At 52.3% G+C, this 115343-nt stretch carries 94 protein-coding genes and 1 tRNA gene (1 of these 95 running past the window's edge); 34 read left to right on the top strand and 61 right to left on the bottom strand.

The window, feature by feature from the left end; translation table 11 throughout:
• From OGV94_RS13785 to sitD, 6 genes are all read left to right on the top strand, one after another.
• On the top strand, positions 1-931 hold the 3' portion of the coding sequence (locus OGV94_RS13785) for a porin (RefSeq protein WP_047409196.1). 110 nt of this gene lie to the left of the window's left edge; only the last 931 of its 1041 coding nucleotides appear in the window; its start codon lies beyond the left edge, outside the window; its stop codon occupies positions 929-931.
• 10 nt (positions 932-941) lie between these two features.
• Positions 942-1715, top strand: coding sequence for an SGNH/GDSL hydrolase family protein (locus OGV94_RS13780; protein ID WP_286518631.1), 774 nt, complete (start codon positions 942-944; stop codon positions 1713-1715).
• Positions 1716-1897: 182 nt separating this feature from the next.
• The gene (locus OGV94_RS13775) at positions 1898-2815 is read left to right on the top strand and encodes a metal ABC transporter substrate-binding protein (RefSeq protein WP_047409189.1); all 918 of its coding nucleotides are present in this window, start codon (positions 1898-1900) and stop codon (positions 2813-2815) included.
• Positions 2812-3627, top strand: a complete 816-nt coding sequence (gene sitB, locus OGV94_RS13770) for an iron/manganese ABC transporter ATP-binding protein SitB (protein WP_075145720.1) — start codon at positions 2812-2814, stop codon at positions 3625-3627. The genes OGV94_RS13775 and sitB overlap by 4 nt, the downstream gene beginning before the upstream one ends.
• A gap of 2 nt (positions 3628-3629) precedes the next feature.
• Entirely contained in the window at positions 3630-4487 is an 858-nt protein-coding gene (gene sitC / locus OGV94_RS13765) for an iron/manganese ABC transporter permease subunit SitC (RefSeq protein WP_047409186.1), read from the top strand.
• Positions 4484-5335: an iron/manganese ABC transporter permease subunit SitD gene (gene sitD / locus OGV94_RS13760; protein ID WP_047409183.1), complete on the top strand. Its 852-nt coding sequence runs from the start codon at positions 4484-4486 to the stop codon at positions 5333-5335. The genes sitC and sitD overlap by 4 nt, the downstream gene beginning before the upstream one ends.
• Positions 5336-5341: 6 nt before the next feature.
• Here the strand turns inward: sitD and OGV94_RS13755 are convergent, their stop codons facing one another.
• The 9 genes from OGV94_RS13755 to OGV94_RS13715 form a co-directional block, all read right to left on the bottom strand.
• Complete coding sequence (locus OGV94_RS13755; RefSeq protein WP_286523585.1) at positions 5342-5701, bottom strand: hypothetical protein; 360 nt, start codon at positions 5699-5701, stop codon at positions 5342-5344.
• Positions 5685-6209, bottom strand: coding sequence for a chemotaxis protein CheW (locus OGV94_RS13750; protein WP_043017358.1), 525 nt, complete (start codon positions 6207-6209; stop codon positions 5685-5687). Before OGV94_RS13750 ends, OGV94_RS13755 begins: the two co-directional genes overlap by 17 nt.
• Positions 6210-6220: 11 nt before the next feature.
• Positions 6221-7897 (bottom strand): diguanylate cyclase, encoded by a 1677-nt coding sequence (locus tag OGV94_RS13745; protein ID WP_043017359.1) that lies wholly within the window; start codon positions 7895-7897, stop codon positions 6221-6223.
• 13 nt (positions 7898-7910) lie between these two features.
• On the bottom strand, positions 7911-8273 hold the full coding sequence (locus OGV94_RS13740; RefSeq protein ID WP_043017360.1) for a response regulator: 363 nt from the start codon (positions 8271-8273) through the stop codon (positions 7911-7913).
• A gap of 22 nt (positions 8274-8295) precedes the next feature.
• Complete coding sequence (locus tag OGV94_RS13735; RefSeq protein ID WP_286518632.1) at positions 8296-10428, bottom strand: hybrid sensor histidine kinase/response regulator; 2133 nt, start codon at positions 10426-10428, stop codon at positions 8296-8298.
• 11 nt (positions 10429-10439) lie between these two features.
• A complete protein-coding gene (locus OGV94_RS13730; protein WP_047409173.1) occupies positions 10440-11852 on the bottom strand; it encodes a CheR family methyltransferase in 1413 nt (470 codons plus the stop codon).
• Positions 11849-12916 (bottom strand): chemotaxis protein CheB, encoded by a 1068-nt coding sequence (locus OGV94_RS13725; RefSeq protein ID WP_075145716.1) that lies wholly within the window; start codon positions 12914-12916, stop codon positions 11849-11851. Before OGV94_RS13725 ends, OGV94_RS13730 begins: the two co-directional genes overlap by 4 nt.
• Positions 12913-15003, bottom strand: a complete 2091-nt coding sequence (locus tag OGV94_RS13720) for a methyl-accepting chemotaxis protein (protein ID WP_286523582.1) — start codon at positions 15001-15003, stop codon at positions 12913-12915. The genes OGV94_RS13725 and OGV94_RS13720 overlap by 4 nt, the downstream gene beginning before the upstream one ends.
• Before the next feature lie 62 nt (positions 15004-15065).
• Positions 15066-17174 carry a sensor domain-containing phosphodiesterase gene (locus OGV94_RS13715; protein ID WP_286523581.1) on the bottom strand — a complete coding sequence of 703 codons (2109 nt, stop codon included), beginning with the start codon at positions 17172-17174 and terminating at the stop codon, positions 15066-15068.
• Between the two features lie 696 nt (positions 17175-17870).
• On the opposite strand from OGV94_RS13715, the gene OGV94_RS13710 reads away from it, so the two are divergent.
• Genes OGV94_RS13710 through OGV94_RS13690 form a run of 5 tightly spaced genes read left to right on the top strand, consistent with a single transcriptional unit; the run spans position 17871 to position 24504 of the window.
• On the top strand, positions 17871-20063 hold the full coding sequence (locus OGV94_RS13710) for a putative bifunctional diguanylate cyclase/phosphodiesterase (RefSeq protein ID WP_075145713.1): 2193 nt from the start codon (positions 17871-17873) through the stop codon (positions 20061-20063).
• Positions 20056-20988, top strand: coding sequence for a transporter substrate-binding domain-containing protein (locus OGV94_RS13705; protein ID WP_286523579.1), 933 nt, complete (start codon positions 20056-20058; stop codon positions 20986-20988). The genes OGV94_RS13710 and OGV94_RS13705 overlap by 8 nt, the downstream gene beginning before the upstream one ends.
• Before the next feature lie 16 nt (positions 20989-21004).
• Positions 21005-21865, top strand: coding sequence for a transporter substrate-binding domain-containing protein (locus OGV94_RS13700; RefSeq protein ID WP_223306688.1), 861 nt, complete (start codon positions 21005-21007; stop codon positions 21863-21865).
• A gap of 56 nt (positions 21866-21921) precedes the next feature.
• On the top strand, positions 21922-22560 hold the full coding sequence (gene lapG / locus OGV94_RS13695) for a cysteine protease LapG (protein ID WP_286523623.1): 639 nt from the start codon (positions 21922-21924) through the stop codon (positions 22558-22560).
• A 9-nt stretch (positions 22561-22569) separates the two neighbouring features.
• Complete coding sequence (locus tag OGV94_RS13690; protein WP_286523575.1) at positions 22570-24504, top strand: bifunctional diguanylate cyclase/phosphodiesterase; 1935 nt, start codon at positions 22570-22572, stop codon at positions 24502-24504.
• 83 nt (positions 24505-24587) lie between these two features.
• Here OGV94_RS13690 and OGV94_RS13685 read toward each other — a convergent pair whose 3' ends face one another.
• Positions 24588-24863, bottom strand: coding sequence for a hypothetical protein (locus tag OGV94_RS13685; RefSeq protein ID WP_075145710.1), 276 nt, complete (start codon positions 24861-24863; stop codon positions 24588-24590).
• Between the two features lie 62 nt (positions 24864-24925).
• Positions 24926-34018 carry a retention module-containing protein gene (locus OGV94_RS13680; RefSeq protein WP_286523573.1) on the bottom strand — a complete coding sequence of 3031 codons (9093 nt, stop codon included), beginning with the start codon at positions 34016-34018 and terminating at the stop codon, positions 24926-24928.
• Between the two features lie 332 nt (positions 34019-34350).
• On the opposite strand from OGV94_RS13680, the gene OGV94_RS13675 reads away from it, so the two are divergent.
• From OGV94_RS13675 to OGV94_RS13665, 3 genes are all read left to right on the top strand, one after another.
• On the top strand, positions 34351-35694 hold the full coding sequence (locus tag OGV94_RS13675; protein ID WP_286523569.1) for a TolC family outer membrane protein: 1344 nt from the start codon (positions 34351-34353) through the stop codon (positions 35692-35694).
• Positions 35695-35783: 89 nt separating this feature from the next.
• Positions 35784-37976 (top strand): type I secretion system permease/ATPase, encoded by a 2193-nt coding sequence (locus OGV94_RS13670; RefSeq protein WP_286523567.1) that lies wholly within the window; start codon positions 35784-35786, stop codon positions 37974-37976.
• A complete protein-coding gene (locus tag OGV94_RS13665) occupies positions 37963-39336 on the top strand; it encodes an HlyD family type I secretion periplasmic adaptor subunit (protein ID WP_075145706.1) in 1374 nt (457 codons plus the stop codon). The genes OGV94_RS13670 and OGV94_RS13665 overlap by 14 nt, the downstream gene beginning before the upstream one ends.
• Positions 39337-39377: 41 nt before the next feature.
• On the opposite strand, the gene OGV94_RS13660 is transcribed toward OGV94_RS13665, so the two are convergent.
• Complete coding sequence (locus OGV94_RS13660) at positions 39378-39983, bottom strand: helix-turn-helix domain-containing protein (protein WP_043017374.1); 606 nt, start codon at positions 39981-39983, stop codon at positions 39378-39380.
• A 339-nt stretch (positions 39984-40322) separates the two neighbouring features.
• On the opposite strand from OGV94_RS13660, the gene OGV94_RS13655 reads away from it, so the two are divergent.
• The 3 genes from OGV94_RS13655 to mutS all read left to right on the top strand — a co-directional run bounded on the left by OGV94_RS13655 (position 40323) and on the right by mutS (position 44508).
• Positions 40323-41222 (top strand): winged helix-turn-helix domain-containing protein, encoded by a 900-nt coding sequence (locus tag OGV94_RS13655; protein ID WP_286523565.1) that lies wholly within the window; start codon positions 40323-40325, stop codon positions 41220-41222.
• Entirely contained in the window at positions 41222-41734 is a 513-nt protein-coding gene (locus OGV94_RS13650; RefSeq protein WP_075145704.1) for a YqeJ family protein, read from the top strand. Before OGV94_RS13655 ends, OGV94_RS13650 begins: the two co-directional genes overlap by 1 nt.
• A gap of 206 nt (positions 41735-41940) precedes the next feature.
• Entirely contained in the window at positions 41941-44508 is a 2568-nt protein-coding gene (gene mutS / locus OGV94_RS13645; protein WP_286523563.1) for a DNA mismatch repair protein MutS, read from the top strand.
• A 120-nt stretch (positions 44509-44628) separates the two neighbouring features.
• On the opposite strand, the gene OGV94_RS13640 is transcribed toward mutS, so the two are convergent.
• The 5 genes from OGV94_RS13640 to OGV94_RS13620 form a co-directional block, all read right to left on the bottom strand.
• Positions 44629-44781 carry a Hok/Gef family protein gene (locus OGV94_RS13640; protein WP_043017378.1) on the bottom strand — a complete coding sequence of 51 codons (153 nt, stop codon included), beginning with the start codon at positions 44779-44781 and terminating at the stop codon, positions 44629-44631.
• Between the two features lie 302 nt (positions 44782-45083).
• Complete coding sequence (locus OGV94_RS13635) at positions 45084-45626, bottom strand: hypothetical protein (RefSeq protein ID WP_047409081.1); 543 nt, start codon at positions 45624-45626, stop codon at positions 45084-45086.
• A gap of 90 nt (positions 45627-45716) precedes the next feature.
• Complete coding sequence (locus OGV94_RS13630; RefSeq protein ID WP_038633131.1) at positions 45717-45953, bottom strand: non-oxidative hydroxyarylic acid decarboxylases subunit D; 237 nt, start codon at positions 45951-45953, stop codon at positions 45717-45719.
• A 10-nt stretch (positions 45954-45963) separates the two neighbouring features.
• Positions 45964-47391: a non-oxidative hydroxyarylic acid decarboxylases subunit C gene (locus tag OGV94_RS13625; protein WP_286523560.1), complete on the bottom strand. Its 1428-nt coding sequence runs from the start codon at positions 47389-47391 to the stop codon at positions 45964-45966.
• On the bottom strand, positions 47391-47984 hold the full coding sequence (locus OGV94_RS13620; protein WP_213733570.1) for a non-oxidative hydroxyarylic acid decarboxylases subunit B: 594 nt from the start codon (positions 47982-47984) through the stop codon (positions 47391-47393). Before OGV94_RS13620 ends, OGV94_RS13625 begins: the two co-directional genes overlap by 1 nt.
• A 157-nt stretch (positions 47985-48141) precedes the next feature.
• Between OGV94_RS13620 and OGV94_RS13615 the strand changes: the two genes are divergently transcribed.
• Complete coding sequence (locus OGV94_RS13615) at positions 48142-48546, top strand: MarR family winged helix-turn-helix transcriptional regulator (protein WP_043017382.1); 405 nt, start codon at positions 48142-48144, stop codon at positions 48544-48546.
• Between the two features lie 142 nt (positions 48547-48688).
• Here OGV94_RS13615 and rpoS read toward each other — a convergent pair whose 3' ends face one another.
• The 12 genes from rpoS to cysD all read right to left on the bottom strand — a co-directional run bounded on the left by rpoS (position 48689) and on the right by cysD (position 58506).
• A complete protein-coding gene (gene rpoS / locus OGV94_RS13610; protein ID WP_000081498.1) occupies positions 48689-49681 on the bottom strand; it encodes an RNA polymerase sigma factor RpoS in 993 nt (330 codons plus the stop codon).
• Positions 49682-49743: 62 nt separating this feature from the next.
• A complete protein-coding gene (gene nlpD / locus OGV94_RS13605) occupies positions 49744-50826 on the bottom strand; it encodes a murein hydrolase activator NlpD (protein ID WP_231125729.1) in 1083 nt (360 codons plus the stop codon).
• 163 nt (positions 50827-50989) lie between these two features.
• Positions 50990-51616 (bottom strand): protein-L-isoaspartate(D-aspartate) O-methyltransferase, encoded by a 627-nt coding sequence (locus tag OGV94_RS13600; RefSeq protein ID WP_003034172.1) that lies wholly within the window; start codon positions 51614-51616, stop codon positions 50990-50992.
• Positions 51610-52371 carry a 5'/3'-nucleotidase SurE gene (surE, locus tag OGV94_RS13595; protein ID WP_003825728.1) on the bottom strand — a complete coding sequence of 254 codons (762 nt, stop codon included), beginning with the start codon at positions 52369-52371 and terminating at the stop codon, positions 51610-51612. The genes OGV94_RS13600 and surE overlap by 7 nt, the downstream gene beginning before the upstream one ends.
• On the bottom strand, positions 52352-53401 hold the full coding sequence (truD, locus tag OGV94_RS13590; protein ID WP_043017385.1) for a tRNA pseudouridine(13) synthase TruD: 1050 nt from the start codon (positions 53399-53401) through the stop codon (positions 52352-52354). The genes surE and truD overlap by 20 nt, the downstream gene beginning before the upstream one ends.
• A complete protein-coding gene (gene ispF / locus OGV94_RS13585) occupies positions 53398-53877 on the bottom strand; it encodes a 2-C-methyl-D-erythritol 2,4-cyclodiphosphate synthase (RefSeq protein WP_003034167.1) in 480 nt (159 codons plus the stop codon). Before ispF ends, truD begins: the two co-directional genes overlap by 4 nt.
• Before the next feature lie 66 nt (positions 53878-53943).
• Positions 53944-54639, bottom strand: a complete 696-nt coding sequence (gene ispD / locus OGV94_RS13580) for a 2-C-methyl-D-erythritol 4-phosphate cytidylyltransferase (protein ID WP_043017386.1) — start codon at positions 54637-54639, stop codon at positions 53944-53946.
• Positions 54640-54657: 18 nt separating this feature from the next.
• Positions 54658-54969 carry a cell division protein FtsB gene (gene ftsB, locus OGV94_RS13575; protein ID WP_003034163.1) on the bottom strand — a complete coding sequence of 104 codons (312 nt, stop codon included), beginning with the start codon at positions 54967-54969 and terminating at the stop codon, positions 54658-54660.
• 215 nt (positions 54970-55184) lie between these two features.
• On the bottom strand, positions 55185-55508 hold the full coding sequence (locus OGV94_RS13570) for a DUF3561 family protein (protein WP_043017387.1): 324 nt from the start codon (positions 55506-55508) through the stop codon (positions 55185-55187).
• A 47-nt stretch (positions 55509-55555) separates the two neighbouring features.
• The gene (cysC, locus tag OGV94_RS13565; RefSeq protein ID WP_043017388.1) at positions 55556-56161 is read right to left on the bottom strand and encodes an adenylyl-sulfate kinase; all 606 of its coding nucleotides are present in this window, start codon (positions 56159-56161) and stop codon (positions 55556-55558) included.
• Entirely contained in the window at positions 56161-57588 is a 1428-nt protein-coding gene (cysN, locus tag OGV94_RS13560) for a sulfate adenylyltransferase subunit CysN (RefSeq protein WP_075145698.1), read from the bottom strand. The genes cysC and cysN overlap by 1 nt, the downstream gene beginning before the upstream one ends.
• 9 nt (positions 57589-57597) lie before the next feature.
• The gene (cysD, locus tag OGV94_RS13555) at positions 57598-58506 is read right to left on the bottom strand and encodes a sulfate adenylyltransferase subunit CysD (RefSeq protein ID WP_003034152.1); all 909 of its coding nucleotides are present in this window, start codon (positions 58504-58506) and stop codon (positions 57598-57600) included.
• A 254-nt stretch (positions 58507-58760) separates the two neighbouring features.
• Between cysD and OGV94_RS13550 the strand changes: the two genes are divergently transcribed.
• The gene (locus OGV94_RS13550; protein WP_043017390.1) at positions 58761-59804 is read left to right on the top strand and encodes an aminopeptidase; all 1044 of its coding nucleotides are present in this window, start codon (positions 58761-58763) and stop codon (positions 59802-59804) included.
• A gap of 45 nt (positions 59805-59849) precedes the next feature.
• Here OGV94_RS13550 and cysH read toward each other — a convergent pair whose 3' ends face one another.
• The 3 genes from cysH to cysJ all read right to left on the bottom strand — a co-directional run bounded on the left by cysH (position 59850) and on the right by cysJ (position 64179).
• Positions 59850-60584: a phosphoadenosine phosphosulfate reductase gene (gene cysH / locus OGV94_RS13545; protein ID WP_075145697.1), complete on the bottom strand. Its 735-nt coding sequence runs from the start codon at positions 60582-60584 to the stop codon at positions 59850-59852.
• An 83-nt stretch (positions 60585-60667) separates the two neighbouring features.
• The gene (gene cysI / locus OGV94_RS13540) at positions 60668-62380 is read right to left on the bottom strand and encodes an assimilatory sulfite reductase (NADPH) hemoprotein subunit (RefSeq protein ID WP_047409056.1); all 1713 of its coding nucleotides are present in this window, start codon (positions 62378-62380) and stop codon (positions 60668-60670) included.
• Positions 62380-64179, bottom strand: a complete 1800-nt coding sequence (cysJ, locus tag OGV94_RS13535) for an NADPH-dependent assimilatory sulfite reductase flavoprotein subunit (protein ID WP_286523556.1) — start codon at positions 64177-64179, stop codon at positions 62380-62382. Before cysJ ends, cysI begins: the two co-directional genes overlap by 1 nt.
• Positions 64180-64484: 305 nt before the next feature.
• On the opposite strand from cysJ, the gene queD reads away from it, so the two are divergent.
• Entirely contained in the window at positions 64485-64847 is a 363-nt protein-coding gene (queD, locus tag OGV94_RS13530) for a 6-carboxytetrahydropterin synthase QueD (protein WP_043017394.1), read from the top strand.
• Positions 64848-64938: 91 nt separating this feature from the next.
• Here the strand turns inward: queD and queE are convergent, their stop codons facing one another.
• The 3 genes from queE to OGV94_RS13515 form a co-directional block, all read right to left on the bottom strand.
• Positions 64939-65610, bottom strand: a complete 672-nt coding sequence (queE, locus tag OGV94_RS13525; protein ID WP_043017395.1) for a 7-carboxy-7-deazaguanine synthase QueE — start codon at positions 65608-65610, stop codon at positions 64939-64941.
• Between the two features lie 71 nt (positions 65611-65681).
• Positions 65682-66371, bottom strand: coding sequence for an N-acetylmannosamine-6-phosphate 2-epimerase (locus tag OGV94_RS13520; protein WP_047409050.1), 690 nt, complete (start codon positions 66369-66371; stop codon positions 65682-65684).
• A complete protein-coding gene (locus OGV94_RS13515) occupies positions 66371-67927 on the bottom strand; it encodes a maltose/glucose-specific PTS transporter subunit IIC (RefSeq protein ID WP_075146365.1) in 1557 nt (518 codons plus the stop codon). The genes OGV94_RS13520 and OGV94_RS13515 overlap by 1 nt, the downstream gene beginning before the upstream one ends.
• A 165-nt stretch (positions 67928-68092) precedes the next feature.
• Between OGV94_RS13515 and OGV94_RS13510 the strand changes: the two genes are divergently transcribed.
• The gene (locus OGV94_RS13510; RefSeq protein ID WP_043017397.1) at positions 68093-68917 is read left to right on the top strand and encodes a MurR/RpiR family transcriptional regulator; all 825 of its coding nucleotides are present in this window, start codon (positions 68093-68095) and stop codon (positions 68915-68917) included.
• Between the two features lie 55 nt (positions 68918-68972).
• On the opposite strand, the gene eno is transcribed toward OGV94_RS13510, so the two are convergent.
• The 5 genes from eno to rlmD all read right to left on the bottom strand — a co-directional run bounded on the left by eno (position 68973) and on the right by rlmD (position 76902).
• Entirely contained in the window at positions 68973-70271 is a 1299-nt protein-coding gene (gene eno / locus OGV94_RS13505; RefSeq protein WP_003034129.1) for a phosphopyruvate hydratase, read from the bottom strand.
• 87 nt (positions 70272-70358) lie between these two features.
• Positions 70359-71996, bottom strand: a complete 1638-nt coding sequence (pyrG, locus tag OGV94_RS13500) for a glutamine hydrolyzing CTP synthase (RefSeq protein WP_043017398.1) — start codon at positions 71994-71996, stop codon at positions 70359-70361.
• Between the two features lie 350 nt (positions 71997-72346).
• Positions 72347-73138, bottom strand: coding sequence for a nucleoside triphosphate pyrophosphohydrolase (mazG, locus tag OGV94_RS13495; RefSeq protein ID WP_043017399.1), 792 nt, complete (start codon positions 73136-73138; stop codon positions 72347-72349).
• A gap of 130 nt (positions 73139-73268) precedes the next feature.
• Complete coding sequence (gene relA / locus OGV94_RS13490; RefSeq protein WP_043017400.1) at positions 73269-75503, bottom strand: GTP diphosphokinase; 2235 nt, start codon at positions 75501-75503, stop codon at positions 73269-73271.
• 100 nt (positions 75504-75603) lie between these two features.
• On the bottom strand, positions 75604-76902 hold the full coding sequence (gene rlmD, locus OGV94_RS13485; RefSeq protein WP_100194789.1) for a 23S rRNA (uracil(1939)-C(5))-methyltransferase RlmD: 1299 nt from the start codon (positions 76900-76902) through the stop codon (positions 75604-75606).
• A 57-nt stretch (positions 76903-76959) separates the two neighbouring features.
• Here rlmD and barA point away from each other — a divergent pair, with 57 nt between their 5' ends.
• A complete protein-coding gene (gene barA / locus OGV94_RS13480; RefSeq protein ID WP_047409044.1) occupies positions 76960-79716 on the top strand; it encodes a two-component sensor histidine kinase BarA in 2757 nt (918 codons plus the stop codon).
• A gap of 109 nt (positions 79717-79825) precedes the next feature.
• On the opposite strand, the gene OGV94_RS13475 is transcribed toward barA, so the two are convergent.
• From OGV94_RS13475 to syd, 8 genes are all read right to left on the bottom strand, one after another.
• Complete coding sequence (locus tag OGV94_RS13475) at positions 79826-80968, bottom strand: glycerate kinase (protein ID WP_047409042.1); 1143 nt, start codon at positions 80966-80968, stop codon at positions 79826-79828.
• Between the two features lie 81 nt (positions 80969-81049).
• On the bottom strand, positions 81050-82390 hold the full coding sequence (gene gudD, locus OGV94_RS13470) for a glucarate dehydratase (RefSeq protein WP_043017404.1): 1341 nt from the start codon (positions 82388-82390) through the stop codon (positions 81050-81052).
• A 20-nt stretch (positions 82391-82410) separates the two neighbouring features.
• On the bottom strand, positions 82411-83751 hold the full coding sequence (locus OGV94_RS13465) for an enolase C-terminal domain-like protein (protein WP_075145693.1): 1341 nt from the start codon (positions 83749-83751) through the stop codon (positions 82411-82413).
• A gap of 2 nt (positions 83752-83753) precedes the next feature.
• Positions 83754-85106: a galactarate/glucarate/glycerate transporter GudP gene (gene gudP, locus OGV94_RS13460; protein ID WP_003034105.1), complete on the bottom strand. Its 1353-nt coding sequence runs from the start codon at positions 85104-85106 to the stop codon at positions 83754-83756.
• Between the two features lie 342 nt (positions 85107-85448).
• Positions 85449-85898 carry a flavodoxin gene (locus tag OGV94_RS13455; RefSeq protein WP_003034096.1) on the bottom strand — a complete coding sequence of 150 codons (450 nt, stop codon included), beginning with the start codon at positions 85896-85898 and terminating at the stop codon, positions 85449-85451.
• A gap of 18 nt (positions 85899-85916) precedes the next feature.
• A complete protein-coding gene (truC, locus tag OGV94_RS13450; RefSeq protein WP_043017406.1) occupies positions 85917-86699 on the bottom strand; it encodes a tRNA pseudouridine(65) synthase TruC in 783 nt (260 codons plus the stop codon).
• Complete coding sequence (locus OGV94_RS13445; RefSeq protein ID WP_047413389.1) at positions 86699-87028, bottom strand: YqcC family protein; 330 nt, start codon at positions 87026-87028, stop codon at positions 86699-86701. The genes truC and OGV94_RS13445 overlap by 1 nt, the downstream gene beginning before the upstream one ends.
• Positions 87029-87659: 631 nt before the next feature.
• Positions 87660-88205: a SecY-interacting protein gene (syd, locus tag OGV94_RS13440; RefSeq protein WP_286523552.1), complete on the bottom strand. Its 546-nt coding sequence runs from the start codon at positions 88203-88205 to the stop codon at positions 87660-87662.
• Between the two features lie 68 nt (positions 88206-88273).
• Here syd and queF point away from each other — a divergent pair, with 68 nt between their 5' ends.
• The 5 genes from queF to xni all read left to right on the top strand — a co-directional run bounded on the left by queF (position 88274) and on the right by xni (position 94739).
• Positions 88274-89122, top strand: a complete 849-nt coding sequence (gene queF, locus OGV94_RS13435) for an NADPH-dependent 7-cyano-7-deazaguanine reductase QueF (RefSeq protein ID WP_043017408.1) — start codon at positions 88274-88276, stop codon at positions 89120-89122.
• Positions 89123-89235: 113 nt separating this feature from the next.
• Positions 89236-90600 (top strand): nucleotide 5'-monophosphate nucleosidase PpnN, encoded by a 1365-nt coding sequence (ppnN, locus tag OGV94_RS13430; protein WP_003840366.1) that lies wholly within the window; start codon positions 89236-89238, stop codon positions 90598-90600.
• A 562-nt stretch (positions 90601-91162) separates the two neighbouring features.
• Positions 91163-92452 carry an HAAAP family serine/threonine permease gene (locus OGV94_RS13425; RefSeq protein WP_043017409.1) on the top strand — a complete coding sequence of 430 codons (1290 nt, stop codon included), beginning with the start codon at positions 91163-91165 and terminating at the stop codon, positions 92450-92452.
• 53 nt (positions 92453-92505) lie between these two features.
• Positions 92506-93873 (top strand): L-serine ammonia-lyase, encoded by a 1368-nt coding sequence (locus OGV94_RS13420; protein ID WP_043017410.1) that lies wholly within the window; start codon positions 92506-92508, stop codon positions 93871-93873.
• A 110-nt stretch (positions 93874-93983) separates the two neighbouring features.
• Positions 93984-94739 (top strand): flap endonuclease Xni, encoded by a 756-nt coding sequence (gene xni, locus OGV94_RS13415; RefSeq protein WP_100194792.1) that lies wholly within the window; start codon positions 93984-93986, stop codon positions 94737-94739.
• Between the two features lie 80 nt (positions 94740-94819).
• Here xni and fucO read toward each other — a convergent pair whose 3' ends face one another.
• The 7 genes from fucO to OGV94_RS13380 all read right to left on the bottom strand — a co-directional run bounded on the left by fucO (position 94820) and on the right by OGV94_RS13380 (position 102994).
• Positions 94820-95968, bottom strand: a complete 1149-nt coding sequence (gene fucO / locus OGV94_RS13410) for a lactaldehyde reductase (protein ID WP_100194793.1) — start codon at positions 95966-95968, stop codon at positions 94820-94822.
• 27 nt (positions 95969-95995) lie between these two features.
• On the bottom strand, positions 95996-96643 hold the full coding sequence (gene fucA / locus OGV94_RS13405) for an L-fuculose-phosphate aldolase (RefSeq protein ID WP_003034062.1): 648 nt from the start codon (positions 96641-96643) through the stop codon (positions 95996-95998).
• A gap of 141 nt (positions 96644-96784) precedes the next feature.
• Positions 96785-97783, bottom strand: a complete 999-nt coding sequence (locus OGV94_RS13400) for a LacI family DNA-binding transcriptional regulator (protein ID WP_043017413.1) — start codon at positions 97781-97783, stop codon at positions 96785-96787.
• Positions 97784-97849: 66 nt separating this feature from the next.
• Positions 97850-99430 (bottom strand): FGGY-family carbohydrate kinase, encoded by a 1581-nt coding sequence (locus OGV94_RS13395; protein WP_286523549.1) that lies wholly within the window; start codon positions 99428-99430, stop codon positions 97850-97852.
• Between the two features lie 53 nt (positions 99431-99483).
• The gene (locus tag OGV94_RS13390) at positions 99484-100434 is read right to left on the bottom strand and encodes an ABC transporter substrate-binding protein (RefSeq protein ID WP_286523547.1); all 951 of its coding nucleotides are present in this window, start codon (positions 100432-100434) and stop codon (positions 99484-99486) included.
• Between the two features lie 73 nt (positions 100435-100507).
• Positions 100508-101491 (bottom strand): ABC transporter permease, encoded by a 984-nt coding sequence (locus OGV94_RS13385; protein WP_087856949.1) that lies wholly within the window; start codon positions 101489-101491, stop codon positions 100508-100510.
• Positions 101492-101494: 3 nt separating this feature from the next.
• The gene (locus OGV94_RS13380) at positions 101495-102994 is read right to left on the bottom strand and encodes a sugar ABC transporter ATP-binding protein (RefSeq protein ID WP_043017415.1); all 1500 of its coding nucleotides are present in this window, start codon (positions 102992-102994) and stop codon (positions 101495-101497) included.
• 464 nt (positions 102995-103458) lie between these two features.
• Between OGV94_RS13380 and fucI the strand changes: the two genes are divergently transcribed.
• From fucI to fucR, 4 genes are all read left to right on the top strand, one after another.
• Positions 103459-105234: an L-fucose isomerase gene (gene fucI / locus OGV94_RS13375; protein ID WP_100194794.1), complete on the top strand. Its 1776-nt coding sequence runs from the start codon at positions 103459-103461 to the stop codon at positions 105232-105234.
• 104 nt (positions 105235-105338) lie between these two features.
• Positions 105339-106757 (top strand): L-fuculokinase, encoded by a 1419-nt coding sequence (gene fucK, locus OGV94_RS13370; RefSeq protein WP_221922843.1) that lies wholly within the window; start codon positions 105339-105341, stop codon positions 106755-106757.
• A 1-nt stretch (position 106758) separates the two neighbouring features.
• Complete coding sequence (gene fucU, locus OGV94_RS13365) at positions 106759-107181, top strand: L-fucose mutarotase (RefSeq protein WP_043017418.1); 423 nt, start codon at positions 106759-106761, stop codon at positions 107179-107181.
• Positions 107182-107238: 57 nt separating this feature from the next.
• Entirely contained in the window at positions 107239-107967 is a 729-nt protein-coding gene (gene fucR, locus OGV94_RS13360) for an L-fucose operon activator (protein ID WP_043017419.1), read from the top strand.
• Positions 107968-108002: 35 nt separating this feature from the next.
• Here the strand turns inward: fucR and rlmM are convergent, their stop codons facing one another.
• The 4 genes from rlmM to OGV94_RS13340 form a co-directional block, all read right to left on the bottom strand.
• Positions 108003-109103 carry a 23S rRNA (cytidine(2498)-2'-O)-methyltransferase RlmM gene (gene rlmM / locus OGV94_RS13355; protein ID WP_043017420.1) on the bottom strand — a complete coding sequence of 367 codons (1101 nt, stop codon included), beginning with the start codon at positions 109101-109103 and terminating at the stop codon, positions 108003-108005.
• On the bottom strand, positions 109096-109491 hold the full coding sequence (locus OGV94_RS13350) for a DUF423 domain-containing protein (RefSeq protein WP_005130969.1): 396 nt from the start codon (positions 109489-109491) through the stop codon (positions 109096-109098). The genes rlmM and OGV94_RS13350 overlap by 8 nt, the downstream gene beginning before the upstream one ends.
• Before the next feature lie 18 nt (positions 109492-109509).
• Positions 109510-110427: a glycine cleavage system transcriptional regulator GcvA gene (gcvA, locus tag OGV94_RS13345; protein WP_043017421.1), complete on the bottom strand. Its 918-nt coding sequence runs from the start codon at positions 110425-110427 to the stop codon at positions 109510-109512.
• A 363-nt stretch (positions 110428-110790) separates the two neighbouring features.
• Complete coding sequence (locus tag OGV94_RS13340) at positions 110791-111018, bottom strand: YgdI/YgdR family lipoprotein (RefSeq protein ID WP_016154261.1); 228 nt, start codon at positions 111016-111018, stop codon at positions 110791-110793.
• Positions 111019-111210: 192 nt separating this feature from the next.
• Here OGV94_RS13340 and csdA point away from each other — a divergent pair, with 192 nt between their 5' ends.
• Positions 111211-112416 (top strand): cysteine desulfurase CsdA, encoded by a 1206-nt coding sequence (gene csdA, locus OGV94_RS13335; protein WP_087052049.1) that lies wholly within the window; start codon positions 111211-111213, stop codon positions 112414-112416.
• Positions 112416-112862 carry a cysteine desulfurase sulfur acceptor subunit CsdE gene (gene csdE / locus OGV94_RS13330; protein WP_286523545.1) on the top strand — a complete coding sequence of 149 codons (447 nt, stop codon included), beginning with the start codon at positions 112416-112418 and terminating at the stop codon, positions 112860-112862. Before csdA ends, csdE begins: the two co-directional genes overlap by 1 nt.
• A 77-nt stretch (positions 112863-112939) precedes the next feature.
• Here the strand turns inward: csdE and tcdA are convergent, their stop codons facing one another.
• Both tcdA and mltA read right to left on the bottom strand, forming a co-directional pair.
• Complete coding sequence (tcdA, locus tag OGV94_RS13325) at positions 112940-113746, bottom strand: tRNA cyclic N6-threonylcarbamoyladenosine(37) synthase TcdA (protein ID WP_047409008.1); 807 nt, start codon at positions 113744-113746, stop codon at positions 112940-112942.
• A 134-nt stretch (positions 113747-113880) separates the two neighbouring features.
• On the bottom strand, positions 113881-114978 hold the full coding sequence (mltA, locus tag OGV94_RS13320) for a murein transglycosylase A (RefSeq protein WP_003034021.1): 1098 nt from the start codon (positions 114976-114978) through the stop codon (positions 113881-113883).
• Between the two features lie 205 nt (positions 114979-115183).
• Here mltA and OGV94_RS13315 point away from each other — a divergent pair.
• Positions 115184-115260: transfer RNA gene (locus OGV94_RS13315), tRNA-Met, on the top strand.
• Positions 115261-115343 lie beyond the last annotated feature (83 nt).

The raw sequence follows: 115343 nt of genomic DNA, 5'->3' as shown, positions 1-115343 counted from the left end.
TGAGGGTAAAATAGCAAGTGGCCAGAATTCATTTGCCGGCAGTGAAAGCCGAAGCGATCTGGGTGGCCGTGTAGGTATTTATCTCACCCGAGATCTGGATATTCTGCCAGAAACTAAAATCGTGGGTCGTCTGGAATGGCAGGTGCGTACCGAAAAAAATGATAACAATACCGGTGAAAGCGATATGGAGGCCCGCTATTCCTATGTCGGTCTGTCAAATAAAACATGGGGTGAACTGATCACCGGGAGAACCAAAAACCCGTTGTATCAGGTAATGAAAATGACCGATAAATATAAAAACTTCACTCCCAATATCTATAGCTATGGTATTACAACTATAGATGATTCGTACCAGTTCAACCGCCAGGACGGCACCGTTCAGTGGAACGCCAAATTTGCCGGTAACGAAATTCAACTGGCATGGGTCTCCGGTAATGGCAACAGCGACAACGAAGCCCTGGATTACGGCGCGATGGCCAGCTATCGCAAGTCTTTCAAATTTGGTGATTTTAGAATTACACCAGCACTCGCGGCCAGTCGTTACAAACGACAGGATGGCGTAGTGACCACCGATGGGCGTAATCAAAACGATCAAATTATGGGAGGGTTACAACTCGGTTATAAAGCCTATGAGGTCGCGGTAACCGCATTACGGACTTCTATTTCCCGTGATAACAATAGTGATAATAATTATAAAGGAATGGATTCGCTCATTTCCTACAACTTTGGCACCGTCAAGGTACTCACCGGGTATAGTTTTTTAAATGAAGACGGTAAAGATATTGCTGAAAAAGAAGACTGGCGTGCTGAGGCGCAATTAACATTGGCTGAGGATACGTGGTTATCATTTACTTACGATAAAGAATTCGCCAGTAAGAACAAAAAAACCAATGATGATGCGCTTATCGTTGGGCTCCGTTACGATTTCTAAGAGATAACCGATGAAAAAGATTACTTTGCTTGCCGCAGTAACAACCCTGGCACTGAGTAGTATCTGCGCTCACGCTGATACATTATTAGCGCCTTCCGCACATGCGAAAATGGATGGCGAGAATAAAATCGTCGCGCTGTATGGCAACTCGTTCACGTTCTATAACAACAATATCAATACCCGATTACGGGATTTGACACAGTCTTTATTGCCTGACCATGCAAAAGGGTATAAGTATCGCGGGATCACGATTTCCAGCGGCCATTTAGGCTGGCAAATTGAGAATATGCGCTACCAGAACACGCTACAGAAATGGGATGTAGTGGTATTACAGGGGAACTCCACAGAAACGATTTCAAAGAAAGAAAGTACCCGACAAAACTTCGTTGATTCTGCAACCCAAATGGCCAACATGGCACATCAAGCGGGTGCAAAAGTCGTCTATTTCATGACCTGGCCGAAAAAAGACAAACCCGAAGATAGCCAAAAACTGGCGGACGCTTATATCTCTATTGCGCAGAAAACGGGAGGATATGTCGCTCCGGTTGGCCTGGCTTTTGAGAAAGCGCGCAAAACCCATCCGGAGATAAATCTGTATTATCATGATGGTGTACATCCTTCAATTTCTGGAACGTATCTCGCCGCATGCGTATTCTTTGCCACCCTGTATAACCAGTCTCCGGTCGGTGGCGCGCTTCCCGTTGATACGGACATGACCCCTGCTACCGCCAAAATGTTACAACAGATTGCATGGGACACCGTCACTGAGTTCCAGAAGTCGTAATCATCAGGTAATTCATCACCGACACGCCGGCAATTCTGTCGGCGTGAAACGCATTATCCCCCGCCAATTCCTTAGCTCCCTACGCAAATAAGAATTATTTTCATTTATTTATACCTTGTGCTATATAACATAGCAAAGGCTATATTCGTTGATAAATTAACCACTTTGTTGTGAGGGATACTATGCCGCATCTGCCCCATCTGAAATCATTTCTCCTTGCCAGCGCGTTAACAGCGCTGACGCTGTCACCCGCCTGGGCGAAAGAAAAGTTCAAAGTGATAACCACCTTTACGGTGATTGCCGATATGGCCAGCAACGTAGCGGGTGACGCGGCGGACGTCAGCTCCATCACCAAACCCGGAGCAGAAATTCACGAATATCAACCCACGCCGGGAGATATAAAACGGGCGCAAGGCGCGCAGCTTATTCTCTCCAACGGCCTTAACCTCGAACTATGGTTTGCCCGCTTCTACCAAAATTTGTCCGGCGTACCGGAAGTGATGGTCTCAAACGGCGTGCAGCCAATGGGTATCAGCGAAGGGCCGTACAACGGTAAACCAAACCCGCATGCCTGGATGTCAGCGGAGAACGCGCTTATCTACGTGGATAACATTCGCGATGCGCTGATGAAATACGATCCAGACAATGCCGCCACCTACCAGAAAAATGCGCAGAATTATAAAGCAAAAATCCAGCAGACCCTGGCGCCATTGCATGCAGAACTGGCCAAGCTCCCTGCTGATAAACGCTGGCTGGTCACCAGCGAAGGCGCATTCTCTTACCTCGCGCGTGATAACAACCTTCAGGAGCTGTATCTGTGGCCAATCAATGCCGATCAGCAAGGCACGCCCAAACAGGTACGCAAGGTGATCGATGCGATCAGAGCGCATCATATCCCAACGGTATTTAGCGAAAGCACCGTGTCCGACAAACCAGCACGTCAGGTTGCCCGTGAGTCTGGCGCACATTACGGCGGCGTGCTGTATGTCGATTCGCTCAGCGCTGCCGACGGCCCGGTTCCGACCTATCTGGATTTACTGCGCGTAACCACACAAACCATTGTCAACGGCATCAATAAGGGCCTGGAGAGACAACCATGAGTCACTCTGCGATTACCGTAAATCAGGTTACGGTGACGTATCGCAACGGTCACACCGCATTGCGGGACGCCACTTTTCAGATACCGGGCGGCTCAATTGCCGCTCTGGTCGGCGTAAACGGTTCGGGAAAATCAACGCTTTTTAAAGCGCTGATGGGTTTTGTCCGCCTGGCGCACGGGGAAATATCGATTCTGCAACAGCCGGTTAATAAGGCGCTCAAACAGAATCTGATTGCCTATGTCCCTCAGTCAGAAGAGGTGGACTGGTCATTTCCGGTACTGGTGGAAGATGTCGTGATGATGGGACGCTTTGGCCATATGGGGTGGCTGCGTCGGCCAAAACAGATTGACCACGCCTGCGTGGATGCGGCGCTGGCGCGGGTGGATATGCTGGACTATCGCCATCGCCAGATAGGTGAATTATCCGGAGGGCAGAAAAAACGCGTTTTTCTGGCAAGAGCCATCGCGCAGGACGGGCAGGTTATTTTACTGGATGAACCCTTCACCGGCGTGGATGTGAAAACCGAGGCCCGGATCATCGACCTGCTGCGTGAACTGCGTGATGAGGGGCGGACCATGCTGGTCTCTACCCATAATCTGGGATCCGTCACCGAGTTTTGTGATTACACGGTGATGATTAAAGGCACGGTGCTGGCAAGTGGACCAACCGAAATCACCTTTACTCACGAGAATCTCGAGCTGGCATTCAGCGGCGTACTGCGTCACGTTGCGCTGAGCGGCGGTGAACAACACGTGATTACCGATGATGAACGCCCGTTTATTTCGCGACGCGCGACAAGCGAGGGTAAATAATCATGAACTGGCTGACGGAGCCGTTTGGCTACCAGTACATGCTCAACGCCATGTGGGTCTCGGCGATGGTCGGCGGCCTGTGCGCGTTTCTCTCCTGCTATCTGATGCTCAAAGGCTGGTCGCTGATTGGCGATGCGCTGTCGCACTCTATCGTTCCGGGCGTTGCCGGAGCTTATATGTTAGGGCTTCCCTTCGCGCTTGGCGCATTTCTTTCCGGCGGACTGGCGGCGGGCAGCATGCTGTTTCTCAATCAACGTTCACGCCTGAAGGAAGATGCCATTATCGGACTGATTTTTTCGTCCTTTTTCGGTATCGGGCTATTTATGGTGTCGCTCAATCCGATGTCGGTGAACATTCAGACCATTATTCTCGGCAACGTGCTGGCGATTGCGCCGGAAGATATTCTGCAACTTGCCATCATCGGCGTTATCTCGCTGACTATCCTGTTTTTGAAGTGGAAAGATCTGATGGTGGTCTTTTTTGATGAAAACCACGCGCGGTCTATCGGTCTGAACCCGGGCCGGTTGAAGCTGTTATTTTTTACGCTGCTCTCCGTTTCCACCGTCGCCGCACTGCAAACCGTCGGCGCATTTCTGGTGATTTGCCTGGTGGTGACGCCCGGAGCAACGGCCTGGCTGCTGACCGATCGTTTTCCTCGCCTGCTCACCATCGCCGTCGCTATCGGCAGCCTGACCAGCTTTTTCGGCGCCTGGCTGAGCTACTGGCTGGACGGCGCAACCGGCGGAATTATTGTCGTTCTGCAAACGCTGCTGTTCCTGCTGGCATTTGTCTTCGCGCCAAAACACGGTCTGCTGGCGAATCGCCGCCGAGCCCGTCTGGTGAACAAGGAGCAAGTATGATCTTAACAATGCTGCTGGAACCTTTTCAGTTCAGCTTTATGGTCAATGCGCTGGTCATCTCCACTATTGTCGCCGTCCCCTGCGCGCTGCTGTCGGTATTTTTAGTACTCAAAGGCTGGGCGCTAATGGGCGATGCCATGAGCCACGCGGTTTTCCCGGGAATTGTGCTGGCATGGATTGCAGGTATCCCGCTGGCAATTGGCGCGTTTATCGCCGGGCTATTCTGTGCGGTGGCGACGGGCTATCTCGACGATAACAGCCGTATCAAACGCGATACTCTGATGGGGATTGTCTTTTCGGGCATGTTTGGTGCGGGACTGGTGCTGTACGTCTCTATCCAGTCAGAAGTCCATCTCGATCATATACTGTTCGGCGACATGCTGGGCGTATCGTTAAGCGATATCATGCAAACCGCGGTTATCACGCTGGGAATAGCGCTTATCATCGGACTTAAATGGAAAGATCTGCTGCTGCATGCGTTCGACCCGCATCAGGCAAAAGCCAGCGGGCTTAACACCGCACTGCTGCATTACGGCCTGTTATGCATGATAGCCCTGACGATTGTCGCCACGCTAAAATCAGTCGGGATTATTTTGTCGATCTCCTTACTGATTGCGCCTGGCGCCATTGCGATTTTAATGACGCGAAAGTTTTCTCACGCCTTGTGGCTGGCGGTGGTTATGTCGGTTATTACCTCGTTTATGGGCGTGTACCTGTCATTTTTCATCGACAGTGCTCCGGCCCCTACCATCGTCGTACTATTTTCCCTGCTGTTTGTGATTACCTTTATTTATTCCACCCTGCGCGACCGCCGTTTAGAACGGCGACGCCTGCATGATGTGCTATAGGGCTAATCAGCGCCAGCTTAACAGCGGGCTGAACGCCTCTCGCCCCACCAAAGCGCGCAGCGCAGGCAGATGGCAACTGCGCGCCAGAAGCGGCGGAACGGCAAAAATGGTGTCGCTGGAGAGCATCACGTTCTCCAGCTGTCCCCAAAAGTACCAGCCGGTATCAACGCCGCTGTCAGGAACGCATAAATGCAAGTGTCTGCCCTCCTGCTGCTCATCGGCAATACCCAGCCAGTGACTAAAGCGCGGGATTTCCGGTACAACATGCGTCACCAGCGCGCAGCGTCCAACCTGGCTGGCCGGAATATAAAAATTCTGCGAACCCAGCGTGACGCGCACCGCTGCAAGGTTAGTGAGAGCCGTCATAGCCACGGGTCTCCTGATAACGATCAAACACCAGATTCAGGTCGAGCAGCGTGAACCAGGTTTCCGTCACGTTAACCACACCCACTGCGATCGTTTGCAGCGCCGAAGGCAGCGAGTCTCCCGGCAAATGAATCTGGCTTTCAACAACGTCCAGCACATCAATCAGTTTGTCTATCAGGATCCCGCTTTGCATTTTTTCGGCACAACCAATCAGGATGGTGCGTTTACCTGCCAGATTGACGGCAGGGGTGTCGATCAGGCTGTCCAGCCTCATCACCGACTCGACTCGCCCGCGGTAATTAATGACCCCTTCAAGCATTGGCGGGCAACAGGGAACCCAGGAGATCGGGCGCTCTGCGAGGATCTCTTTGATCTGCGCGCCGTAAAAAGCAAAATTCTTACCCGCCAGTTGAAATAACACCAGCGTACGCTGCGGCTCATCAACGTTTTCACATTCCGGCTTTTCGCCATGATTCAGCGCGAGAATGTGCTCCAGCTGTTGGCTCATGTTTTCTCCTTTTACTCAGCAACGCAGAAGGTGTTGCGGCCATTTTGCTTCGCGGCGTATAGCGCCTGATCGGCACGTTCGCGCAGCGTTTCGATCCGATCGCCAAACTGCCATTGCGCAATACCCGCGCTGAAGGTGCTGTGAAAGCTGACATCATTGACGGAAAACGTGACCTGTTCGTAATCTCTACGTAATCGTTCGACCACCCGCGCCGCCTTGTCACTGCTGGTGTTAGGCATGATGATGACAAATTCTTCACCACCGTAACGCCCCACGATATCGGTGCTGCGTAAGCGATGCGAAAACAGCTGCGAAATACCGACAATCACCTGATCGCCGACCGCATGACCGTAGGTATCGTTAACGCTTTTGAAGCGATCCAGGTCCACCATCACCATGCAAAACGGGTTGCCACTGTAGTTCGACTCGGCAATCGCGCTTTTAAGAAAATGGGTGGTCGTCGAGTGGTTATATAACCCGCTCAGGCTGTCCTGCGACATGCGGGCACGCAGGACGCGCATTCTTTCCGCGCGGATCGATACGGCTCGAATCAACTCCTCTGGATCGGCCTGTTTGAGAATAAAATCCTCCGCGCCAATACTCATCGCTCCCAACTGCGCATGCTTGTTGGTCTCGCTGGAGAGATAAGCGATAGGCAGGCCAATATGTTGCGGTATTTGGCGAATCAGTTTTGTCAGTTCCTCGCCGCTGAACTCCGGCATGTGGTAATCCATCAACACCAGATCGATCGGTTGCGCATTCAGCACGTGCAGTAAATAGTGAGGTTTTTCCAATACATGTACTTCCATTCCCGCCATGCGCAGCATTTCGGCGTTGTACTCCGCCACCGCCGGCTCGTCATCGATCATCAGCACCTGATAAGGTTTTCTCAGCGACGGTTGAGTCAGGCGGTGAAGTTCCTGTACTAAATCGGTAATCGAAGCCGGTTTTACGTAGTAACCATCACAGCCGGATTTAATGGCGTTGATGCGGGCGTTAAAATCGCTATGACACGAGAGAAACAACACCGGGAAAGGTTTACCCACTTTGCGCTTCAGATCCGACATCGCCAGCGGTCCACCGTAGGCGTTGTCCGGAAAGCTGACGTCCATAATTACCACGGCAGGCGGTTGCAACAATACGGCCTGACTAAAATCCTGCGTGCTTGCGAACACATGGCAGGTAAAACCAAAGCAGCGCAGTTGAGTAGCGAGCAGTTCAACCTGGTCGAGGTCATCATCACACAGGTAGATAGGCTTGCTGGCCCGCCGAACATATCCCTCTTCCGGGCGTTGCGCGGCGATCGGTAAAGTGAAATCCGTATCGCTGATGCGATGCTCAAGATTGAGCTGCTCCTGAGTCAGGGTGTACAACCAGCGAATGATTCGCCGCAGCTCATCGTAATGCAGCGTGCCAGCCTCCGTTTCTGGCTCCGTCAGTAAACGCTCACCTTCTGCTGAAGCATTCGCCAGCGGGCTAAAACCAAATGATCCCGCCGAACCGTGGATACTGTGCAGCAGAATATGCAGCTGTTTACGACAGGCTTCGCTGGGCTCTGCGACCAGTTGAACGAGTAATCTTTCCGCTTGCGCCAGCATGTCGGGGATTCGACGTAAAAACCCCTGGCGCAAACGCGCTATTTTTTCCTGCGCAGCCGCCATCGCTATGTGTTTATTTTCTTGTTTCATCACACGCCCAGGCTTATTTCGTAACCGCAGGTGGCTGCAGTAGCGCGTTCACCGCAGCCCCCAGATTTTCCGCAAGGTTTTCATCTTTTTTAACCCAACGGTCGTACGCAACGTCGCTGGCCGTCACTTCATTGGCACTCAGTAAAATAAAAGGTTTGGACCAGTGCTGAGCGCGTAACAACGCCAGTAAATCCAGTCCGCTAATCTCTGGCATATGCAGATCGCTAATAACCAGGTCGATATTGTTGTCCGAGTCCAGGCTTGCTAAGGCGGAAATCGCGCTTTCCACAATCACCACATCGTAGCCATCCATTTGCAAAAAAATAGACGCCAGTTCGGCCGCAAAAAGATCATCATCAACTAATAAAATTCGCATCTTCTCTCTCGATTTTGCGCCATCAGCACAAAAGCATTTTTAATGTTTTTATCAAACTGTCCTGCTCGAAATCGCCTTTGGCGATGTAGGCATCCGCCCCCACCTGAATCCCTCGCCGCCGGTCCTCTTCCTTTGCGCGGGACGTCACGATGATGATTGGCGTGTGCTGATAATTTTTCTCTCCTCGCAAGGATTTGGTGAAGGTGAAACCATCCATAAACGGCATCTCGACATCCGTCAGTACGGCATCAAACTGGGTCAGTTTCGCTTTTTGCAGTCCAGACAATCCGTCTTCTGCCAGCGTGACCTGATAACCGTGCGCTTCCAGCACATTCTTTTCTATCTCGCGGGTATTGAGGGAGTCGTCAACCACCAGCACGTGCCAGGCATCCGGCGTAACGTTTGCCGCCGGTGCGGGTGCCGTGGTTTGTCGCGATTGCTGCGCCATCGCCATCAGCGCGGGGACTTGCAGAATGCTGACCAGTTGGTTTTCCGGCGTTTGTACCATCCCGGAAACCAGCGACTGCTGCTGCATATGCTTCGGTAACGGTTTGATCATCATCTTGCGTTCATCGAGCAGCTTATCCACCCGCAGCGCCATTTTGCTAAACTGGTTTTGCACCACGATTAACCGCTGCCCAGCCGGTGGAGAACTTCCCTGACGCTCATTAATACCCAGCAAGGCGCCTGTGCAGACCACCGGGATAAACTCGTTATGCAAAATAATGGCGGGTCGCCCGGCAATATCGCTAATTCCCTGCGCGGTGCACTCCACCACCTCGACCACATACTGCGCGGCCAGACCGAACAGGTGTCCCTGCTCTTCAAATTGCAGAATGCGCATCATCGTTAGCGAAACAGGCAGACGCAGACTAAAGCTGGTTCCGATGCCCGCACGGCTATAAACCTGCAAATCTCCTTGCAGATCGGTCACCACCGTTTTGCGCACCACATCAAGGCCCACGCCGCGACCGGAAAGCTCGGAGACTATCTTGCTGGTAGAAAAACCAGGATGAAAAATCAGCTCATTACACTCCTGCTCGGAGAGCTGCCCGGCCATGGAAGCAGGAACCAGACCTTTACTGACCGCCTTCGCGCTGATGGCCTCATAGTTCAGACCGCGACCGTCATCTTCGATACGCAGTAGTATCCCACTGCCGTCCTGTTGGGTAGTGATGGTAATGGTGCCACGCGTGGATTTACCGAGCGCCAGACGTTCATCGATCTCGCCAATCCCGTGATCGACGGCGTTACGCAGTAAATGCGTCAGCGACTCCGATAAGCGGTCAATCAGTTGACGATCGATTTCCACTTCTCCGCCGACAAAGCGGCATACCACCTGCTTATTCAGCGTGGAAGCCAGCTCACTGACCTGCAGCGAAATCGGTTCAAACAACGTTGAAAGCGGCAGCATGCGGATCCGTGCCGCCACGTCGTAAAGTTCAAACATTTGCAAATGCTGGAGCTGGACGCTCTCTTTCAACTGCGCGCTGAAATCGTGGATCTGCTGGCGAAGCTGTTCGGCACTCAGGCCTGGCAGTCGCGGGACCAGTTGACTCAGATTTTGGATCTGTTGCTCAAGGCGGTCATGCCCGGCGAGAACTTCCCCCAGGATGTCGATCAGGCCATCGAGCTTATTCAGCTTTACCCGCACGAAATCGGCCTGCTTAATGCCGGAATCCATGCTGGCTGCCGCTGCAGGCGTTGGGGTGCCTGCTTTTTCCGTTGTCCCTGCACCTTCGACCGCCAGTGTGACAGCCTCTCCCCGGCTGGCGCGGGCAAGGCGTTCGCACAGCCCGGCGTCCGCCGGTGGCAACTGATTATCCCCTTCGCTGACAAAAAGCTGCGTCAACTGGCCGGAGAGATACTCCACGGACTCATGAATCAGATTGCCCAGCGCCCTGTCCGGCGTCAGTTTGTTATCACGCAGCTCACTCAATACATCCTCAAGATGATGAGTGACATCGGCGATACTTTGCAGTTTCAGCATCCGCGCGCCCCCTTTCAGGGTATGCGCGGCGCGAAACATCTCGCCTATCCAGGCTTCCGTATGCTCATCAGCGGAGAGGAGAAACGCCCCTTCGCTGATCGTCTGCAAATGACCTCTCCCTTCATCAATAAAGCGCAGAACGAATTTTTTTAGACAGATAGCCATAATCGCTCTTATTAGCCACTTTGGTGGGCGAATTGCGCCAGTTGATGTTCACACAGGAAACGAAACGTATGGCCTGGAAAAACGATCGGCAAACGCAGACGACAAACCGATGATGGATTGTTCATTTCAGCATTCAGTAACTGCATTACCACGCGATAAGTCCGTTGTGCGGGCTGGCGCAGCTCGCTTTGTCGGTACATTTCGGCCAGGTAATAGTGTGCCGGCCAGTAGCCCGGTTCCTGATAAACCACCTGTTTGAACCAGGCGATAGCCTGCTGCGTCTGGTGTTGCCACATCATCGCCAGGCCGAGCAGCATTTTGGCCTCTGCCGACCACTCATCCTGCGCGAGGATCTGCTGCGCGTTGCCGGCTGTCTGAGAAAATTCACGTTGCTCAAGGGCTATCACCCCCTGGATCAGCAGCGCATCCTGATTACGGGGATCGTCGCGTAATACGCAGGCGATACACTTTTCGGCTTCAGAAAAACATTTCTCATCGAGACAGGCGCGTGCTTTCTTCAGCCAGTCATTATTCTGCTGCACCGTTGGCGCGGAAGCGTCCTGTTCAACCACCGTTCTCGGCGGCGCAACGCGCGATGCAGCTCGGGGCACGGGCGCGACCTTCGCCGCTTCGCGATGGTGACAAAAATAGAAAATGCCCTCTTCCTGCTCCAGTTTTAGAATGTCGAAATTGTTGGCCAGCGTTTCTGCATTGCCAAAAAATAAGGCCCCCTGCGGCTGTAACATCTTCAATAAATTACCGTGCAGTTCACGACGCGTTGGCGTGTCGAAATAGATGGACACGTTGCGCAGCAAAATGATGTCCACTTCCGGCAGCAACTGCTCTTTTATAATGTTGGTGCGATGAAAGGAGACTTTCTCACGAATCTCATCATGCAGCCGGTAGAGGTTTCCCGAGCGGGTAAAATAACGTTGCTGAATACTCGGGTCGACGCCGCGAAACGAGTAGCTTGAATAGCAGGCGTTACGGGCTTTTGCGAGGATTGCCGGGTCAATATCACAGCCGTAAATTTCAATACGCTGCGCCATCGCGCCGAGGAATTTCTCATGCAGCTTGATAGCCAGCGAGTAGGCTTCTTCCCCCGAGGAGCATCCGGCACTCAGAATACGCACCGGGCCGCTACGCTGTTGCAACAGACGTGGGATCCACTTGTCACAGATTAAATCCAGCGTATCGCTTTCACGGAAAAAATAGGTTTCGTTAATCGTAATCAACGTAATGAAGCTATCAAACTCGTTCTGCGAGATACGCAGTTGCTCGTAGTATTCATAGTAATCACTGATTTTTCGCTCAGCCATTCGCCGACTCAGCGCCGTTTTCAGCAGTGCTTCCATGGCGTTATCGAAGTGTAAACCGACCCGTTCTTTGATCAGACGGGCATAATCAGGAAGATTGGGGATCATAGCAATTTACTCTCAAAGCGCCCGTGACACGCCATTGCAAGCAACACTTTGGCAAGGCCATCCAGTGGGATCGTGCGGTGTATCAACTGCTTGTCGATCGCGTTCTTATTCATACCAAATACCACCGAACTCTCTTCGTCCTGCGCCAGCGTTCTGCCGCCTCGCCGGAAAATAAGCTCGATGCCGCGACAGCCATCGCTGCCCATCCCCGTCATAATCAGTCCGACGGCTTTTTCGCGAAACACTTCAGCCACCGACTCCAGCAACAGATTGCAACTGGGATGGTAAACGTCACTTTCCTGTCTGGGGATCGCCGCCAGACGCTGGTTGTTTTTGACGATCAGATGCTGCTCCGGCGGTAATATATATACATACCCGGCCTGTACCCGATCGTCTTCCTGCGCCAGTCGTACCTTCAGCTCGGTCACGCTGTCGAGCCAGCGCACCATATCTTTTGCGAAACCATCAGCTATATGCTGGGCGATTAGCACCGGACACGGGAACGTACCGGGGAGTTCCTGCAATAGCTTACTCAGCGCCTGCGGCCCGCCCGTCGAGCAGGCAATCGCCAGCACAAAAGGCCAGTCCTGCGGCGACTGTGCGGCATCCGTTGTCGGTCGTGCAGTTGGCATCACCGGTTCACCTGGATGGCGTAATCCCTTGATATGACGAATAACTTTCACGCCAACCAGCAATTCTACTTTGCGATGCAGGGCGTCCGTTGATAGCGGGAAATCACTGCTATGATGCAGCACCGCCAGCGCACCGCGTGAAATGTAATCATCATCCCATTGTTTTTCTGGGCAAAATCTCATGACCAAAATGGGGATGGCGCTGGTTGCCATAATCGTTTCGACAACCTCGACGTTATCGGCGCTTGAGGTATCCAGCGTCAGAATCAGCAGATCGGGCATCAGCTGTTGCAACAACCGAATCGCCAGCCGGCGATGGGCTGCTTGCCCCACCACCTTAATATGCGGGTGATCCTCCAGTTGCCTGACCAGCTCATTACGCGACGCGCTGCCCAGGTCGAGGATCAGCACCCGAATGTTGCCGCTATTCATGCTTCTGCTTCCATCAGAGTGAATGAGGACGACGCCTCTTTCAGCGCTTTCGACAACTGCGTCATGTCCTGGCTGACAACCAGAATGTCTTTGATGGACTGCGAGGTATAGTTACTGGCAACGACAATCTCTCGCAGCGCCATAACCACCTGATTACTTGCTGTTTTCTGCTGCTGGGTAGACAGGGATATTTGCAGCGCCGCCGTCGAGGTTTGCTCTGCAGTCACGACGATATCATTCAGATGCTCGGCGCTGACTTTGCACGCTCTGGCGCCCGCTTTGATGCTCTCGCCGCCTTTTTCGGCGTTCAGCACCAGGCGATTGATTGCGTTTTGGATCTCGCTGATCTTATTCTCAATCTCAACCGTCGATTCCGTTACCGAGTCGGCCAGACGGCGGATTTCAGCTGCCACCACCGAGAAACGCTTACCGGCTTCCCCGGCGCTGGCCGCTTCCAGCGCGGCGTTAAAGGCGATCAGTTTCGTTTGATCCGCGACGCTGTTAATGATTACCATCACGCGACTGATTTCCGTCGACTTATTGCCGAGCATCATGATTTCACGCATGTTTTGCTGATTGTCGGTGTCAATATCCGTCATGCGCATCAGCAACTGCGACATCGATTCTGAACCTTTATTACAGTCATCAAGGGTCTGATTGGCGATATCCACAACCGCCCGCGAATGTTCAGCAATTTGCGTGGAAGACGCTGACAGTTCCTCCATGGTGGAGGTAATTTCAGCCACTGAAGAAGAGGTTTCCACGCTGGTTGACGCCTGACCATCTACCGCCTCGGTGATGTGCAGCGACGCCTGATGTACCGAATTCGCATGAGAAACCATACCACCGACCAGCGAGTGCAAACGCTGGCGCATCGTTTCTACCGCGCTCAACAACTCGCCAATCTCATCGTGATGATCGACCTGCACATCCACCGTTAAGTCGCCTTCAGCGATACTCTGCGCAATCCCCAATACGCGGTTTAAGCGTCGGGAAATCAGGAAGCGGCTGGCAACGGCAATCAGCAATAAAATGATGGGCAGCAGCAGCGCGGTGAATAACAGCAGACCGTTACGCACCAGATTGCTGCTTTTGGCGACATCGTCAACGTAGTTGGTCGTTGCGATTATCCAGTTAATCCCTTCAACGTATTCATAAACGGCGACTTTGGTTTTCGGCAATGCGCCATAACCGCTCACCCAGTTGTAATAGGTGTTGCCATTTTTATGTTCGAGCATATCGGCAAATAGCTTAAAACCATTGGCATCAGTAATATTAATGGCCTGCTGGTTGTTCAATGAGGGATGGACCAACATCCGACCCGGTTCAAATCCGGCATCCAGTACGTAGGCATAGCCATCTTTGCCAATATGCACATTCAGCAAACGCTGAATAATCGGTTGCAGACTTTGTTTGACGTCAAAACCTACCGCAACCGCCCCAACCACCTGGCCATATTTATCGGCAATCGGTTCATAGTGACTAATAAACTGCTTACCAAATAGCGTCACTACGCCGGAAAAAGGTTTGTTCTTCAAAAGTAACGGTAATGCCGGGTTGTCGCGCCCCAACGCCGTTGCGGTTGCCGTATTGCCTGAACTTGCCAGCAAGGTGCTACTAACGCGCACAAACTGCTCGCCTTGCAAAATAAACGTGCTGGCAAATACGCTGGTTAGTTCGGTGAAATGCGCGTTGGTGTTCGGGTTACTCAGGACCGCTTTTAATTCAGTAGAGTCCATGTAACGCAGCGGTTTATTGGCAACGTTTTGGTAGTTGTTAATATAAACATTGCTGTAATGCTCCGCATCGCGTGTCACTCGCTGGAATTCGTTAGATATGCTGTTGTGGAATATACGCGTGTTGGTCTTAATCATCTCCAGCGCATTGACCTGCAGTTGTCTGGAAAGATAAGACGATAATATAAAAGAGGCGCCAATCAGCAATGTTGCGATACAAACCACCAGAATCATGCCGAGCTTCATCGCTACACCGGGATGGATATTGTGTAGCCAGGATAGCACCCGAACGCGCGGCCCCACACCGCTGGCACCCGCCGTTCGATTTTTCACTTTAATAATGTCACTCATATTTTTTATTCTCTACCTGAGAAGAAATGACTCTTTTTGGTCATAAGAAGTTCGCGCTCTGCTTATTCCAGCGAAAGCAGCGGCGTAGGCTTGCCAATGTGATATCCCTGTAACCACCCCACATCCATTTTTTCCAGACACGCCTGAATCGTAGCGTTTTCAACAAACTCGGCGACAACCTGCATATTTTTCATTTCGGCAACGCGGCAGAATGACTCGACGATGTAATAGCTGATTTCACTTTCGGTGATCCGTCGAATAAAAGAGCCATCGATCTTCAGAATGTCTGCTTCGATATTCATCAGGCGGGCATGACTGGCAAACCCGGTACCAAAGTCATCAATGGCTACCCGACATCCCAGTTGGCGTATTAAACGAAGCGTTTCCACGGTTTGCTCTTTGTCTGAAAGCGTATCGGCTTCCGTTATCTCAAAAATAATTCGCTGCGGCTCCACCGCGTAATCGTGCAGGAGCTGGGTGAACTTCGCGATAATATTGGAGCGACATACCGTCACCGGCGCCAGGTTGATGGAAAAACAGCGCTGCGGATGGTTACGCATAAATTTCAGGGTATTTTCGATAACCCAGAGATCGATATCAGGCGCCAGCCCCGCATCATGAGCAACCGGCAGAAAGCTGTTCGGAGGAATAAATTCCCCCCGTTCGTTGAGCATGCGGATCAATATTTCATGATACGGCGCTTCACCATTGGTACTGACGATTGGCTGCGCCATCAGCACAAACGTGTTGTTATCCAGCGCATTTTGCAGCGCGGTGCGAATTTCCGTTTTATCGACAATGTGGTTGCCGAGGATCCGGCTATGCTGCGCCTCAATGTTTTCCGGCCTGCCGTTGGTCAGCGATAAACCCGCCACCATGCCCAGCTTCCCCACCAACTGATAAATGTCATCACTGAGATCGTTAATCAGGCAATAGCCCAAACCGCTGCGAAAACCCAGCCGATGGTTATTGTAAAAAAGCCGAAAACTATTGGCCGCCTGGTACAAGTCGCATAGCCGTTCCCAGGTACTATTTTCAAGCCGAATCAGCAGATCGTAACCCGCGTGGTAATAGACTTTCTCGCTTTTAACCAGGTGTTGGCGCAGATGGTCGGCGAGGATCTTCTGATAGCGGGCGCGAAAATGAAAGCCATAGCGGCGCGAAAACAGCTCCAGCTCCGGAATTTGTATCAGGCACACCGTCGCGTGCTCAGTCGTAAACAGCTCCGTCTTCAGCGCACGCAGATTCGCCATACCCGTCATCGGATCGGTCAGGCCGAGCAGAAGCGCCTGGTTAAATCGCTGGCGGGTAAATTTGGCCAGCACTCCCATGATCACGATGGTAAGCGTAAAGACAAAGATCAACGTTGAAACCAGCGCCTGATGCTGAATGAAGTCCACATCGCTGGCGATATAACTGTCGTTATGTTTGCCTAAAATGATCACCACGATGGTCCACACCAGCATGGTGAACAAATGACCAATTTTAATGGATCCCCACAGCATTAACGGGAACAGCAAGATCAGGCTATAGAGAGAGAAAAAGACGTTCAGATTGTCCGGTGATGTTAAAAAGAACATCAACACAAAGAGTAAGGCGCACCATGAAATAGCGCCAAAGGCGCTGATATTGCCTTTACATTGTGCAGCAATTGCCCGCCAGAAAGTCAGCAGGAAAGATGGTCGACGGATGATTCGATATATCTTGTAAAATAAAGGGATACCCGTCAGACAGCCGTTGATGCTCCCCTGAACGCGTACCAGCATACCCAGACTTAACGCCGGAAAGTTATCCACATCCGGTCGTTGGCCATGGGTGACAAATATGGCAAAGATTTTGCCCAACACCAGATACAGCAGGACGTTATAGCCACACAGCCAGACCAGACGATTAAGGCTGATTTTGATACGACCAAAGCTAACGCAACTGCGTCTGCCCGTGACTCTGCGGTAAGCGGCGTAGCTTAAGGTGGAAGCCACGATCAGGCACAACGCATCTACCCGTTGGTTTTGCGGGCCGATCGCAAACATGACGATAAGGAACAGAACAAATCCCGGTATCACCCGAAAACCAAACAAGACTAATGCGGCTGAAAATACGGCCAGCCGGAGATCGTAAACTGTTAAAATAGTATTATTGAGAATACTGTAACCGTTAAGATATTGTGCCAATGGGTAAAAAAGGCCGGGTAAAACAAGTGGCAGGCACCATTCCCGAATGTTTTTCACAGTGTTTGTATTTATTATTGCGTCCAAATCAATTTATCCGCTATGCACTATACCAATAGGACTTTAATCCAGACTCGAATGTCACAAACAAATCCTTTTGGGTCAGTCGATGCACCATAGCAAAATTGTCAACATTGACCGCGCACTGAGAAAATAAAATAAGGTTCTATATTGAAGTGAGCATCTTATTCATATCAAATCAGGAAATAAATACCCATTTATAGACAAAAATGGACATCCCGCAGGGATAAAGCCACGCCCTCCCCTGATAAAATAAAAGCTAATTCATTGATGTCACGTAAAAAAACAAGAACCTTAGAGATAAGCCATTAGCACCTCCAACCAGTGTGCACAAAAAAGCTTCGCGGACAGCATTAATGTCAACATTAATATGTTGTCGAGGGCATAACGAAAAATGTATTTTTATGCACACTTTTGCCTGTTGACGAAAAGAGCAGCGTTATCTATATTCGCATACCGTTATTTTTGTCATTACTCACCATGGTTCAATGTTAGTTATTTGTTACGTCATTACGTTTCACATCTTTCATCTACTTGTTTGCAACAATAATATTCCATTAAGTAATAACAGAAATTAAATTTAGTATCGCGTAATCTTTTCAGGAATTAACATAATCCGTGGCAAAGTCTCTGTTTTCCCTTAAAGCAATAAAAGGGTGGCAACATTCCATCACTGGCAAAATAACGCAGTTCTTGCTGGCGGGTATCGTTATTGCTTTTAGCGCTGGCGCCTTTACTAACTGGAGCCTGATAGACAACTTTTCTTATCAGCAGTGGGTACAGCGAGCTGAAGCAAATGCGCAGATTATGACCTACATCATCCGTAGCGTGTATACCACCGTTTCGGTTGAGACCAGCGATGCGGGGCAGATATCCCGCATCGTCTCCGACAGACAGATTGGCGATACCGACTCCATCCTGCAAACCGGTTATAACCCGGTAGACGTCCTGGCGCTGGCGTCAGTTCAGACGCACAGCCCCACCTGGCTGTTTCTCTATACGCCGGAGAAAGGCTTCGTTGGCATCAATAACAAATCAGAAGATGGCGAAGGGATTATCTCCTTCTCAGGCCGCCTGCCGCGCGATGTGCTGGTCAATTACTATGTTGGTTTCGCCCAGATTAATGGCGAAGAGTGCTTTATCAGCGCCGTACCTATTTTGACGCCTTCTGGTGAGATCCTCGGGAGCCTGATAAGCAGCATCGGTAAAAAAAGCGAGTTGTATGCCACCTACGACGCGATGCTTAAAAAGAGCAGTATCATTTTTGTTCTGATTTTACTGGTGACGCTGGCCCTGGTCACAATGTTTATGCGCCGCCTGTTCCGTCCTGTTCCGCTGCTGATAAACTCCCTCACCCGCATCGCCCATGAAGAGACGGATTGCATAACCCCCTATCTTGATCAGGACGACGAAATTGGGCATCTGGCCGGGGCCATTGAAAAACTGCGCGTCGCGATGAAAGAGCGTGGCTATCTGCAACGCATGCATGAAATGTCGCAGAAGATGGAGCATATGGCCCATCATGATTCACTCACCGGATTACCCAACCGCGTTTCGTTCGGCCAGGCGTTGGATAAGCGCGTCAGTGAACTGCATCTGGAGGACAGAGCGTTCAATCTGCTATTGATTGACCTCGACAACTTCAAGCCGGTGAACGACACCTTCGGCCATAAAGCGGGCGATGAACTGTTAATCAGCGTTGCCCAACGTCTGCAGTTATTGCTGGGTCCCAACGATATTGCGGCGCGTCTGGGCGGTGATGAATTCGCCATCCTGCAACATGTCGACGACAACGCCATCAAAGAAGCGAATCGGCTGGCGAAGCGTATCATCCGCGCGCTGAGCACCCCGTTTACCTGGAGTTCTCATACTTTTTCTATCAGCTGTAGCATCGGTATTACCACCGCGCCCAGGCAGGGGAATACTACCTCAACGCTCATGATCAATGCCGACCTTGCCATGTACGCGTCTAAGCATCATGGCCGGGGTTGCTACCACTTCTTCGAAGACGGCATGGTGATGATGCAAACCCACAGCCTGTTCATTAATCAGGAAATTATCGATGGTATTGATAACAAGGAGTTCGAACTTCATTACCAGCCGATTATTAATCTGCAAGATGAAAGCGTTTATGGCTACGAATCGCTGATCCGCTGGAATCACCCCACTAAAGGGCTGATTTATCCCGATTATTTTATCAATATCGCCGAAAGCTCCGGCCTGATTGTGCGTTTAGGCGAATGGATTATTCGCCAGTCCTGCGAAGCCGCAGCCAAATGGCCAGAGCATGTCAGAGTTGCCGTTAATATCTCGGCCTACCAGTTGCACAGCCCCGGACTGGTTGACGTGATTAAAGATGCGTTACGCATCAGCCAGATCTCAGCGGAACGCCTGGAAATAGAAATCACCGAATCAGAAAAACTGGATAAATCGATCGCCTTACCCGTACTGAAAGAGATCCGTTCTCTGGGTATCGAAATCGCGATGGACGATTTAGGAACCGGCTACGCAGCGCTGGACTATCTGCTGATCTATCCCTTCACGCGTATCAAGATCGCGCGCACGTTGGTCGATAAGCTCCAGCAGGATAATGCCAGCCAGTATTTGATTGTGATGCTGATTCAGTTTGCCCATAAATACAATATGTCGGTTACCGCTGAAGGGGTGGAAACCGCACAGCAGCGCGACATTTTGCGCGCCATTGAATGCCAGAATGTACAGGGCTATTTCTTTAGCTATCCGCTGCGTGAACGTGAGGTACTTGCCGCGTTTGCCGCAGAGGTCAGTGAAGAAGGACTGTGCCATGTCTGACATCTTGCGCCTGGCAAAACGCATGCTGATGGCGGTTGCCCTGCTGATGGTTGGGGCTACGCCATGCTTAGCGGGAACTCAGTTGCAACTGCACACGCTGGAGCAGATCGCGACTACAAAAACCATTACCCTTGGTTATCAGGATGATGCGTTTCCTTTTTCCTGGCAGAACGGCAACCGCCCTACGGGTTTCTCTATCGATATCTGCAACAGTATCGTCAGCGCGCTCAAGACAAAACTTCAGCTTAAAAAGCTGAATGTAAAGTGGGTAAAAGCCAATTCAGCATCGCAGTTTGTACTGATTAAAAACCACATGGCAGACATCATGTGTATACCTGCCTTTTATTCGAAAAGTCGCCACACTATTAGCGAATTTTCACTGCCGTTTTACTTTTCAAGCACCCGCTTTGTGATGCGTAAAAATGAAAGTAATGACAGTCTGGCAGAACTTTCGGGACATAGCGTGCTGGTAAAAAGTGGTACGATTTACGTTGAACAACTGCAAAAAGTGAATGCTGCTAATGACCTGGATATTAATATTCAGCTCGATACCAATAACATTACAGCCTTCAATGAACTGAAGAACGGCGAGTATTCTGCGCTGATCTCCAGCACCGTTTTACTGAAAGGGATGATTGCGCAAACACCTAACCCTGAAGACTATGAACTTTCCAACATTGCGCTTAGCGCTCCACTACCGGCAGGCTTGTTACTGCCGTTACACGATAAAGAATTTAAAGAATTCGTTGATGCCACGCTCTCTTCCCTGATGACCAGCAACGAATTTACTGCGCTGTACCATAAATGGTTTCTGTCTCCCATTGCCCCGCAAGCTATTAATTTAAACATCCCCATGTCAGACAACCTGAAAGCATTAACCGCAGCTAAAAAGAAGATCAGTTTTGATTATGAAAAATATAATTAATCGTGAGATGACAAGGATGAAGCGCACGGTGCAATGGCTGTTGTTACTGGCAGGCATCGTCATTTCCCCCGCGCTGATGGCGCAACAGAACGCTGCGACGCTCGACCACATTCAGAACAGCAGCGTGCTAAACGTGGGTTATCGCCAGCTGCCGCCGTTCTCTTTTACAGACAACAGTGGCAAGGTCACGGGGTATACCATCGCGGTATGTAACATGATTGCCGATAAGTTACGCCAGTATCTGAAGCTCAACAATCTAACCATTCATTATATTCCCGTGAATTTTGCCGAACGCTTCTCCGCATTAAACACGCGTAAAATAGATATGGACTGTGGCGTAAATACCAATGCGCCGGAGCGAACCTCCAGCGTGTCGTTTTCTGACAACTATTACACCGCAAAGATGCGCATCATCTCTTTGCGTAAAAATAATATCCAGTCAATTGCCGATCTTAAAGGACGCACGGTGAGTCTGACCGGAAGCTCAAAAGATTTGCTGGAATTTAATAAAGCAAACAGAGAGCAACATCTTAATATTTCAACGATTACCAGCACTACCATAAAGGGGGCATTTGAGAAGATGGCGCATAATGAATCCGCCGCATTCTTTGTTGATGATATTCTCGCCTGGCCGCTGATTAATCATAGCGAGCAACCCGAACTGTTCAGCGTTTCAGCACAGAGCATCGGTAACGATATGCACTATGCCATTATGATGAGGAAAAACGATCCGCAGTTTGTAGCGTTTGTTAACGGTACGCTGAAGGACTTTTTTGCCTCACCGACCAATATGCAATTACGCAAAAAGTGGTTGTCTCCCTGGACCTGCGAAAAGATGAAAAATCCATCGCCAGGCAGTTGCCAGCATAACCATTGAACATTATCAGCAACAGCTTACGCCACCGCCTGCTTCGCCTGTGGAAAATCCCCGGGATGCTGCTGTTGCTGCTATCGGTCCATTCGCTACGTGCGGCCTGGGATTTTGCCAGTATTCAGCAGAATTCTGATGCGCTTTACGGCCCGGCAACGCCAGAGGCGCAACAACGGATCCGCGCCTGGCAACAGCTTTTGCTTACGTTGCGCAGTGCCGACGAGCAAACGCAATTACGCGCCGTAAATCAATTCTTTAACGATAAAATCCGTTATACCGAAGACATTGATGCCTGGCACAGCGTGGATTACTGGGCCACTCCCATTGAGTCGCTGCGCAAAGGTGAAGCGGATTGTGAAGACTACGCGATCGCCAAATATTTCACCCTCCGCCAGTTGGGCGTCTCCGAAGACAAGCTACGCATCACTTACGTTAAAGCCCTGCGCTTAAACCGCGCGCACATGGTGCTGACCTGGTACGCCACCCCTGAGGCGATTCCTCTGGTGCTCGACAGCCTGACCAGCACTATTTCACCTGCTACGCAGCGCATGGATTTATTACCCGTCTACTCCTTTAACAACACTGGCCTTTGGCTTCCCGGCAATCAGAACAATAAACGTGTTGGGGACAGCAAAAGGCTATCTCGCTGGCAGCAAGTTTTCACCAAAATGCGGGAAGAAGGCTTCCCGATGGATAAATAGGAATCGCCCGTGTCTCTTTTTAAACAGTTACTTCTGGCAATCTCTCTCTTTATGATGGTTGTATTCAGCGGCAATTTTATTGTGACGCTGGAGAGTTCCCGCAATCAATCCAATAACCAACTTCTTTCACATGCCCAGGATGCGGCAACGGCGCTGGGCGTTTCGCTGACGCCCAACGTCAACGACCCGGCAATGATCGAGCTGATGGTGAGCTCTATTTTCGATAGCGGTTACTACAAAAAAATCCGCATCGTCGACCTGGCAAACGGCAAAATGATGCTTGAGCGCAGCGCTGCGTCATCTATTCCCGACGTCCCAGGCTGGTTCGTTGCTCTGGTGGATGTCACTCCGCAAACCGGTGAGGCAACGATTATGCGCGGCTGGCAGCAGGCTGCACGGGTTGAAGTGACCAGCGATCCTATCTTTGCCGTACAGCGTCTGTGGGACAATACCCTGGGTAATCTGTTGTGGATGCTGTCCTGCAGCCTCGCCTGTTTAATCGCCGGTAGTCTACTGCTGCGCAAGCTGCTACGCCCGCTCAATTATCTGGCAAAGCAGTCGGAAGCGATTACCCGCCGCGAGTTTCTGACGCTCCACGAGTTGCCCAAAACGCCAGAATTGCGCCGCGTTGTGGGCGCTATGAATTTGATGGCTGCGAAGCTCAAGTCGTTATTTGAAGAACAAGCTATCTACAGCGAACGTCTGCACAATGAGGCTTATCTCGACAGCCAGACTGGAATTGCCAACCGCCGGGCGTTCGATATGCAGCTTCAGGCGCGGCTAAGCGACGCCGATACCGCGCCGGGATATCTGTTGCTGGTCCGCGTTCAGGATTTGGGCGGTCTGAATCAGCGTTTTGGCGGACCACATACCGATAAGCTGTTGCTCAATATCGCCAACCTGCTGAACGCGCATAAAGAAAAATATGCCTCTCTCGACAGTACGCTGGCCCGCATTCGCGGCGGTGAGTTTGCCCTGCTATGTCCTGGCGTGACCCACGGTGAAATGCTGGACTTGTCCCATTCGCTCGGCCAAAAGCTGACGGCCTTTTACGCCACCGGGATGTCAGACCAACAGCCGGTTGCCTACACCAGCATGGTACCGTTTAGCGCCGGGGATAACGCCCAGTCATTGCTGATTCAGGCCGATCGCCTGCTGGTAGAAGCCGAAACGCGCACCGATCATCAGGTCGTTCCCACCGCAGAGGTACCTGCGAGTACAGAAGATCAGCATTTGTGGTTTGTTCGTCTGGAGCATGCGCTGGAAAACCAGCAGTTCCAGTTGGTTTATCAGCCGGTGGTCGATTGCCGCCAGCCCGACAAAATTCTGCATTACAAGGTGCTGTCGCGCATCATTGATGAACAAGGTAATACCCTTACCGCCGGTCGATTCCTGCCGTGGATCCACCGCTTTGGCTGGAGCCAACGCCTCGATAAAGTGATGCTGAAACTGACGTTGAATCAGTTGAAAACCGCGCCCGGAAAATTGGCATTGAGTATCTCCGGGAGCTCTGTCGCCAGTGCGACCGCCATTGCTGACCTACTCACTCCACTGCGCTATTCACCGAAATTAGCCAGTCAGTTGATTCTGGAACTCGATGAGAACCAACTGCCAGGCCCTTATCAAATGGCGGCGTTTGTTAAAGCCGTCAGTCAGCACCGCTGCGCGCTGGGTCTGCAACACTTCGGTAGTCGTTTCGATATGATCGGCCATCTGTCGCAGTGGGGACTTGCTTACCTGAAAATCGACAGCAGCTATATCCGCAATATTGATGAAGAAAACGATAAGCGTTTATTTATTGAAGTGTTATGCAGCGCCACGCGCAGTATTGACTTGCCGCTCATTGCCGAACGGGTTGAAACACAAGGCGAACTGAAGGTATTGCAGGAGTTAGGGATTGATGGCGCAATGGGCCAATTATTAGGTGAACCCGCGCCGCTGTGATAAAAGCAGGCAGTCTTGAGACGCTTGTATATTGCCGGATGGCGCTTCGCTTATCCGGCCAACAAACTCACTGCCTGCGTCAGCTAAAAAATACGATCATCACCGCCTAGTAGTTGTTCTAACCCGCCAAGTTCCTGGCGCGCATTCGCACGATTCAATAATTTAACCTGCGCCATCGGCGGGAGATCGGTAATGGCAATCACGCCTTTACGCATCAACAGGTAAATCAGATCGTCGAGCACGCGCACCATCTCGAGGTCGCTTTTTTGCAACGTCGCTAAAGCCTGCTGGTTGCCATTTTCCGGGCTTTTTGCCCCGCCTTCTGCCTGCACGTTTGCAGCAGATGAATCAGAATTCATATCAATGCCTTTTCATTTTGCAAGATGCTGCTGCCCTGTTTACGCAGGGCAGCAGGCAATCGTTAGTGGGTGTGGTTTTGATCGGGTTTAGCAATCAGGTGATCTAACGAGTAGGTCGGAGAATGCATCTCGCTACTTGCCGGACCAGACAGCGCGGTATCTATTCCATGCGCCACTTTTGCCGGACTGGCGATCAAGTGATGATCGCCGCCGCTTTGAATGTACTTCGCAATATCTACGCCTTCATGCAGTTCGCGCGCCAGATCGCTGAGATCGACTTTTTCGAGTACGCCCTTCGCCTTATCGTCAGCGCTGAGCACGGCTGTCGCCTGGCCGTGCCCGGTTGCTGCTGGCGCGTAAGACAGAGACAATGCATTGTCATCGAACAGGTTATGCAGCGCATGTTGCATCGCAGCATGATTCCCTTTATCCACCGTATGTCCTTTCACTGGCGTGGGATCGTCCATCGTCACGTTCAGCGTTTGGCTATAAGGTGTAGTATTGCCGTGGTCATCATGCGCCTCAACCAATACGTTTACCCGGTTATGACCTGCACGGAATGCGGAGGTATCGGCCTCAATGTCATAGGTCAGCCCATTATTGCCCTGATGAAGAATGGCATCGTACTGGTGACCATTTACCAGCGCTTTAATATGCTCGCCATCATGCACATCACCGCTCACGCTGCCGGTAATATGCGTGACGGTATGCTGTGATTCCGCGCGTGAGATATGGTTATCCCCGGTAACTTTATCGACGATAAGCGTGGCGTCTGCCTGTTGATCAACCGAATAGCTGTGGGACGTTGTCTTTGAATACGGATTGCCCGGCGCATCATGGCCTTTGACCTCCACCGAAAATGTGGTGTTCACTTCCATGACATGACTGTCCACATCAACGTGATAAACCCGATCGCCATTGCTCAGCGTATCTACCGAACCGGTAAATTCCTGACCGCCAATGTTTAATTTGATCGAATCCCACACATCCACATCACCGCCAAGATGCCCGGTTACCCTCACCGTCGCTCCAATGAGTTCCTGATGATTGAGAACATTATCCTGGGTGACATTATCAATATCCATCGTTCCCGCAGCGGTCCTGTCGATGGTAATGGTCTTATCGGTATGGATTTCATCACGGTTACCGGCGTCGTCATGGGCGATAACGTGAGCGAGAATCTTTTGATCGTGAAGCAGGTCAATCGTACTGGCATCTACGCTAAAGACCTTCTGACCGCCGCTATTTTTCACATCAGCGACCAGATCTTTACCGTTAACTGTGATAGTCACCTGATCGCCGACGTCCACATCCCCGGTCACATAGCCGCTGATGGTGGTTTTCGCATGCTGAGTTTCCTCATTATTCAGCACATCATCAACTGACACCTTATTCAGCACGATGCTGGCATCGACATGCGTGTCGATAGTGACCGTTTTGTCGTTCTCTGCAAGCATCGGGTTCAACGCCGCATCGTGCCCATGCACGCTGACATGAATATTCGGATCGTTCTGCAGCCCGACCGTACTCACCATCGCTTTGTAGCCCAGTTGCCCGTTCATATGCGGCAGCTCAATAACACGCGTATGTACCGTGACGCCATCGACGAGAATGTCGACTTTATCACCGAGATGCACATCGCCATCCACCGTACCACTCACCTCAACGCTACCGCCTTTCACTTCATCAGCATTGATAATATCGTCGCCGCCGACGGTGTTGATGGTCACACTGCCGCCTGCCGTTTTATCAATCGAATAGCCCTGCGTGAAGCTGGCTGGCTGTACGTTGCCGTGATCGTCATATCCTAAGACTGTCGCGACAATGGCGCTGTCGGCCAGCAGGTCTTGGGTGTAGATATCCACGCTGTAGTGATGATTATTATCGACAGTCGCCGCATAAGGGTTGCCGTTAACCGTCAGCGTCACCTTATCGCCCGGGTGCACATCTCCTGAGACCGACCCCGTTACGGTCATCTTATGCTGCTGCGACTCCTGCGCGTTCAGCACATTGTCATCGGCAATTTTATCAATCGTCACGCCAGCATTAGCGCTCAGATCGACCACGACATGGCTGCTGGCGGAGGCACTGCCCTGATTGCCATGAGCATCCGTCGCTAATACCGTCGCGACAACATCCGGATCATTATGCAGGTCGTTGATACTGACCTTCGTCGACCAGGCCCAGTGACCGTGTTTATCATCATGTACTACCGCGGTCAGCGTATTGCCATTAACCTGCAGGCTCACCACGCTCCCGTCATGAATCCCTTCACCGCTTACCTTACCGCTGATGGTGGTTTTACCGCTTTGCGCTTCCGCCGCATTGATAACATCATCACCGGCAATCTTATCCATCGTTATCTGCAGCGGGTTATCCGTGTCGATGGTGATGGTTTTCTGCACCAAGTCTGTCGCAATCCCCGCCGTAACAGAGACATCAAACGTTGGATGCGCCTGCAGTTCACTCGTCGGCACATCCACTTCGTATGCCAGTTGCCCCGGCATCGTCGGGATAGTCATGACGTGCCCGGAGTACTGCACATTATTGATGGTGACAATAACATCGTCCCCGGCCTGAACGTCGCCGGTGACCAGACCTCGGATTGCCGTGGTTCCTTTTTGCGCTTCATCGTGGTTGAGAACGTCATCGCTCGCCACTTTATCAACGGTGAGATGCACGGTCGGTTGGTGCGGCGGTGTGGTGCCAGTACCTGTTGTCGACGGGGTGTGCATACCATAAGGAGTATTGGCTGGAATAAAGGTATTGGTTACCCACGGAAGATCGATAAATTTATGTTCTACTGCTGTCGCCGTATTGCCATGATCATCATGGGTGGTGATGGAGACAGTGATATTGCCGTTGTTATTCCAGTCCTGGAAAAGAATATCCAGCGTGTAACCCAATTGCCCATCAGGGAGGGTAATAACATGTGTTTCCAGGTGCGTGTTGTTACCCACATCAACTGTAACCAAATCATTAAGCTTCGCGTCTGGGGTAACATGCCCTGTTACCGTCACAAATTCGGGGCGGTCTCCAGCGGGTAGCGCCATGCCTTGCCAGCTTAACGCAGAGTCAATCGTTATCCCGGCATCGGCAACGGTATCAACCACCACAGGCATGTCATCGTGCCCATATGCAATATTGCCTGCGTCATCTTTTGCCGTTACTTCGGCATGGATATTCGGATCCAGAAGCAGATCCAGGGTCGATACCTTTGTGCTGAAAACACGCTGGCCGTTGTGATCTTCCACCTGCGCATAGTAGATCTGATGATTGATGGTCAACTCAACGGTATCACCGATTTTGACATCGCCTCCCACCGTACCCGTAACCGTCGTTTGCGGCTTCAGGGCTTCGTCGTGGTTAATCACCTCATCACCGCTATCGGTGACAATCGGATCAATATGCACAATCGCGTCAATCTTATCGTCAATGACTACGGTACTGTGCGCATCTGCCGTCGCGTTATTACGCGCCACATCGGTAGTGGTGATGGTTGCAGTAATATGCGGATCGTTTTGCAGCCAATGCGTATCCACCTTAATGGCGTAACCCAACGTTCCCAGATTTGGCAGGTCCACCACGGTGGCATCAACCGTATGGCCACCAATATTCAGGTGCACCACATCATTAATTTTTGCATCGCCACCGACCGTACCGCTGACGATCGTCGTGGTTTGCCCTAATTCAATCTGATTCAATACATCATCGCCCGTTACCGGATCGATAGTGATTGAGGCTTTCGCTTCAGCGTCCAGCGTAACCGTATGATGCGCTGTAATTTGCGCATGGTTCAGGGCATCGTCCGTGATATCCATGGTGACGTCGATATGCGGATCGGCAACCAGATCGGCCGTGGCAACCGGAATATGGAAGCCCATCTGCTGATTGCCGCGATCTTCCACCACGCCTGAATAGTTGTGGCCATTGATGGTCATGGTGAACGGATCGCCCGGATGAACTTCACCGCTCACCGTACCGCTCACTATCGTATAGCCATGCATTTGCTCAGCAAGGTTCAGCGTATTATCCGGCGTCACGGCATCAATGGTTATCTGCGCATCCACACGGGTATCGATAATAACGGTGGTTTCTGCATTGGCCGTAGCCGGGTTGCCCGCACCATCGGTGGTGCTGACCGTCGCGGTTAAATGCGGATCGGAGATCAGGTCGGCAGTACTGACTTTAATGCTGTAGCCGAGAACCCCGCCTCCTACGTCACTCACTTTCCCCGTCAGGACGTGACCATTCACGGTAAGGTAAACAACGTCATTGACGTGAACATCCCCAGCCACTTTCCCGGTTACATAGGTGAATGGCTGTTTTGATTCATCGCCGTTAATCATATTGTCGCCAGTAACGGGATCAATCGTCAGCATGGCTTTCGCATGTAAATCAACCACCAGATCGTGCGATATCTCCGCTTTCTGGAAATTATGCACATTATCTTCGCCGACTACGCGGGCCACGATATGCGGGTCTTTGACCAGATCGCGGCTCAGAACGTCCAGCTTATATCCCAGCGCATTGTTATGCTCCGGGAGTCGCTGAACGGTTGTTTCGTAGGTATGTCCATGTACGATAACCTGAACTTTATCCCCGACATGCACATCGCCGCCGCCAACCGTCCCCATCACCTCAGTGAGGTGTTTCGCGGCTTCTGCACCGTTGAGCTTGTCATCGCCCGCTACCGTATCAACGGTAATTCTGGCCCCGGCATGGTTATCAATATGGACGTCATGGGTTGCGGTGGTAATGACCTCATTTTTAACCGCATCGTGGGAGATAACCGTGACGCTCACGGTCACATTTTTATCCTGGTTACCTTTGTTATCGCTGAACGCCGTTGAGTCGACCGGGACCTGATAGCCTAAGTGACCGCCCCCGAGATCAATCACCTTGCCGTTAAACGTATGGTGATTGATTTCTACGATCACCGCATCGCCAACCTGCGCATCACCGCCGACCTTACCGCTGATGAGCTGCATCGGCGTATCCAGCTCAAGATGGTTAAGGTTGTTGTCATCAGTGACGCTATCAATAGTGACGGTGCTTTGCGCTTGCGTATCCAGCGTAACGGTTCGATGCTCTACCGCTACCGCCTGATTGCCCGCAGCGTCGTGGCTGACCAGCGTCACCATCACGTCGTTGCTGCCTTCCTGCAACACACCTGTTGGAACAAACACGTCGTAGCGCAGAACGCCGTGATCGTTAACCACCGTGCCGCTAAAGTCCTGATTATGTCCCTGCACGTGAACAGTCACCACGTCACCCGCTTTGGCATCCAGACCTTTCGCGATACCGCTAATCAGCGTCGGCATGCGGTTTTCAATGGCGTTCACCACATCATCCGATGCCACTACATCAGTCGTTACCTCGTTGTTGGCAAAATTATCAATGTGAATTTTATGGCTATCGGTAGCGATGGCAAGGTTACCCGCCGCATCATGAGAGGTGACAGTGACATGCACATCGACATCCGTTAACACATGGACGCTATTGTTCGCAAAGGCTGATGAGTCAACATCAATGCGGTAACCCAGATGCCCGTTACCAAGGTCAATGACCTGGCTTGCGTACTGATGACCATTAACGTCCAGTTGAATGGGATCGCCAACTTTCGCATCTTCACCATCGACGATGCCGGTAATGCGCTGTGTTGCCGCAGACAGTTCCTGGAAATTGATGACATTGTCCGTGGCAATGTTATCCAGTGAGATAGCGTTTTGCGCATGAGTATCAACCGTGATAATCCGGTGCGACTCACTGGTCACTGCGTTGCCCAGCGCGTCATGGCTCAACAGGGTCGCAACTACCGCATTCTTACCTTCATGCAAGGTTCCATGCGGCAGAACCACTTCATAGCGTAGCTGACCGTTATCGTTGACCACCGTGCCGTTAAAGTCTTGCCCATGAACGCTTATTTTTACCGCATCCCCCTCCCGGGCATCGCCACCGGCTACAATACTAATAATGGTGGGCATCCGGTTTTCACTGGCGTTGACCACATTGTCCGTCGCCACTGCGTCAATCTTGAGGGTGTTTTCCGCGTAGTTATCGATATGAACTTTATGGGAATCGGTCGCGATCGCCAGGTTACCCGCGGCGTCATGAGAAGTCACCATTGCGGTAATTTTCACATTCGTCAGCACATGACCGCTGTTATCGGCGAATGCAGACGAGTCTACATCGATGCTGTACCCCAGTTTTCCGCGGCCAAAATCAATCACCTTACCGCTGTACTGATGGCCGTTTATCTCCAGTAAGACCGGATCGTTGACCTTCGCATCTTCACCGCCAACAAAACCGGTAATCGTCTGTTTAGCCGCCGTTAGCTCTTGATAATTCAACGCATTATCTACAGTGACGTCATGTATACGGACAGTATTATGCGCCTGCGTGTCCAGCGTGATGGTGCGATGCGCCAGAGCGGTAACTTCATTCCCCACCGCATCATGGCTGACAAGCGTTACCGCCACCTCATTTTTGCCTTCCAGCAAGGCCGTCTTCGGCAGTGCAACTTCATAGCGCAACTGGCCGTTATCATTAACGACCGTTCCGGTATAGTTTTGCCCACGCATGCTAACAGTGACCACATCGCCTGCTCTGGCATCACCGCCGGCTGCACCGCTAATCAGCGTTACCATGCGGTTTTCAATGGCGTTGACTACGTCATCCGTCGCTACCGCGTCGATGCTGACCTGGTTGGTGGCAAAGTTATCAATGTGCACGTTGTGGGTGTCGGTGGCGATCGCCAGGTTACCCGCCGCATCGTGAGAGGTAACCGTGACCTTCACTTCCACATTACCGTCAATCGGTACGCTGTTGTTGGCAAAGTCTGAAGTGTCTACCGTGATACGGTAGCCCAGCGTATTGTTGCCTAAATCGATAACCTCCCCGCGGTACTGGTGACCGTTAATTTCGAGTTGAACCGGATCGCCAGGTTTAGCATCTTCATTGCTGCCGATGGAGCCGGAGATGACCTGGTTACGTGAGTACAGCTCACTCCGATTCAGGGTGTTATCGCTGTCTACATCATTAATTGTCAGAGAGTTGTGCGCCTGAGTGTCCAGCATGATGGTACGGTGCGCGATCGCCGTTACTTCGTTACCTGCCGCATCGTGACTGACCAGGGTCACCACCACATCGTTTTTACCTTCCAGCAGCGTCCCTTTCGGTAATGCCACTTCGTAACGCATCTGGCCGTTATCATCGACCACCGTTCCGGCAAATTTAAGCCCCTGCACGCTAACGACAACCGCGTCGCCCGCTTTGGCATCACCGCCCGCCACGCCGCTAATCAGCGTAGTCATACGGTTTTCAATGGCGTTGACCACATCGTCCGTCGCTACCACGCCAATGTTGACCTGATTAGTCGCGAGATTATCAATGTGTACGCTGTGAGTATCGGTGGCAATCGCCAGGTTGCCCGCCGCATCGTGAGAGGTGACTGTAACCTTCACTTCCACGTTACCATCAACCGGCGTGCTGTTATTTGCAAAGTCAGATGAGCTCACCGCAACACGGTATCCCAGCCTGTTATTGCCAAGGGAGATAACCTGAGCGTGGTACTGATGACCGTTAATCTCCAGTTGCAGCGGGTCGCCAACTTTGGCGTCTTCGCCACTCACTGTGCCGGAAATCACCTGGTTGCGCATATACAGCTCTACACGATTCAGGGTGTTATCGTCGGTCACATTGTCGATGGACAGCGCGTTATGCGCCTGAGTATCCAGCACCACAGTGCGATGCGTTACGGCGGTGGCTTCATTACCTACAGCGTCATGGCTGACCAGCGTCACCTGCACATCGTTCGCACCTTCCTTCAGGGTTGCGGAAGGCACCACAATTTCATAGCGTAGCTGACCATGATCGTCGAAAACCGTGCCGTGAAACGCTTTGCCCTGAATGGTCAGCGTTACCGGATCGCCCGCTTTCGCATCACCGCTGGCAACGCCTGAAATAACGGTCGGCATACGAAACTCATTGGCGTTGACGACATCATCATTCGCCACCGTTTCAATGGTCACGGCATTTTGCGCAAACAGATCGTTGTTGACGTGATGATCGGTAGAAACCGTGGTGCTGTTTCCGGCATCGTCGACAGAGGTTAACGTGGCGTGAATGTTCGGGTCATTCAATAATCCCTGAGTCAGCACCGGGATGGTATAAGTCAGAGTCCCTGTTCCCGGGTCGGTAACAACGCCGGTATATTCCCGGCCATCGACCAGTAAGGAAATGAGATCGCCAGGCCTTGCATCACCGCCGACAATCCCGTGGATTAACGTTTGCGGTTGGCGTGACTCTTCGAAGTTTATGAGGTTATCCGGCGTGACATTTTCAACGCTAATGCTGATATTTGGTCCAGTAATATCAATCAGCGCATGGCCAAAACTTTCCGCCGTCCGTCCCGTCACATCGGTCGCGATTGCCACCACTGTTACATTTCCAGGTACCAGTCCTGCCAGATCGGTAGCAATATTCCAGTGCCCGTTGTTAACCGGAACAGTTACGGTGAATGTGTTTTTTTGGCTATCGGTGAAGGTAAGCGTGACGTGATTTTGATTACTGGTGCCACTTAAATGGGTCTGGTGAAATTCGCTTTTGTTAATAAAACCATCGTTGCCGGCAAACTCGGTAATTTGCACTTCTGGCGGGAAAACATTCGCGGAGCCCGCAGTCACGCCTCCTATCGGCAGATTGATATCCCAGCCCGGACTACCGAGACCTTGAGTGTTAAAACCTGCTGTCGGATCAACCACCTGCCCGGTCAATTCAAGCTGCACCAGAGTATGACCGCCTCCGCCGCCCTCTAATGTTATCGGCGCTTCATTACCTGCAGCGGTGGCTTCCAGCACCTGCGTCGGATCAGCGCCTTCGGCAATGGCTTTTTGTGCGGCGGCAATATCCTGGGCGCTACTCTCCGGGTTATGGCTGGCCTGTAGCCCATGCTCGCCCCAGTGGCTGTTACGCCCGATATCCAGCGTTTTTCCGTCTGGTAAAGAGACACTTACCGCGCCGCTGGCGCCGGTCACAATTTCTTCACCGCTATATACCCTGTCGCCTTCATGAACCTGTCGTTGTGCGCCATTGGCATCAACAACGTAAACCTGTCCAATGATTGCTTTGATCACACCGAGTAATTTGCTCACCGTAACCTCACTTAAATATCATCATTATTTTTATAAACTCGCTAATATATTAACGAACAAATATCACATTAATTTAATGTAAACATTAATATCTCAATGTAGAAAAAAACACATTTTATTGAATGCAATTACATGAGACTTGACTGGCAAATGAATATAATAAAAAATAACCAAAAATAAAACACGATGTGACAAAACATGTCGTCGAATAGCTGATAACAGCCATTAATTAAGATAATTCATATTTGTTAATTAATATAACGCATTTGTAAAAATGGATGATAGCGACGACAACTGGATGTCATAACCGTGAGATATAAGGCATTCATGTCATGAAGAAGTTTTTAGTTTTTCTGCTTTCGTGCTTTTCAATAAATGTAGCAATTGCAGAAGACTTACAAAATACCGTTAAAGAAACATTAGCGAATCATCCAGAAGTTAATGCCGCAATAAATAGCCGTTATTCCTCAGAGCAAGAACTGCGGGCGGCACAAGGCGGCTATTTACCGTCCCTGAATCTGAACGCAGAAGCCGGGCGCAAAAATGTTGATGATGCGACTACCCGCGCGGCAGGTCGCAATAACGGTCTGACTCAATCGCCTAACGAAGCGACTCTCAGCCTTGAGCAAAATGTGTTCAACGGTTTTGCCACCAATAGCGAAGTGGCGCGGCAAAAAGCGACCGTTGACTCGCGCGCCTACGGCGTAATGAACACCAGCGAAAGTACCGCTTATGCCGTAATTCAGGCCTATTTCGATGTGCTGCAACGCGAAGAGTTTGTGCGCCTTGCAGAAGACGATCTGGCGAATCATGAGCGCATTTACGACCAGATAAAACTGCGTACCGATCAGGGCGTTGGTCGCTCCGGAGACTTTATGCAGGCCGAAGCGCGTCTGGCCCAGGCGCGTAACAATCTGCTGACCGAGCAGACCAATCTGGAAGACGCGAAAACCACCTTTGTCAGCGTAACGGGCATGGATCCGCAGGGCTTAAGCCAGCCAGAGAGCATTGACTCTCAGCTGCCGACCTCGCTGGAAGAAGCCAAAAGCCGAATGGAGAAAAATAATCCATTACTGAAGTCCGCCAATGCGGATATCGAAGCTGCGCACCAGCAATATGAGGCCTCGAAATCAACTTTCTACCCACGCGTAGACGTAGAGCTTTCCCGCGGGATTAGCAACAACACCGATACCACCCGCGCACACACCGAAGAATGGGAGGCGATGGTTAAACTGCATTACAACCTGTACCAGGGCGGCAGCGACAAAGCCAATATGAACTCCCGCGCTTATCTGCACAAGCAGGCTCAGGATGTGCGCAATAACACGCTTCGCCAGTTGAATCAGGAGCTACGCCTGGCCTGGACAGCGCTGCAAAACGCACGCGCCCAGCTTCCTTCTGCAGAAGAATATGCCGACCGAAGCGTCAAAGTGCGCACGGCTTATCAGGATCAATTCAGTCTTGGCGAACGTACCCTGCTGGATTTACTCGATAGTGAAAATGAAGTGTTCTCCTCTAAACGTCGCCTTGTTGAATTACGTTATCTGGCAATGACCAGCGGCTATCGAATTAGCGAACGCACCGGTGAATTAATGAATATTCTAAAAATCACACCGCCGCCGTCAGGGCAACCGGTAGATTCTGCAGAAGAAAATAGTTTACCGGAACTTAATTAATAATTATTAATACCCATTAAATCTCTGACCTACATGCTTATTATAAGCCTGCTATTATTTAACCGTGTACGGTCAGAATGGTTGCGAAAATGAGTGCACAAGCCGAATTATTAAATGACGTCCCCGAGAATTATGTTCCGCCAGGTTCTCAATATCACGACCCACGTAGCCATAATGACGACCCGTTATTAGATAGCTTACTTATTCTGTGTTCTCTGCATGGTAAACCGGCGAGTCGTTCAACACTCAGCAGCGGTCTGCCATTAGAAAACGATCGGCTCACGCTGAATATATTTCCACGCGCGGCGGCAAGAGCCGGTTTAAAAGCGCGAGTCGTCAGGCGCACGCTCGATAAAATTCCGGCAATGTCTTTGCCAGCAGTGTTGTTATTGAACGCTGGCGGAACCGGCGTATTGTTAGCATGGAACGATGACGGCAGCGCCCGCTTTATGCCCAGCGAAAGCGAAGGTGGAGAAATTTGCGTCGATTTAGCCACGCTTGAGCGCAACTATGCGGGTAAAGTCATTTTTGCGCATCCGCGTCATGAATTCGATTTGCAGGCGGAAGCCTTCCTGCCACGCACTAAATCCTGGTTTAAAGACACGCTGAAGCTATCACGCTTTCTGTATATGGATGCGGTGCTGGCCAGCCTGCTGATCAACCTGATTGCGCTCGGCACGCCGCTTTTTACCATGAACGTCTATGACCGCGTCGTGCCAAACCAGGCAACGGTCACGTTGTGGGTGTTGGCGGTGGGGATTTGTCTGGCCTTTATCTTTGATCTGATCCTGAAAATGCTACGCGGTATCTGTTTGGATCTTGCGGGTAAAAAAAGCGATCTCATCATCTCCTCGACCCTGTTTGAACGCATTACCGGCATGGAGATGAAAGAGCGCCCTGCGCGGGTGGGGAGCTTTGCGCAAAACATTCATGAATTCCAGTCGCTGCGTGATTTCCTCTCATCGCTCACGCTGACGACGATTATCGATCTGCCCTTCACCCTGTTGCTGCTGATCGTTATCGGCATTATCGGCGGCGCCCTGGCATGGATCCCGATACTGACATTGCCGATTGCCTTGCTGTGTAGTTGGGCGCTGCAAAAACCGGTCAACGACGCGGTGGCAAAAACCATGAGCCTCGCCAGCGAACGTCAGGCATTGCTGATTGAAACCCTGGGCAGCCTGGATGCCATCAAAGTGAACAATGCCCAAAGTGAACGCCAGTTCCAGTGGGAACAGACGCTGGGCAGCCTGAGTCGTCTGGAACTGCGCGTCAAAACCTTGTCCAGCCTGGCAAGCAACCTCACCGGCTGGTTCCAGCAAATTTCGGGCGTGGTGATGATCATCGTCGGGGTATACATGATTATCGGCGGTAAGCTGAGTATGGGTGGTTTGATCGCCTGCTACATGCTCAATGGTCGCGCTCTGATGCCGCTGGGCCAGCTTACCGGCCTTATCGCCCGCTATCAGCAGGCGAAGCTCACCATCAAAAATACCGAGAAAATGATGTCGCTGGCGCAGGAGCGTCGCGCGGATGAAAATCCGCTCAAGCGGGAACAGTTACAGGGCAGCATTGAATTTCGCGATGTGGATTTCAGCTATCCGGAACAACAAACCCTGTCGCTGCACAAAATAAACCTGACCATTCAGCCCGGTGAGCGCATCGGCATTATCGGACGCAGCGGTTCCGGTAAAAGTTCACTGAGTAAACTTATCGTCAATTTGTACCAGCCGAGCGCCGGGAATCTGCTGATCGACGGTATCGACTCTCGTCAGTTGGATGTGAACGATCTGCGCCACAGCATCGGCTACGTGCCGCAGGACATCCAGTTGTTCAACGGCACGCTGCGCGACAACCTGCTGTGCGGGGCGCGCTATGTCGACGACGAAACCATGCTGCGAGCGGCAGAACTGGCAGGCGTCAACGATTTCGCCCGTCTGCATCCTGACGGCTATAACCTACAGGTCGGTGAGCGCGGCTCTCAGCTTTCCGGCGGTCAACGGCAGGCGGTGGCGCTCGCGCGCGCGCTGCTGTTGGATCCCCCTCTCCTGCTACTGGATGAACCCACCAGTTCGATGGACAACACCAGCGAAGAGAAGATCAAACACGCGCTGGCTCCCTGCATCGCGGGAAAAACGTTATTACTGGTCACGCACCGCGCCTCCATGCTGTCGCTGGTTGACCGTCTGATTATTGTTGATAAAGGACGCATCATCGCAGACGGCCCGAAAGCGGTAGTGATGGATGCGTTGAAAAAGGGGCAGATTAATGCATCTCGCTGATTTCCTGGCTCGAGCCCGCCGCTACTTACAGCATTACTTTCGCGGCCGTGATGAAAATCAAACCGACAGTATTAATGAGGTCAGCCAGGCCATTATTGATGACGCCCCGAGAGTAATACGACTGACGCTGTGGACGATCCTCGCGCTGGTGGTTTTGTCTTTCGTGTGGGCCGGCTTTGCAAAAATTGATGAAGTTACGCGCGGCGAAGGTAAGGCAATCCCTTCATCTAAGCTGCAAAAAATACAGAACCTGGAAGGGGGGATTGTCACCGAGCTATATGTGCATGAAGGGCAAATCGTTAACGCCGGAACCCCATTACTGCACCTCGATGACACGCGTTTCGCCTCCAACGTTGGCGAAACTGAAGCCGATAAGCTCGGTCTGCGCGCCAAGGTAGAACGCCTGACGGCGGAAGTTGAGAACCGCGACTTTATTATTTCCCCAGAGATAGCCAGCCAGGCGCCGGATGTCGCCCGGGGAGAAACCGAGCTGTACAACAGCCGCCGGGAGCAGTTTCACAACGAAATATCCGGGCTCGAAGAACAGCTGGTGCAGAAAAAACAGGAGTTGCGCGACTTTGAATCGAAGGAGGATCAGTTTAAGCACAGCCTTGGGTTAATCCGTCAGGAAATCAAAATGTCCGAACCGCTGCTCGCCTCAGGCGCCATTTCAAAAGTCGAACTGCTGCGCCTGCATCGTACCGAAGTAGAAACCGCCGGGCAGCTCAATTCTATTAGCCTGTCGCTACCCAAGGCCGCATCAGAAATTAAAGAGATTGAGAATAAAATCGGTGAAAGCCGTGGCCGTTTCCAGAGCGATGCGCTGGCCCAGCTCAACGAGGCGCGTACCAATCTGAGCAAGACTCAGGCCAGCGTAAAAGCGTTAGAAGACCGGGTGAATCGGACCATGGTCACCTCACCGGTGCGCGGTATCGTTCAGCAGGTGATGGTGAACACTATCGGTGGCGTCATTCAGCCGGGCAGCGACCTGGTGGAAATCGTACCGCTGGATGACAAGCTGTTAATCGAAGCCAAAATACAACCGCGCGATATCGCCTTCCTCCATCCAGGCCAGCATGCGATGGTGAAATTTACCGCTTACGATTACACCATCTATGGCGGTCTGCAAGGCGAAGTGGTGCAGATAAGCCCAGACACCGTGACCGACAAGCAGGGGCGAAGCTTTTATGTTGTGCGCCTGCAAACGGACAAAAACTACCTGGGAACAAAAGAGCATCCGATGCTTATCATTCCCGGCATGGTGGCGAGCGTCGATATTCTCACCGGTAAGAAAACGATTCTGAGCTATTTGTTAAAACCGATTATTCGCGCACGCGCGGAGGCACTCAGAGAACGTTGATCGGTTGTGCTCCCTTTCATTATTGTCAGGGAGCGCAGAAATTATAACGGCATGCAAAAGGAAAGTTTTCCGCGATTCAGGGTGATTTTCCCGTCATTAACCAGCTCCTGTAACACCTTATGGATGGCGCTGCGTGAGATATGATTGCGGGTCAAAATAAAGGTATACACGGACGTTTTCTCTCGGACATCGGGCTGCATTGCCCAGATATATTTCACGTGTTCAATAATCTGCTCGCGAATAGTGCGGTGCGATTGCAACGCCTCGCGCTGGAAATAACGTTGAAGATGGTGCGTTAAGATATCAAACGCCTGCTTCCATAAGTTTTTAGCGGTAAACAGGAGATCGGCGTTTTGTACGCTCATCGCCCACATCTCGCAATCGGTGTCACAACGTAAATAGTGTCCGGCCACTTCCGTACGCATTTGTGGCAGACCGAGAATAGCCGGTGCAGAAATACTCACCGTGACTAAATCATTTTCCACGCGATAAACAGAGACAGTCCCTTTCTCCAGAAACAAGATATTGCCATCAATCTTCAAATCAATACGCTGACGTTTTTTACGTAACGACAGCCAGGCATTATCTGACTTCTTCATTTCATCGCCAACGAGCACTACAGCATTTTCAATTTCTTTCTGGAACATGGGACTCTCTACCGAAAATTAAGGCTTTGTCAAATGAGGATAAATTTACTTAGCACGAAAAATAAATGTCAGCCTGCAAACAAGCTGACATTTATTCCCTTCTACATCTACCACCAACATTCCCTGGTGCCGTTGACGCGTTCAGGCTTCTGCTCTTTTCGCGTGGTGGTGCCAGGCAGTATAGGGCGCTGTCCATAAAGAATTAATGGCAATCATCTTTGTCGATATTTTTTCATCTTTCTGTTCTTTGCAATGTAACCAAAAAGATACAATCAATTGATTTAATTATGGTTTATTTTCATTAAAAAGTTATCATTGTTGTTATATTATGATACTAAATTGAAACATTTAGCGGTTCTCGCTGTAGAGTCGGGTCCATACTGGTGGTCTTTATGGGCAAAGTGGTATCATGACTCACCAACCGCCTGGCGCATCAGCAAGAGTAGAGACCTTATGTCTGAGACTGGCAATGTCAGTTATCTGATTGAAAAAATAATAATATTTATGCCAGCGACGCAATGTCTGGCGCGGGTAGATCAACCCAATCAACGGATAAAACTCAAACACTCGGCGTCATTATGTCTTTTATTACTTATTCAACATCGCGGGCAAGTGGTTTCACAAAACGAACTACTGGAATTCGGCTGGGGTAAAAATCACCGTCAGGTGAGCTTCAACGCCTTTTATCAAAGCATTCTCTCTTTGCGTAAAAGTCTGCTACAACTAGAGCTGGAACAACCGCTTATCACCACGATCCCCCGCAAAGGGCTAATCATTCAGGACGAATGTGATATTCAGGTGATTGAAACACCAGAAGACAGCCCTTCTTCTACGGTTGAACCCTTAGCACCGGATGTCGCCATCGAAGAACTGTTGCCTTGCGGACCGCGTCAACCTTTGATGACTACTGCAGAAATGGTAATGCTGACCATTACCCTGATAATTTGTGTGCTTATATTGTATCCGTGGCAAACCAGCGATAACTATTTCTCTGGCTATATCACTGTGGGCAAAGCCCCCACTGACTGTCAGTATTATTTTAATAACGATGCCAGTAATTTCTCTCGACATACCGCGTTTATCGATAAAAATCCGGGGCTGTGTCAAAGCCATAAATTTATCTATATCACCACCTATCCTGAATCCAAAAAATTGTCCGTGCTTGTGTGTCGCTCACCGATGAAAGCCAGGCAGGAAAATGCCTGTCAGTCGGTTTATTACCCACGGTATGATAGCTAATGAATTTTTATCCCAGAACGTCCCGCATTCAGACAGGTATTATCCTGCTGCTTTGTTTTGTTACGCTAATTGTCGCCGTCGTCTATCGGTACAGTAAAAACAATGGCGAGTTACATAATCTGACCTGCCGTTCAGCTATCGAGATTGTACGCAATACCACTTCGTTCCGTGGCATCATTGATATAAAAACCGGCGGCAGCAAAGGTATTGTGAATATTGATGGCATTATCAAAGATGCCGACAATAATGAACAGACCGTGCAGCGCATGGTACTTTTTACACAATCCAGCTACGGCTCAAGCCCGGTCTGGATTTCGCAGAAAATCCAGATCTCTAATCGTGAAACGGCACCCGCCACTCTCATTCAGGAATTACTCCCCGACTTTTTCCTGACCAACACCAGCGTATCTAACGTCGATTTTTTTGCGCTGAATAGCGAGACGTATCTGATTACCAAAGAGGGGATCCCCTATCTCTACTGCCAGAACTATGCGTTGCCGGAAAATGAATAATCAATAAGGGTTCTGACGGCAAAACCTACGGGTGAATCTCAGTCGTTGTCGGTGATAAGATAGGCCATTCTGGTCGAACCAAGGCTCGTCGTTACTGCCCTTCAGGCGGCTTTCGAATGACAAATTTGTGGGTTTATGTGAGTTTCCAGGGGCTCACGTGAGACTGCCCAGGTACCCAAAAAGATTAAAAAAAGAGCAAAAACAATATGAAAGAGTCACTTGATACGGACTTCACTAACCATACGCCCATGATGCAGCAGTATCTCAAGCTGAAGGCTCAGCACCCGGAAATACTGCTGTTTTACCGCATGGGCGACTTTTACGAACTGTTTTATGACGATGCGAAACGCGCGTCTCAGCTGCTTGATATCTCCCTGACCAAACGCGGTGCATCTGCGGGCGAGCCAATCCCGATGGCGGGCATTCCTCATCATGCCGTAGAAAACTACCTCGCCAAGCTGGTCAATCAGGGCGAGTCCGTTGCTATTTGTGAGCAAATTGGCGATCCAGCGACCAGCAAAGGTCCGGTAGAACGCAAGGTGGTGCGTATTGTCACGCCAGGCACCATCAGTGATGAAGCACTGCTGCAGGAACGCCAGGACAACCTGCTGGCTGCTATCTGGCAGGACAGTAAAGGTTATGGTTACGCAACGCTTGATATCAGCTCCGGGCGTTTTCGCGTCAGTGAACCTGCTGACCGCGAAACCATGGCCGCAGAATTGCAGCGCACCAACCCCGCAGAACTGCTGTATGCCGAAGATTTCGCCGAAACCTCATTGATTGAAGGGCGTCGCGGCCTGCGTCGTCGCCCACTGTGGGAATTCGAAATTGATACCGCCCGCCAGCAGTTAAACCTGCAGTTTGGCACGCGGGATTTAATCGGCTTTGGCGTGGAAAACGCCCCGCGCGGACTTTGCGCTGCCGGTTGTCTGTTGCAGTACGTAAAAGATACCCAGCGCACCTCGCTGCCGCATATTCGTTCCATCACCATGGAGCGCCAGCAGGACAGCATCATCATGGACGCCGCCACTCGCCGCAATCTGGAAATTACCCAGAACCTGGCAGGCGGCTTTGAAAACACGCTGGCTTCGGTACTCGACTGCACCGTAACGCCGATGGGTAGCCGTATGCTCAAGCGCTGGCTGCATATGCCGGTGCGCGACACTAAAATCCTCACCGAGCGCCAACAGACCATCGGCGCGCTGCAGGATACCACCAGCGAATTACAACCCGTACTGCGCCAGGTCGGCGACCTGGAACGTATTCTGGCCCGCCTGGCCCTGCGTACCGCGCGCCCACGCGATCTGGCCCGGATGCGTCATGCTTTCCAGCAATTACCGGAACTGCGCGCACAGCTGGAAAACGTAGACAGTGCCCCCGTGCAAATGCTGCGCGAGAAAATGGGTGAGTTTAACGAGCTGCGTGAACTGCTGGAACGCGCCGTGGTGGAAGCTCCGCCGGTGCTGGTACGCGACGGCGGCGTCATTGCCCCGGGCTACAACGAAGAGCTGGACGAATGGCGGGCGCTGGCTGATGGCGCAACCGACTACCTCGACAGACTGGAAATCCGCGAACGCGAACGCACCGGTCTGGACACGCTGAAGGTCGGGTTTAACGCCGTACACGGCTACTATATTCAGATCAGCCGCGGGCAAAGTCATCTGGCGCCGATTAACTACGTGCGTCGCCAGACGTTGAAAAACGCCGAACGCTACATTATTCCGGAACTGAAAGAGTACGAAGACAAAGTTCTGACCTCAAAAGGCAAAGCGCTGGCGCTGGAAAAACAGCTGTACGACGAACTGTTCGACATGCTGCTGCCGCACCTGGCTGATTTGCAACAGAGCGCCAGCGCGTTGGCGGAACTGGACGTACTGGTCAACCTCGCGGAACGTGCTTATACCCTGAATTACACCTGCCCGACCTTCACCGACAAGCCTGGTATTCGTATTACCGAGGGACGTCATCCGGTGGTGGAACAGGTGCTGACTGAGCCGTTTATTGCCAACCCGCTTAACCTCTCGCCTCAGCGACGGATGCTGATCATCACCGGCCCGAACATGGGGGGTAAAAGTACCTATATGCGCCAGACCGCGTTGATTGCTCTGCTGGCCTATATCGGCAGCTACGTTCCGGCGCAGAAAGTGGAGATCGGGCCTATCGATCGCATCTTTACCCGCGTGGGCGCGGCGGATGATCTGGCATCCGGTCGTTCTACCTTCATGGTAGAAATGACCGAAACCGCCAACATTCTGCACAACGCCACCGAGAACAGCCTGGTGCTGATGGATGAGATTGGACGCGGCACCTCCACCTACGACGGCCTGTCGCTGGCGTGGGCGTGCGCAGAAAACCTCGCCAATAAAATCAAAGCATTAACGTTATTTGCCACCCACTACTTCGAACTGACTCAGTTACCGGAGAAGATGGAGGGCGTAGCAAATGTGCATCTGGATGCATTAGAGCACGGCGATACCATCGCCTTCATGCACAGCGTACAGGATGGTGCGGCAAGCAAGAGCTATGGTCTGGCGGTCGCAGCCCTGGCAGGTGTGCCGAAAGAGGTTATTAAACGCGCGCGGCAAAAACTGCGTGAACTGGAAAGCATAGCGCCGAATGTTGCTGCGACCCAGGTCGACGGCACGCAGATGTCGCTGCTATCGGCTCCGGAAGAAACATCACCCGCCGTCGAAGCGCTGGAAAATCTCGATCCGGATTCGCTAACGCCCCGCCAGGCGCTGGAGTGGATCTATCGGTTGAAGAGTCTGGTGTAACGTTGTAATGCCCGATGGCGCCTGGCTTATCGGGCCTACAACAACTGGCGCGCACTTCGGGAATGGGTGCGAGAGGACAAAACCAGGCCATCAGGACGCGGGGTTTCCCCCGCGTTGTTGCTACTTCTTCGGTTCGTAAGCGAGAACAGCTTTAAACTCCATATTACGCTCTTTGATACTTAACTCGCACAGCGAATCTCGAACCATTAACGTAAATCCCAGCACCGTGAAACACAGCACTACAATCGCCACCAGGGCATATTTTGTCAGCATGTCTTGCCTCCCTGCAAAGAAGAGACTAACATCCAAATGGTCTAGGTTTGAACGCTAGCCTCAGGTTGATAGAACTATTTCCTGGGGCTTTTGTCTTTCCGGGACCTTGCAAATGCTCAAAGCTCAGAAAGCCTCAAGCACCCGCCGCTATTCTATTCCAGGCGCCATCTCCTCGAACAATTTAAGCCATTTGCTACGAGCCTGCTCGCAAAATAACGAACCCCGGATATTCCGAGGCTAAATATTAGTGCGTTGTGACGCTGCGCTTATCGGGCCGACATGAACTACCATTTCCAGGCCCCTCAGCGTTGCGCCATCGGCGTACAAGTCTGAAGAATGACGCCAGAAATAGAATCTTTGCTATATTGCCTGACCGTATAGCTCGGCGGTTCACTAACGGTAATATCTGTATAATTAGCGTACGTAACACGTTGTTCCCGAAAAAGTTCACGCACTGTATTCGCCATTTCAGGATTTCCAGGAAAATCGACCCGCAGGGTTGAAAGATCGAGCTCACTACGTATTTTTCGCTGCTCTTCTTGGATATTTTCTTCCGCCGAAACAGACACATACATATAGGGCTTTTCTGCATTAACGATTGAATAGGTTATCGCACTATCATAATAGAGGTGATGAAATTGCCGACCCGTTATCGTCATTACGGACATAATCTGTACTGGAATTGTGCCATCCCCACTCTTAACGTCCATGTGGGCCTGACATTTAATAACAGAGCCAACGGACCCGCTATTATAGATTTGCATGATTTGTTCATGTGATGCGCTTTGCGCGCCAGAACTCATTCCCAGTAAAGATAATAAAACGACTCGCCGATAGAGTGACATATTTCTGAAAACATCCTTGTTGTCATGCTGCAAAAAAGAACTTAAGCAATTGTATACCGGGTAAGGCGAAGCCGCACCCGGCTATGTTGATTAGCGCTTATCTTCCGCCAGCAGCGGCGGGATACTCGGCACCATCGGCGCATCATCAATATCTTTTTGCGTCATGCGAAACGCTTGCGGGTAGTGCTCGCGGCTGGTGCGGCGTAGCGGTTCGGTATTACGCCAGGTGTACAGACAATGCTGGCACTGATATACCGTCCAGACGCCTTTCACCGGCGAGTTTGCCATCACTTCAATATGTTCATCGGCACAACGTGGACAAATCATCTGCTACTCCTTATTTACGGTTGGCCAGCATGGCGCTCAGCTTTTCAGCCCAGGCTTTCGTTTCCGGTAAATCGCATACCGGCTGGCTGTAGTGCCCACGGTTATCCGGCGCAACCGGCGTGGTCGCATCAATAATTAACTTGTCGGTAATCCCCGCCGGGCTGGAACCCGGATCAAGTTCCAGCACCGACATATTCGGCAATTGCACCAGATCTCCCGCCGGATTGACCTTCGAAGACAGCGCCCACATCACCTGCGGCAGGTTGAACGGGTCAACATCCTCATCAACCATAATCACCATTTTCACGTAACCCAGGCCATGCGGCGTCGTCATTGCGCGCAGCCCCACCGCGCGGGCAAAGCCGCCGTAGCGTTTTTTGGTGGAGATAATCGCCAGCAAACCGTGGGTGTACATGGCGTTTACCGCCTGCACTTCCGGGAATTCAGCTTTCAGCTGTTGATAAAGCGGTACGCAGGTTGCAGGACCCATCAGGTAGTCAATCTCCGTCCACGGCATTCCCAGATACAGCGATTCAAAGATCGGTTTGGTGCGATAAGAGACTTTATCGATACGCACGACGGTCATGTTACGTCCACCGGAATAGTGACCGGTAAACTCACCAAACGGACCTTCGATTTCACGTTTACGGCTTTCAATGACTCCTTCAAGGATCACTTCTGACCCCCAGGGTACGTCAAAGCCGGTGAGCGGTGCGGTAGCGATCGGGTACGGACTTTCACGCAGCGCCCCCGCCATTTCGTATTCCGACTGATCGTACTTCAGCGGAGTAGCTCCCATCAGGGTGATGATCGGATCGTTACCCAGCGTGATGGCGATCGGCAGATCTTCACCACGTTCTTCGGCTTTATGCAGATGCAGCGCAATATCGTGCATCGGCACCGGTTGCAGACCAAGCTTGCGCTTGCCCTTGACTTCCATACGATAGATGCCGACGTTCTGTTTGCCAAAATTGTCAGGATCCAGCGGATCGCGCGACACCACGCAGGCTTTATCAAGATAAAAACCCCCGTCGCCATCGTTGAGGCGAAACAGCGGCAGAATATCAAACAGGTTGATCTCATCACCATCAACACAGTTTTCAGCCCACGCAGGGTTGGCACGACGCTCCGGCGTAACCGGAAATTTATCCCAACGGCGGATAAACTCATCAATCTGTTTTTTCACCGGGGTATTTGGCGGCAGACCTAAAGAGATGGCGTGATTCTGCCACGAGCCGATGGTGTTCATCGCCACGCGGGCGTCGGTAAATCCACGAATATTGTCAAACCACAGCGCCGGGGCACCGTCGCCAATACGCCCGGTTGCGTTGGCCGCCGCCGCCAGATCCGGCTCGGCGTTGACCTCTTCACTGATTTTCAGCAGTTGTCCCTTGTCGTCCAGCGCCTGCAAAAAGCTGCGCAAATCATCAAATGCCATTATTCATTCTCCTGTGCAAAATTCTGCGCCTGTCGTAATCCCTGCCAGCGACGGGCGTTGGGGTGTTCCAGACCAAACTGATCGAGCACGCGAGCCACAATGTGCTGCGTGATGTCATCGACCGTTTGCGGGTGGTTATAAAACGCGGGCATCGGGGGAACCATCGCAACGCCCATGCGGGAAAGCGCGAGCATGTTTTCCAGATGAATGGTGCTAAGCGGCATTTCACGCGGCACCAGTACCAGCTTGCGCCCTTCTTTCAGCACCACATCAGCGGCACGCCCTACCAGTCCTTCCGCGTAGCCTGCACGAATACCGGCCAGGGTTTTCATACTGCAGGGGATAATGATCATGCCGTCAGTACGAAACGACCCGGAGGAGATGGTTGCCGCCTGGTCTGCCAGGTTGTGGCAAAAATCGGCCAACGCAGACACCTCGCGGACGCTGTACGGCGTTTCCAGTTCAATTGTGGTTTTGGCCCACTTTGACAGCACCAGATGAGTTTCCACCCCCGGCATTTCCCGCAGCGCCTGCAGTAGCGACACGCCAAGCGGTGCGCCGGTTGCCCCGGTCATTCCTACAATCAGTCTCATGCAACCCTCAAATTTGTTCGTGTACGAACGTTTTATCAAAATACTCCCTCGATGCATTTCGGGCAAGAGCAACTCGCACTGATTGCTAAAGCAGCAATGGTTAAACTATGACGCGTTACCCGTTATGATAGAGACTGACAGAAATCCCGGAGTTCTCATGCGGTTACGAAATACAGCCTTCCACCTTTTACGCCAGCTTTTTCAGCATCATACGGCTCGCTGGCAACATGAATTACCGGATCTGACCAAACCACAGTATGCGGTGATGCGCGCCATTGCCGAACAGCCCGGCATTGAGCAGGTTACCCTGACCGAGGCAGCAGTCTGTACCAAAGCGACGCTTGCGGAAATGCTGAGCCGGATGGAAAAACGCGATCTGGTCAAGCGTGAGCACGATCCAGCGGATAAGCGTCGGCGGTTTGTTTATTTAACCGCGCAAGGAGAGGCATTACTGGCCAGCGCCACTCCGTTAGGCAATAGCGTGGATGAGGAGTTTCTGGGGCGATTATCCGATGAAGAGCGTGAGCAGTTCACTCGTCTGGTGCGTAAGATGATGAACTAATCTGCCGGATGGCGACATAAATGTCTTATCCGGCCTACAAAGTCCAGCTCCCCGTAGGCCTGATAAACGCAGTGCCATCAGGCAACAAACATAGAAAAAGGCCAGTCCCAATGAGACTGGCCTTTCTTGATAGAACTTGTGCTTACTCGCGGAATAGCGCTTCGATATTCAGCCCTTGAGTCTGCAGAATTTCACGCAGACGACGCAGACCTTCAACCTGAATCTGGCGAACACGTTCACGAGTGAGACCAATTTCACGGCCCACATCTTCCAGTGTCGCAGCTTCGTACCCCAGCAGACCAAAACGACGTGCCAGCACTTCACGCTGTTTGGCGTTCAGTTCGAACAGCCATTTGACGATGCTTTGTTTCATATCATCGTCTTGCGTGGTGTCTTCCGGACCGTTTTCCTTTTCATCGGCCAGAATATCCAGCAACGCTTTTTCGGAATCACCACCCAGAGGGGTGTCTACCGAGGTAATACGCTCGTTGAGTCGGAGCATACGGCTGACGTCATCAACCGGTTTATCCAGTTGTTCAGCAATCTCTTCTGCGCTCGGTTCGTGGTCCAGTTTATGCGACAACTCACGCGCGGTACGCAGATAGACGTTCAGCTCTTTTACAATGTGAATCGGCAGTCGGATCGTACGGGTTTGGTTCATAATCGCCCGTTCGATCGTCTGGCGGATCCACCAGGTTGCGTATGTTGAGAAGCGGAACCCGCGTTCCGGGTCAAACTTCTCGACTGCACGGATAAGTCCCAGATTGCCCTCTTCAATCAGGTCCAGCAATGCCAGACCACGATTGCCATAACGACGAGCAATTTTCACCACCAGACGCAGGTTACTTTCAATCATGCGACGGCGGGATGCGACATCCCCACGCAGTGCGCGACGCGCAAAATAAACTTCTTCTTCGGCTGTTAACAGTGGTGAATAACCAATCTCACCAAGGTAAAGCTGAGTCGCGTCCAACACACGCTGTGTGGCCCCCTGCGATAACAGCTCTTCTTCAGCCAGGTCGTTATCACTGGGTTCCTCTTCACTCAAGGCTTTTTCATCAAAAGCCTCTACTCCGTTCTCATCAAATTCCGCATCTTCATTTAAATCATGAACTTTCAGCGTATTCTGACTCATAAAGGTGGCTCCTACCCGTGATCCCTAACGGAACTAGCACGTGAAAGCCTGGTTCCGCCGAATTATCGCTGCGGTAAATAACGCAGCGGGTTTACGGATTTCCCCTTGTAACGAATTTCAAAATGCAAGCGTGTTGAACTGGTTCCGGTGCTACCCATGGTAGCTATTTTCTGCCCCGCCTTGATTTCTTGTTGTTCCCGGACCAGCATCGTATCGTTATGGGCGTAGGCGCTCAGGTAATCATCGTTATGTTTGATGATAATAAGATTACCGTAACCACGCAGCGCATTACCGGCATAAACGACGCGTCCATCTGCGGTCGCGACAATAGCCTGTCCTTTGCTGCCTGCAATGTCGATCCCTTTATTGCCACCTTCGGTAGCCGCAAAGTTTTCGATCACTTTGCCGTCAGTCGGCCAGCGCCAGGTAGAGATTGGCGAGCTTGTCGACGTTGAGCTTGCAGTTGATTCGGTTGCGCTAACTGCTGGAGCCGTTACAGGCGCTGTGACCACGGTCCCAGCAGACTTGTTGTTCGGCAACATTTTATTAGCACTTTGTTCACCTGAATCCTCAGAATACGTAATTGTTGGTTTCGAAGCAACAGCAACGGTGGAATTTTGTGCAGGGTTGGTCACAACTCCTTGCTGTGCTGCATCCGCCTGGGTGATGGCATTTCCACCGGTAATCGGTGCGCCAGACGCGTTGCCCACTTGCAGAGTTTGACCGACATTCAGGCCATACGGGGCCGGAACGTTATTGCGTTGTGCGAGGTCACGGAAATCGTTCCCGGTGATCCAGGCAATATAAAAAAGGGTATCGCCTTTCTTAACAGTATAGGTACTGCCGCCCGTGTAGCTACCTTTCGGAATATTCCCATACTTGCGGTTGTACACAATACGACCGTTTTCCATCTGTACAGGCTGTTGTGCGACAGGCTGGATTTGCGTTGGCTGCGTGGTTGGTTGCTGCACCGGCTGGATCTGTGGCGTCTGCTGTACTGTCGACGTCGAGCCCATTTTAGGCGGAGGTGTAATCAGCATGCCGGAACTGGTGTTCGTAGATGAACTGCCGTCAACGGAGCTGACTGGCGCTGGTGGATTCGAGGTGTTAGAACAACCTGCCAGCCATAATGAAACCAGTGACAATGCCGCAATACGGCGAACGGTAAATTTTTGGCTTCCCGCGCTCATTTATCCCCCAGGAAAATTTGGTTAAAACCAGTGACGTAATCACCGTGCAAAGCATCGACACGATACGCTGACTAATTCCAGAATATCCAGGAAAACTCCAGGTATTCAGAGCCAGTATCTACGCAAGCTCCCCCTTCACAAGGGGAACGAAACGTACGGCCTCCACGGTATCGATAATAAATTCGCCTCCCCGACGACGCACCCGTTTCAAAAACTGGTGCTCATCGCCCACGGGTAAGACGAGAATGCCGCCCTCATCCAACTGCATCATCAATGCGGTTGGGATCTCGGGCGGCGCTGCCGTTACAATGATAGCGTCAAACGGGGCTCGCGCCTGCCAGCCTTGCCATCCATCACCATGACGGGTCGAAACATTATGTAAATCAAGCTGCTTCAGGCGACGACGTGCCTGCCACTGCAAACCTTTAATGCGCTCAACGGAGCACACATGATGCACCAGGTGCGCCAGAATCGCCGTCTGGTAGCCAGAGCCGGTACCAATTTCCAGCACCCGGGACTGCGGCGTTAGCTCAAGCAGTTCGGTCATCCGCGCAACCATATAGGGCTGCGAAATCGTCTGCCCCTGGCCAATCGGCAGGGCAATATTGTCCCAGGCCTTATGTTCAAACGCCTCATCAATGAATTTTTCACGCGGCACGGCGGCGAGCGCATCGAGAACAAGCTCATCTCTGATGCCCTGCGCACGTAATTGTTCAAGAAGAGTGTGTACGCGTCTGCTTACCATTGCGTGTCGGCTCCCACGCTGTCTAACCAGTCAGAAACCACCTCATGCGCGCCGTATGCGGTTAAATCGACATGCAGCGGCGTGATGGAAACATAGCCTTCATCGACGGCGGCAAAATCCGTATCCGGCCCGGCGTCGCATTTTTCACCCGGCGGCCCGATCCAGTACAGCGTATTACCGCGCGGATCCTGCTGTGGAATCACCTGATCCGCCGGATGGCGACTGCCGCAGCGGGTGACGCGAATTCCTTTAATTTGATCCAGCGGTAAATCCGGCACGTTGATATTCAAAATGCGACCGGTGCGCAGCGGTTCACGGCTCAGCGCCCGTAAGATACGACAGGTTACTGCGGCAGCAGTATCGTAGTGTTTATGCCCATCGAGCGAGACAGCCAGCGCAGGGAACCCCAGATGACGACCTTCCATCGCCGCCGCAACGGTACCGGAATAAATAACATCATCACCCAGATTAGGACCCGCGTTAATACCAGAAACGACAATGTCCGGACGCGGACGCATTAATGCGTTTACGCCCAGATAGACGCAATCGGTAGGCGTACCCATTTGTACGGCGATATCGCCGTTATCATAGGTAAACGTGCGAAGTGAGGATTCCAGCGTCAGCGAGTTAGACGCGCCACTGCGGTTACGATCCGGGGCAACCACCTGTACGTCAGCAAACTCACGCAGCGCTTTCGCCAGCGTTTGTATACCGGGTGCGTGGACCCCATCATCGTTACTCAGCAATATACGCATAATCACCCATTGTGTTAATAAGTTCCCTTACAACACTGGTGGCGAAGCTACCTGCCGGTAGCCAGAAGCGTAACTCAACGGTTACATCATCCCACCAGTTCCAGCTTAATTGTTGTGGATACAGCAACATAGCGCGACGCGACGCGTCGACTTTCTCGCGCAATAACAGAGACTGCAGCGCGGTTTCATCAGCAATAGCGGCTTCTTCAAACGCCAGCGCGTCGCGCTGAGTTCCCCACTCACCGCTGCCCGGTAATGCCGCTGTTACCATCAATTCTTTCTCATCGACGCGACGCTGTAATTCAGTTTGTTCTTCCAGTGTGGCGACAAACCAGCTTCCACGTCCCGACAATTGTAGCGCATCGCCGTCAACAACTTGATTAAAGTCTGTTTTTTTCAAGCGTTCACTGACTATCTGATTAAACAACGCGCTACGGGCCGCCGACAACCAAAAACTGCGTTTATTGCGATCGCGCACCGGCGCATCGCTTTGCGCCCAGCGCAGCGCCCCTTGCAGGTTGCTGCCGCCGATACCAAAACGCTGAGCGCCAAAATAGTTCGGTACGCCACGCTCGCCAATCGCCTGTAAACGCGCTTCAACGTCATTGCGCTCGCTCACTTCACGCAGCACCAGCGTAAATTCGTTGCCCTTCAGCGCCCCTAAACGCAGCTTACGCTTGTGGCGCGCGTACTCCAGCACTTTACAGCCTTCAAGCTCAAATTTGCTTAAATCAGGCATCGCATTGCCGGGGACGCGTGCGCACAGCCACTGTTCCGTAACCGCATGTTTATCTTTCTGCCCGGCAAAGCTTACTTCACGGGCGTGAATTTTCAGGAACTTCGCCAGCGCGTCAGCCACAAAACGGGTATTACAGCCGTTTTTCAGGATGCGCACCAAAATGTGCTCGCCTTCGCCATCCGGTTCGAAGCCTAAATCTTCGACGACGACAAAGTCTTCCGGATTCGCTTTCAGAACGCCATGGCCCAGTGGTTTGCCATGGAGATACGTCAGATCTTCAAACGCAGTCATTTCGTTGCCTTAATGAGTAACGCCACCGCTTCACAGGCAATCCCTTCCCCACGCCCGGTAAAACCGAGTTTTTCCGTGGTGGTCGCTTTCACGTTAACATCATCCATATGGCAGCCGAGATCTTCGGCAATAAACACGCGCATCTGCGGAATGTGCGGCAGCATCTTCGGCGCCTGAGCAATAATCGTCACATCCACATTACCAAGCGTATAGCCTTTGGCCTGAATACGCCGCCAGGCTTCACGCAATAATTCACGGCTATCTGCACCTTTAAAGGCCGGGTCGGTATCCGGGAAGAGTTTACCGATATCCCCCAGCGCCGCCGCGCCCAGCAGAGCATCAGTTAGCGCATGTAACGCCACGTCGCCATCAGAATGCGCCAGCAATCCTTTTTCGTATGGGATGCGTACACCACCAATGATAATTGGGCCAACTCCGCCAAAAGCGTGTACGTCGAAACCGTGTCCAATTCGCATTATGCCTTCTCCTGATATACACAGCATCCTGCAGGCTGCCTCGTTGCAGCGTGAAGGATGAGGTGTCTAGATAGTTCGGGTCAGATAAAATTCCGCCAGCGCCAGATCTTCCGGGCGAGTGACTTTGATGTTGTCAGCGCGTCCTTCAACCAGTTGCGGATGAAAGCCGCAATATTCCAGCGCCGAGGCTTCGTCCGTAATGGTTGCGCCTTCGTTGAGCGCACGGGTCAGGCAGTCGTGCAACAGCTCACGAGGGAAAAACTGTGGCGTCAACGCATGCCATAAATCGGTGCGATCGACCGTATGAGCAATGTCTGTTCGGCCCGGCTCCGCGCGCTTCATCGTGTCGCGTACGGGCGCCGCCAGGATCCCGCCGGTGCGGCTGGTCTCACTTATTGCCAGTAAACGGGATAAATCATCATGGTGCAAACACGGACGCGCGGCGTCATGCACCAGTACCCAGTTGGCTTCCCCTGCGGCTTGCAAACCGGCAAGGACAGAATCGGCACGCTCGTTGCCGCCATCCACTACGGTAATTTGCGGATGCGCAGCGAGTGGAAGTTGGGCAAAGCGGCTGTCGCCTGGGCTGATAGCGATGACGACTCGCGTCACCCGGGGATGAGCCAGCAGCGCATCAACCGAGTGTTCAAGAATGGTTTTATTGCCAATAGAGAGGTACTGCTTAGGACACTCTGTTTGCATTCGGCGGCCAAACCCGGCAGCCGGCACCACGGCGCAAACGTCCAATAAAGTGGCTGCCATGTTAAATCCCTGGACGGTTTATCGATTGTTTTGCCCTGCAGTCTGAGCGCGTTTAGACGCGTCAGGCACCAGACGATAAAAGGTTTCGCCCGGCTTAGTCATGCTGAGTTCGTTACGCGCACGCTCCTCGATAGCCTCTTGTCCACCATTGAGGTCGTCAATTTCGGCAAAGAGCTGATCGTTACGCGCTTTAAGTTTCGCGTTTGTAGCTTGCTGCGCAGCAACATCATCGTTGACGCGACTATAGTCATGTATGCCGTTCTTACCGAACCACAGCGAATACTGCAGCCAGACTAATAAAGCCAGCAACAGCAGCGTTAGTTTACCCATCCTGCCCCCTGAAAAACGGCATTAACATCCCATAACTTCCGCAGACGACTTTACATCAACGGGCGGGAATGCCGCGACAACGCGGGCAAATGTACCACATTTGCCCGTTGTTACGTATACCCCGTGTAAGGAGAACATAATCTCATTGTTGGTTACGGTTTGAATTATGGCCAGAGAGTGAACAACCGCTGCGATTATGCGAAATTGACGTGAGCTTAACCCAATAACCATAAAAATAGTGCGCCAAACATAGCCCCAACCACCAGCAGGGTACAGGTAATGCTCAGCAACAACCGTCCTTTTAATAGCGAGTGCAGGGCAATACCCGCGACGATCGCCACGGGCAACAATGCGAGGAAAAAGGGCCAGGTATAAATAAAGAAAAACAGTGTATTAGGGCCATACATCAGACACGGAAATCCCAGCGCCAGCAACCACGCTGCAAATCCGACCACGGCCCCCGGAAGTGACCAGGTGGTTTCGTCGTCGGCAGCGAAGGTATCTGACTCTGTAATAGTAATGTTATGGCTGTTACGCATATCTAATCCTGTGACCGTGACTGACCGGGCATACAAGCTCGGGTGTCTCAGGATCTGATAATATCTTCCTGCCTCAGCAGGTCTAATAATTGGGGTACCAAATTTGTTACCAATTGTTCACCATCAAGATGAATCTCTGGCGATTCAGGCGCTTCGTATACTGAGTCAATTCCGGTGAAATTGCGCAACTCCCCCGCCCGCGCTTTTTTATACAGCCCTTTTGGATCGCGTGCTTCACACGTTGCTAATGGCGTATCGACAAAAACCTCAATAAAACGCCCCTCTCCCACGCGCTCACGGACCATTTGTCGCTCGGCGCGATGCGGAGAGATAAAAGCGGTCAACACCACCAGACCGGCATCGACCATCAGGTTAGCCACTTCGCCAACCCGACGAATATTCTCCTTGCGGTCGGCATCGCTAAACCCGAGATCGCTGCACAGACCGTGACGCACGTTATCGCCATCCAGCAGATAAGTGCTCACCCCCAACTTATGCAGCGCCTCTTCCAGCGCCCCTGCTACCGTGGATTTACCGGAACCAGACAGCCCGGTAAACCACAGCACAACACCACGATGACCGTGGCGTTGTTCCCGCTGTTGCGGTGTAACAGGATGGGCATGCCAGACGACGTTTTCGTCATGCAACGCCATTATTTGCCTCCCAGCAGATCGCGCGCACCCCAGTGTGGGAAGTGGCGACGCACCAGCGCGTTAAGCTCCAGCTCAAACGCGCTGAACTGAGAAGCCGCGACGTGCTCCTGGACGATTGGCTCACGCACCAGCCCCGCGCCAACGGTAACGTTGGTCAGGCGATCAATGATAATCAGCCCACCCGTAACCGGATTCTGCTGATAGGTATCCAGCACCAGCGGCTCGTCAAAGGTCAAATTAACCAGACCGATGCCGTTTAGCGGCAGCGCTTCAACGTCACGTTGAGTCAGGTTATTAATATCGACCTGATACTGCACGCTATCCACGCGTGCACGGGTCTTCTTGCCGGCAACTTTGATGTCGTAGCTCTGCCCCGGCGACAGCGGCTGTTCCGCCATCCACACCACATCAACGGCAGCGCTTTGTACCGCTGGCAATGCTTCACCGGCATCAAGTAGCAGGTCGCCCCGGCTGATGTCGATCTCATCTTTCAGCACCAGGGTGATTGCTTCGCCTGCATGCGCTTCCTGTAAATCGCCATCAAAAGTCACGATCCGCGCCACGCTGGACTCAACGCCAGACGGCAACACTTTGACGCGTTGCCCGACCTTCACGCTACCGGAGGCCAGCGTCCCGGCATAACCACGGAAATCCAGATTCGGTCGGTTCACATACTGCACCGGGAAACGCATCGGCTGAGTATCAACAATGCGCTGGATCTCAACGGTTTCCAGCACTTCCAGCAGCGTCGGACCGCTGTACCACGGCATGCTGGCGCTTTGCGAAGCCACGTTGTCGCCTTCCAGTGCAGAGAGCGGCACAAACCGGATATCCAGGTTACCCGGCAGTTGTTCAGCAAAAGTAAGATAGTCTTCGCGAATGCGATTAAATGTCTCCTCGCTAAAGTCCACCAGATCCATTTTGTTGATCGCCACCACCAGGTGTTTGATCCCAAGCAACGTAGAGATAAAGCTGTGACGACGAGTCTGATCCAGCACGCCTTTACGCGCATCGATCAGCAGGATCGCCAGATCGCAGGTCGACGCACCGGTCGCCATGTTACGGGTGTACTGCTCATGTCCGGGAGTGTCCGCAATAATAAATTTACGCTTCTCGGTAGAGAAATAACGGTACGCCACGTCGATAGTGATGCCCTGCTCACGCTCGGCCTGCAAACCGTCAACTAATAACGCCAGATCGAGCTTTTCGCCCTGAGTGCCGTGACGTTTACTGTCATTGTGCAGCGATGAAAGCTGGTCTTCATAAATCTGACGCGTGTCGTGCAGCAGACGGCCAATCAGGGTACTTTTCCCGTCATCCACGCTACCGCAGGTTAAAAAACGCAGCAGACTTTTGTGTTGCTGGGCGACCATCCAGGCTTCAACGCCGCCTTCATTAGCAATTTGTTGTGCAAGTGTCGTGTTCATGGCGGCTCCTTAGAAATACCCCTGACGTTTCTTCAGCTCCATGGAGCCCGCCTGGTCGCGGTCAATCACGCGCCCCTGACGTTCACTGGTGGTTGAGACCAGCATCTCTTCGATGATTTCCGGCAGCGTCTGCGCATTCGACTCCACCGCGCCTGTCAGCGGCCAGCAACCAAGCGTACGGAAACGCACCATGCGCTTTTTAATCACTTCCCCAGGTTGCAGATCGATTCTGTCGTCATCAATCATCATCAGCATGCCGTCGCGTTCCAGCACCGGACGCTCCGCCGCCAGGTATAGCGGCACGATGTCGATATTTTCCAGCCAGATGTACTGCCAGATATCCTGTTCAGTCCAGTTAGAGAGCGGGAATACGCGAATGCTTTCGCCCTTGTTAATCTGCCCGTTGTAGTTGTGCCACAGCTCCGGGCGCTGATTTTTCGGGTCCCAGCGATGAAAACGATCGCGGAAAGAGTAAATGCGCTCTTTAGCACGCGATTTCTCTTCGTCGCGACGAGCACCACCGAACGCGGCGTCAAAACCGTATTTGTTCAGCGCCTGCTTCAACCCTTCGGTTTTCATAATGTCGGTATGCTTGGCGCTACCATGGACAAACGGGTTGATGCCCATCGCCACCCCTTCCGGGTTTTTATGCACCAGTAGTTCACAGCCGTAGGCTTTCGCCGTGCGGTCACGAAACTCGTACATCTCGCTGAATTTCCAGCCGGTATCAACGTGCAACAGGGGGAACGGCAGCGTACCAGGATAAAACGCTTTGCGCGCCAGATGCAGCATTACGCTGGAATCTTTGCCGATGGAATACATCATCACCGGATTAGAAAACTCGGCGGCCACCTCACGAATGATATGGATGCTTTCCGCTTCCAGTTGCCGCAGGTGGGTAAGTCGTTTTTGATCCATAACCGTTCCTATGTAATGCCGTTATTTTGCTAACGATGCTCAGATAACCTGACTATAGGGAGGGCAAGGAGGCGAATGAAATTACGAATTGGAATGAGTAGTTCCTCAAAGGAATAACGATCTGGAAAAGCAAATATCAAAAAGTGCTTAAGCTACCGAATTTAGGGCATTTAGGAGCAAATGAAATTGTTTTACCTCGATCACGGTTTCATACTAGCGGCTGAAAATTTTTGCTTGGTATTTAAGGACTCACTATGTTTTCCGCATTGCGCCACCTGACTACCGCCCTGGCGCTCGGCGCGTGCTTCATCCTTCCCGCACAGGCAACATCCTCCAAACCTGGAGATATCGCAAATACCCAGGCTCGATATATCGCAACGTTTTTCCCAGGCCGCGTGACGGGATCTCCGGCAGAAATGTTATCTGCTGATTATATACGTCAGCAATTTCAACAGATGGGCTATAGCAGCGATATTCGGACGTTTAATAGCCGTTATGTTTATACCGCTAAAGATAACCGTAAAAACTGGCATAACGTAACGGGAAGCACCGTTATTGCAGCACATGAAGGTAAAGCGCCGCAGCAGATTATTATCATGGCGCACCTCGACACCTACGCCGCACAAAGCGACGCCGATTCAGATGCCAATCTGGGTGGACTAACCCTGCAAGGTATCGACGACAACGCTGCCGGTGTTGGCGTGATGCTGGAACTGGCGGAAAAACTCAAAAACGTACCGACGCAATACGGCATCCGATTTATCGCCACCAGCGGCGAGGAAGAAGGCAAACTGGGCGCGGAGAACATTCTGAAGCGAATGAGCGCTGCAGAGAAGAAAAACACGCTGCTGGTTATCAATCTCGATAACCTGATTGTCGGCGATAAGCTCTATTTCAATAGCGGTAAGAAAACCCCGGAAGCGGTGCGAAAATTGACGCGCGACCGGGCGCTGGCTATCGCGCACAGTCGCGGTATCGTTGCCAGCACCAATCCAGGTCTGAACAAAGACTATCCGAAAGGCACTGGATGTTGTAACGATGCAGAAGTCTTCGACAACGCGGGCATTTCCGTTCTCTCCGTTGAAGCGACCAACTGGAACCTGGGCAAGAAAGATGGCTATCAACAGCGCGCCAAAAGCGCCTCGTTCCCGGCAGGCAACAGCTGGCACGATGTGCGACTGGATAACCAGCAGCATATCGATAAAGCGTTACCGGGCAGGATAGAACGCCGTAGCCGCGACGTGGTACGCATTATGCTGCCGCTGGTAAAAGAACTGGCAAAAGCGGGTAAATCCTGAAGAAGTGGTCCGGTAGGATGTAAATCTTACCGGACCACTTTCCTGTTACCCTTCGTGCAGTCCGCACTCGCGCTTCAATCCGAAGAAACGCGTCTCTTCTTCCGCCATTCCCGGTTCCCATTTGCGGGTGGTGTGGGTATCACCGACTGACAGATAGCCCTGATCCCACAACGGATGGTACTTCAGTCCGTGTTTTTGCAGATACTGGTAAACCGTACGGTTATCCCAGTCGATGATCGGCAGCACTTTAAACACGCCGCGCTGGATAGCCAGCACCGGCAAATGCGCTCGACTGCCCGACTGCTCGCGGCGCAGACCGGCAAACCAGGTTTGCGCATGCAGGTCCTGTAGCGCCCGGTTCATCGGCCCGACCTTGTTGATGTCATTGTATTTCTCAATGCCTTCAACGCCCTGCTCCCATAGTTTTCCATAGCGCGCTTCCTGCCAGGCGGCACTCTCTTTTGCCCGGTAGACTTGCAGATTAAGCTTGAGCTTGTCCGTTAACTCATCAATAAACTGGTAGGTTTCCGGGAACAGATAGCCAGTATCGGTGAGGATCACCGGGATATCCGGGCGAACCTGATTTACCAGGTGCAGGCTTACTGCTGCCTGGATCCCAAAACTTGATGACAGAACATATTCACCAGGCAGGTTTTCCAGCGCCCACGCCACGCGATCCTCGGCGCTCAATTTTTCCAGTTGATCGTTGGTTTGCGCCAACGCCATAACGCGTTCAACTTTCGGCAGCTCGTTCAACGCGTTGAGATCGAGTTTGGACATAAATTCCTCGCTGTTTGCCTTGCCTGATGGCGCTACGCTTATCAGGCCTACAAATTCAGTAGACCCGATAAGTCAATTTCACATTATTCCCAGAAATCCCGGGCAGGATCGAGCACCGGGCGAATAATGCCCGCACGCACCGTAAAGTCACCGAAGCCTTCACCCGCTTCGCGCTCTTTCGCCCAGCGCCCAATCAGTTCATCCAGCGATGCCAGAATTTCCGGCTCGGTGATGTTCTCTTTAAACATCCGGGGAATGCGAGTTCCGATGCGATTGCCCCCCAGATGCAGATTGTAACGTCCGGGTGCTTTACCCACCAGACCAACTTCCGCCAGCATCGCGCGGCCGCAGCCGTTCGGGCAGCCGGTAACACGCATGACAATGTTTTCATCACTCAGGCTGTGCTTCGCCATCAGCGTGTCGATGTTGTCGATAAACGTTGGCAGGAAACGCTCGGCTTCCGCCATCGCCAGCGGACAGGTTGGGAACGAGACGCAGGCCATTGAGTTTTCACGCTGCGGAGTTACCGCGTTCATTAAGCCACTCTTCTGCGCAATCTTTTCGATCTTCGCCTTTTCACTCTCAGGAACACCGGCAATGATCAGGTTCTGGTTCGCGGTAATGCGGAACTCGCCTTTGTGGATCTTCGCGATCTCAAGCAGACCGGTTTTCAACGGTCGGCCCGGATAATCGAGGATGCGTCCGTTTTCAATAAACAACGTCAGATGCCATTTATTGTCGATCCCTTTCACCCAGCCGATACGATCGCCGCGACCAGTGAACTCGTACGGACGGATCGGCTCAAACGTGATCCCCGCCCGGCGCTCAACTTCAGCTTTAAAGGTCTCAACGCCTACGCGTTCCAGCGTGTATTTGGTTTTCGCGTTTTTACGATCGGTACGGTTACCCCAATCACGCTGCGTGGTCACCACAGCCTCCGCCACGGCCAGCGTATGCTCAAGCGGCAGATAACCAAACTCGCTTGCCGTACGGGCATAGGTTTTCTTGTTGCCGTGCTCAATCGACAAACCACCGCCCACCAGCAGGTTAAAGCCCACCAGCTTGCCGTTTTCCGCAACCGCCACAAAGTTCATGTCGTTGGCGTGCAGATCGATGTCGTTCTGCGGCGGGATTACCACGGTAGTTTTAAACTTACGCGGCAGATAGGTTTGACCGAGGATCGGCTCTTCATCGGTGGTCGCGACTTTTTCCTGATCCAGCCAAATCTCTGCATAAGCGCGGGTGCGCGGCAACAGGTGCTCGGAAATTTTCTTCGCCCATTCATAGGCTTCGGCGTGCAGCTCAGATTCATACGGGTTCGAGGTGCACAGCACGTTACGGTTCATGTCATTGGCGGTAGCCAGAGCGTCAAGCCCGACTGAATGCAGCATCTGGTGTACCGGTTTCACGTTCTTCTTCAGAATGCCGTGAAACTGGAAGGTCTGACGGTTGGTCAGACGAATGCTGCCGTAAATGGTGTTGTCATGGGCGAACTTATCGATCGCCTGCCACTGTTTGGTGGTGATCACCCCACCCGGCAGACGACAGCGCAGCAGCATGGCGTGGCGCGGCTCCAGCTTTTGCTCGGCACGTTCGGCGCGGATATCGCGGTCATCCTGCTGGTACATACCGTGAAAACGGATCAGCAGGAAGTTGTCGCCTTTAAAACCGCCGGTCAGACCGTCATTTAAATCTTCGGCAATGGTACCGCGCAGGTAGTTGCTCTCAACCTTCATGCGCTCAGCATCAGTCAGTTTGCCTTCGACCACCAATGGTCCTGGATGTTTTTCGCTCATTAGTAGACATCTCGCTGATAACGGCGCTCAATGCGCAGCTCACTTAAAAATTCATCCGCCGCTTCGATATCCATACCACCGAATTCGGCAATCACTTCCAACAAAGCCTGCTCAACGTCTTTCGCCATACGATTGGCGTCGCCGCAGACATAAATGTGGGCACCGTCATTAATCCAGCGCCACAGTTCCGCGCCCTGTTGACGCAGTTTATCTTGTACGTAGACTTTTTCTTTTTGATCTCTGGACCAGGCGAGATCGATACGGCTCAGTACGCCCTCTTTGACGTAACGCTGCCATTCCACCTGATACAGGAAATCTTCGGTAAAGTGTGGGTTGCCAAAAAACAGCCAGTTTTTGCCTTCGGCTCCGTCAGCCGCACGCTGTTGCAAGAATGCACGAAACGGCGCAATACCGGTGCCAGGTCCAATCATAATCACCGGCGTCTGCGGGTTCGCCGGCAGGCGGAAGTTATCGTTGTGTTCAATGAACACGCGAACTTCACCTTCTTCATCTACACGATCGGCAAGGAAGCTGGACGCGCCGCCTGCGCGGGCACGACCTTCAATGTCATAACGCACCACACCCACGGTAACGTGCACTTCGCTTTCCACTTCCGCCTGGGAAGAGGCAATGGAGTACAAACGCGGCGTCAGCGGGCGCAGCAGATCAACCAACGCCTGGGCATCCAGTTGCGCCGGAGAGAAGCGCACCATATCGACGATGGGCGTGGTTGCGGCGTAATGCTGCAACTGCGCTTTGTCACCCACTAACGCCAGCAAAGTTTCGCTGCGGGTCATGGTGGCATAATTTTCTACGATATTGCCGGTGTTGACCGTCAGTTCGAAGTGCCACTCCAGTGCTTCGGCGAGCGGCAGGGTTTTGCCATCAACAGTGACCGGTTCATCCCCTTTCAGCCACAGCAGTTCTACCAACTCTTTAACCAAAGCCGGATCATTTTGATACCAGACACCCAATGCATCGCCCGGCTGATAGCGCAGGCCGGAATCGCCTAAATCAATCTCAATATGGCGCACGTCTTTTTCAGAGTCGCGGCCGGTAATTTTCTGATTCACCGCAAGCGACGCCGTCAGCGGCGCTTCTTTGGTATACGGACTGGTGTGTACTTCGTTTACCGCACCGCTCGCGGCAACTTGCACAGACGATGCCGCAGGCGCACGTGCTTTCAGGACATCAACCAGACGGGCACGCCACTGGGCAGCCGCGGCCTGGTATTCAACATCAGCGTCGACGCGGTCAAGCAGACGTTCACCGCCCAGCTCAGCCAGTTTCGTATCAAAGTCTTTTCCTGACTGACAGAAAAACTCATAAGAGGTGTCGCCAAGACCAAACACGGCAAAAGCGGTGTTATCGAGCTTCGGCGCTTTTTTCGAGAACAGGAATTTATGCAACGCCACGGCTTCTTCCGCCGGTTCACCTTCCCCTTGCGTCGACGCCACCACGATCAGCAGTTTTTCATTGGCGATTTGTTTGAATTTATAGTCGCCAGCGTTGATGAGAGTGACGTTGAGCTTCGCGGCGATCAGATCATCGCGCAGGGCTTCCGCCACACGACGCGCATTACCGGTTTGCGAGGCGGAGATAAGCGTAATGCCCGGCATTTGAGCGGCAGGCGCTGGTGACGCCGTATTGCTGCCTGGCTGCTGATTCAGCACGCCCCAGAAATAGCCAGAAACCCACGCAAGCTGTGCGGGAGTGAAATCGGTCGTGGCCGCCTGAAGGCGTGCCAGTTGCTCCGGGTTTAGCGGTAGCAAAGCGGAAGGTGGGACCTGTGTCGTCATGCGTTGTCATGTTCCAGTAAGCAAAGCGGATTTCAGCAATAAAACCCAAACTGAAGATAAGGTTAACGGCGGGGATAGTAACAATTAAAGAAGTGATGGAAATAACAAATAACCAAATGGACTAACCTGTTTTAGTTATAGTTATTAACAGCAAAATCGATTTAATAAGCATTTGATATATAAATAGTTATTGAACATTATCTTTATGAATGGATTGTTCTGATACTCTGCGCCCTTTTAACTAATGATAAAATTTGCTCTTTACGGTACCCTACGCCGGTTTTTCGCATTCTTGAGAGTAAATAATGTCCACCACCTTGTTTAAAGATTTCACCTTCGAAGCCGCTCACCGCCTGCCACATGTACCGGAAGGGCATAAGTGTGGCCGCCTGCATGGTCACTCATTTATGGTGCGTCTTGAAATTACCGGTGAAGTCGATCCGCATACCGGTTGGATTATGGATTTTTCTGAGTTAAAAGCGGCGTTTAAGCCGACGTACGATAGGCTTGATCACTACTATCTGAACGATATTCCAGGCTTAGAAAACCCAACCAGTGAAGTGCTGGCAAAATGGATTTGGGATCAGGTAAAACCGGTTGTCCCTCTGCTGAGTGCCGTAATGGTGAAAGAGACCTGCACAGCGGGCTGCGTGTATCGCGGCGAGTGATTGTAGCCTTGACGGATGGCGAAACGTCTTCTCCGGCCAGCAACGAACAACAAACTCTGGCCGGGTAAGCGAAGCGCTCCCGGCACAGTTATCAGGCAATATTCAGATATTTATGAGTTTGCATCGACAGACGCCAGTTTCGCGCAATACAGGTATCAATGCACAAACGCGTCGCATCCTCTTTCTGGCTGATTGGCTGTAAGGCGATGATTCGTGGTTTGTCGTCACTCAACGTTGCCAGCAGTTCATCCAGCGCTTCAATATCGCGAACGCGACCAACCGGATGTTTGATTTCATTCGCGCGCTCCAGCGCCTGCGACAGCACATCATAACCACCGCGCATATTCACCTTCGGCGATACGGTTACCCAGGTATTCGGCGTACAGCGTACTTCGTGGGTACCACTGGTCTCAATCTGGCAGCTAAAGCCGTTCTTTTCCAGCAGGTCAGTCAGCGGCATCAGGTCATGAATGCAGGGCTCGCCGCCAGTGATCACCACGTGACGGGCGGTATAGCCCTGACGCAAAATGACCGCCAGCAGATCTTCGCTGCTCGCCGCGCCCCATTTGTCGCTCTCTTTAGTCTTGGCCAGGATGCTGTACAGGGAGACTTCCCGATCCTCAAGCTTATCCCAGGTGTGTTTGGTATCGCACCAGGCACAGCCAACCGGGCATCCCTGTAAACGAATAAAAATGGCGGGGACGCCGGTAAAGTAGCCCTCGCCTTGCAGGGTCTGGAACATCTCGTTAATCGGGTACTGCATAGCGCTCTCAATATGGGGATAAACGATAATTATCGCAGATCCCCGCCAAAGTATCATGCCCCATCGATGCTTTACGAGGCGATCGCCGCGACAAAGCGTGCCGTTATCTGCTGCGGACGCGTTATAGCCCCCCCAACCACCACGGTATGAGCGCCTAATGCCAGACAACGTGCGGCGCGTTCCGGGGTATCGACGTTTCCTTCCGCTACGACCGGTATGCTGACCGCAGCCAATACCTCACGTAAAAAACCACAGTCGTTTTCCGCCAGCACATGCCCGGCAGTGTCAGCGGTATAGCCGTAAAGCGTGGTGCCCACGCAGTCAAAACCCAGACGCTCAGCTGTCACCGCCTCGTTTACGGTGGCGATATCCGCCATCAGCAGTACGGACGGGTATCGAGCACGGATTTGCGTGACCAGCTCTTCCAGCGTTTGTCCACCAGGGCGCGGGCGCGCTGTCGCATCCAGAGCAATAATTTCCGGTCCAACTGTCATTAGCTCATCCACTTCCCGTAGAGTAGCCGTAATAAACACATCACTGCCCGGATAATCGCGCTTAATAATCCCAATCACCGGCAGGGAGACGCTCTCTTTGATCGCGCGAATATCCACCACACTGTTCGCACGGATACCTACCGCACCGCCCTGGGCTGCCGCCAGCGCCATACGCGACATTATAAACGAACTGTGCAGGGGCTCATTTTCCAGCGCCTGACAGGAGACGATTAATTTACCTTTTAGGGAATCCAGTACAGTTTTCATTACGATAAGATCTCTTCGACTTCGTTTTTAATGATGGTGACATGCGGGCCATAAATCACCTGAACACCGTTACCGCGAATAATTACGCCACGCGCTCCGGTCGCTTTCAGCGTCGCTTCATCTACCTTGCTGCTCTCTTTCACCGTCACGCGTAAGCGTGTGGCGCAACAGTCCACCTCTTCCAGATTATCTTTGCCTCCCAGCCCGGCGATCACTGCCGCTGCTCGCTCACTTTGCGGCAGGCTGGATTCCATCGGAGTTGCGTTTTCACGGCCAGGCGTTAGCCAGTTAAAGCGGTTAATCAAATAGCGGAAGGTGAAGTAGTAAAGAAAGAACCACGGTACCCCCACCAGGGGGACGTACATCCAGTTGGTTTTCGCTTCCCCCTGTAGCACGCCGAAAAGGAGGAAATCGATAAGCCCACCCGAAAAGGTTTGCCCAATAGTGATATGTAAAATATGAGCCATCATAAACGCCAGACCATCGAAGAAGGCGTGAATGACGTATAACACGGGCGCCACAAACAGAAATGAGAACTCGATAGGCTCAGTGATCCCCGTCAGGAAAGAGGTCAGGGCCGCAGACAACAGCAGGCCAGCAACAAGCTTTCTGTTCTCCGGCCTGGCAGTATGGTACATCGCCAGGCATGCACCAAGCAGGCCAAACATCATGGTGATGAAGCGCCCGGACATAAAGCGCGAGGTGCCCGCATAGAACTGCTGCGTATTCGGATCGGCAAGTTGGGCAAAGAAAATCCGCTGCGTACCTTCAACTAACTGGCCGTTGACGATTTCGCTCCCGCCCAGCGCCGTCGTCCAGAAGGGCAAATAAAAGATATGGTGTAAACCCAATGGGCCGAGCATACGCAGGATGAAGCCGTACAGCAGCGTCCCCAGATAGCCTGTCGCATCAACCAGACCACCCAGTCCAAAAATAAGTTTCTGGAAATGCGGCCAAACCACCGTCATGACCGCCCCCACGACTATCGCGGCAAGGGAGCTAATAATCGGCACAAAGCGCGAGCCGCTGAAGAAACCAAGGAACTGAGGGAGTGAGACTTTATTGAAACGGCCATGCAGCGCACAGGTAACCAGGCCAATCACCACCCCACCAAACACACCTGTTTCCAGCGTCTGAATGCCCAGCGTCATCCCCTGGCCTACGGCACCGGGATTTTCGTGTGCCAGCGTTCCGTTGAGCGTCAATAAGGCATTAATGGTGGCATTCATCACCAGAAATGCCAGCAATGCCGCAAGCCCGGCGGTGCCTTTATCCGTTTTCGCCAGTCCTACTGCGACACCCACCGCAAAGAGCACCGACAGGTTGGCAAATACAATAGAACCTGCGCTGGTCATGATTGTGAAGATTGCCTGTAACCAGTCAACGTCCAAAAACGGATAAGCCGTCAATGTGTTTGGATTCGACAGCGCGCCGCCGATCCCTAGCAACAGCCCCGCGGCGGGCAATACCGCAATCGGCAACATGAACGATTTGCCGAACCGCTGTGCCTTTTCAAACCATGCCCCCGACGAGGCGCCGCTAAACATTTGCATCATTTTTTCATCTCCCCGATTGATGATGAAAATTTTTACCATATTAATTTTTAAAAGTGAAAATTATCATCAAAATCCAGGAAGCCGATCATACTTTTTTAAAATGACTGGCATCTCTCCCCTGCTTTCCGCCACACTATCAGCAGAGAAACGCATTAAGGATTTTGCATGTCAGAAAATGAAAACCTGCTGCTGAGATTGCGCCAGAGCGTTGACGGATATAGCCGAACACAGCAGAAGCTGGGAGAGTTTGTACTCAGCGATCCGGCAAAAGTTGTCTACCTGACGATTACCGAACTGGCGCGTGAAAGCGACACCAGCGAGGCGAGCGTTACGCGTCTGTGCCGTACGCTGGGGTGTAAGGGCTACAACGAATTCAAGATGGCGCTGGCACTCGATCTCCAGCAAGAACAGCCGGTAGAGCACTGCGGGGATGAAATTGACAATGTGGTCAATGAATCGGTGCAAGCATTGCAGGACACTGCAAAGTTACTCGACAGGACATTACTTGAAGCCGCCGCCCTTGCGTTGCATCAGGCTCAGTCAGTACAGATTTATGGCGTAGCGGCCAGTGCCATTCTGGGGGAGTATTTACATTACAAACTCCTGCGTCTCGGCAAACCTGCACAATTGTTCAGCGACATGCATCGTGCAGCCATGAATGCCACGACGCTTAACAAAGACACGATCGTGGTAGCGATTTCCAGTTCTGGCTCGACGCGCGATCTGCTGCACGTCGTTAAACTGGCGCGTAAGCAAGGCGTGCGCGTGCTGGCGTTGAGTAATACGCCGCGCAGCCCGTTGGCTTCGCTGAGTGATATTCAACTGGTCGCAGCCAAACCTGAGGGTCCGTTGAGTGCTGGCGCGCTAAACGCCAAGGTGGGAGTGATGCTGTTGGTAGAACTGCTCACCACATCGCTGATTGCGCTGGATGAAAAGTACAGTGATGTGAGCCAGCAAACCGCCAGCGCGACCTTACCACTGCTGCTTTAAAGACATAAAAAAACCCGCCGCAGCGGGTTTTTACGTTAAGAGCTAAAGAACAGGATTACGCCTGGCCTTTGATCTCTTTACGACCGTTGTACGGTGCTTGTTCACCCAGAGCTTCTTCGATACGAATCAGCTGGTTGTATTTAGCAACGCGGTCAGAACGGCTCATAGAACCTGTTTTGATCTGGCCTGCAGCGGTACCAACAGCCAGGTCAGCGATGGTAGCGTCTTCAGTTTCGCCAGAACGGTGAGAGATGACAGCAGTGTAGCCAGCGTCTTTCGCCATTTTGATCGCAGCCAGAGTTTCGGTCAGAGAACCGATCTGGTTGAATTTGATCAGGATGGAGTTAACGATGCCTTTTTCGATGCCTTCTTTCAGGATCTTGGTGTTGGTTACGAACAGATCGTCACCAACCAGCTGGATTTTGTCGCCCAGTACTTTAGTCTGGTATGCAAAACCGTCCCAGTCAGACTCGTCCAGACCATCTTCGATGGACACGATCGGGTACTGTTTGGTCAGTTCTTCCAGGAAGTGGGTGAATTCTTCGGAGGTGAATGCTTTGTTGCCTTCGCCAGCCAGAACGTATTTACCGTCTTTGTAGAATTCAGAAGCTGCACAGTCCATCGCCAGGGTGATGTCTTTGCCCAGCTCGTAGCCAGCTGCTTTTACCGCTTCAGCGATTACAGCCAGAGCTTCAGCGTTGGAACCCAGGTTCGGCGCGTAGCCGCCTTCGTCACCAACAGCAGTGTTCATACCTTTAGCTTTCAGAACTTTAGCCAGGTTGTGGAACACTTCAGAACCCATACGAACGGCTTCTTTCAGAGTCTTAGCGCCAACCGGCTGAATCATGAATTCCTGGATGTCGACGTTGTTGTCAGCGTGCTCACCACCGTTGATGATGTTCATCATCGGAACCGGCATGGAGTATTTACCCGGAGTACCGTTCAGTTCAGCGATGTGTGCATACAGCGGCAGGCCTTTAGCAGCAGCTGCTGCTTTGGCGTTCGCCAGGGACACAGCCAGGATGGCGTTTGCACCGAAGTTGGATTTGTTTTCAGTACCGTCCAGATCGATCATGATCTTGTCGATGCCAGCCTGATCTTTAGCATCTTTACCCAGCAGAGCCTGAGCAATTGGGCCGTTAACAGCTGCAACAGCTTTCAGTACGCCTTTACCCATGAAACGAGATTTGTCGCCATCGCGCAGTTCCAGTGCTTCGCGGGAACCAGTAGAAGCACCTGACGGAGCTGCTGCCATACCAACGAAACCACCTTCCAGGTGTACTTCGGCTTCAACAGTCGGGTTACCACGGGAGTCGATGATTTCACGACCGATGATTTTAACGATTTTGGACATTAGATTTTCCTCAGTACAAGTTAAACTAAAACTCCAGACAAACAATGCACCCGAATGGGTGCATTGCCGTTCTAACTTATTTACTTCTTACTTCGCCTGACGCTTCTGATGTTCACTGGCGGCTTTCACAAAGCCGGCAAACAGCGGGTGCCCATCACGTGGCGTGGAAGTAAATTCCGGGTGGAACTGACAGGCCACGAACCACGGATGATTCGGTACCTCAATGATCTCGACCAACTGATCATCACCGGAACGGCCTGCAATACGCAGACCCGCAGCTTCAATCTGTTTCAACAGCATATTGTTGACTTCGTAACGGTGGCGATGGCGTTCAACGATAGTCGGCGTACCATATAACTTACGCACCAGACTCTCATCGTCCAACTGACACTGCTGCGCGCCAAGGCGCATTGTGCCACCCAGATCGCTCTTCTCGGTACGGACTTCGACGTTGCCGTCTTCATCGCGCCATTCGGTAATCAGGGCCACCACTGGGTACTTACAGTCTGGCACAAATTCCGTGGAGTTGGCGTTGTCCATACCTACTACGTTACGTGCAAACTCAATCAACGCAACCTGCATACCCAGGCAAATGCCCAGATAAGGAATATTGTTCTCACGCGCAAAGCGCGCCGTCGCGATTTTACCTTCAACGCCACGGTAGCCGAAGCCGCCAGGGATCAGGATTGCATCAAGACCTTTCAGGATCTCAACGCCGCGCGTTTCAACATCTTGCGAATCGATCAGCTTGATATTGACGGTGACACGATTCTTCAGACCACCGTGCTTCAGCGCTTCGATAACTGACTTATAGGCATCTGGCAGTTCAATGTACTTGCCAACCATACCGATAGTCACTTCGCCTGCCGGATTCGCTTCTTCATAGATAACCTGTTCCCATTCTGACAGATTAGCTTCCGGACAGTTCAAGCTGAATCGTTTACAAATATAATCGTCAAGGCCCTGGGATTTCAACAGGCCCGGAATTTTATAGATGGAATCGACATCTTTCAGAGAAATCACCGCTTTTTCCGGAACGTTACAGAACAATGCAATTTTCGCACGTTCATTAGCCGGAACTGCGCGATCGGAGCGGCAAATCAGGATATCTGGCTGAATACCGATAGAAAGCAGCTCTTTTACCGAGTGCTGGGTCGGTTTAGTTTTGACTTCACCTGCCGCCGCCATGTACGGAACCAGCGTCAGATGCATAAACAGCGTGTGCTCACGGCCAATTTCTACGGCCATCTGGCGAATCGCTTCAAGGAACGGCAGAGATTCGATATCCCCAACGGTTCCGCCGATTTCGACCAGAACAACATCATGACCTTCGCCGCCTTCCAGAACGCGTTCTTTAATCGCATTCGTGATGTGCGGGATAACCTGAACGGTAGCGCCCAGGTAGTCGCCACGGCGTTCTTTACGCAGAACGTCGGAATAAATACGACCCGTGGTGAAGTTGTTGCGGCGGCTCATTTTAGTACGGATGAAACGCTCATAGTGACCCAGGTCCAGGTCGGTTTCAGCGCCGTCTTCGGTAACGAACACTTCCCCGTGTTGGATTGGGCTCATAGTACCTGGATCGACGTTGATGTACGGATCCAGTTTCATCATGGTCACATTGAGGCCACGGGCTTCAAGAATGGCTGCCAGGGAGGCTGCGGCAATGCCTTTTCCCAGAGAGGATACGACCCCGCCGGTCACAAAAATATAGTTCGTTGTCATGCTGGACCTGAGAAGTTAGGGTGAAACGATGGAATTACCAAGACGGGAAAGTAGTATACCCGAACATGACGAGCGCCACAAACTTTCATTATTCCCTCTCCTTCGTTCTTCAAGCCGCACCGGTGTTGGCTTCCTTCACTCACCCCAGTCACATAGCATTTCTATGTTCCTGAGGATTCTTTCAGTCGCCGCCTTGTTGCGACTCGAATCACTCGAAGAGGCAGTATACAAGGTGTTTCATCAACATAACGGGAAGAGAAAATAGCCTCTTTTGGGTAAATGTTTTTGACGTAAATCAAGCGCTTGTTATTTAAAAAATCACACAAATCGCCCTTGACCGACGAAATCCCTTAGAGATCAATTTCCTGCCGTTTTACCTGTTGCCAGACTTCTTCCATAGTTTCCAGATCAACACCAGTCATTTCCAGACCGCGAGCAGCCACAATTCGCTCAACCTCACGAAAACGCCGCTCAAATTTCTCGTTCGCTTTTTGCAATGCGGTCTCTGCTTTGGTGCCTAAATGCCGGGCCATATTGACCGTAGCAAACAGCAGATCGCCCATTTCCTCCTCCAGTTTAGCCTGGTCGACAACAGCCTGCTTCGCCTCAAACATGACTTCGTCGATCTCTTCGTAAACCTTGTCGACAACCGGCCCTAATGTTTTCCAGTCGAATCCAACATTTGAGCAACGTTTCTGGATTTTTTGGGCGCGCATTAATGCCGGTAAACTACGGGGGATATCGTCGAGCGCGGAATGCTGCGCCTTCTCGGCGCGTTCTTCGCTTTTGATTTGCTCCCAGCGGGTCAATACCTCAGTGCTGTTACTGGCAGAAACATCCGCAAAAACATGCGGGTGGCGGCGTTCAAGCTTATCGCTTATCGCAGCACAGATATCATCAAAGTTGAAGCGCCCTTCTTCCTGCGCCATCTGGGCGTAAAACACCACCTGGAACAGCAGATCACCCAACTCTCCACGCAGGTCGTCGAAATCTTCTCGCGCAATCGCGTCCAGCACTTCATAAGTTTCTTCGAGGGTGTAAGGGGCAATAGTGGCAAATGTCTGCTCTTTGTCCCACGGACAGCCGTTTTCCGGGTCGCGCAGGCGCTGCATAATACCGAGCAGTCGGTCGATTTGATTCATTGGAATATCCTGAAATTTCAATACGGTAGGCCGGATAAGGCGATAGCCTACATCCGGCAACATGGCAATGCCTGATGGCAACGCTAACGCGTTTTATCAGGCCTACAAGATTATCCGGCCTACAAAATAATTAATTACCGTGCAGACGACGTGCGTCGATCACGTCCGGTACCTGGTTCAGCTTGCCAAGCACGCGACCGAGCACCTGCAGGTTATAGATTTCGATGGTCATATCGATGGTAGCAAGCTGTTGTTTGGTATCACTCCGGCTGGCAACCCCCAGTACGTTCACCTTCTCGTTGGCAAGGATCGTGGTGATATCACGCAATAAGCCGCTGCGATCGTTCGCCTGGACGCGAACCACCAGCGAATATCCTGCCGAGTAGCTTTCGCCCCAAACTGCATCAACAATACGTTCCGGCGCATGCGAGCGCAGCTCAGTCAGCTGTTCGCAATCCGCCCGGTGTACGGAAATACCGCGGCCCTGAGTGATAAAACCGACAATTTCATCGCCAGGAATCGGCTGGCAGCAGCGCGCGATGTGGTGCATCAGGTTACCCACCCCTTCAACCACCACGCGACCGTCGTCTTTACGGCGGCTCTGCGGCGCCTGCGTTTTCTGCTGAAGCTGTTTCAGCGCGGCGGCATCCTGTTCGGCAGCGCTTGGCTTATTAAACTGCGCCTGCAGGAAGTTCACCATCTGGTTGAGGCGGATATCGCCCCCGCCAATCGCTGCCAGCAACTCCTCCAGCTCATTGAAGCTGTAGCGCGGCAGCAGGTGTTTTTCCGCTTCTTTCAGGCTAATGCCTAAATGCGCGAGCTCATCGTCAAGGATCTGACGGCCAGCAAGGATGTTTTTGTCGCGGTCCTGTTTACGGAACCAGGCGTGGATCTTCGAGCGCCCACGACTGGTGGTCACGTAGCCGAGGTTAGGGTTCAACCAGTCGCGGCTTGGGTTTGGCTGCTTCTGGGTGATAATTTCAATTTGATCGCCCATCTGCAACTGGTAGGTAAACGGTACAATGCGTCCGCCAATTTTCGCGCCAATGCAACGGTGTCCCACATCGCTGTGAATGTGGTAAGCAAAATCGAGCGGCGTGGAGCCCGCCGGTAAGTCCACAACATCACCTTTTGGCGTAAAGACGTACACGCGATCATCAAAGACCTGGCTGCGGACTTCATCCAGCATTTCACCGGAATCCGCCATCTCTTCCTGCCAGGCGATCAGCTTACGCAGCCATGCAATACGATCTTCATGACCAGAACGCGCCGCGCCTGAAACGGTGCCCTCTTTGTATTTCCAGTGTGCCGCGACGCCCAGTTCGGCATCTTCGTGCATCTGTTTGGTACGGATCTGAATTTCGATGGTTTTCCCGCCCGGCCCCAGTACAACCGTATGGATTGACTGGTAGCCGTTAGGTTTCGGATTAGCAACGTAATCATCGAACTCATCCGGCAGATGGCGATAGTGAGTATGTACTATCCCCAACGCGGCGTAGCAGTCCTGTAGACGCTCGGCCACGATACGCACCGCGCGCACATCGAACAGTTCATCGAAGGCTAACTGCTTTTTCTGCATTTTGCGCCAGATGCTGTAGATGTGTTTCGGACGTCCGTACACTTCGGCTTTGACGCCTTCCGTTTTCATCTCTGAGCGCAAATGACCGACGAACTCATCGATGTAATGCTCCCTGTCGATACGACGTTCATGCAGCAGCTTGGCTATACGTTTGTATTCAGCCGGGTGCAGGTAACGGAAGCAGTAATCTTCCAGCTCCCATTTTAACTGCCCAATGCCCAAACGGTTGGCCAGCGGCGCATAGATATTGGTGCACTCTTTTGCCGCCAGAACGCGTTCATCTTCCGGCGCGTCTTTCACTTCTCGCAGATGGGCAATCCGCTCCGCCAGCTTGATGACCACGCAGCGAAAATCGTCCACCATAGCCAGCAGCATGCGGCGGACGTTATCGACCTGCTCGGAAGAGACTGAATCGGTATGCGTGGCTTTAAGCTGGCGTATTGCCGCCATATCCCGCACGCCGTGGATAAGATGAACAATGGATTTACCCACGCTCTCGCGCAGGATGTCTTCACTGACCACGTTGGCATCTGCCAGAGGGAACAGCATTGCTGCGCGCAGCGTGTCGATATCCATGCTCAACATGGAGAGTATTTCTACCATCTCCACGCCACGCCACAGCAGCAGCTCCGCATCAGGGTGACCCTGTGTCTGCTGCTGGCAGTACGCCCAGGTTTCGGCTAAGCGTTCACACGACTGCTGGCTGGAGATCCCCAGACTCGCGATCCATTTCTTTGGATCAAACTCACCAGCTTTATTTATATGTGCACTTCTTACCGCAACCATTGTCCTCTCCTTAAGGGGCCAGGCCTGTCGAAGTCGACAAGCCATACCCATTGTCTTTCATGCTGCGTTACAACCCGAAATTCAATGGGTACAAAATTCATTACATACGCTCAAACAGGACCATTGATTCCAGGTGTCCAGTGTGCGGGAACATATCGAGCATCGCCAGTCGCCGTATGGCATATCCCGCATTGAGCAAAGCGTCGCTGTCACGAGCCAGCGTTGCCGGATTACAGGATACATAAACAACGCGTATAGGTTCCAATTTTATAATATGTTGCATCACACCTGCAGCCCCCGCACGCGCAGGATCGAGCAATACTTTGTCGAATCCGTTTTTCGCCCATGGCTGCCGGGTAACATCTTCCTCAAGGTTTTCATGAAAGAATGTCACATTGTGCAAACCGTTATTCAGCGCGTTTTCACGGCCTTTTTCCACCAGCGCAGGCACCCCTTCCACGCCCACCACGCTTGCTGCCCGGGTGGCCAGCGGCAGGGTAAAATTTCCCATTCCGCAGAACAGATCGAGTACGCGATCTTCTGGTTGCACATCGAGCCATTCCAGCGCACGGGCAACCATTTGTTGGTTTACCCCTTCGTTGACCTGAATAAAATCACGCGGGCTGAAGGTTAACCGTAGCCCATTTGAGTCATACCAGGGCGATTCTTCTGATAATGATTCCAGTATCTCGCTTTGCGGGGCCAGAAACATAGACAGCCCCTGAGAATGCGAAAAGCATTCCAGTTTTTCTTTATCCGCCGCACTCAAAGGCGCCGTGTGGCGTAAAATCATCAGGGTTCCGCTCCCTGCCTGCACCAGCTCGACATGACCAAGATGGCGTAACCCTTGCAGACTTTCCAGGCATGCCCTGATGTGGGGCAATAACGCGTCAAGCTGGGGCACCAAAATAGGGCATTGTTTGACATCAATAATGTCGCTGGAGCCGGATTTGCGGAATCCCATCTGCAACTTTTGTTCTTTTGGCCGATAGTTCAGGCTTAACCTGGCACGACGACGATAGCCCCACGGGGTATCAGCTATAACATCCGACACTTCACATTTCATTAAACGCGACAACGCCGCGCTTTTGCTACGCTGCTGCAACGAGATGCTGGCATGCTGTTGCTGGCAACCGCCACACACGCCAAAATGCGGACAACGTGGCACTTCACGCTGCGGGCTGTCGTTTAAACGTCGTTTTACTTGCGCGCGGGCGAACTGTTTTTTATCTTCGGTAATGACTACCTCGGCGCTTTCCTGAGGCAGCAATTCCGGTATAAACAACGCCTTTCCGTCGTGGCGAGCGACGCCCTGACCGAAAGGATCAAGGTCATTGACGGTAACGGTTATGATCTGACGCGTCGTCACGCGTCGTTTTGCAGAGTAGAATTGCGCCATCGACGAGATATTTCTCTATTTAACAGTGTGACCCTAATTGTCCCATAACGGAACTCCATGACCAACTACAGCCTGCGCGCACGCATGATGATTCTGATCCTGGCCCCGACCGTCCTGATTGGTTTGCTGCTCAGTATCTTTTTTGTTGTGCATCGCTATAACGACTTGCAGCGTCAACTGGAAGATGCTGGCGCCAGCATCATTGAGCCACTCGCGGTTTCCAGCGAATATGGCATGAACCTGCAAAACAGGGAATCCATCGGCCAACTTATCAGCGTGCTGCATCGTCGCCATTCCGATATCGTGCGGGCAATTTCTGTCTATGACGAGAACAACCGACTGTTCGTCACATCCAATTTTCATCTCGATCCGTCTGAAATGCAGTTGGCGACGGGTTCACCATTCCCCCGTAAGCTGAGCGTCACCCGGCTCGGGGATATCATGATCCTGCGAACACCCATTATATCGGAAAGCTATTCGCCGGATGAATCCGCCGTCAGCGACGCCAAAAATACGCAAAACATGCTGGGGTACGTGGCGCTTGAGCTGGACCTCAAGTCAGTGCGATTGCAGCAGTATAAAGAGATCTTTATCTCCAGCGTAATGATGTTGTTTTGCATCGGTATTGCGCTAATTTTTGGCTGGCGTCTGATGCGCGACGTGACCGGCCCGATTCGCAATATGGTGAATACCGTTGACCGAATACGTAGAGGACAGCTCGACAGCCGCGTGGAAGGTTTCATGCTGGGCGAGCTGGATATGCTCAAAAATGGCATCAACTCGATGGCGATGTCTCTCGCGGCTTACCATGAAGAGATGCAGCACAACATCGATCAGGCCACCTCTGATCTGCGCGAAACCCTGGAGCAGATGGAAATCCAGAACGTCGAACTGGATTTGGCGAAGAAACGCGCCCAGGAAGCGGCGCGTATTAAGTCTGAGTTTCTGGCTAACATGTCGCACGAGCTGCGTACCCCGCTGAATGGTGTGATTGGCTTCACCCGTCTGACGCTAAAAACCGAGCTCAATACCACACAGCGCGATCACCTGAATACGATTGAGCGTTCGGCCAATAATCTGCTGGCCATCATCAATGATGTGCTCGACTTCTCCAAACTGGAGGCCGGCAAGCTGATTCTGGAAAGCATCCCGTTCCCGCTGCGCAGCACGCTGGATGACGTCGTCACGCTGTTAGCGCACTCATCCCATGATAAAGGACTTGAGCTGACGCTGAATATTAAGAATGACGTGCCGGACAACGTCATCGGCGACCCGCTGCGCTTACAGCAGGTGATCACTAACCTGGTCGGCAATGCCATCAAATTTACCGAAGGCGGCAATATCGATATTCTGGTTGAGAAACGCGCCCTCAGTAACACGAAAGTGCAGATTGAAGTACAAATCCGCGATACCGGGATTGGTATCCCTGAGCGCGATCAGTCACGCCTGTTCCAGGCCTTCCGCCAGGCGGATGCCAGTATTTCCCGACGCCACGGCGGGACGGGGCTGGGTTTGGTGATTACGCAAAAACTGGTCAACGAAATGGGCGGGGATATCTCCTTCCACAGCCAACCGAACCGGGGATCCACGTTCTGGTTCCATATCAGCCTCGATCTCAATCCTAACGTTCTCGTTGATCGCTCAACCACGCTCTGTCTGGCCGGTAAACGACTGGCCTACGTCGAACCTAACGCCACAGCCGCGCAATGCACGTTAGATATCTTGAGTGAAACGCCGCTGGAGGTGATTTACAGCCCTTCGTTCTCCGGGCTGCCGAAGGATCACTACGATATTCTGCTGCTCGGCATTCCGGTCACGTTACGCGAACCGCTCACCATGCAGCATGAGCGGTTGGCAAGCGCTGCGGCGATGACCGACTTTTTGTTACTGGCCCTGCCTTGCCATGCGCAGATTAACGCAGAGAAGTTAAAACAAGGCGGCGCGGCGGCGTGTCTGTTGAAACCTCTCACCTCAACCCGCTTACTGCCTGCGCTGACAGAGTATTGTGAGTTGAACCACCGCGCAGATCCGCTGCTGTTAGACGAGAGCAAAATCGCGATGACCGTCATGGCGGTGGACGACAACCCGGCGAACCTCAAGCTGATTGGCGCACTGCTGGAAGATAAAGTGCAGCACGTGGTGCTCTGCGACAGCGGACATCAGGCAGTGGATCGCGCCAAACAGATGCAGTTTGATCTGATCCTGATGGATATTCAAATGCCAGACATGGACGGTATTCGCGCCTGCGAACTGATCCACCAGCTTCCTCATCAACAGCAGACGCCGGTCATTGCGGTCACCGCGCATGCCATGGCTGGGCAGAAAGAGAAGCTGCTCAGCGCCGGGATGAACGATTACCTGGCGAAGCCTATCGAAGAAGATAAGCTGCATAATCTGCTGTTACGCTACAAACCCGGCGCAAGCTCATCGCTTCGGGCGCTCGCGGTTGAACCTGTTGAGCCGGTCGTCAATCCAAATACCACACTCGACTGGCAACTGGCATTAAGACAAGCCGCAGGTAAAAACGATTTGGCGCGCGACATGCTGCAAATGCTGCTCGATTTTCTGCCCGAAGTGCGGAACAGAATTGAAGAACAGCTGGTAGGTGAAAACCCGGAAGGGCTGGTAGATATGATCCACAAGCTGCACGGCAGCTGCGGCTATAGCGGCGTTCCCCGTATGAAAAACCTGTGTCAGCTTATTGAGCAGCAATTACGTAGCGGAACCAAAGAAGAAGAGCTGGAGCCTGAGTTTTTAGAGCTTCTGGATGAAATGGACAACGTTGCACGCGAAGCGAAACGGATATTGGGGTGATATTCGCCGGATGCGGCGTAAACGCCTTATCCGGCCTACAGGTTTCGCTGTTTACCGTAGGCCCGATAAGCGTCGCGCATCGGGCACATCGCCGAATGCGGCTAACAATTCAGCGTAATTGTTGCCCTGCTTTGAGCGTTGCAGCCACGTTTCTCGCCGTCATTCGCACGTTCTCGCTCGCGTTCTTTAGCGCTTCATCCAGCGTACAAATGGTATAGATGACGCTGAAAACCGCATCCAGCCCATGCTCGTGTACCACACCAACATCGGCCGTCAGGCTACCGGCAATGCCGATAACCGGTTTATTGTAACGCTTTGCCACCTTCGCTACGCCAACCGGAACCTTACCGTGAATGGTCTGGCTGTCGATACGTCCTTCGCCCGTGACCACTAAGTCCGCATCCGCAACGCAGTCGTCGAGGTGTAACGCATCCGTCACCACCTCAATACCGCAGCGTAGCTGTGCGCCACAAAACGCATACAGCGCCGCCCCCATGCCGCCAGCCGCGCCACCGCCCGCCAGCTCCAGCACGTTGATGTCCAGATCGCGGGCAATGAGTTGGGCATAGTGCGTGAGCGCCCGATCAAGGCGGGTAATCATCTCCGGCGTTGCCCCTTTTTGCGGGCCAAATACCGCAGAGGCCCCCTCTTCACCGGTCAACGGATTAGTCACGTCGCAGGCCACTTCAATACGACACGCGGCAAGTCGTTGGTCTAACTGAGAGATATCAATCCGGGCGAGCGATTCGAGGCCAGCCCCGCCATGAGCAATATCGTTATTTTGCGCATCCAGCAATTTAGCTCCCAGCGCTTGCACCATCCCGGCACCGCCATCATTGGTGGCGCTACCGCCAATCCCAATAATGATATGCTCAACGCCAGCGTCCAGCGCATGGCGGATTAGCTCCCCGGTTCCCCAGGAGGTGGTTTTCAACGGATCGCGTAAATCAGCAGGAACCTGCTCCAGTCCGCTGGCGGCCGCCATTTCGATAAACGCCGACCGCTCATCACCGGACAAACCATAAAATGCCTGAATTGTGTTGCCCAGAGGGCCGGTAACATCAACATGCACAAGGTGGCCTTGCGTTGCGGCAACCATCGCTTCGACCGTTCCTTCACCGCCGTCCGCGACTGGGATTTTCACGTAATCCGCCTCAGGCCAGATCTCACGAAATCCCAGCTCAATAGCCGTTGCCACTTCAAGCGCACTCAAACTTTCCTTATAGGAATCCGGTGCGATTACTATTTTCATAAAGCATCCTTACGCATGTTGACTGTGTTAAGCATATACCAGGATAAAAACCGCCCCTTCATGGGAGCGGTCCCAGCTCGCTTAGCGTACCATGCACGGACGCTTATTATCAAACGTCCAGTTCGGGATCAGATACTGCATCCCCATCGCATCATCACGCGCCCCCAGCCCATGTTGCTGATACAACTCGTGAGCTTTCATGACCTGATCCATATCCAGCTCCACGCCCAGACCCGGTTTCGCCGGTACCTGTACCATGCCGCCTTTGATTTCAAATGGCTCTTTGGTCAGGCGTTGATTGCCTTCCTGCCAGATCCAGTGCGTATCGATCGCGGTAATTTTGCCCGGAGCCGCCGCCGCGACATGCGTAAACATCGCCAGCGAAATATCAAAGTGGTTGTTAGAGTGCGAGCCCCAGGTCAACCCAAACTCATGGCACATCTGCGCCACACGAACCGACCCTTGCATGGTCCAGAAGTGCGGGTCCGCCAGCGGGATATCCACGGACTGTAACGACAGCGTATGCCCCATCTGACGCCAGTCGGTGGCGATCATGTTGGTGGCGGTCGGCAGACCGGTTGCACGACGGAATTCCGCCATGACTTCACGACCAGAGAACCCCTGCTCAGCGCCGCAAGGATCTTCCGCATAAGCCAGAGTTCCTTTCAGGTACTTACCAATTTTAATCGCTTCATTTAACGACCATGCGCCATTGGGATCGAGCGTGACGCGCGCCTGTGGAAAGCGTTTCGCCAGCGCCACAATAGATTCCGCTTCTTCTTCTCCGGCCAATACGCCGCCTTTCAGCTTGAAGTCGTTGAAACCATATTTCTCATACGCCGCTTCCGCCAGGCGCACCACTGCATCCGGGGTCATCGCCTCTTCATGACGCAGGCGATACCAGTCGCATTTCTCATCCGGTTGGCTCTGATACGGCAGCGGTGTCGCGTTGCGGTTGCCGACGAAGAACAGGTAACCCAACATTTCAACTTCGCTACGCTGTTGGCCTTCGCCCAGCAATGAAGCGACGTTGACGCCCAGATGCTGGCCCAGCAGATCCAACATGGCCGCTTCGATCCCGGTAACCACATGAATAGTGGTACGTAAATCGAAGGTCTGCAAACCACGTCCACCGGCATCACGATCGGCAAAGGTATTGCGGACCGCATTCAGTACGTTTTTGTATTCGCCTAACGTTTTGCCTACAACCAGCGGAATGGCATCTTCCAGGGTCTGACGAATTTTTTCGCCGCCGGGTATCTCACCCACGCCGGTATGACCGGAGTTATCTTTAATAATTACAATATTACGCGTGAAGAACGGGGCATGTGCGCCGCTCAGGTTCATCAGCATGCTGTCATGGCCTGCCACCGGAATAACCTGCATGGAAGTCACGACGGGAGTAGTAAATTGTGCGCTCATGATTAAGTCCTTATTCAAAATTAGTGGCGGCCGAAAACAGGACGTTTACGGTCAAAAGTCCATCCGGGGATCAGATACTGCATTGGGCCTGCGTCATTACGCGCGCCGCCGGGCAGCGCCTTATAGGCTTCATGCGCTTTTTGTACCTGTTCCCAGTCCAGTTCCACGCCCAGGCCGGGCGCGTCGGGTACCGCAATTTTTCCGTTTTTAATCTCCAGCGGATTTTTGGTCAGGCGACAATCTCCCTCCTGCCAGATCCAGTGGGTGTCGATAGCCGTCGGGTTGCCCGGCGCGGCGGCGCCGACGTGAGTGAACATCGCCAATGAAATATCAAAATGATTGTTCGAGTGGCAGCCCCAGGTCAGTCCCCAGTCATCGCATAACTGTGCCACGCGCACCGCGCCGGAAAGGGTCCAGAAATGCGGATCGGCCAGCGGAATATCTACTGAGTTCAGCATCACCGCATGGCCCATCTCACGCCAGTTGGTGGCTATCATGTTCGTTGCTATCGGCAGACCGGTCGCGCGGCGGAACTCGGCCATCACTTCACGCCCCGAAAAACCCTGTTCAGCGCCGCACGGATCTTCGGCGTAGGTCAGAACATCGTTCAGCCCTTTACACAGAGAGATGGCTTCATCCAGCAGCCAGGCGCCGTTGGGATCGACCGTAATACGCGCATCCGGGAAGCATTTTTTCAACGCGCGAGCGGTGTCGATTTCCTGCTCGCCAGGCAGCACGCCGCCTTTAAGTTTGAAATCTTTAAAACCGTAGCGATCCTGCGAAGCCTGAGCCAGACGCACCACCGCCTCACTGTTCATCGCTTGCTGGTGACGCAGGTGATACCACTCATGGTTACCCGGCGTGCTTTCCAGATACGGCAGATCGGTTTTGCTGCGATCGCCTACATAGAACAGATAGCCGAGCACGGTGACCGCATCGCGCTGTTTGCCAGGCCCTAACAATTCACAGACCGGCACGTTCAGCGCCTTGCCCAGCAGGTCGAGCAGCGCGGCTTCCAGCGCCGCCACCGCGTTGACCCGTAGTTCAAAGGTCCAGGCGCCTTTGCCGAAAGTGTCAAAATCAGCGGCCTGATTGCCTTTATGCACCTGCTGAACCACCTTATTCAGGCGTGCGACCTCCTGGCCTAACACTTGTGGAATCGCCTCAACCAGCGTCTGATAAATCACTTCACCGCCCGGCGCTTCACCAACCCCGGTATTGCCGGCGTTATCGGTGAGCACCACGATATTGCGGGTAAAGTATGCGTTATGCGCCCCGCCTATATTGAGCAGCATGCTGTCATGCCCGGCCACCGGGATGACCTTCATATCGGTAATAACGGGACTCGATTGTGTTGTCATCATCATTGTCCTGCGACAGGTTTCAGTTCGATACGTTTAATATCACCCACCAGCACCAGATAGCTCACTACCGCAATCAGCGCATGCACCCCGACGTAAATCAACGCGCCGTTAAATGAGCCGGTGGTCCCTACGATGTAGCCGATAGCAATTGGCGTGACAATCCCGGAGATGTTGCCAAACATATTGAACAGACCGCCGCTCAGACCGCTGATCTCTTTTGGCGCGGTATCCGCCATCACCGCCCATCCCAACGCACCGATGCCTTTACCGAAGAAGGCCAGCGCCATAAAGCCGATGATCATCCACTCCACGTTGACGTAGTTACAGAACACCATCACCATCGACAACAGCATACCCAGCACGATTGGCGTTTTACGGGCGATATTTAGCGAGCCGGTACGGCGCATCAGCCAGTCGGAAATAATGCCGCCGAGCACGCCGCCTGCGAATCCGCATATGGCCGGGACCGAGGCAACAAAACCGGCTTTCAAAATCGACATGCCCCGCGCCTGTACCAGATAAACCGGGAACCAGGTGATAAAGAAGTAGGTCAACGCGTTTATGCAGTATTGGCCGATGTAAATACCGATCATCATCCGTGAACCCAACAGTTGCTTGATCTGCCCCCACTTCACGCTGAACGGTACTTTGGCTTTGGCGGCCGCCTGATCCATGTTGATCAGCGCCCCGCCTTCGGCAATGTACTCCAGCTCTTTTTGGTTTACACCCGGATGCTGATTCGGTTCATGAATCACCTTCAGCCAGATAAAGCTGATAACAATCCCAAGACCGCCCATAAAGAAGAACACGTGCGACCAGCCCACTTCGTGAGTCAGCCACCCCATGATTGGCGCGAAGATAACGGTGGCAAAGTATTGCGCAGAGTTAAAGATAGCGACCGCCGTGCCCCTTTCCTGCGCAGGGAACCACGCCGCCACAATCCGACTGTTGCCGGGGAAGGAGGGTGCTTCAGCTAGCCCCACGAGGAAGCGCAGGGTAAACAGCGCAACGATAATGCCGAAGCCGCTGAAGATATCAACGAAGCCCTGCAGCAGAGTAAACATGGACCAGATAAAGATGGACCAGAAGTAGACGCGTTTTGAACCGAAGCGGTCGAGCAGCCAGCCGCCGGGGATCTGGCCGATAACATAGGCCCATGAGAAAGCGGAGAATACATACCCCATACCTACGGCATCCAGGCCAATGTCTTTGGCCATCTCCGAACCGGCAATGGATAAGGTGGCGCGATCGCCGTAGTTGAAGGATGTGACGATAAACAGCATCACCACTATCCAGTAGCGAGCGTTAGTGCGTTTTTCCGCGCTGCTCGCCGCCTGACTTAATGAACTCATTGTTGCACTCCTGAATCTTGGCTGTCGCCAGTTCATTCTGTACAGCACCTGTAGGGTGATCAGAATGAGAGGTTAGTGTGTGGCAGTTTTGGTACAGCTCAGGGCCGTTTTATTCTGACTCGCTGCCTTTTCGGGAACTGACGGGAAAAGTATATGAAGGAGTGCCACTGACCCTCACCGTGCATGAACACAACATTAGAGAGGCAGTGAGAAGTTGTTTGGGGCATAAGCCCAAAGCAGTGGAAGTTAGTTCACGTAATTGGGGTTTTATTGCCGGGTGGCGGCTGCGCCAGACCCGGCCTACGGTTCAAATGGGGATTGAATGCCCGTGCAGGCGAAGGGTTATTTAAGCAAGGTTCCCCAGTTTTCTACCCAGGGATTAGATTCGCTTTCCGGTTCAGGATGTTCGCTGGCGTCAATCAGCAGCATTTCACCTACGCGTTGAGCGCTTTGCTCCTGCAACAGCGCATCGAACTGCTTACCGCCATTGCAAAAATTAACGTAGCTACTGTCGCCCAGCGCAATGACCCCGTAATGCAGATTTGGCTGGAAACCGAGATTATCTTTGATTCCCTGAAACAGCGGCACAATGCTATCCGGCAGATCGCCCTGCCCGGTCGTTGAGGTCACGACCAGCACATATTTATCCTGATATGCCTGCCAGTCGCTGAGCTCCGGATCTTCGAACACCGTGGCTTTATGACCCTGCGCCGTCAAAATCGCTTCGGCCTCTTCGGCAACCAGCAGTGCGTTTCCATACATCGTGCCGACAAAAATTCCAATTTCCGCCATAACCGTAATCTCCTGGACTTAAGAATCTATTTGCTCATCCTGACCTGACAGCCCGCTGAACTCAACCCTTTCATTCTCAGGGAGAAGTCCGCGCCAGCCAAACTGTGATAGCGCCTGCATCCAGACATCATCCAGCCCGGCGCGAATCACCAGCGGTTCGCCGGTAAAAGGATGAGTCAGCGCAAGCTGGCTGGCGTGCAGCATCAGGCGCTGACAGCCAAAATGCTCTGCGGCGCTGCGGTTTTGCCGCAAATCACCGTGCTTGCTGTCACCGATAATTGGATGGCGCAAGTGTGCCAGATGGCGTCTGAGCTGGTGTTTTCGACCGGTTTTAGGATCCAGCTCCACCAGTCCGTAGCGGGTAGTCGGATAACGCCCGGTCGCTACCGGCATCTCCACCGTCGCCAGACCGCGATAATGGGTGACGGCAGGCTGCGGGCCTTTATCATCACGAGCAAACTTATCGGCGATCTTATCCAGTTCTTCGACTAACGGATAATCCAGCACGGCATCCTCCATCAGCCAGCCACGCACAATCGCATGATAGCGTTTCTGAATTTGATGGTGTTCAAACTGCTGAGACAACAAACGCCCGGCTTCGCTGGACAACCCCATCAGCAGCACGCCGGAGGTCGGCCTGTCGAGTCGGTGGGCGGTAAAAACGTGCTGACCAATCTGGTCGCGTACCGTTTGCATCACCACCACTTTCTCATCCCGGTCGAGCCAACTACGGTGAACTAACCAGCCCGAAGGTTTATTGACTGCGACCAGCCATTCGTCCTGATAGAGGATCTCCAGCATCAGGTGTTATCACTTGTAAACAGCGCATCCAGCTCCTGCAATGCAGTCAGGAGGATGTCGCGTTGCGGATGATCGGCAGCCAGCGCCATTTCGTAATACGGTGCGACGGCAAAAGCCTGTGGAAGCGGCTGCGCGTTATCAATCAGCGTATGCATGCGGGGAATCAATACCCATTGCAGCCATTCAACCGGCTCCATAGTATCCATACAAAAAGGCTGCGTGCTGGTAAACAGATGGTCTGCAGGCTCATCCATCCGCCAGTGATGATGTTCACGCAGTAGCGCTTCAAGCGCGTGTAACTGCTGGCGCACACGGTCATGAGTCGTCATGAAATTAACCTCAATGATGAAAAATCTGGCGCGAAGAATAGCACTAGTGAAGGGAAATAAAAAAAGGGAGCACTGTAAAAACAGTGCTCCCGGTTCGTTTCGCAGCATTCCAGCTACTTTTAGTGCTCCCTGCTCATCCGTGACAACTTTTCCTGTGGTCTTGCGACCGTGTTCATCCTGAACTTTTGCATCCTGCTCACATCACCCCGATGTGAAAACTTCATCCTGAAGTGTCCTGGCCATCCTGACCCGCCGAACATCCTGACCGGCTCTCATTCTCCGTCCTGGAGGTGTCCTTTAACGCATCCAGCGTTTTCCGCTTTGCTTCATCCTGAAGCCTGTCCTTGTAACACCGTCCTGGTGTGTCCTGGCGAAGAGCCATCATCCTGATGTTCTCTTCGTTGTGCGACTCCTTGTCGACAGATATAGAATCGCCTGTTTCGCCTTGTCTTACAAGACGCTTACAGACATACCCTTAAGATTATTTTCGTATGAAAGTTGACATCGAATCATTAACAAACTGAATAATAAGGAATTATCATTTTATCCGTTGATTAAGTCTTCGCTTATTACCTGGCAATGTCCTACAGGGTTTGTAAGAGATCTCTCACAAGGTTCAGGGCAAACTGGATTACAGAACTGGCTTAAGTTGAGTGAGGAATTCCGCAAGTGAGGCCGCCAGCACCTTTCTTTTACGGGTTCCCAGCGTTTCTTTGCACACTTCACCGGACAGATTGCACACCGAAATGACATCGAGCTCATTGTCCTGTGTGGCAATAAAAAGCGTAGGCGATAGTTTGAGGCGCTTTTGCGTGACCAGATGACCAATCAGGTTTTCCTGAACGCGCCTGAAGTCATCTTCACTCCAGGTTTGCAGCAGCGATAACTTTTCATCCGCAAACTGCGCGTGCATGTCCCCGGCAAACTGGGTGGTGTAAAAAGGGTGAACCGCAGGTTGTATCACGATATCAAAGGCCCGTTCAACCGCGTTGAGGTTTTTTTCGCCAACAAAAGGCTGAGGTTGCCAGTAAACCGCATCGTTTGTGGAAGAAATGATGCACGGAGAAGGTACGCCATACAGATCTTCACTGAGCGGCCAGCTGTTGTTTTTTTCATGCCATGCGTCGCAATAACGTGTCGTAAAGGCTGTCAACGCCTGCGCTGTCAATTCGTCCACTGATTTCTCTCTTCACAAAAGCCAGGATACACTTGTCGCATAGTGTATCTGGTTTATGACGGTGAAACATGTCCTCTTATGAAAATCATCAGGCGCTTGATGGCCTGACTCTCGGTAAATCAACGGATTACCGTGACAATTACGATGCCAGCCTGCTGCAGGGCGTCCCGCGCAGCCTGAACCGCGACCCACTGGATTTAAAGGCCGATAATCTGCCTTTTCACGGTGCCGATATCTGGACGCTGTATGAACTGTCGTGGCTGAATGCCAACGGTTTACCGCAGGTCGCAGTCGGTCATGTAGAACTGGATTACACCAGCGTAAATCTGATTGAATCGAAAAGCTTTAAGCTGTACCTGAACAGTTTTAACCAGACGCGTTTTGACTCCTGGGAAGCGGTACGCCAGACGCTGGAAAACGATCTGCGCACTTGTGCTGAGGGCGATGTCAGCGTGGCGCTGTACCGTCTTGACGAACTGGAAGGACAGCCGATTGCCCACTTTAACGGCACCTGTATCGATAATCAGGATATCGTCATCGATAACTACCAGTTCAGCACTGAGTATCTGGAAAACGCCGTGAGCGGTGAAAAAGCGGTGGAAGAGACGCTGGTCAGCCATCTGCTGAAATCTAACTGCCTGATCACCCACCAGCCAGACTGGGGCTCCATACAAATTCAGTATCGCGGACGCAAAATCGACCGGGAGAAGCTGCTGCGTTATCTGGTCTCCTTCCGCCACCATAATGAATTTCACGAGCAGTGCGTGGAGCGCATTTTCAATGACATTCTGCGCTTCTGCCAGCCGGAGAAACTGAGCGTCTACGCGCGCTACACGCGACGTGGCGGTCTGGACATTAACCCATGGCGCACCAACACCGACTTCACTCCGGCAACGGGTCGTCTGGTGCGTCAGTAATCTTTTTTCTCAATTTTGCGTGCCCGATTCCGCGCACAAGGTTGTGAAAGGTCATAAGCCAGGGCTATTGTAATCAGTAGAGGATGATGTCTCTCGTCCCGTAAGGAGTTTACTTGATTACACATATTAGCCCGCTTGGCTCAATGGACATGTTGTCGCAGCTGGAAGTCGATATGCTTAAACGCACGGCCAGCAGCGACCTGTATCAACTGTTTCGTAACTGTTCGCTTGCCGTTCTGAACTCCGGCAGTTTGACCGATAACAGCAAAGAGCTGCTGTCCCGCTTTGAAAGTTTCGACATTAACGTGCTGCGCCGCGAACGGGGCGTGAAGCTGGAACTGATCAACCCGCCTGAAGATGCGTTTGTTGATGGACGCATTATTCGCGCGCTACAGGCCAACTTGTTTGCCGTGCTGCGCGACATTCTGTTCGTCAATGGCCAGATCCATAACGCCGGTCGTTTTCAGCATCTGGATCTCGAAAGCTCGGTGCATATTACCAACCTCGTATTCTCGATCCTGCGTAATGCCCGGGCACTGCACGTTGGCGAAGCGCCGAACATGGTCGTCTGCTGGGGCGGTCACTCAATCAACGAGAATGAATACCTGTACGCCCGTCGCGTAGGCACCCAGTTGGGCCTGCGTGAACTGAACATCTGTACCGGCTGTGGTCCGGGGGCGATGGAAGCGCCAATGAAAGGCGCTGCAGTCGGTCACGCCCAGCAGCGATACAAAGACAGTCGCTTTATTGGTATGACCGAACCGTCAATCATTGCCGCAGAGCCGCCTAATCCGCTGGTTAACGAACTGATCATCATGCCAGACATTGAAAAACGTCTGGAGGCGTTCGTGCGTATCGCCCACGGTATTATCATCTTCCCGGGCGGCGTAGGGACAGCAGAAGAGCTGCTGTATCTGCTGGGGATCCTGATGAATCCGGCCAACAAAGATCAGGTTTTACCGCTGATCCTGACCGGACCAAAAGAGAGCGCCGATTACTTCCGCGTGCTGGACGAATTTATCGTGCACACGCTGGGGGAAGATGCGCGTCGCCACTATCGCATTATCATTGACGATGCAGCGGAAGTGGCGCGTCTGATGAAAAAAGCGATGCCGCTGGTGAAAGAGAACCGCCGCGACACTGGCGATGCCTACAGCTTTAACTGGTCGATTCGTATCGCACCGGATTTGCAGATGCCGTTCGAGCCGTCCCATGAAAACATGGCTAACCTTAAGCTGTACCCGGATCAGCCCGTTGAAGTACTGGCGGCCGACCTGCGTCGTGCGTTCTCGGGTATTGTGGCGGGGAACGTGAAGGAAGTTGGGATCCGCGCCATTGAAGAGTTTGGCCCGTACAAAATCCACGGTGACCGTGAGATGATGCGCCGCATGGACGATCTCCTGCAGGGCTTTGTTGCACAGCATCGTATGAAGTTACCAGGCTCTGCGTATATCCCTTGCTACGAGATCTGCGCCTAACCTTCAACAGCCGCCAGCAGACGCTATCGCGGTGACAGTTTTGTCCATATTAAAGCCGGGTCTGGCGCATTAGCCTCCCGGCTTTTTTTAGTGATACCAGTCACATAGCTCAGAGTATCATATAAATATCAGTGATATTTCATTAAAAAAGAAGCGGTACGCAAACGATTACCTTTAAAACCCAACCGTGATTTATCTTAGGAAATTATTATTAGTCGCCAAAATCCTCTAAAAACAACAGTTTTTACAGCTTAACACGCCTATCTTCGCGCCTTCGCTTTCATGAGATATGTCGTTAATGTTAGCCTTCGCGCCCGTAAATTCGCTTTGACTATTTTTTAACAGATTAATGGCCCAAATTTATCCACATAAAAGGTGGATTATTGCATTTGGGATCCCGATCACTGATACATCCATTACTAAAATGTATCTTTCCGCCCGCAAATTATTACGGCGAAAAATTATATAAAAAATCGCTCAACGAATTTCGATTTACAGTCGGGTGCTTTCTCATTGGATTGAACCCAAACCCGACTTTTTAAGCTTCCTCCAGGAGAAATAGATGGAAAACACTCAAACCAGCACTATCGTTACGGGCCAGACCCGCAGCGCATGGCGCAAGACAGACACCATGTGGATGCTGGGCCTTTACGGCACGGCGATTGGCGCGGGTGTATTGTTCCTGCCGATTAACGCAGGCGTAGGCGGCATGATCCCGCTTATCATCATGGCGATCCTTGCTTTCCCAATGACCTTCTTTGCACACCGCGGTCTGACTCGCTTCGTGCTGTCCGGTAAAAATCCGGGTGAAGACATCACCGAAGTTGTAGAAGAACACTTTGGTGTCGGCGCGGGTAAACTGATTACCCTGCTCTACTTCTTCGCTATTTACCCAATTCTGTTGGTCTACAGCGTTGCAATCACCAACACCGTTGAAAGCTTCCTGACCCACCAGTTGGCGATTACGCCGCCGCCGCGCGCAATCCTGTCTCTGATCCTGATTGTTGGCATGATGACCATCGTGCGCTTCGGTGAGCAGATGATCGTGAAGGCGATGAGCATCCTGGTATTCCCGTTCGTTGCGGCTCTGATGCTGCTGGCGCTGTACCTGATCCCTCAGTGGAGCGGTGCGATTCTGGAAACCCTGTCCTTTGATTCTGCAGCAACCACCGGCAACGGCCTGCTGTTGACCCTGTGGCTGGCAATTCCGGTAATGGTGTTCTCCTTCAACCACTCACCAATCATCTCCTCCTTCGCCGTGGCGAAGCGTGAAGAATACGGTGATGAAGCTGAGAAAAAATGCTCTAAGATCCTGGCATTCGCTCACATCATGATGGTGCTGACCGTAATGTTCTTCGTCTTCAGCTGTGTGTTTAGCCTGTCCCCAGCGGACCTGGCTGCAGCGAAAGAGCAGAACATCTCTATCCTGTCTTACCTGGCAAACCACTTTAACGCGCCGATCATCGCCTGGATGGCACCGATCATCGCGATTATCGCTATCACCAAATCCTTCCTCGGCCACTATCTGGGCGCGCGTGAAGGTTTCAACGGTATGGTGATTAAGTCTCTGCGCGGCAAAGGCAAAACCATCGAAATCAACAAACTGAACAAAATCACTGCGCTGTTCATGCTGGTAACCACCTGGATTGTGGCGACGCTGAACCCGAGCATCCTCGGTATGATTGAAACCCTGGGTGGCCCGATCATCGCGATGATTCTGTTCCTGATGCCGATGTATGCCATTCAGAAAGTACCGGCAATGCGTAAATACAGCGGCCATATCAGCAACGTCTTCGTTGTGATTATGGGCCTGATCGCTATCTCCGCTATTTTCTACTCTCTGTTCAGTTAATTCCCCTGCGCCGCTCTTCGGGGCGGCGCACCTCGATACACAATGGACGCCTCATGATTAGCGTATTCGATATTTTTAAAATCGGCATTGGCCCTTCCAGCTCCCATACTGTTGGCCCGATGAAAGCAGGCAAACAATTCACGGATGACCTGATTGCACGCGGAATTCTCACTGACGTAACCCGCGTAGTGGTTGATGTCTATGGCTCTTTGTCTCTCACGGGGAAAGGTCACCATACCGACATCGCGATTATTATGGGCCTGGCGGGTAATCTGCCGGATACCGTAGACATTGATGCCATCCCGGCCTTTATCCAGGATGTGAATACTCATGGACGTTTGCTGCTAGCGGACGGTCAACATGAGGTTGAGTTCCCGGTCGACAAGTGCATGAATTTCCATGCGGACAATCTGTCCCTGCACGAAAACGGGATGCGTATTACCGCACTGGCGGGCGAAAAAGCCATTTACAGCCAGACCTACTATTCCATTGGCGGTGGGTTCATCGTTGATGAAGAACATTTTGGTTTACCGAACAACTCTCCGGTAAACGTGCCGTATCCGTATAAATCTGCGGCTGATTTGCAACGTCATTGCCAGGAAACCGGCCTGTCGCTTTCTGGTCTGATGATGCAAAACGAACTGGCGCTGCACAGCAAAGAAGAGCTGGAACAGCACTTTGCCAACGTCTGGGAAGTGATGCGTAGCGGGATTGAGCGCGGTATCACCACCGAAGGCGTATTGCCAGGCAAACTGCGCGTTCCGCGTCGTGCTGCGGCGCTGCGTCGTATGCTGGTCAGCAGCGACAAAACCACCACTGACCCGATGGCGGTTGTTGACTGGATCAACATGTTCGCGCTGGCCGTGAACGAAGAAAACGCTGCCGGTGGACGCGTGGTTACCGCGCCAACCAACGGCGCATGCGGGATTGTTCCTGCTGTACTGGCGTACTACGACAAGTTTATTCGCGAAGTGAACGCTAACTCGCTGGCACGCTACATGCTGGTCGCGAGCGCCATTGGTTCACTGTACAAGATGAACGCCTCTATCTCTGGCGCCGAAGTGGGCTGTCAGGGTGAAGTCGGTGTTGCCTGCTCCATGGCTGCGGCCGGTCTGGCTGAACTGCTGGGCGGTAGCCCAATGCAGGTGTGCATTGCGGCGGAAATCGGTATGGAACATAACCTGGGTCTGACCTGCGATCCGGTTGCCGGCCAGGTACAGGTACCCTGCATTGAGCGTAACGCTATTGCTTCGGTTAAAGCAGTTAACGCCGCGCGTATGGCGCTGCGCCGTACCAGTGAACCGCGCGTGTGCCTCGATAAAGTTATCGAGACCATGTACGAAACCGGTAAAGACATGAATGCCAAATACCGCGAAACCTCTCGCGGTGGTCTGGCGATGAAGATTGTCACCTGCGATTAAGTCCCCTGAAGAGGCCTCTTTTGCGAGGCCTCTTCCTGTTTTTCTGCCAACTATTCGCCTCCCTTCGCCGTGAATGTTACCCTACAGACTGATTTGTTAGGGAGAACACCGTGGCCGTCCATCTGCTCATAGTTGATGCACTGAATCTCATCCGCCGTATTCACGCCGTACAGGGCTCACCCTGCGTGGAGACGTGCCAGCACGCACTCGATCAGTTGATTGTGCACAGTCAGCCCACGCACGCCGTGGCGGTATTTGATGACGAGGCGCGCAACAGCGGCTGGCGTCACCAACGCTTACCTGACTACAAAGCCGGTCGCCCGCCAATGCCTGACGATTTACACCAGGAAATGCCCGCCTTACGCGCTGCTTTTGAACAGCGCGGCGTCTGCTGCTGGGAATCCAGCGGGAATGAAGCCGATGATTTAGCCGCTACCCTGGCGGTTAAAGTTAGCCAGGCGGGACATCAGGCAACCATCGTTTCAACAGATAAAGGCTATTGTCAGCTACTCTCCCCAACGCTGCGTATTCGGGACTATTTCCAGAAACGCTGGCTGGATGCGCCCTTTATCGAGAAAGAGTTCGGCGTACTACCGCAACAGTTGCCTGATTACTGGGGACTGGCGGGGATCAGCAGTTCTAAAGTTCCAGGGGTTGCCGGTATTGGACCCAAAAGCGCCACACAATTGCTGACGCAGTTTCCAACGCTGGAAGCGTTGTATGAACATCTGAATGACGTACCGGAGAAATGGCGCAAGAAACTCGAAGAACATCGGGAGATGGCGTTTCTGTGCCGCGATATCGCGCGGCTGCAAACGGACTTACATATCGACGGAAACCTACAGCAATTACGCCTGGCGCGGTAGCCTTATTGTCGGATGCGGTGTCAACACCTTATCCGGCCTACTTATCGTACAACCCAGCAGGCCGGATAAACGCCAGGTGATTACCAGGCGGTATGGTATAGCTCGACGATATCCCCAAGGCTCGCTTCACGCGGATTTCCCCCGGTACAAACATCGTCAAATGCCGCCTGCGCCAGTGCAGGAATATCCTCTTTGCGTACGCCAACATCGCGTAAATGCAGTGGGATCCCTACATCACGGTTAAGGGCGAAGACAGCATCCACCGCCGCTTTACGTGCTTCTGCCAGCGTCAGGCCTTCAACCTTAACCCCCATCGCCCGGGCGATATCGCGGAATTTTTCCCCGGTAAATTCGGCGTTATAGTGCATCACGTGCGGCAGCAAAATGGCATTCGCGACGCCGTGCGGCGTGTTGTAAAACGCGCCTAACGGATGTGCCATGCCATGCACTAATCCCAGGCCAACGTTGGAAAAACCCATTCCGGCAACGTACTGGCCCAGCGCCATCGCTTCACCCGCCTGGCTATCGCCCGCGACCGAACCGCGTAATGCCCCGGCAATAATTTCGATGGCTTTGATGTGCAGCGCATCGGTAAGCGCCCACGCCGCCCGCGTGATGTACCCTTCAATGGCATGAGTCAGTGCATCCACTCCTGTGGCGGCTTTTAATGCAGCGGGCATGCCGTCCATCATGTCAGCATCGATGAACGCCACCTGCGGGATGTCATGTGGATCGACACAAACAAACTTACGCCGGTTCTCTTCGTCAGTGATCACGTAGTTAATGGTCACTTCCGCTGCCGTTCCCGCGGTGGTTGGGACTGCCATAACCGGCACGCTCGGGCTGCGCGTCGGCGATAACCCTTCAAGGCTGCGGACATCTGCAAACTCAGGGTTATTATGGATAATGCCAATCGCTTTACAGGTATCCTGCGGGGAGCCTCCGCCGATGGCTATCAGATAGTCTGCGCCACTTTGCTGAAACACACCCAATCCTTCCTGCACCACCGCAATGGTTGGGTTAGGGATAACGCCTGAATAGATTTCCCATGCCAGACCTGCAGCATCCATTCGGGAAGTCACCTTTTCAACAACGCCGCACTGTACCAGATTTTTATCGGTCACAATCAACGCCTTGCGATAACCACGACGGATGACTTCATCGGTTAACGCGCCAACAGCTCCCCGGCCAAACCATGCCGTTTCGTTCAGAATCATTCTGTTCGCCATCGTATATCTCCTTTTCGCTATGCGAAATTACTCTTCAATGCGTAATCCGTAAGATTTGAATTTCTCCAGCACAATGGCGATCTCTTCGTCATCCAGCACCGGCACCGGGTCAACAATCGCCAGCGTGCTCAGATACAGGCGGGCCAGAACTTCCACTTCATGCGCCAACCACAGTGCTTTTTCTAAATTCGCTTCACAAGCAATCAACCCATGGTGCTGTAAAAGCGTTGCCTTACGGTTTTTCAGGGCGACGCTCACATGCTCTGACAGCTCTCGTGTACCAAACGTCGCATAAGGCGCACACGGAATAGAGTTTCCCCCCGCCGCTGCAATCATGTAGTGAATTGCCGGGATAGGGCGATTGAGAATTGAAACGGCGGTGCAGTGTACGGCATGGTTATGGACAACCGCATTGGCATCCGGACGCGTCTGGTATGCCGCCAGGTGAAAACGCCATTCACTGGAGGGTAATTGTCCTTTATCATATTTCCCGTCGTTATCTACATACACGATCATGTTTTCAGTAAGTCTTTCGTAAGGAATACCGCTGGGCGTGATCAGCATCCCATTTTCATAACGCGCACTCACATTTCCCGCCGTCCCCTGATTCAATCCAAGGCTGGTCATTTCCAGACAGGTTTCAATGATTTCTCGCGACAAACGCATTCTTTCCATAATGATTCTCCGGGTACAGTTTCCCCTCGTCTTTATTGCGAAAAATGCAGCCGCAGAATAAGACGGGTCAGGTTTCAGGTACAGGCAGCCACTGAATGTATTTATTCAGATTCAGTTGGCCGATTTATTTTTAGCGACGTATTATGGTTGTCTTACGCGCTTAATTAGTTTCATTTCAACTTTTACAGTTTCTTTAATTGGCCGGTCATCAATAGCACTCATCATCATATCGAATGCTTTTTCCGCCCAGACATTTTCATCCTGTTGCATTGACCAGACATTATTGGCGAGGAATCCCAGCATTGGGTGTTCATCGAATGTCCCAATATTAATTTCTGGTGGAATAGTGCCTAAACGATTACGAATAGCGTTAATGGCCCCTTCCAGTACGGGTAATGATGAGGCGATAAATGCCTGCGGACAGTCCTGTTCACCGATCAACTCATCCATGAGTCGATAACCACCTTCAGGTGTGTTATCCGGACCTTCGCGCACCCAATCTCTGTGAAAAATACCATTATTGTTCAATGCATTAAGATAACCTTGCAAACGGTCACCAATGCTGGGTAATCCGGTATCCCCTACTAAAAACCAGATCGGCGACTTTCCAGCGTCAAACAAACTTTGCGTCAACTTTTCGCCGCCCAAAATGTTATGACTTTCAACCAGTGCGTTGTCGGTATACTTAAAATCACGGTCAAGCAACACCATTGGTTTCCTGACCTGACGTAAATGGTGTTGCTGATTCTCTAACGTTGAAGGAACAATAAAAAGGCCATCGACATTGCGCGCGATTAACGCTTTGGTCAGTTTATTTTCGTAATCAACATCGTCATAGGTACAGCTAATCGTTAGCTGATAACCAGAACGGCGACAGCGTTGCTCAAGTTTTTCTGCAAGTGTGGCAAAAAACACGTTGGAAATATTAGGGACTATCAATCCTAATGTATCCGTTTTATTCAATTTCAGGCTGCGTGCTGAATGGTTAATGACGTAACCATAGCGCTCGACATATTCATTAATACGCGTTTGGGTTTTGACACTGATTCGATATTGCTCTGCTTTCCCGTTCAGCACCAGTCGTACGGTCGTAACCGATAAATTCAGATCGCTGGCTATCTGTTCTACTGTTTTAGCCATTTATATGCCCCAGTTCACATCCAAAAACGTCAATCCCCAATCATAAAAGTATTTTAAACTTTTGTCTTACTGCATAAGTTGGTTAATCGCCTGCTGCTGATCCCACAGCATCAGATAAGCCTGGTATTTACGATCATAGAAGTTCCGCCGTGCCGGGTTAGCCCTGATCACCTCGCCCGATCGAACCATCGCCTGGCATGCGGACGGAATCGTGGTCCACGCGCCGCATGCCACCGCGCCGGTAATGGCCGCACCTAACGTTACCGCATCCTCTTCCTGCATAAGATGAATATCGCATCCGGTGGCATCGGCATATTCTCGCAACCACAGTGGGTTATGCGTTGCGCCGCCGCACAGCGTCAGACGGGAAATGGTGTGACCGTTTTCGCGCATCACTTCCATAATATGTCGCGTACCGCAGGCGATCGCCTGTATTGTCGCCAGGTACAGACGAGCAACCTGCATCTCGCCTCGTTCCAGCGTTAAACCACACACACTCCCCCGGGCATCGGGTCGCGCGCGCGGCGAACGATTACCGTGGTGATCGGCCAGCACATGCAAATAACGACCAGGCTCTGACTCCTGCTCCTCAAGTGCTGCAACCCACTCATTAACTAAAACGATGGGATGGCACCCCCGCGCTTCAGCTTTGTTAAACAGCTCAGCGCTGGCACCTGACTCCTGAAGCGTCCAGTCGACTAACGCCCCGGCGGCGCTTTGTCCCCCTTCCGTCAGCCAGTAGCCTGGCAGCATGGCTGACCAGTATGGTCCCCATACGCCTGGCGTATGAATTTCGTGCCGGCTGCACAGCATATGGCAATTTGACGTTCCGCTGATCAGCGCCAACGTCCCCTCAGGCTCGGCACCAGCTAGCGCCACTCCGCCAGCATGGGCATCAATCATTCCGCTGGCGACGACCACTGCAGTCGTCAGCCCCAGCGCCTGGGCCGCATCGCTGCTAAGCGTTCCAACGCCAGCGCCTGGCGGCAGAATACGCGACGGGATTTTGCCCAATAAATCCGTTAATTCAACGGCATCGAGCAGGGAGTGGCTGAAGCGTTGTTCATGTGCCAGATAGTTCCATTTACAGGTTAGCGTGCACAACCCCGCAACATCAGTGGCGGTAGCTTTAGAGACCAGAAAGTCCGCCAAATCGTAGAAGCGATGCGCACTCTGCCAGGTGGCTGGAAAATGGTTTTTCAGCCATAGCACTTTGGGAAGCTCCATTTCGACGCTGACCTCACCGCCAACATAGCGCAGAGAGGGATCCTGCGTGGCGTTAATACGCTGCGTCTCCTGCGCCGCACGATGATCCATCCACATGATGATGTTATGGTCTGACGGTTCGCCGGGGGAAACCGCCAGTCCCCGCCCCTGTTCGTCCAGTGCTACCAATGAACAGGTGGCATCAAAACCCAATGAGCGAATATCCTCAATGCAAACCCCGGATGACGACACCGCCTCCTTCACTGCATGGCAAACCTGCTGCCAGATTTCTGCAGATGACTGCTCAACCCGCTCAGGACCGGGTCGAAACTGCGAGATGGTACGAGTCGCAAAAGCCAGCCGTTTGCCACTGGCATCAAAGACACCCGCCCTGACGCTGGCGGAACCGACATCCACACCGAGGAAATATCCACTGCCCATAGTAACTCCCTGACGCTGGCTAATGATGGGGCGAGCACCTCGCCCCAACGGTCTTATTTTTTACCGAATGGGTGTAACAGCTTGTCAATTTCCGGCGTATCAATGTTCTTCGCACTGACAAATTTCACCGGAATATCAATTTCTTGCGGTACAGACTGACCTGATACCGCTGCATTCAGCGTCTTAATACCCTGGTAGCCAATCTGATAAGCGTCCTGCACCACAAATCCCTGAATCACTCCGGACTTCAGGAAAGCAATGATTGCCTCGGTGCTATCAAAACCAATCACCTTCACTTTGCCTTTCAGATTTTGGCTATCAATAGCGTTTGCTACGCCAAGCGTTGAGCCTTCATTCGTACCATAAATTCCTGCGATATCCGGGTTGGCCTGGATCATATCGATGGTTTTATCCATCGCTTTTTGCGGATCGCCATCGCTGTACTGGACCGGTAGCACCTGGATATCCGGATATTTCTCCTTCATGCGGGCAATAAACCCTTCCGAACGCTCAATCGCTGAAGAGGTCCCTGCTACGTGCGCAATAATGCCCACTTTTCCTTTGCTGCCCACTTCCGCTGCCAGCGCGTCTGCGGCTTCAGCACCGGCTTTTCGGTTATTCGTAGCGACAAAGCTCACCGGAATATCGGAATTCACGCCGGAGTCAAACGTCACAACTTTAATGCCGCGTGAATTTGCGGTCTCAACTAATGGCGCCAGCGCATTGGCATCTAACGCGGCCAGTAATAGCCCATTAGGTTTTTGCGCCATCGCGTTTTCAACTAACTGAATCTGCTCGGCAATCTGAGTTTCATCCGCCGGGCCAACATAGCTGGTTTTATCACCCAACTCTTTTGCTGCCGCTTCCGTCCCCATTTTTACGGTTTGCCAGAATTCATGCTGGAAACCTTTACTGACCACCGGAAGGTTCATATCTTTAGCCAATACGCTGGATGTCATACAGGCCAGCAGGGATAACGCATAGACAAAATTCCTGGTTCTCATTGTTTTACTCCGTTCTGAGTGAGTCACCCTAAACGTCAGGGTTATGATGCCCCGTGACTTCCGGGAGCGTAAATCAACGAATTTTTTTGCGTAATGTGTCGAGATAAACCGCGGCAATGACCACCACTCCCATGGCTACCATTTGCCAGAACTGGGAAACGCCCATCAGGTTCAGGCCATTCTTCAGCACGCTCATAATGAATGCGCCGATGATCGTGCCGCCGATGGTGCCAATTCCGCCCATCAGGCTCGTACCGCCAATAACAACCGCCGCGATGGCTTCCAGCTCATATCCCACGCCGACCGTTGGCTGACCAGAGTTCAAACGAGAGGCCAGAATCACCCCGGCAATCCCGGTCAGCAGACCACAAAAGGCGTAGACGAAGATTTTGACGCGCTGAACTTTAATACCGGAAAGATGTGCGGCCACCTCATTGCTACCCACGGCGTAAACATAGCGACCAATCACCGTTTTCTTCAGGATGTAGGCGGCGATTAACGCCACCACTACCAGGTAAAAAACGGGATAAGGCAGCACATCGAACAAACGTCCCTGGGCCAGCATTTTGAAGGTGGGGTAATCTGCGAAATAAATCGCACGACCATCCGTCATCACCATATTGATGCCTCTGACGGACATCATCAGACCCAGCGTGGCGATAAAAGGTGGGATAGTCATTTTGGTGACCAGCAGGCCGTTGATATAGCCGCATAATCCACCCGCCAGCACCCCCGCAAGAATACAGACGGGCAGAGGCAGTCCCAGCGTGGCGCAGATGCCTACCGCAACGCCAGAAAAGGCCACGACCGAGCCAAGAGAAAGGTCGATTCCTGAAGTGATAATGACGAAGGTAACGCCAATCGCCATGATGCCAATCACCGACGTTTGCAGGGCAATTGTCATAATATTTTCAGTGTTAAAGAAAAATGGCGAACCGAAGCTAAAAAATATTACTAAAATAATCAGACTCAAAAGCGGCGCAAGGCGCATTAAAAGTTCTTTGTTAATTTTTATTTTCTTATTATTGCTGTCTGAAGAGGTTACAGAGATAGTCATAAATTAGTCCTCTAACGTCGCATATTGCATGATTTTTTCTTGTGTGGCGTCATCAGAAGCTAACTCCCCGGTAATACGTCCATTACGCATCACTAAAATGCGATCGCACATACCCAGCACTTCCGGTAATTCAGAGGAAATCATGATAATTGACTTCCCTTTTGCCACCAGTCGATTCATTAATTCATAAATTTCAAGTTTGGCACCCACATCAATACCGCGAGTTGGTTCGTCAAAGATGAGAATATCGGTATCTTTACATACCCATCTGGCAATAATAATTTTCTGCTGATTACCGCCACTTAAATTCAGTGCTGCCTGCTCTAAATGTGGTGTTTTAATACGTAGGGCCTTAACCTGTTCTTCGCTGGTTTTCTGACAACGTTTGCTGTCCACATTGCCATAACGGTCGGAATACTCAGGATAATTGCCCAACATGATATTGCGCTCAACGGACAGCCCTAATGCCAGCCCCTCTTTTTTTCTGTCCTCGGTTAAATAGCTGATGCCCTGTTTGATAGCATCAGGAATATCTTTAATTACCGTAACTTTGCCGTTTAGCTTGAGAGTTCCGCCATCAATGGGATCCGCACCAAAAATCGCCCGCGCCAGCTCAGTACGCCCTGCGCCCATCAAGCCGGCAAAGCCCAAAATTTCGCCCTGATACAGGGTGAAATCAATGTTGTTCAGTACGCCATTGCGCGTCAGACCGCTTACTTCCAACACCGGCTTACGTTGAGCCAAAGGTCCACGACGAGGATAGATATTGCCGAGGTCACGCCCAACCATCATGGCAATCAGATCGCTAATTTTAACCGCATCATAATCTACGGTGGCAATAAACTGACCATCCCTCATCACCGTCGCGCGGTCGGCTATCAGCGCCAGTTCCTCCAGCCTGTGCGAGATATAAACAATGCCTGTTCCCTGTTCCTTCAACAAACGGGTCACCTGAAATAAGCTGTCGATTTCCGTTTCCGTCAGTGCCGCCGTCGGTTCATCCATAATAAGGATCTTGGCATTCACCGATATCGCTTTAGCAATCTCAACCATTTGTTGTTGCGCGACGGTCAGATCGGCCACCAGCGTTTCTGGTGAAATATTCAGGTTTAATTTTTGCAAAATATCGATAGCAGCCTGTCGCTGCTGTTTTTCATCCAGACGCCAGCGATTATTTTTGCAAAACTCCCTGCCAATAAATATATTTTCTTCTACTGTGAGTTCAGGGAATAGATTGAATTCCTGGTGAATAATAGTGATACCTGCGCTTTGTGCGCTCAGTGGGTTCGCAAAAGTAACAGGTTGCCCTTCGAAAATAATATCTCCTTCATCAGGCTGATAAACACCGGATAAAATCTTCATCAACGTAGACTTTCCTGCGCCATTCTCACCCAGCAGCGCATGAACCTCACCTTTGCGTAAAGCAAAATCCACATTACTCAACGCTAATACGCCGGGAAAACGTTTCGTAATATGACTCATCTGTAAAAATGTTTCAGACATTGCTGCTTTCCTCAATATACAGAAACTGCAATCAGTGAATCAGGCGAAAAAACGTTGCCAGGAAGCCATCGTCACCGTTAATGCGAATACTACCTTCACGTTCATATGCGTTTTATCAATCATGCTAACTCGAGTTAGCGAATTGCCTTTTAAAGCTATTTTAGCTACTCAAATTAGCCAAATCATTTGGTTTAAAACTGTGACGCTGAACAGACAATTTATTGCAACCAATTAATTTTAAAGAATTTATCTAAAAAAATGCGACCTGGTTTATTTGACGCAGATCGAATTTTAACCACTTCTCGTGAAGCCTCTCACAGTTCCACAACAAAAAAGTTGTGCAAAAAACTCTCTAATACCTAAGCTAACTCGAGTTAGCAAAAATGGGTTATTCAGCCAACTGCGACGGTGGTGTTCAAAATCCGCTTTTGCAGCACGGCATAAAGTGAGATGAGGAACCTCGAATGAAAAAAAATAGCTTGCCGAAAATTGGCATTCGTCCGGTGATTGATGGGCGCCGTATGGGTGTTCGCGAATCGCTCGAAGAGCAAACCATGAATATGGCTAAAGCCACCGCTGCGCTGATCGCTGAGAAACTTCGTCACGCCTGCGGCGCGCAAATTGAATGTGTGATCGCCGATACCTGCATTGCCGGGATGGCTGAATCTGCCGCCTGCGAAGAAAAATTCAGCAGCCTGAATGTGGGCGTGACAATCACTGTTACCCCATGCTGGTGCTACGGTAGCGAAACAATCGATATGGATCCGATGCGCCCGAAAGCTATCTGGGGCTTCAACGGTACCGAGCGTCCGGGGGCCGTTTATCTGGCCGCTGCACTGGCTGCGCATAATCAAAAAGGACTTCCCGCCTTCTCTATTTATGGCCATGACGTACAGGATGCCGGCGACACCACGATCCCTGCCGATGTGGAAGAAAAATTGCTGCGTTTTGCCCGCGCGGGCTTAGCAGTTGCCAGTATGAAGGGCAAAAGCTATCTGTCCGTAGGCGGCGTTTCAATGGGCATTGCCGGCTCAATTGTCGATCATAACTTCTTTGAATCCTGGCTGGGAATGAAGGTTCAACCCGTTGATATGACTGAACTGCGTCGTCGCATCGACCAAAAAATCTATGATGAAGCTGAGCTGGAAATGGCGCTGGCCTGGGCGGACAAAAACTTCCGCTACGGCGAGGATCAGAATGCGCAGCAATATAAGCGTAACGCAGAGCAAAGCCGGGCTGTGCTGAAAGAAAGTCTGCTGATGGCCATGTGCATTCGCGACATGATGCAGGGTAACCAGAAGCTGGCCGACAAAGGTCGGATTGAAGAGTCGCTGGGGTACAACGCGATTGCCGCAGGCTTCCAGGGCCAGCGTCACTGGACCGATCAATATCCGAATGGTGATACCGCCGAAGCCCTGCTCAACAGCTCCTTTGACTGGAATGGCATACGCGAACCGTTTGTTGTCGCCACCGAAAACGACAGCCTGAACGGCGTGGCGATGCTGTTTGGTCATCAACTCACCGGCACGGCGCAGGTCTTTGCCGATGTGCGCACCTACTGGTCGCCAGAGGCGGTTGAACGCGTCACGGGGAAACCACTGACCGGCCTTGCTGAGCACGGCATTATTCACCTGATTAACTCCGGCTCGGCAGCACTGGACGGCTCCTGCAAACAGCGCGACGGCGCAGGGAAACCGACTATGAAGCCGCACTGGGAGATCGCGCAGAAAGAGGTCGATGATTGCCTGGCGGCAACCGAATGGTGTCCAGCTATTCACGAATACTTCCGCGGCGGCGGCTACTCCTCTCGCTTCCTGACCGAGGGTGGCGTGCCGTTCACCATGACTCGCATCAACATTATCAAAGGCCTGGGGCCGGTGCTGCAAATCGCGGAAGGCTGGAGCGTGGAATTACCGAAAGATATGCATGACCAGCTCGATGCGCGTACCAACTCTACCTGGCCGACCACCTGGTTTGCCCCGCGCTTAACCGGTAAAGGCCCGTTCAGCGATGTCTATTCAGTGATGGCAAACTGGGGCGCAAACCACGGTGTGCTGACGATTGGTCACGTGGGCGCGGACTTTATTACGCTCGCCGCCATGCTGCGTATCCCGGTTTGCATGCACAACGTGGAAGACGAGAAAATTTACCGTCCTTCAGCCTGGGCAGCCCACGGAATGGATATGGAAGGCCAGGATTATCGCGCCTGCCAGAACTACGGCCCGCTGTATAAGCGTTAATGCGACTCCGCCCGGTGGCGCAAGCTTACCGGGCCTACAGGAGCACAACGTGTAGGCCGGATAAGGCGTTTACGCCGCCATCCGGCAACGTCTCGGGAGCGATTATGAAACAAGAGGTTATCCTGGTCCTTGACTGCGGCGCGACCAACGTGCGGGCAATCGCCGTTGACCGACAGGGAAAGATTGTCGCCCGCGCAGCGACCCCGAATGCCAGCGACACCGCAACAGAAAATAGTAGCTGGCATCAATGGTCGCTGGAAGCCATTCTGCAACGCTTCGCCGACTGCTGTCAGCGACTCAAAACGCAGCTGACCGCCTGCCATATCCGCGGGATCGCCGTCACCACCTTCGGCGTAGACGGCGCGTTGGTTGATAAAAACGGCAAGCAACTGTATCCGGTAATCAGTTGGAAATGCCCACGCACCGCAGCGGTAATGGAAACTATCCACCGCTATATGTCACCGCAGCAGTTGCAGGAAATCTCCGGCGTCGGCGCGTTTAGCTTTAATACGCTGTATAAACTGGTGTGGCTCAAAGAAAACTATCCGCAATTACTGGAACAGGCGCATGCCTGGCTATTTATCTCATCGCTTATCAACCACCGATTAACCGGCGAGTTCACCACCGATATCACCATGGCGGGCACCAGCCAGATGCTGGATATCCGCCAGCGCGATTTTAGTCATGACATTTTGCAAGCAACAGGCATACCGCGTCGTCTGTTCCCACGCCTGGTAGAAGCTGGCGAACAGATTGGGATTCTGCAGCCAGAGGCCGCCAGCCAGCTCGGGCTTGCGGCGGGTATTCCGGTCATTTCTGCCGGACACGACACGCAGTTTGCGCTATTTGGCGCAGGGGCGCAGCCCGATGAACCGGTGCTCTCTTCCGGCACATGGGAGATTCTGATGGTGCGCAGTGCACAGGTAGATACCTCCCAGCTCAGCCATTATGCGGGTTCCACCTGTGAACTGGATAGCCAGGCAGGACTGAAAAACCCCGGCATGCAGTGGCTGGCTTCCGGTGTTCTCGAGTGGGTACGTAAGCTACTGTGGACTGCCGACACCCCCTGGCAGACGCTGATTGATGAAGCCCTGGCTATTCCCGCAGGTGCCGAAGGGGTGAAGATGCACTGCGACTTGTTGGCCTGTCAGAATGCGGGCTGGCGAGGGGTTACGCTCAATACCACCCGCGGGCACTTTTATCGCGCCGCGCTGGAAGCGCTCACAGAACAGTTGCAGCGAAATCTGCACACGCTGGAAAAAATCGGTCATTTTCAGGCCACGGAACTGCTGTTGGTTGGTGGAGGAAGCCGCAACGCATTGTGGAATCAGATCAAAGCGAATGTACTCGGGATCCCTGTCAAAGTGCTGGATGATGCCGAAACCACCGTGGCCGGGGCCGCGATGTTTGCCTGGTCAGGCATCGGGGAATTTACCTCTCCCGAACAGGCACGCACGCAGGTGTGCTACCAATACCGTTACTTCTATCCGCAAACCGAATCCGAACTGACAGGAGTCGTGTAACATGCTCAAAACAATATCTCCCTTAATTTCCCCAGATCTACTGAAGGTGCTGGCTGAAATGGGACACGGTGATGAGATTATCTTTTCCGATGCCCACTTCCCGGCCCACAGCATGGGACCGCAGGTCATTCGCGCAGATGGTCTACTGGTCAGCGATCTGCTGCAGGCGATTATTCCACTGTTTGAACTGGACAGCTACGCCCCACCACTGGTGATGATGGCCGCTGTTGAAGGCGACACCCTCGATCCTGATGTCGAGTCACGTTATCGTCAGGCGCTTTCACTACAAACCCCCTGCCCGGATATCACACGTATTGACCGCTATGCCTTCTATGACCGCGCGCAACAGGCGTTTGCGATCGTTATCACAGGAGAGCGGGCAAAGTACGGGAATATTCTATTAAAAAAAGGGGTAACGCCGTAATCTCTGGTCTGAATGCCCGTCAGCTACGGGCATTCATCAAAAGATAAGGATCAGAACATGAAAGCGGCGCGCCAGCAGGCAATTGTAGATCTACTTACTCACCACAAAAGTCTGACAACCGAAGCCCTTTCTTTGCAGCTTAACGTCAGCAGAGAGACCATCCGCCGCGATCTCAGTGAGTTACAAGCCCAGGGAAAAGTGTTGCGTAATCACGGGCGGGCCAAAGTGATTCACCGGGAAGATCAGGACAGCGGCGACCCGTTTCATATGCGACGCAAAAGCCATTATGCCCACAAAGCACATATTGCCCGCGAAGCGCTGGCATGGATCGAAGAAGGTATGGTGATAGCCTTAGACGCCAGCTCAACCTGCTGGTATCTGGCGCGACAGTTACCGGACATCAACATTCACGTTTTTACCAACAGCCAGCCCATCTGCCAGGAATTGGCTAAACGTGAACACATTCAGCTTATCAGCTCCGGCGGTCGCCTCGAGCGTAAATACGGATGCTACGTTAACCCCTCGCTTATCTCGCAGCTCAAACCACTCGACATCGACCTGTTTATTTTTTCCTGCGAAGGGATCGACCGCGACGGCGCGCTCTGGGACTCAAATGCGACCAACGCCGACTTCAAGTCCATCTTGCTTAAGCGTGCAGCGCAATCATTATTGCTGATTGATAAAAGCAAATTTAATCGTTCGGGGGAGGCACGGATTGGGCATCTGGATGATGTGACGCATATTGTTTCGGATACGCCGCTGATTGAAACAATTCAGGCCGAATAAGGCGGTTATGCCTTGATCCGGCCTTCAATTTTATCTTATCGCTCGTCGCGACGACCGCCGACGGCAGCCCACAGGCGACGTACATGCACGGTCACTTCTTCACGGTCATGATACAGCTGACGCGCCTGAATCTGGGCATTTACGCCATGCTCGTCAAGCTGCGCCTGAATGTAAGCCAGATTTTGCGACACTTCTTCGTAGCGTTTTTTCATCGGCAGCTTGAGGTTGAAGATAGTCTCACGACACCAGCCGTTGACCAGCCACTGCGCCATCAGGGCGGCAACCTTCGCGGGCTTCTCCACCATGTCGCAAACCATCCACGAAATGTTGTTACGATTCGGGCGATACTTAAATCCGTCTTCGCGCAGCCATGTAACCTGTCCGGTATCCATCAGGCTTTGCGCCATCGGACCATTATCCACGGAATAAACCCACATGTTGCGTTTAACCAGTTGATAGGTCCAACCGCCGGGGCATGCGCCTAAATCCACCGCATACATTCCGTTAGCCAGACGCTCATCCCATTCATCAGCTGGGATAAACACGTGCAGCGCTTCTTCCAGCTTCAGCGTTGAACGGCTTGGCGCATCGGCCGGGAACTTCAGACGTGGAATACCCATGTAGAACGGGGAGTTATTGTCAGGCAAGGAATAGCCTGTATAGCAACAGCCAGGAGCGATAAAGAAAACGTGAACCACTGGACGTTTTGGCGTTTCATACTTTGCCAGCACGCCAGCTTCACGCAGCGCCGCGCGCAGCGGTACGGTAAATTTACGGCAAAATTTGACCAGCTCTTTGCTTTCATTGGTGTCAGCAACTTCGACACGCAGATCGCCGCCTTTTTCCACCACGCCCTGCAACATGCCGACAATTGGCGTAATACGGTCTTCCGGCGGTAAATATTGCAGTAGCTCGCCTACCACAAACATCTGGCGAGCAAAAATCAGCGAGCTAAACGGCAACTCTTTCACTAGCTTTTCGGCATCGTCCTGCTGATAGCATTCGAAGATGACGTAACCCGCATTGTCTTTCACGCGGGCAAAACCGAAGATTTCCCGGCGTCCTGCTTTATCCGTAATTTCTGCGGCGCACTCTTTTTCAAAACCCGGGCGACACAACAATACTACCTTATTCATGGCTAACGCCCTTACGTTTCAATCTAATAGCGCCCACTAACATCAGCGCCCAGCCCACAAGGAAGCTGAAACCACCAACGGGGGTAACAAACGCCCACAGGCGTAAATGAGAGAGCGCGAGGCAATAGAGGCTGCCGCTAAACAGCACCGTTCCCAATGCCAGAAACACGCTACTCCAGTAAAACCAAATGCTAATACGTCGCTGCATGGCGACGGCCAGACCAAAGATAGCCAACGTATGAAACGCCTGATACTCAAGGCCAGTCTGGATCCACCCCATCTCAACGACACCGAGGGTTTTACTCAGAACATGTGCCCCAAAGGCGCCCAACGCCACAAAGATAAAGCCACTTATGGCGGCAAAAATCAGCATAAAACGGCTGGTCATGTGAATACCCTACGTAAATTATTGTTCATAACGAAAGCGGAATTTTTCTTGTTCCGTGGCCGCTTTCGCCAGAATCCACTGACGGAAGGCGGCTATTTTACCCAGTTCTGCCTGACTGTCATGACAAACCAGATAAAATGCGTTTTTGCTGACCAGAACATCGTTAAACGGACAAACCAGACGTCCGGCTTCAATTTCGGATTGCGCCATGACGTTATTCGCCAGCGCAACCCCCTGTCCATGGATAGCAGCCTGTAGCACCATGGCGCTATGGCTGAAGATAGGTCCCTGCTGTACGTTGATATGATTCAGGCCAAGCTGACGCGTATAGGCTTGCCAGTCACGACGCGACGCATCGTGCAATAATGTGTGCTTAGCCAGGTCATCAGGCGCCTTCAGCGGTTTATCACCGGTCAATAATAGCGGCGAGCAGACCGGCAATAAATATTCAGCGTACAATTTTTCAACGCGCAGACCCGGCCAGTTGCCGCGTCCGTAGAAAATCGCCACATCAACATCGTCAGCCAGTTTGTCTTCCTGACGGTCCACCGCCTGGATCCTGACATCGATTCCCGGATAAGCTGAGTTAAAGCTAGAGAGTCTGGGCACCAGCCACTGGATCGCAAAACTGGGCAATAAACTAACGGTGAGCGCACCTTTTGCGCTGCGAGCCTGAAGCTTACGCGTCGCGTCGGTTAATTGCGAAAAAATCTCTTTGATGTCGAGGAAGTAACTTTGGCCTTCTTCCGTTAACAGCAAAGATCGATTGCGTCGACGAAACAGCTTTAGCCCCAGGAAATCCTCAAGAGACTTGATTTGATGACTTACTGCGGCCTGCGTCACAAAAAGCTCTTCTGCTGCGCGAGTAAAGCTCAAATGACGCGCTGCAGCATCAAAAACACGCAACGCATTTAAGGGTGGTAATCGTTTTGACATGACTTTTAGGCTTTGATGTTAAATGAATTTAACAATTATCTAACAGGCTGTAACCTATTAGTTTTTTTTATCTGAGCCATTATAAATTGTCCGTTGAGGTTCTACCAGCAAATACCTATAGTGGCGGCACTTCCTGAAGCCGGAACGAAAAGTTTTATCGGAATGCGTGTTCTGGTGGGCTTTTGGCTTACGGTTGTGATGTTGTGTTGTTGTGTTTGCAATTGGTCTGCGATTCAGACCATGGTAGCAAGGCTACCCTTTTTCACTTCCTGTACATTTACCCTGTCTGTCCATAGTGATTAATGTAGCACCGCCAACTTGCGGTGCTTTTTTTTGTCCGACTCTTTGTCGATGGACGACTGGTTAGTTATCCAGTTCTACCATCTCTTTCACATCGGTACGGTTAATCTGCTGTTTGTTGCCGTTAGCGTCTTTATACGAAATCATCCCCGTTTCATTATCAGTCTGTGGCTTACCATCAGACACGATTGATCGACCATCGTTGGTGTGCATCACGTAATTCGAACCGGAACAGGCGCTCAGGGCAAAAGTCAGCATACAAGCAGAGATAATTGCGGCAGTCTTTTTCATCTTCTTCTCCTTAAAGCGATTTATGCTATTAAAAATACACTCCGTAACAGGCAAAATTGCTCGCCTAACGCTAATTAGCATAAGACACTGCGCGGACTTTGCCAGGATATCCAGAGTATTCCGATGGTTAGCACAACTCTTGTATCAGCGCCATTTTTGCGCCACGATCGGTTTACTGAACTGAGGAATACCATGAACGCTTTTAACCCCGCGCAGTTTCGCGCCCAATTTCCCGCACTCAACGATGCTGGCGTTTATCTCGACAGCGCTGCTACGGCGCTGAAGCCGCAGGCGGTGATTGAAGCTACCCACCAGTTTTATAGCCTGAGCGCCGGGAACGTCCATCGCAGCCAGTTTGCCGAAGCACAACGCCTGACCGCACGCTATGAAGCCGCGCGGGGAAAAGTCGCAAGTCTGATTAATGCGCCGAATGACAAAACAATCGTCTGGACCCGCGGCACGACCGAGGCGATCAATATGGTTGCCCAGAGCTATGCGCGACCGCGCTTACAACCGGGCGATGAGATTATCGTTAGCGTGGCGGAACATCACGCCAACCTCGTACCCTGGCTGATGGTGGCGGAGCAAACGGGAGCTAAGGTAGTCCGGCTGCCGCTCAATGCCCATTTATTGCCAGATGTTGAAAACCTCGCGCAACTCATTACTCCCCGCAGCCGCATTCTGGCGCTCGGGCAGATGTCGAACGTCACCGGCGGTTGCCCGGATCTGGCCCGCGCCATCACGCTCGCCCATGCGGCTGACATGGTGGTGATGGTTGATGGCGCCCAGGGTATTGTCCATTTCCCTGCTGACGTACAGCAGTTAGATATTGATTTCTATGCATTCTCGGGCCACAAACTGTATGGCCCGACCGGCATTGGCGTGCTGTACGGTAAACCTGAACTGCTGGAAGCGATGTCTCCCTGGCTCGGCGGCGGCAAGATGATTAGTGAAGTCAGTTTTGATGGTTTCACCACACAGGCAGCGCCATGGAAGCTGGAGGCCGGTACGCCTAACGTTGCTGGCGTTATCGGGCTGAGCGCGGCGCTCGAATGGCTGGCGGACGTCGACGTTGCGCAGGCCGAAAACTGGAGCCGGGGTCTGGCGACGCTGGCAGAAGATGCGCTGGCAAAACGCCCCGGCTTTCGTTCCTTCCGCTGCCAGGATTCCAGTCTGCTAGCCTTTGATTTCGCTGGTGTTCATCACAGTGACATGGTCACTCTGCTGGCCGAATATGGCATTGCGCTACGCGCAGGGCAACATTGTGCGCAACCGCTGCTGGCAGAACTGGGCGTATCCGGGACGCTACGCGCCTCTTTTGCGCCCTATAATACGCAAAGTGATGTGGATGCGTTGGTCTCAGCCATTGACCGCGCGCTGGATATATTGGTGGATTAATGACAAGCCCTCTGTTCGCCGGACACCCGTTTGGCACAACCGTAACCGAAGAGACGTTACGCAATACCTTTATCCCGCTCACTCAGTGGGAAGATAAATATCGCCAGCTGATTCTGCTGGGTAAGCAGTTGCCGGCGCTTCCGGATACGCTAAAAGCGCAGGCCAAAGAAATTGCGGGCTGCGAAAACCGCGTCTGGTTGGGACATACCCTTCATGAGAATGGCACTCTGCATTTCTTCGGCGACAGCGAAGGTCGCATAGTACGCGGGCTGTTGGCGGTATTACTCACGGCGGTCGAAGGTAAAACCGCAGCCGAGTTACTGGCGCACTCGCCCATGGCATTATTTGACGAACTGGGTTTACGCGCGCAGCTTAGCGGCTCGCGTAGCCAGGGCCTGCATGCTCTTAACGAAGCTATTCTTGAGGCTGCTCAGAAAGCCGAATGACGGCGCTGATGTGTCTTATCCGGCCTACAACACCGCACGAACCGTAGGTCGGATAAGCACAGCGCTATCCGACACTATCAGAGTTGGCGCGCCGCTTTCGCCATCATCTTCTTCAGCGCATGTGAGACGGCAACAAAGCCAAAGGTGGCGGTCACCATAGTGGCTGCGCCAAATCCGGACGCGCAATCCATACGTTTTGGCCCTTCCGCCGTCGCTTTCATCGCACATACCGAGCCATCTGCCTGCGGGTAAACCAGCGCTTCGGTCGAGAACACACAGTCCACACCCAGTTTGCCTTTGCTGTTTTTCACTACGCCAAAATCGCTTTTCAGCCGCTCACGTAGCTTAGCCGCCAGCGGATCCTGAATGGTTTTTGCCAAATCAACGACCTGAATCTGCGTCGGGTCGATCTGCCCGCCAGCCCCGCCGGTAGTCACCAGCGGAATTTTATTACGCCGACAATAAGCAATCAGTGCCGCTTTTGGGCGCACGCTATCAATCGCATCAATGACATACGAAAATCCCGCACTCATATACTCAGCAACGTTTTCTGGCGTAACAAAATCATCGACCACGCTAACACGGCACTCCGGGTTAATCTGGCGGATACGTTCTGCCATCACTTCAGCTTTTGCCAGGCCGACGTTATCGCGCAGAGCATGGATCTGGCGGTTAGTATTGGTGACGCACACATCATCCATATCGATAAGTGTAATGGCACCAATGCCGGTACGCGCCAGCGCTTCCGCCGCCCATGACCCCACTCCGCCAATTCCAACCACACAAACATGCGATTGGGCAAACAGCTGCAACGCATTTTCGCCATACAGACGCGCCGTACCGCCAAAACGCTGGCGCCAGGCATCACTGATTACCACAGACATAGAACCTCAAATATAGAAAACAAAAAGAGCGGACAAATACCGCCCTTGATGAATGCATCACTGCCTGATGGCGGCTACGCCTTATCAGGCCTACTCAATAATGTAGGCCGGATAAGCGAAGCGCCATCCGGCAATTAACCGCTAAAAACGTTACCCGCACCCGGCGCTGTTTTCAGTACCCATACGCGACCGTAGTGATTATACCACCCGGCACGGTGTCCGGCGTCAGCCCCAATGCCCTGGTAGATATCGAAGTGTTGCCCTTTAATCGCCCCACCCACATCTAACGCCACCATCAGACGCAGTTCGTACTGACCAGTAAACTTGCCGTTGTTGTCCAGTAACGGAACTTCCGCCAGTAACGTTGTGCCCGCAGGAATGATACTACGGTCAGAAGCCACGGATGCACGGCCAATCAACGGTACCGCGCTGGCCCCTTTTACCGGAGCAAAAGATTGCGGTTTAAAGAAGACAAACGATGGGTTCTGCTCCAGCAGCTCACGCACTTCGGCCTCGCTGTGCGTTTCTCCCCAGTGGCGAATGGCCTGCATCGACATATCTTCTTTTTTCACTTCGCCACGGTCGATAAGCACTTTGCCGATACTGCGATAGGCGTGGCCGTTTTTCCCGGAATAGCTAAAGAAGTTGAGTGGGCTGCCATCGCCAAAATCGATGTAACCACTGCCCTGAACATCCATAATGAAGTTATCCATCAGGGAGTTGCTGTACGCCAGAATGTAATTATCGCTTAGCGCGCCAGCGTAGATCTCGGCACGAGAGGGTAAGCGCCCACGTTTTGGCGGCATACGATAGATAGGATACTGAAACTCGCCCTGACGCGTATGGCGCGCCTGAATCACCGGCGTGTAGTAACCGGTAAACTGGACGTTACCGTAATTGTCCGCCCCTTCCATTTGCCAGGCATCAATACCAAACTGGCGCATACTGCGCGTATCACCGCCCGCGCGTAGCCATTGCTGGATAGCGTTGTAGACGTTGCTCTGGTTACCGTACAAACGCGGCGAAGCGCTGCGAATTTGATTAACCTGCTCGGCGAAATCACCGGCATTGATTGGTGCGCCAACCGCATCAGGCTGGTTCACCAGTGAGAAAGGCTGGGTAAATTTCCCGTCTTTATACTGCTGCCCACGATCGGTGGGTTTTGAGGAACACGCGGCGAGCATCGCGACTACTGCTCCCGCCAGAAGATATTTTGCCCAACGTCCTTTCATTGTTCTCGTCTTATGTTGCCTGAATGCGAGACGAAGATAACAAACCCCCGTACCTAATGAAATGCGTATACATACCCCGACGCAAATTTTGAGCAAAAAATAATCCAGAATGCGTTGTTTTTGTTCATTTTCACCCTAAAAACGTGATCAAGGTGAAAAAAGGGTTGCATGAAAATGCGAGCAGAGTATAGTGCGCATCCACGGACGCGGGGTGGAGCAGCCTGGTAGCTCGTCGGGCTCATAACCCGAAGGTCGTCAGTTCAAATCTGGCCCCCGCAACCAATTAAAATTTGATGTAAGATTTTTGCAAAGTAGTTCGAATCACAGCAAGGCGGCGACGCAGTGAATCCTTAGGAGCTTACTCC

It is taken from the genome of Citrobacter sp. Ce006 (assembly GCF_030336535.1).
Lineage (GTDB): Bacteria > Pseudomonadota > Gammaproteobacteria > Enterobacterales > Enterobacteriaceae > Citrobacter > Citrobacter europaeus.
This window is presented reverse-complemented; position numbering and strand designations above follow the sequence as displayed.

Excerpts from the sequence above, each read along its gene's own strand:
- OGV94_RS13780 (WP_286518631.1), top strand. The coding sequence starts at position 942 with ATGAAAAAGATTACTTTGCTTGCCGCAGTAACAACCCTGGCACTGAGT.
- OGV94_RS13775 (WP_047409189.1), top strand. The coding sequence starts at position 1,898 with ATGCCGCATCTGCCCCATCTGAAATCATTTCTCCTTGCCAGCGCGTTA.
- sitB (WP_075145720.1), top strand. The coding sequence starts at position 2,812 with ATGAGTCACTCTGCGATTACCGTAAATCAGGTTACGGTGACGTATCGC.
- sitC (WP_047409186.1), top strand. The coding sequence starts at position 3,630 with ATGAACTGGCTGACGGAGCCGTTTGGCTACCAGTACATGCTCAACGCC.
- sitD (WP_047409183.1), top strand. The coding sequence starts at position 4,484 with ATGATCTTAACAATGCTGCTGGAACCTTTTCAGTTCAGCTTTATGGTC.
- OGV94_RS13755 (WP_286523585.1), bottom strand. The coding sequence starts at position 5,701 with ATGACGGCTCTCACTAACCTTGCAGCGGTGCGCGTCACGCTGGGTTCG.
- OGV94_RS13750 (WP_043017358.1), bottom strand. The coding sequence starts at position 6,209 with ATGAGCCAACAGCTGGAGCACATTCTCGCGCTGAATCATGGCGAAAAG.
- OGV94_RS13745 (WP_043017359.1), bottom strand. The coding sequence starts at position 7,897 with ATGAAACAAGAAAATAAACACATAGCGATGGCGGCTGCGCAGGAAAAA.
- OGV94_RS13740 (WP_043017360.1), bottom strand. The coding sequence starts at position 8,273 with ATGCGAATTTTATTAGTTGATGATGATCTTTTTGCGGCCGAACTGGCG.
- OGV94_RS13735 (WP_286518632.1), bottom strand. The coding sequence starts at position 10,428 with ATGGCTATCTGTCTAAAAAAATTCGTTCTGCGCTTTATTGATGAAGGG.
- OGV94_RS13730 (WP_047409173.1), bottom strand. The coding sequence starts at position 11,852 with ATGATCCCCAATCTTCCTGATTATGCCCGTCTGATCAAAGAACGGGTC.
- OGV94_RS13725 (WP_075145716.1), bottom strand. The coding sequence starts at position 12,916 with ATGAATAGCGGCAACATTCGGGTGCTGATCCTCGACCTGGGCAGCGCG.
- OGV94_RS13720 (WP_286523582.1), bottom strand. The coding sequence starts at position 15,003 with ATGAGTGACATTATTAAAGTGAAAAATCGAACGGCGGGTGCCAGCGGT.
- OGV94_RS13705 (WP_286523579.1), top strand. The coding sequence starts at position 20,056 with ATGTCTGACATCTTGCGCCTGGCAAAACGCATGCTGATGGCGGTTGCC.
- OGV94_RS13700 (WP_223306688.1), top strand. The coding sequence starts at position 21,005 with ATGAAGCGCACGGTGCAATGGCTGTTGTTACTGGCAGGCATCGTCATT.
- lapG (WP_286523623.1), top strand. The coding sequence starts at position 21,922 with ATGCTGCTGTTGCTGCTATCGGTCCATTCGCTACGTGCGGCCTGGGAT.
- OGV94_RS13685 (WP_075145710.1), bottom strand. The coding sequence starts at position 24,863 with ATGAATTCTGATTCATCTGCTGCAAACGTGCAGGCAGAAGGCGGGGCA.
- OGV94_RS13675 (WP_286523569.1), top strand. The coding sequence starts at position 34,351 with ATGAAGAAGTTTTTAGTTTTTCTGCTTTCGTGCTTTTCAATAAATGTA.
- OGV94_RS13670 (WP_286523567.1), top strand. The coding sequence starts at position 35,784 with ATGAGTGCACAAGCCGAATTATTAAATGACGTCCCCGAGAATTATGTT.
- OGV94_RS13665 (WP_075145706.1), top strand. The coding sequence starts at position 37,963 with ATGCATCTCGCTGATTTCCTGGCTCGAGCCCGCCGCTACTTACAGCAT.
- OGV94_RS13660 (WP_043017374.1), bottom strand. The coding sequence starts at position 39,983 with ATGTTCCAGAAAGAAATTGAAAATGCTGTAGTGCTCGTTGGCGATGAA.
- OGV94_RS13650 (WP_075145704.1), top strand. The coding sequence starts at position 41,222 with ATGAATTTTTATCCCAGAACGTCCCGCATTCAGACAGGTATTATCCTG.
- mutS (WP_286523563.1), top strand. The coding sequence starts at position 41,941 with ATGAAAGAGTCACTTGATACGGACTTCACTAACCATACGCCCATGATG.
- OGV94_RS13640 (WP_043017378.1), bottom strand. The coding sequence starts at position 44,781 with ATGCTGACAAAATATGCCCTGGTGGCGATTGTAGTGCTGTGTTTCACG.
- OGV94_RS13635 (WP_047409081.1), bottom strand. The coding sequence starts at position 45,626 with ATGTCACTCTATCGGCGAGTCGTTTTATTATCTTTACTGGGAATGAGT.
- OGV94_RS13630 (WP_038633131.1), bottom strand. The coding sequence starts at position 45,953 with ATGATTTGTCCACGTTGTGCCGATGAACATATTGAAGTGATGGCAAAC.
- OGV94_RS13625 (WP_286523560.1), bottom strand. The coding sequence starts at position 47,391 with ATGGCATTTGATGATTTGCGCAGCTTTTTGCAGGCGCTGGACGACAAG.
- OGV94_RS13620 (WP_213733570.1), bottom strand. The coding sequence starts at position 47,984 with ATGAGACTGATTGTAGGAATGACCGGGGCAACCGGCGCACCGCTTGGC.
- OGV94_RS13615 (WP_043017382.1), top strand. The coding sequence starts at position 48,142 with ATGCGGTTACGAAATACAGCCTTCCACCTTTTACGCCAGCTTTTTCAG.
- rpoS (WP_000081498.1), bottom strand. The coding sequence starts at position 49,681 with ATGAGTCAGAATACGCTGAAAGTTCATGATTTAAATGAAGATGCGGAA.
- OGV94_RS13600 (WP_003034172.1), bottom strand. The coding sequence starts at position 51,616 with ATGGTAAGCAGACGCGTACACACTCTTCTTGAACAATTACGTGCGCAG.
- surE (WP_003825728.1), bottom strand. The coding sequence starts at position 52,371 with ATGCGTATATTGCTGAGTAACGATGATGGGGTCCACGCACCCGGTATA.
- truD (WP_043017385.1), bottom strand. The coding sequence starts at position 53,401 with ATGACTGCGTTTGAAGATCTGACGTATCTCCATGGCAAACCACTGGGC.
- ispF (WP_003034167.1), bottom strand. The coding sequence starts at position 53,877 with ATGCGAATTGGACACGGTTTCGACGTACACGCTTTTGGCGGAGTTGGC.
- ispD (WP_043017386.1), bottom strand. The coding sequence starts at position 54,639 with ATGGCAGCCACTTTATTGGACGTTTGCGCCGTGGTGCCGGCTGCCGGG.
- ftsB (WP_003034163.1), bottom strand. The coding sequence starts at position 54,969 with ATGGGTAAACTAACGCTGCTGTTGCTGGCTTTATTAGTCTGGCTGCAG.
- OGV94_RS13570 (WP_043017387.1), bottom strand. The coding sequence starts at position 55,508 with ATGCGTAACAGCCATAACATTACTATTACAGAGTCAGATACCTTCGCT.
- cysC (WP_043017388.1), bottom strand. The coding sequence starts at position 56,161 with ATGGCGTTGCATGACGAAAACGTCGTCTGGCATGCCCATCCTGTTACA.
- cysN (WP_075145698.1), bottom strand. The coding sequence starts at position 57,588 with ATGAACACGACACTTGCACAACAAATTGCTAATGAAGGCGGCGTTGAA.
- cysD (WP_003034152.1), bottom strand. The coding sequence starts at position 58,506 with ATGGATCAAAAACGACTTACCCACCTGCGGCAACTGGAAGCGGAAAGC.
- OGV94_RS13550 (WP_043017390.1), top strand. The coding sequence starts at position 58,761 with ATGTTTTCCGCATTGCGCCACCTGACTACCGCCCTGGCGCTCGGCGCG.
- cysH (WP_075145697.1), bottom strand. The coding sequence starts at position 60,584 with ATGTCCAAACTCGATCTCAACGCGTTGAACGAGCTGCCGAAAGTTGAA.
- cysI (WP_047409056.1), bottom strand. The coding sequence starts at position 62,380 with ATGAGCGAAAAACATCCAGGACCATTGGTGGTCGAAGGCAAACTGACT.
- cysJ (WP_286523556.1), bottom strand. The coding sequence starts at position 64,179 with ATGACGACACAGGTCCCACCTTCCGCTTTGCTACCGCTAAACCCGGAG.
- queD (WP_043017394.1), top strand. The coding sequence starts at position 64,485 with ATGTCCACCACCTTGTTTAAAGATTTCACCTTCGAAGCCGCTCACCGC.
- queE (WP_043017395.1), bottom strand. The coding sequence starts at position 65,610 with ATGCAGTACCCGATTAACGAGATGTTCCAGACCCTGCAAGGCGAGGGC.
- OGV94_RS13520 (WP_047409050.1), bottom strand. The coding sequence starts at position 66,371 with ATGAAAACTGTACTGGATTCCCTAAAAGGTAAATTAATCGTCTCCTGT.
- OGV94_RS13515 (WP_075146365.1), bottom strand. The coding sequence starts at position 67,927 with ATGATGCAAATGTTTAGCGGCGCCTCGTCGGGGGCATGGTTTGAAAAG.
- OGV94_RS13510 (WP_043017397.1), top strand. The coding sequence starts at position 68,093 with ATGTCAGAAAATGAAAACCTGCTGCTGAGATTGCGCCAGAGCGTTGAC.
- eno (WP_003034129.1), bottom strand. The coding sequence starts at position 70,271 with ATGTCCAAAATCGTTAAAATCATCGGTCGTGAAATCATCGACTCCCGT.
- pyrG (WP_043017398.1), bottom strand. The coding sequence starts at position 71,996 with ATGACAACGAACTATATTTTTGTGACCGGCGGGGTCGTATCCTCTCTG.
- mazG (WP_043017399.1), bottom strand. The coding sequence starts at position 73,138 with ATGAATCAAATCGACCGACTGCTCGGTATTATGCAGCGCCTGCGCGAC.
- relA (WP_043017400.1), bottom strand. The coding sequence starts at position 75,503 with ATGGTTGCGGTAAGAAGTGCACATATAAATAAAGCTGGTGAGTTTGAT.
- rlmD (WP_100194789.1), bottom strand. The coding sequence starts at position 76,902 with ATGGCGCAATTCTACTCTGCAAAACGACGCGTGACGACGCGTCAGATC.
- barA (WP_047409044.1), top strand. The coding sequence starts at position 76,960 with ATGACCAACTACAGCCTGCGCGCACGCATGATGATTCTGATCCTGGCC.
- OGV94_RS13475 (WP_047409042.1), bottom strand. The coding sequence starts at position 80,968 with ATGAAAATAGTAATCGCACCGGATTCCTATAAGGAAAGTTTGAGTGCG.
- gudD (WP_043017404.1), bottom strand. The coding sequence starts at position 82,390 with ATGAGCGCACAATTTACTACTCCCGTCGTGACTTCCATGCAGGTTATT.
- OGV94_RS13465 (WP_075145693.1), bottom strand. The coding sequence starts at position 83,751 with ATGACAACACAATCGAGTCCCGTTATTACCGATATGAAGGTCATCCCG.
- gudP (WP_003034105.1), bottom strand. The coding sequence starts at position 85,106 with ATGAGTTCATTAAGTCAGGCGGCGAGCAGCGCGGAAAAACGCACTAAC.
- OGV94_RS13455 (WP_003034096.1), bottom strand. The coding sequence starts at position 85,898 with ATGGCGGAAATTGGAATTTTTGTCGGCACGATGTATGGAAACGCACTG.
- truC (WP_043017406.1), bottom strand. The coding sequence starts at position 86,699 with ATGCTGGAGATCCTCTATCAGGACGAATGGCTGGTCGCAGTCAATAAA.
- OGV94_RS13445 (WP_047413389.1), bottom strand. The coding sequence starts at position 87,028 with ATGACGACTCATGACCGTGTGCGCCAGCAGTTACACGCGCTTGAAGCG.
- queF (WP_043017408.1), top strand. The coding sequence starts at position 88,274 with ATGTCCTCTTATGAAAATCATCAGGCGCTTGATGGCCTGACTCTCGGT.
- OGV94_RS13425 (WP_043017409.1), top strand. The coding sequence starts at position 91,163 with ATGGAAAACACTCAAACCAGCACTATCGTTACGGGCCAGACCCGCAGC.
- OGV94_RS13420 (WP_043017410.1), top strand. The coding sequence starts at position 92,506 with ATGATTAGCGTATTCGATATTTTTAAAATCGGCATTGGCCCTTCCAGC.
- fucO (WP_100194793.1), bottom strand. The coding sequence starts at position 95,968 with ATGGCGAACAGAATGATTCTGAACGAAACGGCATGGTTTGGCCGGGGA.
- fucA (WP_003034062.1), bottom strand. The coding sequence starts at position 96,643 with ATGGAAAGAATGCGTTTGTCGCGAGAAATCATTGAAACCTGTCTGGAA.
- OGV94_RS13400 (WP_043017413.1), bottom strand. The coding sequence starts at position 97,783 with ATGGCTAAAACAGTAGAACAGATAGCCAGCGATCTGAATTTATCGGTT.
- OGV94_RS13395 (WP_286523549.1), bottom strand. The coding sequence starts at position 99,430 with ATGGGCAGTGGATATTTCCTCGGTGTGGATGTCGGTTCCGCCAGCGTC.
- OGV94_RS13390 (WP_286523547.1), bottom strand. The coding sequence starts at position 100,434 with ATGAGAACCAGGAATTTTGTCTATGCGTTATCCCTGCTGGCCTGTATG.
- OGV94_RS13385 (WP_087856949.1), bottom strand. The coding sequence starts at position 101,491 with ATGACTATCTCTGTAACCTCTTCAGACAGCAATAATAAGAAAATAAAA.
- OGV94_RS13380 (WP_043017415.1), bottom strand. The coding sequence starts at position 102,994 with ATGTCTGAAACATTTTTACAGATGAGTCATATTACGAAACGTTTTCCC.
- fucI (WP_100194794.1), top strand. The coding sequence starts at position 103,459 with ATGAAAAAAAATAGCTTGCCGAAAATTGGCATTCGTCCGGTGATTGAT.
- fucK (WP_221922843.1), top strand. The coding sequence starts at position 105,339 with ATGAAACAAGAGGTTATCCTGGTCCTTGACTGCGGCGCGACCAACGTG.
- fucU (WP_043017418.1), top strand. The coding sequence starts at position 106,759 with ATGCTCAAAACAATATCTCCCTTAATTTCCCCAGATCTACTGAAGGTG.
- fucR (WP_043017419.1), top strand. The coding sequence starts at position 107,239 with ATGAAAGCGGCGCGCCAGCAGGCAATTGTAGATCTACTTACTCACCAC.
- rlmM (WP_043017420.1), bottom strand. The coding sequence starts at position 109,103 with ATGAATAAGGTAGTATTGTTGTGTCGCCCGGGTTTTGAAAAAGAGTGC.
- OGV94_RS13350 (WP_005130969.1), bottom strand. The coding sequence starts at position 109,491 with ATGACCAGCCGTTTTATGCTGATTTTTGCCGCCATAAGTGGCTTTATC.
- gcvA (WP_043017421.1), bottom strand. The coding sequence starts at position 110,427 with ATGTCAAAACGATTACCACCCTTAAATGCGTTGCGTGTTTTTGATGCT.
- OGV94_RS13340 (WP_016154261.1), bottom strand. The coding sequence starts at position 111,018 with ATGAAAAAGACTGCCGCAATTATCTCTGCTTGTATGCTGACTTTTGCC.
- csdA (WP_087052049.1), top strand. The coding sequence starts at position 111,211 with ATGAACGCTTTTAACCCCGCGCAGTTTCGCGCCCAATTTCCCGCACTC.
- csdE (WP_286523545.1), top strand. The coding sequence starts at position 112,416 with ATGACAAGCCCTCTGTTCGCCGGACACCCGTTTGGCACAACCGTAACC.
- tcdA (WP_047409008.1), bottom strand. The coding sequence starts at position 113,746 with ATGTCTGTGGTAATCAGTGATGCCTGGCGCCAGCGTTTTGGCGGTACG.
- mltA (WP_003034021.1), bottom strand. The coding sequence starts at position 114,978 with ATGAAAGGACGTTGGGCAAAATATCTTCTGGCGGGAGCAGTAGTCGCG.